The 115,343-nt window shown below is 46.5% G+C and carries 94 protein-coding genes and 2 pseudogenes (2 of these 96 cut by a window edge); 40 read left to right on the top strand and 56 right to left on the bottom strand.

Annotated elements, in window-relative coordinates; translation table 11 throughout:
* Positions 1–101, bottom strand: a pseudogene (locus M0413_RS10195) (choice-of-anchor I family protein); it reaches 1,774 nt to the left of the window's first position.
* A 481-nt stretch (positions 102–582) separates the two neighbouring features.
* On the opposite strand from M0413_RS10195, the gene M0413_RS10190 reads away from it, so the two are divergent.
* The 3 genes from M0413_RS10190 to ilvN all read left to right on the top strand — a co-directional run bounded on the left by M0413_RS10190 (position 583) and on the right by ilvN (position 4,484).
* Positions 583–1,806: a multidrug effflux MFS transporter gene (locus tag M0413_RS10190; protein ID WP_461676420.1), complete on the top strand. Its 1,224-nt coding sequence runs from the start codon at positions 583–585 to the stop codon at positions 1,804–1,806.
* 465 nt (positions 1,807–2,271) lie between these two features.
* On the top strand, positions 2,272–3,990 hold the full coding sequence (locus tag M0413_RS10185) for an acetolactate synthase 3 large subunit (protein WP_109277758.1): 1,719 nt from the start codon (positions 2,272–2,274) through the stop codon (positions 3,988–3,990).
* The gene (gene ilvN, locus M0413_RS10180) at positions 3,990–4,484 is read left to right on the top strand and encodes an acetolactate synthase small subunit (RefSeq protein WP_011072288.1); all 495 of its coding nucleotides are present in this window, start codon (positions 3,990–3,992) and stop codon (positions 4,482–4,484) included. Before M0413_RS10185 ends, ilvN begins: the two co-directional genes overlap by 1 nt.
* 108 nt (positions 4,485–4,592) lie before the next feature.
* On the opposite strand, the gene M0413_RS10175 is transcribed toward ilvN, so the two are convergent.
* From M0413_RS10175 to trmJ, 14 genes are all read right to left on the bottom strand, one after another.
* Positions 4,593–5,036: an Hsp20 family protein gene (locus M0413_RS10175; protein ID WP_037430809.1), complete on the bottom strand. Its 444-nt coding sequence runs from the start codon at positions 5,034–5,036 to the stop codon at positions 4,593–4,595.
* 298 nt (positions 5,037–5,334) lie between these two features.
* On the bottom strand, positions 5,335–5,766 hold the full coding sequence (gene ndk, locus M0413_RS10170) for a nucleoside-diphosphate kinase (RefSeq protein ID WP_011072285.1): 432 nt from the start codon (positions 5,764–5,766) through the stop codon (positions 5,335–5,337).
* Between the two features lie 232 nt (positions 5,767–5,998).
* Positions 5,999–6,166, bottom strand: a complete 168-nt coding sequence (locus M0413_RS10165; protein ID WP_037418345.1) for a hypothetical protein — start codon at positions 6,164–6,166, stop codon at positions 5,999–6,001.
* Positions 6,167–6,373: 207 nt separating this feature from the next.
* Entirely contained in the window at positions 6,374–6,571 is a 198-nt protein-coding gene (gene iscX, locus M0413_RS10160) for a Fe-S cluster assembly protein IscX (RefSeq protein WP_037418347.1), read from the bottom strand.
* 68 nt (positions 6,572–6,639) lie between these two features.
* Entirely contained in the window at positions 6,640–7,539 is a 900-nt protein-coding gene (rimK, locus tag M0413_RS10155; protein ID WP_037418350.1) for a 30S ribosomal protein S6--L-glutamate ligase, read from the bottom strand.
* Positions 7,540–7,693: 154 nt separating this feature from the next.
* Entirely contained in the window at positions 7,694–8,029 is a 336-nt protein-coding gene (gene fdx / locus M0413_RS10150; protein WP_037418353.1) for an ISC system 2Fe-2S type ferredoxin, read from the bottom strand.
* Positions 8,030–8,037: 8 nt separating this feature from the next.
* A complete protein-coding gene (hscA, locus tag M0413_RS10145; protein ID WP_249554023.1) occupies positions 8,038–9,900 on the bottom strand; it encodes a Fe-S protein assembly chaperone HscA in 1,863 nt (620 codons plus the stop codon).
* A 67-nt stretch (positions 9,901–9,967) separates the two neighbouring features.
* A complete protein-coding gene (hscB, locus tag M0413_RS10140) occupies positions 9,968–10,492 on the bottom strand; it encodes a co-chaperone HscB (protein WP_249554021.1) in 525 nt (174 codons plus the stop codon).
* 15 nt (positions 10,493–10,507) lie between these two features.
* Positions 10,508–10,831 (bottom strand): iron-sulfur cluster assembly protein IscA, encoded by a 324-nt coding sequence (gene iscA, locus M0413_RS10135; protein WP_011072278.1) that lies wholly within the window; start codon positions 10,829–10,831, stop codon positions 10,508–10,510.
* Positions 10,832–10,845: 14 nt separating this feature from the next.
* Entirely contained in the window at positions 10,846–11,229 is a 384-nt protein-coding gene (gene iscU / locus M0413_RS10130; RefSeq protein ID WP_011072277.1) for a Fe-S cluster assembly scaffold IscU, read from the bottom strand.
* A gap of 37 nt (positions 11,230–11,266) precedes the next feature.
* Positions 11,267–12,481, bottom strand: coding sequence for an IscS subfamily cysteine desulfurase (locus M0413_RS10125; RefSeq protein ID WP_037418361.1), 1,215 nt, complete (start codon positions 12,479–12,481; stop codon positions 11,267–11,269).
* Between the two features lie 78 nt (positions 12,482–12,559).
* Positions 12,560–13,021 carry a Fe-S cluster assembly transcriptional regulator IscR gene (iscR, locus tag M0413_RS10120; RefSeq protein ID WP_006081858.1) on the bottom strand — a complete coding sequence of 154 codons (462 nt, stop codon included), beginning with the start codon at positions 13,019–13,021 and terminating at the stop codon, positions 12,560–12,562.
* Positions 13,022–13,373: 352 nt separating this feature from the next.
* Complete coding sequence (gene cysE, locus M0413_RS10115; protein WP_249554019.1) at positions 13,374–14,195, bottom strand: serine O-acetyltransferase; 822 nt, start codon at positions 14,193–14,195, stop codon at positions 13,374–13,376.
* Positions 14,196–14,240: 45 nt separating this feature from the next.
* On the bottom strand, positions 14,241–14,966 hold the full coding sequence (trmJ, locus tag M0413_RS10110; protein ID WP_249554017.1) for a tRNA (cytosine(32)/uridine(32)-2'-O)-methyltransferase TrmJ: 726 nt from the start codon (positions 14,964–14,966) through the stop codon (positions 14,241–14,243).
* A gap of 154 nt (positions 14,967–15,120) precedes the next feature.
* Here trmJ and suhB point away from each other — a divergent pair, with 154 nt between their 5' ends.
* Positions 15,121–15,924, top strand: coding sequence for an inositol-1-monophosphatase (suhB, locus tag M0413_RS10105; RefSeq protein WP_011072272.1), 804 nt, complete (start codon positions 15,121–15,123; stop codon positions 15,922–15,924).
* Between the two features lie 90 nt (positions 15,925–16,014).
* On the opposite strand, the gene lolE is transcribed toward suhB, so the two are convergent.
* The 3 genes from lolE to M0413_RS10090 all read right to left on the bottom strand — a co-directional run bounded on the left by lolE (position 16,015) and on the right by M0413_RS10090 (position 19,285).
* Positions 16,015–17,265: a lipoprotein-releasing ABC transporter permease subunit LolE gene (lolE, locus tag M0413_RS10100; RefSeq protein ID WP_249554015.1), complete on the bottom strand. Its 1,251-nt coding sequence runs from the start codon at positions 17,263–17,265 to the stop codon at positions 16,015–16,017.
* Positions 17,262–17,954 (bottom strand): lipoprotein-releasing ABC transporter ATP-binding protein LolD, encoded by a 693-nt coding sequence (gene lolD / locus M0413_RS10095; protein WP_088585525.1) that lies wholly within the window; start codon positions 17,952–17,954, stop codon positions 17,262–17,264. The genes lolE and lolD overlap by 4 nt, the downstream gene beginning before the upstream one ends.
* Positions 17,955–18,052: 98 nt before the next feature.
* Positions 18,053–19,285 carry a lipoprotein-releasing ABC transporter permease subunit gene (locus tag M0413_RS10090; protein ID WP_249554013.1) on the bottom strand — a complete coding sequence of 411 codons (1,233 nt, stop codon included), beginning with the start codon at positions 19,283–19,285 and terminating at the stop codon, positions 18,053–18,055.
* 94 nt (positions 19,286–19,379) lie between these two features.
* Here M0413_RS10090 and M0413_RS10085 point away from each other — a divergent pair, with 94 nt between their 5' ends.
* The 3 genes from M0413_RS10085 (at position 19,380) to M0413_RS10075 (ending at position 24,579) form a co-directional block, all read left to right on the top strand.
* Positions 19,380–20,000 carry a hypothetical protein gene (locus tag M0413_RS10085; RefSeq protein ID WP_249554011.1) on the top strand — a complete coding sequence of 207 codons (621 nt, stop codon included), beginning with the start codon at positions 19,380–19,382 and terminating at the stop codon, positions 19,998–20,000.
* Positions 20,001–20,086: 86 nt separating this feature from the next.
* Positions 20,087–23,581 carry a transcription-repair coupling factor gene (mfd, locus tag M0413_RS10080; protein ID WP_249554041.1) on the top strand — a complete coding sequence of 1,165 codons (3,495 nt, stop codon included), beginning with the start codon at positions 20,087–20,089 and terminating at the stop codon, positions 23,579–23,581.
* Positions 23,581–24,579, top strand: a complete 999-nt coding sequence (locus tag M0413_RS10075; RefSeq protein WP_249554009.1) for a peptidoglycan binding protein CsiV — start codon at positions 23,581–23,583, stop codon at positions 24,577–24,579. The genes mfd and M0413_RS10075 overlap by 1 nt, the downstream gene beginning before the upstream one ends.
* A gap of 116 nt (positions 24,580–24,695) precedes the next feature.
* Here M0413_RS10075 and M0413_RS10070 read toward each other — a convergent pair whose 3' ends face one another.
* The 3 genes from M0413_RS10070 to nagZ form a co-directional block, all read right to left on the bottom strand.
* Complete coding sequence (locus tag M0413_RS10070) at positions 24,696–24,968, bottom strand: acylphosphatase (RefSeq protein WP_037418308.1); 273 nt, start codon at positions 24,966–24,968, stop codon at positions 24,696–24,698.
* A gap of 559 nt (positions 24,969–25,527) precedes the next feature.
* Positions 25,528–26,070 carry an alpha/beta hydrolase YcfP gene (gene ycfP / locus M0413_RS10065; RefSeq protein ID WP_055646635.1) on the bottom strand — a complete coding sequence of 181 codons (543 nt, stop codon included), beginning with the start codon at positions 26,068–26,070 and terminating at the stop codon, positions 25,528–25,530.
* Between the two features lie 81 nt (positions 26,071–26,151).
* Positions 26,152–27,180, bottom strand: a complete 1,029-nt coding sequence (gene nagZ / locus M0413_RS10060; protein WP_086903263.1) for a beta-N-acetylhexosaminidase — start codon at positions 27,178–27,180, stop codon at positions 26,152–26,154.
* A 383-nt stretch (positions 27,181–27,563) separates the two neighbouring features.
* Between nagZ and M0413_RS10055 the strand changes: the two genes are divergently transcribed.
* Positions 27,564–28,940, top strand: coding sequence for an L-serine ammonia-lyase (locus tag M0413_RS10055; RefSeq protein ID WP_037429797.1), 1,377 nt, complete (start codon positions 27,564–27,566; stop codon positions 28,938–28,940).
* A gap of 112 nt (positions 28,941–29,052) precedes the next feature.
* On the opposite strand, the gene M0413_RS10050 is transcribed toward M0413_RS10055, so the two are convergent.
* From M0413_RS10050 to M0413_RS10035, 4 genes are all read right to left on the bottom strand, one after another.
* Entirely contained in the window at positions 29,053–29,790 is a 738-nt protein-coding gene (locus tag M0413_RS10050; RefSeq protein ID WP_069454845.1) for a hypothetical protein, read from the bottom strand.
* Between the two features lie 787 nt (positions 29,791–30,577).
* Entirely contained in the window at positions 30,578–31,363 is a 786-nt protein-coding gene (locus M0413_RS10045; RefSeq protein WP_249554007.1) for a S1 family peptidase, read from the bottom strand.
* 288 nt (positions 31,364–31,651) lie between these two features.
* On the bottom strand, positions 31,652–32,491 hold the full coding sequence (gene fghA, locus M0413_RS10040; protein ID WP_249554005.1) for an S-formylglutathione hydrolase: 840 nt from the start codon (positions 32,489–32,491) through the stop codon (positions 31,652–31,654).
* Between the two features lie 127 nt (positions 32,492–32,618).
* On the bottom strand, positions 32,619–33,758 hold the full coding sequence (locus M0413_RS10035) for an S-(hydroxymethyl)glutathione dehydrogenase/class III alcohol dehydrogenase (protein WP_249554003.1): 1,140 nt from the start codon (positions 33,756–33,758) through the stop codon (positions 32,619–32,621).
* 196 nt (positions 33,759–33,954) lie between these two features.
* Between M0413_RS10035 and M0413_RS10030 the strand changes: the two genes are divergently transcribed.
* Positions 33,955–34,830 carry a LysR substrate-binding domain-containing protein gene (locus M0413_RS10030; RefSeq protein WP_037417872.1) on the top strand — a complete coding sequence of 292 codons (876 nt, stop codon included), beginning with the start codon at positions 33,955–33,957 and terminating at the stop codon, positions 34,828–34,830.
* Positions 34,831–34,892: 62 nt separating this feature from the next.
* Here the strand turns inward: M0413_RS10030 and M0413_RS10025 are convergent, their stop codons facing one another.
* Complete coding sequence (locus tag M0413_RS10025; protein ID WP_249554001.1) at positions 34,893–36,182, bottom strand: NAD(P)/FAD-dependent oxidoreductase; 1,290 nt, start codon at positions 36,180–36,182, stop codon at positions 34,893–34,895.
* A 313-nt stretch (positions 36,183–36,495) separates the two neighbouring features.
* Between M0413_RS10025 and M0413_RS10020 the strand changes: the two genes are divergently transcribed.
* A complete protein-coding gene (locus M0413_RS10020) occupies positions 36,496–37,140 on the top strand; it encodes a DUF938 domain-containing protein (RefSeq protein WP_249553999.1) in 645 nt (214 codons plus the stop codon).
* 114 nt (positions 37,141–37,254) lie between these two features.
* Here the strand turns inward: M0413_RS10020 and M0413_RS10015 are convergent, their stop codons facing one another.
* The 5 genes from M0413_RS10015 to M0413_RS09995 all read right to left on the bottom strand — a co-directional run bounded on the left by M0413_RS10015 (position 37,255) and on the right by M0413_RS09995 (position 44,394).
* Positions 37,255–38,283: a GGDEF domain-containing protein gene (locus M0413_RS10015; RefSeq protein ID WP_047539657.1), complete on the bottom strand. Its 1,029-nt coding sequence runs from the start codon at positions 38,281–38,283 to the stop codon at positions 37,255–37,257.
* A gap of 159 nt (positions 38,284–38,442) precedes the next feature.
* Positions 38,443–40,068, bottom strand: a complete 1,626-nt coding sequence (locus M0413_RS10010; RefSeq protein WP_249553997.1) for a phosphoethanolamine transferase — start codon at positions 40,066–40,068, stop codon at positions 38,443–38,445.
* 258 nt (positions 40,069–40,326) lie between these two features.
* The gene (locus tag M0413_RS10005) at positions 40,327–42,420 is read right to left on the bottom strand and encodes a prolyl oligopeptidase family serine peptidase (protein ID WP_249553995.1); all 2,094 of its coding nucleotides are present in this window, start codon (positions 42,418–42,420) and stop codon (positions 40,327–40,329) included.
* Positions 42,421–42,682: 262 nt separating this feature from the next.
* Positions 42,683–43,144: a MarR family winged helix-turn-helix transcriptional regulator gene (locus tag M0413_RS10000; protein ID WP_037417825.1), complete on the bottom strand. Its 462-nt coding sequence runs from the start codon at positions 43,142–43,144 to the stop codon at positions 42,683–42,685.
* Complete coding sequence (locus M0413_RS09995; RefSeq protein ID WP_249553993.1) at positions 43,144–44,394, bottom strand: cation diffusion facilitator family transporter; 1,251 nt, start codon at positions 44,392–44,394, stop codon at positions 43,144–43,146. Before M0413_RS09995 ends, M0413_RS10000 begins: the two co-directional genes overlap by 1 nt.
* Before the next feature lie 626 nt (positions 44,395–45,020).
* Here M0413_RS09995 and gloA point away from each other — a divergent pair.
* On the top strand, positions 45,021–45,431 hold the full coding sequence (gene gloA / locus M0413_RS09990) for a lactoylglutathione lyase (protein WP_037417829.1): 411 nt from the start codon (positions 45,021–45,023) through the stop codon (positions 45,429–45,431).
* Positions 45,432–45,524: 93 nt separating this feature from the next.
* On the opposite strand, the gene msrQ is transcribed toward gloA, so the two are convergent.
* Together msrQ and msrP are read right to left on the bottom strand one after the other, a co-directional pair.
* The gene (msrQ, locus tag M0413_RS09985) at positions 45,525–46,172 is read right to left on the bottom strand and encodes a protein-methionine-sulfoxide reductase heme-binding subunit MsrQ (protein WP_055646631.1); all 648 of its coding nucleotides are present in this window, start codon (positions 46,170–46,172) and stop codon (positions 45,525–45,527) included.
* Between the two features lie 105 nt (positions 46,173–46,277).
* Positions 46,278–47,312, bottom strand: coding sequence for a protein-methionine-sulfoxide reductase catalytic subunit MsrP (gene msrP / locus M0413_RS09980; protein WP_249553991.1), 1,035 nt, complete (start codon positions 47,310–47,312; stop codon positions 46,278–46,280).
* Positions 47,313–47,586: 274 nt separating this feature from the next.
* Here msrP and rmuC point away from each other — a divergent pair, with 274 nt between their 5' ends.
* The 3 genes from rmuC (at position 47,587) to M0413_RS09965 (ending at position 52,089) form a co-directional block, all read left to right on the top strand.
* The gene (rmuC, locus tag M0413_RS09975) at positions 47,587–49,200 is read left to right on the top strand and encodes a DNA recombination protein RmuC (RefSeq protein WP_249553989.1); all 1,614 of its coding nucleotides are present in this window, start codon (positions 47,587–47,589) and stop codon (positions 49,198–49,200) included.
* Positions 49,201–49,268: 68 nt separating this feature from the next.
* Positions 49,269–51,194: a transglycosylase SLT domain-containing protein gene (locus tag M0413_RS09970; protein ID WP_249553988.1), complete on the top strand. Its 1,926-nt coding sequence runs from the start codon at positions 49,269–49,271 to the stop codon at positions 51,192–51,194.
* A gap of 193 nt (positions 51,195–51,387) precedes the next feature.
* Entirely contained in the window at positions 51,388–52,089 is a 702-nt protein-coding gene (locus M0413_RS09965; RefSeq protein WP_069454835.1) for an EAL domain-containing protein, read from the top strand.
* 271 nt (positions 52,090–52,360) lie between these two features.
* On the opposite strand, the gene M0413_RS22935 is transcribed toward M0413_RS09965, so the two are convergent.
* Complete coding sequence (locus tag M0413_RS22935; protein WP_259474865.1) at positions 52,361–52,486, bottom strand: hypothetical protein; 126 nt, start codon at positions 52,484–52,486, stop codon at positions 52,361–52,363.
* Positions 52,487–52,893: 407 nt separating this feature from the next.
* On the opposite strand from M0413_RS22935, the gene M0413_RS09960 reads away from it, so the two are divergent.
* The 10 genes and pseudogenes from M0413_RS09960 (at position 52,894) to M0413_RS09915 (ending at position 70,773) form a co-directional block, all read left to right on the top strand.
* Entirely contained in the window at positions 52,894–53,409 is a 516-nt protein-coding gene (locus tag M0413_RS09960) for a hypothetical protein (protein WP_037431639.1), read from the top strand.
* Between the two features lie 183 nt (positions 53,410–53,592).
* Positions 53,593–54,378: pseudogene (locus M0413_RS09955) on the top strand (transposase).
* Positions 54,379–54,948: 570 nt separating this feature from the next.
* A complete protein-coding gene (locus M0413_RS09950; RefSeq protein WP_172587331.1) occupies positions 54,949–55,458 on the top strand; it encodes an SF0329 family protein in 510 nt (169 codons plus the stop codon).
* A 726-nt stretch (positions 55,459–56,184) separates the two neighbouring features.
* Positions 56,185–57,096, top strand: coding sequence for an AAA family ATPase (locus M0413_RS09945; protein ID WP_047539638.1), 912 nt, complete (start codon positions 56,185–56,187; stop codon positions 57,094–57,096).
* A 98-nt stretch (positions 57,097–57,194) separates the two neighbouring features.
* On the top strand, positions 57,195–58,235 hold the full coding sequence (locus tag M0413_RS09940) for a DUF58 domain-containing protein (protein WP_249553987.1): 1,041 nt from the start codon (positions 57,195–57,197) through the stop codon (positions 58,233–58,235).
* Positions 58,232–60,430 carry a transglutaminase TgpA family protein gene (locus tag M0413_RS09935; RefSeq protein ID WP_413740134.1) on the top strand — a complete coding sequence of 733 codons (2,199 nt, stop codon included), beginning with the start codon at positions 58,232–58,234 and terminating at the stop codon, positions 60,428–60,430. Before M0413_RS09940 ends, M0413_RS09935 begins: the two co-directional genes overlap by 4 nt.
* A 129-nt stretch (positions 60,431–60,559) precedes the next feature.
* Entirely contained in the window at positions 60,560–64,333 is a 3,774-nt protein-coding gene (recC, locus tag M0413_RS09930; RefSeq protein ID WP_249553986.1) for an exodeoxyribonuclease V subunit gamma, read from the top strand.
* The gene (gene recB, locus M0413_RS09925) at positions 64,333–68,133 is read left to right on the top strand and encodes an exodeoxyribonuclease V subunit beta (RefSeq protein ID WP_249553985.1); all 3,801 of its coding nucleotides are present in this window, start codon (positions 64,333–64,335) and stop codon (positions 68,131–68,133) included. The genes recC and recB overlap by 1 nt, the downstream gene beginning before the upstream one ends.
* 44 nt (positions 68,134–68,177) lie before the next feature.
* Complete coding sequence (gene recD, locus M0413_RS09920; RefSeq protein ID WP_249554037.1) at positions 68,178–70,325, top strand: exodeoxyribonuclease V subunit alpha; 2,148 nt, start codon at positions 68,178–68,180, stop codon at positions 70,323–70,325.
* 55 nt (positions 70,326–70,380) lie between these two features.
* Positions 70,381–70,773: a hypothetical protein gene (locus tag M0413_RS09915; protein ID WP_037418057.1), complete on the top strand. Its 393-nt coding sequence runs from the start codon at positions 70,381–70,383 to the stop codon at positions 70,771–70,773.
* Here the strand turns inward: M0413_RS09915 and M0413_RS09910 are convergent.
* Positions 70,770–71,705, bottom strand: coding sequence for a sensor histidine kinase (locus tag M0413_RS09910; RefSeq protein WP_055648450.1), 936 nt, complete (start codon positions 71,703–71,705; stop codon positions 70,770–70,772). The two genes, M0413_RS09915 and M0413_RS09910, sit on opposite strands and share 4 nt — an antisense overlap.
* Positions 71,698–72,243 carry a heme NO-binding domain-containing protein gene (locus M0413_RS09905; RefSeq protein WP_047537313.1) on the bottom strand — a complete coding sequence of 182 codons (546 nt, stop codon included), beginning with the start codon at positions 72,241–72,243 and terminating at the stop codon, positions 71,698–71,700. The genes M0413_RS09910 and M0413_RS09905 overlap by 8 nt, the downstream gene beginning before the upstream one ends.
* 528 nt (positions 72,244–72,771) lie before the next feature.
* Between M0413_RS09905 and M0413_RS09900 the strand changes: the two genes are divergently transcribed.
* Complete coding sequence (locus M0413_RS09900; protein ID WP_169547950.1) at positions 72,772–73,410, top strand: 3'-5' exonuclease; 639 nt, start codon at positions 72,772–72,774, stop codon at positions 73,408–73,410.
* Positions 73,411–73,518: 108 nt separating this feature from the next.
* On the opposite strand, the gene M0413_RS09895 is transcribed toward M0413_RS09900, so the two are convergent.
* Together M0413_RS09895 and M0413_RS09890 are read right to left on the bottom strand one after the other, a co-directional pair.
* Entirely contained in the window at positions 73,519–74,559 is a 1,041-nt protein-coding gene (locus tag M0413_RS09895; protein WP_172590833.1) for a LacI family DNA-binding transcriptional regulator, read from the bottom strand.
* Positions 74,560–74,869: 310 nt separating this feature from the next.
* Positions 74,870–75,595 carry a DUF3334 family protein gene (locus M0413_RS09890; RefSeq protein ID WP_047537307.1) on the bottom strand — a complete coding sequence of 242 codons (726 nt, stop codon included), beginning with the start codon at positions 75,593–75,595 and terminating at the stop codon, positions 74,870–74,872.
* A 342-nt stretch (positions 75,596–75,937) separates the two neighbouring features.
* Between M0413_RS09890 and M0413_RS09885 the strand changes: the two genes are divergently transcribed.
* The 5 genes from M0413_RS09885 (at position 75,938) to crr (ending at position 80,775) form a co-directional block, all read left to right on the top strand.
* Positions 75,938–77,575, top strand: coding sequence for a methyl-accepting chemotaxis protein (locus tag M0413_RS09885; protein WP_249553984.1), 1,638 nt, complete (start codon positions 75,938–75,940; stop codon positions 77,573–77,575).
* A 209-nt stretch (positions 77,576–77,784) separates the two neighbouring features.
* Positions 77,785–78,180, top strand: coding sequence for an ACT domain-containing protein (locus M0413_RS09880; protein ID WP_172590834.1), 396 nt, complete (start codon positions 77,785–77,787; stop codon positions 78,178–78,180).
* Between the two features lie 23 nt (positions 78,181–78,203).
* Complete coding sequence (locus M0413_RS09875; RefSeq protein WP_011072255.1) at positions 78,204–78,461, top strand: HPr family phosphocarrier protein; 258 nt, start codon at positions 78,204–78,206, stop codon at positions 78,459–78,461.
* A gap of 29 nt (positions 78,462–78,490) precedes the next feature.
* Complete coding sequence (gene ptsP, locus M0413_RS09870) at positions 78,491–80,194, top strand: phosphoenolpyruvate--protein phosphotransferase (RefSeq protein ID WP_249553982.1); 1,704 nt, start codon at positions 78,491–78,493, stop codon at positions 80,192–80,194.
* A gap of 71 nt (positions 80,195–80,265) precedes the next feature.
* On the top strand, positions 80,266–80,775 hold the full coding sequence (gene crr / locus M0413_RS09865; RefSeq protein WP_037418261.1) for a PTS glucose transporter subunit IIA: 510 nt from the start codon (positions 80,266–80,268) through the stop codon (positions 80,773–80,775).
* A gap of 162 nt (positions 80,776–80,937) precedes the next feature.
* Here the strand turns inward: crr and M0413_RS09860 are convergent, their stop codons facing one another.
* The 11 genes from M0413_RS09860 to M0413_RS09810 form a co-directional block, all read right to left on the bottom strand.
* Entirely contained in the window at positions 80,938–81,264 is a 327-nt protein-coding gene (locus M0413_RS09860; protein ID WP_249553981.1) for a hypothetical protein, read from the bottom strand.
* Between the two features lie 138 nt (positions 81,265–81,402).
* Complete coding sequence (locus M0413_RS09855) at positions 81,403–81,990, bottom strand: cytochrome c3 family protein (RefSeq protein ID WP_037418266.1); 588 nt, start codon at positions 81,988–81,990, stop codon at positions 81,403–81,405.
* Positions 81,991–81,998: 8 nt separating this feature from the next.
* Positions 81,999–82,484, bottom strand: coding sequence for a nitrate reductase cytochrome c-type subunit (locus tag M0413_RS09850; RefSeq protein ID WP_069454825.1), 486 nt, complete (start codon positions 82,482–82,484; stop codon positions 81,999–82,001).
* 10 nt (positions 82,485–82,494) lie between these two features.
* Positions 82,495–84,984 carry a nitrate reductase catalytic subunit NapA gene (napA, locus tag M0413_RS09845; protein WP_249554035.1) on the bottom strand — a complete coding sequence of 830 codons (2,490 nt, stop codon included), beginning with the start codon at positions 84,982–84,984 and terminating at the stop codon, positions 82,495–82,497.
* 2 nt (positions 84,985–84,986) lie between these two features.
* On the bottom strand, positions 84,987–85,244 hold the full coding sequence (locus tag M0413_RS09840; RefSeq protein WP_047537299.1) for a chaperone NapD: 258 nt from the start codon (positions 85,242–85,244) through the stop codon (positions 84,987–84,989).
* Between the two features lie 43 nt (positions 85,245–85,287).
* Complete coding sequence (locus M0413_RS09835) at positions 85,288–85,446, bottom strand: periplasmic nitrate reductase, NapE protein (protein ID WP_011716898.1); 159 nt, start codon at positions 85,444–85,446, stop codon at positions 85,288–85,290.
* Positions 85,447–86,145: 699 nt separating this feature from the next.
* Positions 86,146–90,027: an ATP-dependent RNA helicase HrpA gene (gene hrpA / locus M0413_RS09830; protein WP_249553980.1), complete on the bottom strand. Its 3,882-nt coding sequence runs from the start codon at positions 90,025–90,027 to the stop codon at positions 86,146–86,148.
* Between the two features lie 114 nt (positions 90,028–90,141).
* Positions 90,142–90,558: a CBS domain-containing protein gene (locus M0413_RS09825; protein ID WP_218738702.1), complete on the bottom strand. Its 417-nt coding sequence runs from the start codon at positions 90,556–90,558 to the stop codon at positions 90,142–90,144.
* A 308-nt stretch (positions 90,559–90,866) separates the two neighbouring features.
* On the bottom strand, positions 90,867–91,325 hold the full coding sequence (locus M0413_RS09820; RefSeq protein WP_259474824.1) for a low molecular weight protein-tyrosine-phosphatase: 459 nt from the start codon (positions 91,323–91,325) through the stop codon (positions 90,867–90,869).
* Positions 91,326–91,393: 68 nt separating this feature from the next.
* Positions 91,394–92,410, bottom strand: coding sequence for a hypothetical protein (locus M0413_RS09815; RefSeq protein WP_218738703.1), 1,017 nt, complete (start codon positions 92,408–92,410; stop codon positions 91,394–91,396).
* 103 nt (positions 92,411–92,513) lie between these two features.
* Positions 92,514–93,422 (bottom strand): DNA ligase, encoded by a 909-nt coding sequence (locus tag M0413_RS09810; RefSeq protein ID WP_249553979.1) that lies wholly within the window; start codon positions 93,420–93,422, stop codon positions 92,514–92,516.
* Between the two features lie 243 nt (positions 93,423–93,665).
* On the opposite strand from M0413_RS09810, the gene M0413_RS09805 reads away from it, so the two are divergent.
* On the top strand, positions 93,666–94,037 hold the full coding sequence (locus tag M0413_RS09805) for a diacylglycerol kinase (RefSeq protein WP_037430715.1): 372 nt from the start codon (positions 93,666–93,668) through the stop codon (positions 94,035–94,037).
* Between the two features lie 100 nt (positions 94,038–94,137).
* Here the strand turns inward: M0413_RS09805 and hdfR are convergent, their stop codons facing one another.
* Positions 94,138–94,998, bottom strand: coding sequence for an HTH-type transcriptional regulator HdfR (hdfR, locus tag M0413_RS09800; protein ID WP_037418139.1), 861 nt, complete (start codon positions 94,996–94,998; stop codon positions 94,138–94,140).
* Positions 94,999–95,106: 108 nt separating this feature from the next.
* Between hdfR and M0413_RS09795 the strand changes: the two genes are divergently transcribed.
* From M0413_RS09795 to M0413_RS09785, 3 genes are all read left to right on the top strand, one after another.
* The gene (locus M0413_RS09795) at positions 95,107–95,565 is read left to right on the top strand and encodes a MaoP family protein (protein ID WP_037430721.1); all 459 of its coding nucleotides are present in this window, start codon (positions 95,107–95,109) and stop codon (positions 95,563–95,565) included.
* Positions 95,566–95,585: 20 nt separating this feature from the next.
* The gene (locus M0413_RS09790) at positions 95,586–96,545 is read left to right on the top strand and encodes an ATP-grasp domain-containing protein (RefSeq protein WP_037418145.1); all 960 of its coding nucleotides are present in this window, start codon (positions 95,586–95,588) and stop codon (positions 96,543–96,545) included.
* Positions 96,546–96,971: 426 nt separating this feature from the next.
* Positions 96,972–97,835 (top strand): hypothetical protein, encoded by an 864-nt coding sequence (locus tag M0413_RS09785; RefSeq protein ID WP_249554031.1) that lies wholly within the window; start codon positions 96,972–96,974, stop codon positions 97,833–97,835.
* A 291-nt stretch (positions 97,836–98,126) separates the two neighbouring features.
* Here M0413_RS09785 and M0413_RS09780 read toward each other — a convergent pair whose 3' ends face one another.
* Positions 98,127–99,752: a M28 family metallopeptidase gene (locus M0413_RS09780; protein ID WP_218738706.1), complete on the bottom strand. Its 1,626-nt coding sequence runs from the start codon at positions 99,750–99,752 to the stop codon at positions 98,127–98,129.
* Positions 99,753–99,911: 159 nt separating this feature from the next.
* Here M0413_RS09780 and M0413_RS09775 point away from each other — a divergent pair, with 159 nt between their 5' ends.
* Positions 99,912–100,937, top strand: coding sequence for a GGDEF domain-containing protein (locus M0413_RS09775; RefSeq protein ID WP_241407068.1), 1,026 nt, complete (start codon positions 99,912–99,914; stop codon positions 100,935–100,937).
* Between the two features lie 80 nt (positions 100,938–101,017).
* Here the strand turns inward: M0413_RS09775 and M0413_RS09770 are convergent, their stop codons facing one another.
* The 3 genes from M0413_RS09770 to pdsO are packed head-to-tail and all read right to left on the bottom strand — an operon-like array spanning position 101,018 to position 104,839.
* Positions 101,018–101,704: a class GN sortase gene (locus tag M0413_RS09770; protein WP_226770087.1), complete on the bottom strand. Its 687-nt coding sequence runs from the start codon at positions 101,702–101,704 to the stop codon at positions 101,018–101,020.
* Between the two features lie 9 nt (positions 101,705–101,713).
* The gene (locus tag M0413_RS09765; protein ID WP_249553978.1) at positions 101,714–103,999 is read right to left on the bottom strand and encodes a marine proteobacterial sortase target protein; all 2,286 of its coding nucleotides are present in this window, start codon (positions 103,997–103,999) and stop codon (positions 101,714–101,716) included.
* Positions 104,000–104,044: 45 nt separating this feature from the next.
* Positions 104,045–104,839, bottom strand: coding sequence for a sortase-associated OmpA-like protein PdsO (pdsO, locus tag M0413_RS09760; protein WP_249553976.1), 795 nt, complete (start codon positions 104,837–104,839; stop codon positions 104,045–104,047).
* A gap of 245 nt (positions 104,840–105,084) precedes the next feature.
* On the opposite strand from pdsO, the gene pdsR reads away from it, so the two are divergent.
* The 3 genes from pdsR to M0413_RS09745 all read left to right on the top strand — a co-directional run bounded on the left by pdsR (position 105,085) and on the right by M0413_RS09745 (position 109,294).
* The gene (pdsR, locus tag M0413_RS09755) at positions 105,085–105,777 is read left to right on the top strand and encodes a proteobacterial dedicated sortase system response regulator (RefSeq protein WP_011622965.1); all 693 of its coding nucleotides are present in this window, start codon (positions 105,085–105,087) and stop codon (positions 105,775–105,777) included.
* A gap of 32 nt (positions 105,778–105,809) precedes the next feature.
* Entirely contained in the window at positions 105,810–107,969 is a 2,160-nt protein-coding gene (gene pdsS / locus M0413_RS09750) for a proteobacterial dedicated sortase system histidine kinase (RefSeq protein WP_249553974.1), read from the top strand.
* A gap of 125 nt (positions 107,970–108,094) precedes the next feature.
* On the top strand, positions 108,095–109,294 hold the full coding sequence (locus tag M0413_RS09745) for a cystathionine beta-lyase (protein ID WP_172589237.1): 1,200 nt from the start codon (positions 108,095–108,097) through the stop codon (positions 109,292–109,294).
* Positions 109,295–109,405: 111 nt separating this feature from the next.
* Here the strand turns inward: M0413_RS09745 and M0413_RS09740 are convergent, their stop codons facing one another.
* Positions 109,406–109,903, bottom strand: coding sequence for a CreA family protein (locus tag M0413_RS09740; protein WP_086024101.1), 498 nt, complete (start codon positions 109,901–109,903; stop codon positions 109,406–109,408).
* Between the two features lie 22 nt (positions 109,904–109,925).
* The gene (gene yegD, locus M0413_RS09735) at positions 109,926–111,380 is read right to left on the bottom strand and encodes a molecular chaperone (RefSeq protein WP_172589238.1); all 1,455 of its coding nucleotides are present in this window, start codon (positions 111,378–111,380) and stop codon (positions 109,926–109,928) included.
* Between the two features lie 319 nt (positions 111,381–111,699).
* Between yegD and ppk1 the strand changes: the two genes are divergently transcribed.
* Positions 111,700–113,862: a polyphosphate kinase 1 gene (gene ppk1, locus M0413_RS09730; RefSeq protein WP_037418115.1), complete on the top strand. Its 2,163-nt coding sequence runs from the start codon at positions 111,700–111,702 to the stop codon at positions 113,860–113,862.
* A 42-nt stretch (positions 113,863–113,904) separates the two neighbouring features.
* Positions 113,905–115,343 carry the 5' portion of an exopolyphosphatase gene (ppx, locus tag M0413_RS09725; RefSeq protein ID WP_240292043.1) on the top strand. The gene runs 79 nt beyond the window's last position, so only the first 1,439 of its 1,518 coding nucleotides appear in the window; the start codon lies at positions 113,905–113,907; its stop codon lies off the right edge, out of view.

Below are 115,343 nucleotides of genomic sequence, written 5' to 3'. Positions count from 1 at the left end.
TTATCCCCCTGCTCACCATTGGTACCGTCATCACCATTACAGGCACTAAGGAGTAAACTTGCCAGTATCGCACCAGCCAGCGGCAGTCGTTTTGTGTTCATTGCTTAATTCCTGAATGTGTTGTTATTAGTCGTAGGGTTAAGCTAAAACCCAATAAACTAATCCGCATTCAAGACGGTTAGATGACATATAGATGACGGTGACATGACAATCCCAGTCGAATGAATGACGCTCAGGCGTACATTGGTACATCAATGCAATAAAAAGGCAGTAAATCGATTTTGGTTACAATTTAAGTGTAAAGATATCGTCATCGAGATTGGCTTATTCGGCTGAGCGTTTTACTATGTTATGGCTTAATATCCTTATACTCGATGACAAGACCAATCACTCAGTTCAACTGTTGGTTGGGTCTACGCTGGTCACTCATTTCTCCCCTATACTCCTCCAATGCTCATGGCACGATATGCTATGTCAATCGAGGCGAAATGAGTCGCCAATAGGCAAAATTGTTACCCTACAATTTTGATTTTCGAGTGACATAACACTTTATATCGCCTTCTTTCGCCACTCGAGGTAACTGTGGACCTACAATCGTCAACTAATTCAACCACACAGCGTAATATTCCCCATTTGGCCTTGCTTATCCCAATGCTTGCCGCCATTGTCGCGATCACGCCGCTCGCGATTGACATGTATTTGCCCGCTATGGCAACACTTGCCCATAGCTTTCATACCGATATCACCTTAGTGCAACAATCCTTGAGTGTTTACTTAGGCGGCTATGCCCTCGGCATGCTGTGCTTTGGGCCGCTTGCTGACCGTATTGGCCGTCGTCCCATGGTGATTATGGGGCTATCAGGTTTTATGTTAGCTAGCCTGTTGTTAGGCTTAGCCGAGCAGATTGAAGTGTTTTTGGGCCTGCGCTTTTTACAAGCTTTTATCGGCGCAGCGGCCACTGTAGTTGTCCCTGGCTATATCAAAGAAGTCTATGGTGAAAACACGGCTAAAGGTATGTCTTATGTCAGTTTGATCATGATGTTAGCGCCATTATTAGCCCCCAGTATTGGTAGTCTTATCCTCGAACTTGGCGAATGGCATTTGATCTTCTTTATCCAATCGGCCTATGCCATGTTGTTGCTGTTGTTGGTCATTACACTGCTGAGAATGCCCAGCGATAAAGATCAAAGTAGCCGCAGCCAAAAATCTTTTTTAGGCGCCTATGCCACTGTGTTTTCACGCCCAGGCGTCAAAATGAATATTGCCAGCGGTGTGCTCACCTCTTTTGCCTTTTTCTGTTATTTAACGGCATCGCCCTTTGTCTATATGGAGGTTTTTTCATTAGATAAATCCTTATTTGCCCTACTCTTTAGTACCAATGTGGGCGCTCTGATGCTGGCAAATATCATCAATACCCGAATTGTTGGTCGCTATGGCTCGTTAAGGATGTTGCACGTGTCGACTTTCTTAGGAGCGCTCGCAGCTGCAGGTTTACTGGGAGTGAATTTATTGGGTCTCAGTTACCACTTTACGGTATTAATGCTTATTCCACTGATGGGTTCTCTTGGCATTATGTCAGTTAATGCTGATGCCATTGTGTTAATGAAATTTAAGCAGGAAACCGGCACTGCAACGGCGGTAATTGGCACCTTAAGATTTGGCTTTGGTGCCCTTGCAGGACCATTACTCGCGCTGTTTTACAATGGCACCGCAGTGCCCTTCTCGGCATTAATGTTGACGGCGGTATTATTGGTGGGATTCTGTCAATTTAACCGACCGACTCATCAAGCCAAACCAAAGCAATAATCTGCGCCTTTATGCCGCGTAAGCGAAGCAATCATAGTTTTCATCGCTTTTATTGTTGATTTGTAACAAATTAAGCGGTCCCTAAACAAACGGCACTTAGGTTATATAGTACCTTGGTGCCGTTTTTCATTGTAAATTACCTAACCCATTCTAATTAAAGTGATTAAATAAAATTATCCCACACAAAAACTCCCGTTTCATGAGCATTTATCGCGCCTAAATATGAAATTGTCTCAAGTTGGTTATTTTTTACAGAAAACCCTTGAAATGTGTTCTTTTTTGAATATGATGAAATTCTGTTCATTGCAACAGCTGCTGCATCCAAAGGGATGAGCACTTGAAATCGATGATTTCAAGTTCAGCAAACGGAGTCTGAATTACCCTTCAGGCTTATTTTTAGAGCGATTACCGTCGCTGTAACAAGATACTGTTTACCGTAACGGTACTATGCAATAGGAGTTTCACATGGAGAAGTTATCCGGCGCCAGCATGATTGTGCGTTCCCTTATTGATGAAGGGGTAAAGCACATATTTGGTTATCCTGGCGGCTCAGTGTTAGATATCTACGACGCCCTGCACCTTATCCCCGGTATTGAACATATTCTGGTTCGCCACGAACAGGCCGCCGTGCATATGGCCGATGGTTATGCCCGAGCTACGGGAAAAGTAGGCGTAGTACTCGTGACCTCAGGCCCAGGTGCCACCAATGCCATTACTGGCATCGCCACCGCCTATATGGATTCGATTCCATTAGTGGTGTTATCTGGCCAAGTGCCGAGCAATCTAATCGGTAACGATGCGTTCCAAGAATGCGACATGATTGGGATTTCACGCCCTGTCGTCAAACACAGCTTTTTAGTCCAAGATCCCACTCAAATTCCTGAGATCATTAAAAAAGCCTTTTATATTGCCTCCACGGGTCGTCCTGGCCCCGTCGTGGTAGACTTGCCCAAGGATTGCCTCAATCCGGCATTACTGCACGACTATATTTACCCCGAGAGCATAAAAATGCGCTCCTATAATCCAACGACATCGGGCCATAAAGGTCAAATTCGTCGAGGATTACAGGCATTATTAGCAGCGAAAAAACCCGTGCTCTATGTGGGTGGCGGTGCGATTATTTCTAGCAGTGAAAAGCAGATCTTAACCCTAGCAGAAAAGTTAAATATCCCCGTTGTCAGCACCTTAATGGGCCTGGGCGCCTTCCCTGGCACCCATAAAAACAGCTTAGGTATGTTGGGGATGCACGGTCGCTATGAAGCTAACATGACCATGCATAACTGCGATCTTATCTTCGGGATTGGCGTGCGTTTCGATGACAGAACCACCAACAACATCGAAAAATACTGCCCTAACGCCACCATCTTACATATTGATATCGACCCCTCATCGATTTCAAAAACCGTACGAGTGGATATCCCGATCGTTGGCTCGGCCGATATTGTATTAGACAGCATGTTAGCCCTGCTTGAAGAATCGAAGGAGAGCAACGATAGCGAGGCGCTCAATCAATGGTGGCAAGAAATCACTGTGTGGCGCGAGCGTAACTGCTTGGCATACGATAAGGAAAGTCATCGGATCAAACCACAGCAAGTGATTGAAACTCTCTACAAACTCACTAATGGTGAGGCCTATGTCGCCTCGGATGTGGGCCAGCATCAAATGTTTGCCGCACTCTATTATCCCTTTGATAAACCCCGCCATTGGATTAACTCCGGTGGCCTTGGCACTATGGGCTTTGGTCTACCCGCTGCCATGGGAGTCAAAATGGCAATGCCGGACGAAACCGTTGTGTGCGTCACGGGCGATGGTTCGATTCAGATGAATATTCAAGAGCTTTCAACCGCTCTGCAATACGATACGCCGGTTAAAATTATCAACTTAAACAACCGCTTCCTCGGCATGGTGAAACAATGGCAGGATATGATCTACTCGGGTCGCCATTCCCATTCCTATATGGATTCGGTCCCCAACTTTGCCAAAATTGCCGAAGCCTATGGCCATGTTGGTATGACGATTAGCGATCCTGCTGAGCTTGAGTCTAAGATGGCCGAAGCCCTTGCCATGAAAGACAGACTGGTATTTATCGACATTATGGTGGATGAGACTGAGCACGTGTATCCGATGCTTATCCGCGGCGGCGCGATGAATGAAATGTGGTTAAGCAAAACGGAGAAATGCTAATGCGTCGAATTATATCTGTATTACTTGAGAACCAGTCCGGCGCCCTATCCCGTGTTGTCGGCCTGTTTTCCCAGCGCGGTTATAACATTGAAAGCTTAACCGTGGCGCCGACCGATGATAATACCTTGTCACGTCTTAATATCTCACTTGTCGCCGATGAGAAAGTGCTTGAGCAAATCGAGAAACAACTGCACAAGTTGGTCGATGTGCTTAAGGTGTCGAATGTTACTGAGTCAGCTTATATTGAGCGGGAACTGGCACTGGTTAAAGTCCGTGCCCAAGGGGAGCTTAGGGAAGAAATTAAGCGCACCGCCGATATCTTTCGTGGGCAGATTGTCGATGTCACCGCCAATCTTTACACCATCCAATTGGTGGGCACGACCGAAAAACTCGATGCCTTTATTCACTCCATGGGTGAAGTGACCAAAGTCGTTGAAGTATCGCGCTCGGGCGTTGTTGGCTTAGCTCGCGGCGAAAAAGCGATGAAAGCCTAAAGAGCTTATATAAAGATAACGCTTAGAAAACATCTCCAATTCGAGCCAGACAAGAGATAACAAGAAGGGGAGCATTTAGCTCCCCTTCTTTATCCGCGCGATGCTGGATTAGGATTGACTATCTAATAAGCGCGAGGTGGTGATTTCAATCTTGCGTGGTTTTAACGCTTCTGGGATCTCACGCACTAAATCAATGTTCAATAAACCATTCTCTAAACTGGCACCCAATACGGTCACATAATCCGCCAGTTGGAAGGTGCGCTCAAACCCGCGCTCGGCAATACCTTGGTATAGATATTTACGCTCGGTTTGGCTCTCAGCCTTATTGCCTTTAACCAGTAATTTCTCACCTTCGCTACTGATCTCAAGCTCTTCCATCGAGAATCCTGCCACGGCCATCGTAATGCGATAACGATTTTCGCCGAGGAGTTCAATATTATATGGAGGATAACCTGAGTTGCCATTATTGGCGGCAGCATGTTCTGCCATCTGGGCTAAACGATCAAAACCAATAGCACTACGGTAAAGAGGAGTTAAATCATAAGTACGCATATTCATATCCTTATCTTAAGCAATATGGGAAATTGGCGAACGGTTTTCAGGTTGAAAACACACATTTGTTTCGCCTAAATTAACTTCTGTCCTAACGGCACAGAATCGATTGGGATCCTCATCGAGCGATCCTGCAATAGATATAAGGATGGGAAATCATATTTCAAGGAAGAAATTTAAAAAAATTTAAAAACCAAATAAAAATAGTGCATTACAAACACGCCAACGCGATTCCGTTAGCCAATTCCAGCCAATAAAAAAGGAGCACTAAGGCTCCCTTCTTCGGTCCGCACTCAAATTAACGAGTACGTGGACACAGTTCTTCAGCACTGAAGAAGTAAGCAATTTCACGTTCTGCAGATGCTAAAGAATCTGAACCGTGAGCTGCGTTTTCGTCGATGCTTTGAGCGAAATCAGCACGGATAGTACCAGGAGCCGCTTGAGCTGGGTTAGTTGCACCTAAAATTTCGCGGTGAGCTAAAACAGCGTTTTCGCCTTCTAATACTTGAACCATGATTGGGCCAGAAGTCATGAAAGCAACCAGAGCACCGAAGAAGCCACGCTCGCTATGCTCAGCATAGAAACCTTCAGCTTGTTCTTTAGTCAGGTGTAACATTTTAGCTGCAACGATCTTCAGACCAGCAGTTTCAAAACGGTTGTAGATTGCACCGATGTGGTTTTTAGCAACAGCATCAGGCTTAATGATAGAAAATGTGCGTTCGATCGCCATAACAAGCTTCCTTTGTCAGCAAGTTTGAAAAAATTCGCGCGGATTATACGAAATTTAAAAAGTAAATCCTATCTTTAAAGCACATAAGTCTGAGATATTGCGCACATTGGCTGGATTTGTAACCAGATTGATCACACAAAAAAACGCCAGTTGTCATTAAAGGGCAACTGGCAATTTATTATCGAGATATCTCTAAGGAGATGAATACAAGAGTAAGCGTTATTAAATTAGCTTACTTTCTATTTTTTGCCCAAATTCCAGCCCAAGCAATTAAAGCAACCAAAATAACCGCTGGCGCTAAATCGAGCAAATGATGGAATAAACCGACACCGCCATGACCAGGATGAGCCCATGCCAACGCGGGTAACAGTGTGAATAACATAGCAAACAAAAGTTTCATGTGAACATCCTTGCGTTGCGAGAATAATATTAAGCGGTTAACTGCTTAACCGATAAGTAACAAGGTACGTTATTCAATAAAAAGGAATTTGATACTGATCAAACTCCGACTAAAATCCCATTTCACAGCCAAATAAGCGTGATGGATGTCACGCAAATTGATTATTTCGTGGACAAGTTGCCGCAACAACAAGGTGAGTAACTGATGTTATTTTTCCTCGATCCAGCATTGTTGAATAGCTTCTAATACCTTTTCATTGCAATGTTTAGGATCGTCATCAAAATCCTCTAGCGCTAACACCCACTCATACAACTCGGTAAAATGCAGTTTGCGGGGATCAACATCTGAATGTTTTTCCAGTAATTCCAAGGCGATATCTAATGAATCAATCCACTTTAATGACATCCTCTTTCCCCTATGCAAACGGACACTTCAACGCATTTCACCTGAGTTTAGCTTAATCACCACTCACTTTACGCTTGAGTTGTTTTTTTTGTCTTAATTGCGTTTTTCTCAACAAACTCGATTATCGCCCCAGCGACATCCTTAGCTGTAGCACCTTCGATCCCTTCAAGGCCTGGTGAAGAATTCACTTCCATCACTAATGGGCCATGATTGGAACGCAATAAATCCACACCCGCAACGTTCAGGCCCATGGTCTTAGCGGCACGAATAGCCACTGAGCGTTCTTCTGGCGTGAGTTTAACTAAACTCGCCGTACCGCCACGGTGGAGGTTTGAGCGAAACTCCCCTGGCATGGCTTGGCGCTTCATCGCAGCGACGACTTTATCACCAAGGACAAAACAACGAATATCCGCACCGTTAGCTTCTTTGATATATTCTTGTACCATGATATTAGCCTTTAATCCCATAAAAGCTTCAATCACGCTTTCGGCCGCTTTACGGGTTTCAGCCAAAACAACGCCAATACCTTGAGTGCCCTCAAGCAATTTAATCACTAGCGGCGCGCCACCAACCATATCGATTAAATCAGGAATATCGCTTGGCTTATTGGCAAAGCCAGTGATCGGCAAACCAATACCACGACGTGACATCAACTGCATTGAGCGCAGCTTGTCGCGGGAGCGCGAAATGCCAACAGAATCATTGAGTGCGTAGACGCCCATCATCTCAAACTGGCGCAATACCGCAGAGCCATAAAAGGTAATTGATGCGCCTATGCGTGGGATCACCGCATCAAAGGGCGGTAATTCTTCACCACCAATATGAATGCTCGATTGGCGCATATTGATGTTCATATAGCATTCGAGCGGATTGATCACTTTGACTTCGTGACCACGTAATGTCGCAGCCTCAACGAGTCGCTTTGTGGAATATAGCTCAGGCCCTTGCGATAGGATCGCGATTCTCATTCTGGTCTCCGACAACCATTTCATTTTGAGCGCATAATACGCTTGCTTAAGGATAAATCAATCATGGCTATTATTGCTTGCGCAAATGCTAGTCTACAAAAGCCAAAAACCAGTCACTAGGACTGGTTTTTGGCGATTTCAGCACAAAAGTGACTTAGCCTTCGCTCACCATATTGACAGTGTATTTAGGCATTTCAATCACCAGATCGCAATCAACCACTTTAGCCTGACAGGATAAGCGGCTCTCAGGCTCGAGTCCCCAAGCTTTATCAAGCATATCGTCTTCAAGTTCATCACTTGGCTCTAGCTCATCAAATCCTTCACGCACAATGCAATGGCACGTAGTGCAAGCACAGGATTTTTCACAGGCATGTTCGATATTGATGCCATTGCGCAGCGCCACATCGAGAATCGTTTCACCTACTTCAGCTTCCAATACTGCGCCATCGGGACACAACTCAGCATGGGGAAGAAAGACTAACTGGGGCATCACATCACCTATATCTTGTCAATTGACTGACCTTTAAAGGCCACTCGAATAGAATTATCCATACGTTTTGCGGCAAAATCTTGAGTATGTTCATCAAGAGTTTCGATCGCATTTTTAATCGCATCAGCATCATTACCGCCAGCAACGTGAACCAGCTGAGCCATCACAGTATCAATCTGCTGACGCTCATCGCTTGTGAGTAAGTCACCATCTTTAGAGAGCGCCGCATTCAAGGACTCAAGCACCCTCGCCGCCTCAACTTGCTGCTCAGCCAGCATACGGCGGCTGATATCTTCTTTAGCATGCTTCATCGAGTCTTTGAGCATAGTCGCGATCTCAGTATCCGATAAACCAAACGAAGGCTTGACCTGAATGCTCGATTGCACGCCAGTGGATTTCTCCATGGCCGTCACACTTAATAATCCATCAGCATCCACTTGGAAGGTCACCCGGATATGGGCTGCACCTGCCGCTAACGGTGGAATACCTTTTAGGGTAAAGCGTGCTAGAGAGCGGCAATCGTCAACTAACTCGCGCTCACCCTGCACGACATGGAACGCCATCGCCGTTTGTCCATCCTTGAAGGTGGTGAACTCTTGGGCGCGTGCCACGGGGATAGTCGTGTTACGAGACACCACTTTCTCCACTAAACCGCCCATGGTTTCAATCCCTAACGACAAGGGGATCACATCGAGCAGTAATAATTCAGATTCGGGTTTGTTACCGACCAAAATATCAGCCTGAATCGCCGCGCCAATGGCGACAACACGGTCAGGATCGATTGAGGTTAATGGCGCTTTACCAAAAAAGGCTTCAACTTGCTCACGTACTAATGGTACGCGGGTAGAACCGCCAACCATGACGGTTTCAAGCACTTCATCAGCCGTTACGCCCGCATCACGTAGGGTGCGGCGACAACTTGCGATGGTTTTCTTCACAAGCGCAGCGATGAGGCTCTCAAATTGCGCCTTAGTAACCACTTGTTTGAGCACCGAACCATCGGCAAGGGTAAGACTAGCCTCAGTATCACTCGAATCGGTTAAGGCTTCTTTCACCCGGCGCGCTTCAATCAATAGCTGGCGACTTAACTGAGAGTCGATATCAGTCAGTTGCCACACTTGCTGCATATGTGCTTGTAAAAGATGATCAAAATCATCACCACCGAGCGCAGAATCGCCGCCCGTAGCCAGTACTTCAAATACGCCACGGTTTAAACGCAAAATAGAAATATCAAAGGTGCCACCACCGAGATCGTAAATGGCAATAACACCTTCTTGCTTAGAGTCTAAACCATAGGCAATCGCAGCCGCAGTGGGTTCATTTAATAGGCGTAAAACATTAATACCCAATAACGATGCTGCATCCTTAGTTCCCTGACGCTGGGCATCATCGAAATACGCAGGCACAGTGATCACTGCGCCTTGCAGCTCACCGCCAAGGGTTTTTTCGGCGCGCTCAATTAGGGGACGTAAAATTTCGGCAGAAACTTGCACTGGATTCACTCGACCTTGGGGCGTCACAAACAGCGGTAAACCATTTTCACTGGCTTCGAATTGATATGGGAAAGATTGCTCACCAGCTTGGATGTCCGCAAGACTACGCCCCATGAAACGTTTAACGGAAACGATAGTGTTTTTAGGATCCTGCGCTGAACTTAACGCCGCCACATAACCCACTTCAATCCCATCATGAGTGTAACGAACTATCGAAGGTAAAGAATGCTGTCCGTTTTCATCGGGCAAGGTTGCCGTTACGCCACTGCGTACAGCAGCCACAAGTGAATTGGTTGTACCTAAATCGATGCCAACGGCAAGTCTATGTTGGTGCGGCGCGGCACTTTGTCCGGGCTCAGCAATCTGCAAAAGGGCCATATGTATCCAACTTAGTAACGCCGACTCAAATCAATCGGAATCGGCAAAATAACTGCAATAAGGAAAATTAATCGAGCAACGCGTCTTCGATACGCGTCAGTTCATCGTGTAATTTTGCCATAAATTTAAGTTTGCGAACTTGATCAGCAGCTAACAAGGCGTCTTCGTCACTGCCACTGCTCAGCTGTGAAGCCAATGCTTTATTCAACTGAGCGCGGTAAGTCGCAAAAGAATCGTACAGTTCATCAATGCTGGCTTGGGGATCGGCGCTATCACGAATATCTTCAAGTGCTTCACGCCATTCCATCTGCTGCATTAAAAATGCAGTATCTTTCACTGTCGTGGTCTCATGACTTAAATCAATACCACGCAGGGAGAGCATATGCTCAGCACGGCGGATGGGATCTTTTAGTGTTTGATAACCGTCGTTGACTTGTGCGGTGCGTTGCACCGACAACAACCGTTGTTGCTCGGTATCATTGGCAAACTTATCGGGATGAACCGCACGTTGCAGGTCGCGGTAGCGTTCTGCAAGCAATGCGGTGTCAATATCGAAGGTAGGAGAAAACTTAAACAGCTCGAAATAATTCATGCGTCAATTCGGCAATTAAACAGTGAAACTCTCACCGCAACCGCACTCACCTTTTGCGTTCGGGTTGTTAAATTGGAAACCTTCGTTCAGTCCTTCTTTAACAAAATCCAATTCAATGCCCTGAAGATAGATAAAGCTTTTCGCATCGATAATGATTTTTACACCATCAATATCATATACTTCATCGTCATCGTTCAGTGCATCAACAAACTCAAGCACATAAGCCATACCTGAACAGCCTGACGTCTTTAAGCCGAGGCGCAGACCAATGCCCTTGCCTCGATTTGCTAAGAAAGACCTGACGCGTTCAGTTGCCGCTGGGGTCATTGTAATTGCCATCTTAACTCCAGATGTTACTTAGCTTGTTTAGATTTGTACTCGTCAATCGCCGCTTTAATGGCGTCTTCAGCCAAAATAGAACAGTGGATTTTTACGGGTGGCAGAGCTAACTCTTCAGCTATATCAGTGTTTTTGATCGCCGCAGCTTGCTCAATTGTCTTGCCTTTAACCCACTCAGTGACCAGTGAGCTTGATGCAATCGCACTACCACAACCATAGGTTTTAAACTTAGCATCTTCGATAATGCCGTCAGCACCGATTTTCAGTTGTAACTTCATCACGTCACCGCAAGCTGGTGCACCCACCATACCGGTTACGACTGAAGGGTCGTTTTTATCGAAAGAACCAACGTTACGTGGGTTCTCGTAATGATCTATCACTTTTTCACTGTAAGCCATGATACTGCTCCAAAATTATCTATTGTCATTAGTCGAATTAATGATGGGCCCACTGCACCTGATTCAGGTCGATGCCATCTTTAAACATTTCCCACAATGGAGACATTTCTCTTAATTTATCAATAGATTGAGTAATAACTTCAATAGCGTGGTCAATTTCTTCTTCGGTGGTAAAACGGCCGATAGAGAAACGAATCGAGCTATGCGCCATTTCATCATTTAAGCCCAGTGCACGTAACACGTAGCTCGGTTCTAAACTGGCTGAGGTACAAGCCGAACCCGATGAAACCGCTAAATCTTTTAAGGCCATCATCAGTGACTCACCTTCAACATAGTTGAAACTAACGTTGAGACTGCCACTCACACGCTGAGTCATATCACCGTTGATATAGGTTTCTTCAATGTGTTTGATGCCATTCCATAATTTGTCACGCAGCTTAGCAATACGCGCGTCATCTGTTGCCATTTCAGCTTTTGCAATCGCCGCAGCTTCACCTAAACCGACAATTTGGTGAGTTGGCAGAGTACCACTACGCATACCCCGCTCATGACCACCACCGTGCATTTGCGCTTCTAAGCGGATACGGGGTTTACGACGAACATACAAGGCACCAATCCCTTTAGGACCATACATTTTGTGGCCAGAAATGGAGATCAGATCTACTTTAGTGCGTTGCACATCAATCGGTACTTTACCAGCACTTTGCGCTGCATCCATATGGAAAATAATGCCTTTTGAACGGCATAACTCACCGATTGCATCAATATCGTGGATCACACCGATTTCGTTGTTGACGTGCATAATGCTGACGAGAATAGTGTCGTCACGCATAGCCGCTTCTAAGCGCGCCATCGGAATAATGCCGTTAGATTCAGGCTCTAAATAGGTGACTTCAAAACCTTCACGTTCAAGTTGACGGCAAGTATCTAACACAGCTTTGTGTTCAGTCTTACTGGTGATAATGTGCTTGCCTTTCTTATTGTAGAAATGCGCAACGCCTTTAATGGCGAGGTTATTCGACTCAGTTGCACCAGAGGTAAACACGATTTCACGGTGATCTGCATTGATAAGATCAGCCACTTGGTTGCGAGCGACATCTACCGCTTCTTCAGCTTGCCAACCATAACGGTGAGAACGTGATGCTGGGTTACCGAAAATGCCATCCATCGTCATGTATTGGAACATTTTTTCCGCAACTCGCGGATCAACAGGCGTGGTGGCGGCATAATCTAAATAGATAGGAAGCTTCATAACACACTCCGTACTTAGCAGTCTCTGCCGAGGCTACATACAACGTACAAAAATAATTTTTATCGTATAACAAAAAGCCTATAAGCTGACTCTTTGCTCCTTTTGCATAGTGTCTTGCTTAAGCGAAATAAATTGCACATCTCGTTTCTGCATTAAGCCCGCAAGACTGATACCATCTAAAAAATCTGAAATTTGTTTGCTTAAATCGCCCCAAAGCGAGTGCGTTAAGCAGCGAGTTCCACTCTGGCAATTGCCTAATCCTTGACAACGAGTCGCATCGACAGACTCGTCAACGGCATGAACCACCATGCCAACAGAAATATCATTTGCCTCTAGGCCTAAACGGTAACCACCACCAGGACCTCGGACACTTGCCACTAGGCCATGTTTGCGTAACTTTGCGAAGAGTTGTTCCAGATAGGAAAGCGAAATCCCTTGTCTTTCAGAGATATCCGCCAAGGGAACTGGTCCAGAAGCTGAGTGGATAGCCACATCAAGCATTGCGGTTACTGCATAACGACCTTTAGATGTAAGTTTCATAACTACCATAGCTCCCGAACAGGTATGGAGCTATTTCAACATACCCGAGTAAATCAGTCAAGTATAAAACCGAGTAAAACACTCAAGTATTTAAGCGTGCCGTTAACCAATACCCTTTCATCTTGGTGGGGTATTTAACCTTTTTCTGCCCTAAGATTCAATGCCAAAGGGGCAATTAATCACCCAAATTGGCCTGATATCGGGATCTAACGCACTAACTTGAAATGAAAGCAGAGCACACATGCCCAAAGTGTTCAAAAGCTATACAATGGGATTTGCACTATCGAAATAAAAGCATTAGCAGAGTGGTGAGACTCTAAAAGAAATTGTATCTACTCTGCTATTTTCAGGACTATATACTTGGATCAAACTCATCAAGCGCACTTTGGCGCTTATCAGCAGCCGCCTTTTCGACATCGTTAAAATCTCCAACATTCAGCTCTGGCAATCTTTCGGTGCAGACATCGCCACCTAAACGCTGGATAGCTTGACACAATTCCTGCACCTTTGAGTCCATTAAATGCATATGGTCCAGCATTTGACCAATCGCGTTAGCAACGGGATCGGGATTATCAGGTGAGACCGCGTAAGCATCGAAACCATACTTCTTAGCCATAGCACTACGGCGTTCGGATTTTTCTTTTGATTGTGGTGAGGGCGTTGCTACCACACGCCCAGGAATACCAACCACTGTCGTATCCTTAGGCACATCTTTTACTACAACAGAATTTGAGCCGACACGCGCCCCATCATGCATGGTGATAGGACCTAAGATTTTGGCGCCAGCACCAACAACGACGTTATTACCCAGTGTTGGGTGACGCTTACCAGCTTGCCAGGTGGTTCCACCGAGTGTAACGCCGTGATACAAAGTACAATCATCGCCAATTTCGGCGGTTTCGCCAATCACCACCCCCATACCATGGTCAATAAAGAAACGATTGCCGATGGTGGCACCAGGATGGATCTCAACCCCAGTCAGCCAGCGTGAAAACGTGGAGAGACAGCGAGCCGTTAAGCGCCAATCACGCTTCCATAATTTATGGCTTATCCGGTGTAACCAAATAGCATGCATACCGGGATAATTAACCAAGATCTCAAAGGCGCTACGCGCCGCGGGATCACGGTGATATATAGATTCAATGTCTTCTTTTAGCCTAGCTATCACACCCATTATTCAGTCCTTCGCGATTAGCGTTATATGCCAAATGTGCTTTGGCTATTTTTGTTTATTGCCGACCACTTTATCAATCGAGGTCAAAATCCCCCGAAGAATATTCATCTCTTGGCTTTCAATGCGCGCACGGCTAAACATTCGTCGAAGCTTCGTCATCACTTGTCCAGGATGGTTTTTAATAATAAAGCCTGTCGACGATAAGGTGCTTTCAAGATGAACAAAGAAACGCTCAAGATCGGCTGAAAGGGGATATTCTTCAGCTACTTGCTCCTGCTCTCCTTGGGCCAAATGTGCCACGCGTGTCTCATAACAAATAATCTGCACCGCTTGCGCGAGGTTCAATGAGCTGTATTCTGGATTAGCAGGAATCGCAACATGATAGGTACACTGCTGTAATTCTTCATTTGTTAACCCATGATTTTCACGGCCAAACACAATAGCAACCGGCCCAGTTATCCCTTCGGTCACCAGCTTTTGTCCCGCCTCGCGAGGATCGAGCATGGGCCAGTCTAGCGTCCGACTGCGGGCACTAGTCGCAATCACCAAGCTACAATCGGCAATGGCCTCTTCTAAGGAGTCCACTTTAACCAGATGTTTTAAAATGTCCGAAGCACCTGCTGCTAAAGCAATAGATTGGCCATCGACGTCACATCTTGGCTCTGCAAGATACAGGGTTGATAACCCCATCGTTTTCATCGCTCTGGCAGTGGAGCCAATATTGCCGGGGTGCGATGTCCCCACTAAAATCACCCGAATATTACTTAGCATGAAACGACTTAATTTAATTCATAAAACACAGGGAGCGAATATTATCACAGGCGCGCGTGATTGCTTATATGAAAATCGGTATTTGATATAACATTCAAATCGAGTATAATGCCGCCCGCTGTTTTTAACGTTCTTTAACATCCAGGGGATTGCAATGCATCCGATGCTGACGATTGCTGTTCGCGCTGCTCGCGCGGCCGGCCAAACTATTATGCGTGCCTACACTGAACTTGACCGAGTTGAAGTCAGTGCTAAAGGTATCAACGATTTTGTTACCAGTGTAGACAAGGAAGCAGAAGCCGCTATTACCTATCAAATTCGTAAATCTTACCCAGATCACACTATCGTGGGTGAAGAAAAAGGCGAAAACCGCGGTGAAAACAAAGACTATATTTGGATAGTCGATCCTCTAGATGGCACTAACAACTTCGTTAGAGGCATTCCCCACTTTGCAGTTTCTATCGCACTCCAATACAAAGGCAAAACTGAAGTTGCCGTTGTTTATGATCCAGTTCGTGAAGAATTATTTACCGCTATCCGTGGTAAAGGCGCCAAATTAAACGATTTCCGTATCCGCGTGACCAATGTCAACGAACTAGCACCAACCATTATCGGTACAGGTTTTCCATTTAAAGCCCGTCAACATACCGAAACCTATATGGCCATTTTCGGCGAAGTGTTTGGTCATTGTTCAGATTTACGTCGCACGGGTTCTGCTGCATTAGATTTAGCCTATGTGGCCGCAGGCCGTTTAGACGGTTTCTTTGAAATTGGCTTAAAACCATGGGATATCGCTGCTGGCGACCTACTATGCCGTGAAGCAGGTGGCACGGTCACTGATTTTACTGGCGGTCATAACTACTTGATCTCTGGCAATATCGTTGCAGGTTCTCCGAAAGTGACTACCGAATTAGTCAAAACCATGCGTCCTTTATTGAACGAAGGTTTAAAGCGTTAATCACGTTTAGCGCAAAACAAGACCAAAAAGGCCAGTGATATTATCACTGGCCTTTTATTTTTGAGCTTTTAAGTGCAGAACGGTAGCGCCTTATCTGCCCGCCAATGCCTGTGCTGGGCCAATTTGACTTGCTTTCCATGCGGGATAAAGGGTTGCAATCAGGCTCATCAAAAACGCGGTCGCAATCACTAAATAGGCGTCCGCCATATGCAGTTCCGAGGGAAGAAAATCCACAAAATACACATCCGCGGACAACAATTCAATCCCGAACAATTGCTCAATACCACGGGCAATAGCACTGAGATTAATGGCCGTCACGATACCAATCACCCCACCGAGCGCACACCCCACTAAACCGTTTAATGCCCCCTGCACCATAAAAATGCCCATCACGGATAAACGGCTAAGCCCCATGGTCATCAGGATCGCAATTTCACTGGCTTTATCGCGCACCGCCATCACCAGCGTTGACACAATATTAAAACATGCCACCCCGATCACCAATACTAATACCAGGTACATTATGGTGCGAACTAATTGAATATCCTGATATAAGTGCCCTTGTGTACGGGTCCAGTCACTAATATACACCGACTGGTTCAACGCATAGCCTAGCTCGCGAATTTTAGCTGGTGCCTCAAACACCTGCGTCACACTGATGCGAACGCCCGTCACGCCTTGGTGTAAATTCAGGATATTTGCCGCATAACGCATTGGAATATACGCGGTGGTTAATTCAAGCTCACCACCTAAGCGATACACACCAGACACCACAAAGCGATGGCTTTTTGCGGCACGTAAACTTCCCGCATGTTCAGGGTCAAGATCTTGTACATACAGCGCCAGCGTATCGCCGACTTCGAGGCCTAATTTTTTCAGCAAACTTTCACCAAGGACGATGTGATTGTCATCCTCGCTCAAGCTTTGCCAAGTCTCGGGGGTCATAAATTGCGACAACGTAGAGACTTTTGCCTCTTGCTCAGGATCAATACCGACAACAGCAAGCCCTTGAAAACCACCGGGCTTTTGCACTAAACCCTGCATACGAATAAAAGGTGCCGCAGCAGTAATACCTTCAATCTGCAACGCGGTTTGCTCAACAGCGCGCCAGTCAGCAATCGGCTCATTCACGCCTACCACATCGGCTTGGGAGATCACCCCGAGTAAACGTTGCTCCAGCTCGCGCTCAAATCCATTCATCGCCGAGAGCACGATAATCAATACCGCTACGCCTAGGGCGATACCCGCTGTCGATGCAAAGGAAATAAAGCTAATAAAACTATTGGATTGGCGCGCACGGTAAAAACGCCAACCAATCGAGAGGGCTAATGGTCCTTTCATTGGGCGCTATCCGGTACTTGTAGATAACCATTTTTCATGGTGAGTTGTCTGTCCATCCGCGCCGCCAATTTAGGATCGTGGGTGACCACCACAAACGCCGTACCGAGTTGATTGGCCAATTCACGAATAAGTTCATACACGGCCTCACCGCTCTTGGCGTCAAGGTTTCCCGTTGGCTCATCGGCCAGCACTAACTTGGGTTTGTTGATAAGCGCCCGGGCAATCGCCACCCGTTGCCGTTCACCGCCCGAAAGCTCAGCAGGAATATGGCTCATTCTGTGCCCAAGCCCAACTCTCTCGAGCAAAACCTTGGCATCGGCCTGCGCCAATGTGCGATCACGACCTTGGATAAATGCCGGCATAGCCACGTTTTCAAGGGCGGTAAATTCAGGCAATAAATGATGGAATTGATAAATAAAGCCTAAATCCTGATTACGGATCTGCGCCTGGCGCGCACTGCTCACCTGATATAAATCCTCACCTGCCAACAACACTTTGCCCGATGACGGTTTATCAAGCGTCCCCATAATATGCAGTAACGTACTTTTACCAGATCCTGAAGTGCCCACAATCGCCAGCTGTTCGCCCTTAAATACCTGTAAATCCACATCAGACAACACCTGCGTGGTTACATCACCGTCGTGATAACTCTTACTCACCGCCTGCACTTGCAGTAACACATCTTGCATTGAGATTCTCGCTATTGATTCTATATGACATGGGCAAAGTACCACGCCAAAATTCCACTTTTACGATGGAGCAATTGTTTTAATTATTGAAAACACCGTTATTCATAACGCAGCGCTGTCGCTGGCTGCACCCTTGCCGCCCTTAGCGCAGGGTAAAGGGTCGCCACTAAGGTCACCACTAAGGTGCCAACAACAATCAGCGACAATTGCCCAAGTGCCAGTTTTACCGGCAACATTTGCCCCGTTCCTAAAATGGAGATCCCAAGGGTTGCCATAATGCCATTCAAATTAAGAGTAATTAGAATACCCACCACTAAGCCCAGCGCTAAACCTAACACCGCATTTAATAAACCTTGCACCACAAAAATGCCCATCACAGCTGAGGTTCTTAAACCTTGGGTTTTAAGCACTGCGACATCGGTAGTTTTATCGACAACCATCATGACTAGTGCCGAAACGATATTGAATGCCGCTACCGCCACAATCAGGCTGAGCATCAGCGACATCATGTTTTTTTCCATCTTCACTGCGCTAAATAGATGTCCATAAGTGTCACGCCAATCGCTCGTGGTCGCCTCGATGCCCTGCTCTGTTAAGATTTGCTGCACATCCTTGGCAAGCGCAGGCGCGTTAAAAGGATCGTTTAAATACAGCCTTAGCTGGTTGATTTCATCACTCGGTTGACGCATTAACCGCTTTGCATCTTGATAATGAACGTAAGCCACGCCCGCATCCACTTGTGAGCCCATTTCGAACACCGCAGACACTAAAAACTTACGTTGGCTGGGTACTGGGCCTAGCGGCGAGTACACCACGCCATCGCCACTTAATAAGCGTACCGTATCCCCAGGGTTAACTTTTAACTGGCGCGCCAGTTCGCTGCCCAATATGACCTTATACTGGCCACTGGTTAACTCGTTAAACGCCCCGGAATAAGTATGCTGCGCCACCGCGGAAAGTTTTTCAGCAAGCTCAGGAAACACCCCAAACACTTGGACGGCGCGGATATTCGCCGCCGACTGCACCATGGCTTGCGTCGAGACACTGGGCGTCACCCCTTGCACACCGGGCAGTTTAGTTAGCTTTTCTGCCGCAATAGTCCAATCATTTAAGGGAGTGTTAGTGTACACAGTCAATTGCGGCACAGCGCCAAGGATGCGCTGTTTTAATTGCCCTTCAAGGCCATTCATCACCGAACTGACCACGATTAACGCGGCAACCCCTAAAAAAATACCGGATACGGCAAATAAGGTAATAAAAGAAGCAAATGCGTTTGCTTTTCTGGCCCGCCAATAACGGTAACCAACATAGAGAGGGAATCTAAGATCCATTGAAAGAGGGCTGCGTCCTGTGTGCTGAACTTGCTAAATCATTAAGATGGGCACGATAATAGGGGTTTAGGTCTTATAAATAAAGAGGCAAGCCTTGTTCACTGACACCAATCCGTATTTTAGTGTGCCTCATCCCTTTACTGCTTACTTAAGCCTCTGGGACGAAAACAGACCTTTACCCAGTGAAATGGCTTTAAGATCAATGCAATCCTTAGGGATCCAGCTGTTAAGCGAAGTAAAAGCCCTTGAAGCGAGCTGCCTATTACAACTGCGACATTTAGATAATGAAGCCAAGGTTGTGGTCGACTTTCTCAAACTACAATCGCGCAAGGTAGATTTAGTCCTGCAACACGTGCTCGAAAAAGAAGTCCAAGAAGGTGATAAATATGATGGTTGTCAGTTTGGTGGTAGCGGTATTCGCATAATCAGCACGACCGCATTACCTCTAGGGCGCCATGTTAAAGTTACCTTATTTATCCATGACGAACTGGTCGCTATTTTATGTTTTGCCAAGGTCACCGCGTGTATGCGCTCACCGGAAACCCAATCAAATGTGCACCAAGCACAACAGCACAACGCCTCGTCACCCTATCTAATCGACCTCGAATTTAGCCAAATACTGGATTCGGATGTGGAGCAACTGGTCAAAGCTAGCCTCAATGTTCAACAAAAACAACTTAAACTGCGAAAGCTTGCTAGGGACGAACGCCAATAATGGCAAGAGTTTTCACTAGCACCCTCGCTCCCAAGTCACTACAATAAATGCAACTTATTGTGAATGAATTCGTTTATCCCACGCCAATGACACATATTTCAGCCCTAACACCGCCCGTTGTTAAAAATGGCACTCAAATGCAAACCCTGTCCTGTATCGCCGGGGTTGGTCAAGCGGTCACCCTCGCCAGCCTTATTCGCCAACACAAAGGCACCACGCTGGTTGTCACCAGTGACACGCCAACGGCATTGAGTCTCGAATTAGAACTCAATTATTTATTGGCAAAAACCACCATTAAGGTGCGGCTGTTCCCTGACCGTGAAACCCTGCCCTACGACAGTTTTTCACCCCACCAGGATTTAATTTCCCAGCGTTTAGAAACCCTGTCACAAATTACCCATGCCGAGCACAGCGTGGTTATCGTGCCGGTGACAACACTGATGATGCGCTTGCCGCCGAAATCCTATTTAAGCTCTAATGTATTTGTGCTTAAAAAGGGCGATAAATATCAGCTCCATGATGTACGTCAGCAATTAACCGACACGGGTTATCATTTAGTTGAGCAGGTTTACGAGCACGGTGAGTTTGCCATTCGGGGCTCGATCCTCGATATCTTCCCCACTGGCGTGAATATGCCGCTGCGTATCGAGCTTTTCGATGATGAAGTTGAAACCATTCGCCATTTCGACCCAGAGACCCAGCGATCCTCTACACCCGTCGATGCGGTGCGGTTATTACCGGCGAAAGAATTTCCAACCGATAGCAGCGCCATCGAAGGCTTTAGACAGCGCTATCGCCGTCGTTTTGAGGTGATCGTTAAAGAACCAGAATCGGTTTATCAGTTGGTAAGCCGCAATCTGATGCCCGCTGGGATTGAAAACTATCTGCCACTGTTTTTTGATGAGGTTGCGACTCTGTTCGATTACCTGCCAAAAGACACTCAGTTAGTCACCTTGGGCGATATCGAAAAATCCGCTCGCGCCCATTTGCATGAAGTGGAAACACGATATGAAGACCGACGGGTCGATCCGCTACGGCCACTGCTTTCCCCTAAAGAATTGTACTTACTGATAGAAGAATTATTTGCCGCCTTTAAGCCGCTGTCTCGCTATCAATTTGTCGCCCCAAATCCTGACACCAATAGTGCAGCCGCTCAGATTGATGCCAGTGTTTTGCCAGAGATCAGCGCCAACCATAAATTAAAGCAACCATTAATCGCACTCGAATATTATGCCGAACGTGCGCCCAGAATGCTGTTTAGTGCAGAGTCTGAAGGCCGCCGTGAAGCCCTGCTCGAACTCTTGGGTAAAATCCAGTTAAAACCTAGCGTATTTAGTCATTTTGATGAGTTCATTCAAAGTGATGTCAGACTTGGCTTGATCGTTTCGCCCTTATCCCGTGGTTGTGTACTGGGGCTAGGGGCACAAACGGCCGTGAGCATCATCTGCGAAACCGAGCTCTTTGGTCAGCGGATTTCACAGCAGCGTCGCCGCGAAAAACAGCGCCAGATCAGTAACGATACCCTGATCAAAAACTTAGCCGAGCTGAAAGTCGGCCAGCCGATCGTCCACTTGGAGCACGGTGTTGCCCTTTACCAAGGTTTAGTTACCTTAGATACTGGCGGCATTGTCGCTGAATATTTGCAACTTGAGTACTCTGGTGGCGATAAGCTCTATGTCCCCGTTTCCAATTTACATTTGATCAGTCGCTACAGTGTCGGCGCAGACGGTGAAGCTCACCTCAATAAACTGGGTAACGACACTTGGGCCAAAGCAAAAAATAAAGCCATTGAAAAAATCCGCGATGTGGCCGCAGAGCTTCTCGATGTCTATGCTCGTCGCCAAGCACGTCCGGGTGAGAGCTGCGAAATCAATGACGAAGAGTACGCCCAATTCGCTCAAGGTTTCCCCTTTGAAGAAACCGTCGATCAAGAAAGCGCAATACATGCCGTGCTCGCCGATATGCAGTCACCAACCGCAATGGACAGATTAGTTTGCGGTGATGTGGGCTTTGGGAAAACCGAAGTCGCAATGCGCGCCGCTTTTGTGGCGGTGAATGCAGGTAAACAAGTGGTTGTGTTGGTACCCACCACGTTACTCGCCCAGCAGCACTACGAAAACTTTAAGGACAGATTTGCCGACTGGCCGGTAGTGATTGAAGTGATGTCACGCTTTAGAACCGCCAAAGAGCAGACCCAAGTGCTAAAACAGCTCGAAGAAGGCAAAGTCGATATCGTGATTGGCACCCATAAATTGCTGCAATCCGAGGCAAAATTTGAAAATCTAGGCCTACTTATCATCGACGAAGAACATCGATTCGGCGTCAGACAAAAAGAGAAAATCAAGGCACTGCGTGCCAATGTGGATATTTTAACCCTCACAGCTACGCCTATCCCCCGTACCCTCAACATGGCGATGTCAGGGATGCGCGATTTATCGATTATTGCCACGCCTCCCGCTAAACGTTTAGCAGTAAAAACCTTTGTACGCGAATCCGATCCAGCAACTGTGCGCGAGGCAATATTGCGTGAAATCCTCCGTGGCGGCCAAGTCTATTACCTGCACAATAATGTCGAAACCATTGACAAATGTGCCCAGGACATCAGCACACTGCTACCTGAAGCTCGGGTGGTGGTGGCCCATGGCCAAATGCGCGAGCGGGATCTTGAGCGAGTCATGTCGGATTTTTATCATCAAAGATTCAACGTGTTAGTCTGCACCACTATTATTGAAACGGGGATCGACGTCCCGAGTGCCAACACCATTATTATCGAACGCGCCGACACCTTTGGTTTAGCCCAATTACATCAATTGCGTGGCCGCGTGGGACGCTCGCACCATCAAGCATACGCGTACTTGATGACGCCACATCCTAAGCGCATTACTAGTGATGCTCGTAAGCGTCTAGAAGCCATTGATGCTCTTGAAGATTTAGGTGCAGGTTTTATGCTCGCCACTCAAGACTTAGAGATCCGCGGCGCAGGCGAACTCTTAGGTGATGAGCAAAGCGGCCATATCTCTAAAATTGGCTTTAGCCTCTATATGGAAATGCTAGAGGCAGCGGTCAAAGCGCTTAAGCAAGGCAAAGAGCCGTCGCTGGCGCAAATGCTCAATCAACAATGTGAAATGGAGCTCAGAATTCCAGCCCTATTGCCAGAAGACTATGTCGGTGATGTGAATATTCGCCTATCACTCTACAAACGTATCGCCAGTTGTGACAGCGAGGAAGCCTTAGACGAACTTAAAGTTGAGCTTATCGACCGCTTTGGATTGCTGCCCGAGGCCACTAAAAACTTGATGGAAATGACCCTGTATAAACATCAGGCTACTCGGCTAGGGGTGACTAAAATTGAGGTACATAGCAAAGGTGGCAGTATCGAATTTAGTCAGGATCATAATATCGACCCAGGCTTTATCATCGGATTACTGCAAAGTCAGCCACAAATCTATCGAATGGATGGGCCGAATAAGTTAAAGTTCATGCTCAGCGCCGAAACAGCAAAAGAGAGGCTCGCGTTAGTCAAGCTCTTGCTCGAACAACTATCTCAACATCAATCGCAACATCGTCTTGGAGATAAATAGTGTTACGTCAACTCGCGGTCTCTATCGCTACACTTATTGCACTTTCACACAGTTCACTTGCCCGTGCTGAGGCGTGGTTCGAGGTTGAAGTCTATATTTTCGAACGCCAAAGCCAGTCAACTGAGCAATGGCCAATGGCCCCTATCGAGACGAAAACCAATAGTGCAATCGACCTCATCTCACCTGTTGTCGGTCAGGCAGTGGTCTCAATGAGTAACGAGTCTGCGCCTTGCACACTTGTTTATGATGCCGATGCCAATAGCCATTGCGCAGAAAACACAAATACAAATGCCACTAGTAACACCGATAATAGCACTACAAGCGGCTTAAGGATCACAGGCCCAAGCACAACGACCACCCAGTACCGTTACCCAAGCATGATCCCATCGGAAATCGGCAGTAGCAGCCAAACCTACGCCAAACTTGGCAGTGGCCCGGTATTACTCGCAAGCAACCAAGGTCAGTTTTCAAGTATCGTTAATAGCTTATCCAGAGAACGTGGTAATCGCAGTCTACTGCATATGACATGGCAGCAACCTATGACGGGTAAAAGCGGCTCAGTGCCTGTTCGCCTATTTGCTGGTAAGGATTTCTCCGCCAACTACCACTTCGATGGCCGCCAAATTGTGCAACAAGCGTTAAACAGTTCGATGCAAAATACTCAAGGCTCCCAAGGAATGGCTTTAGAAAGTTCGGCACCATTACTGCCATCTCCTGTTTGGCAACTTGATGGAACGCTGAATATTTACCTCAGCCACTACCTCTATATCGAAACGGCCTTAAATCTTCGCAAAGAAGGACGTAAATTAATGCCTGTGCCGACCGATGAAACCAGCACAAATACTAATGCGACGCCTGTTAAAGTGATGACGCCTTACCTGATGTCTATTCCGCTGGAACAGAATCGCCGAGTGAAAAGTGATGAAATTCATTATCTCGATCATCCCGAAATGGGCATGGTGATCCAGATCCGTAAAATGGCGCAACCTAGCGCATAAAACGCCAGCCGATCAATGCTAAATAAAAAGCGGTAATACGAGTGTAATTACCGCTTTTTTATCACCAATAGCCCCATGACCATTCAAGACTCACCCAGACTGAATTTAGCAGCAAGTCAGCGCACTATTGAAAAATCCAAATAAATATCATCGCCTTGGTCTTCTTCCACCTGCACCATTAATCCATCGGTGCAAGGCACGCCTAACTCACACCAGGCAATAAGATTATCTACAGCAGGATTACTGCCCTGTGCGAGCACTTCGACACTTCCATCGACGCAATTAGTCACATAACCTGTCACGCCCAAGGCTCGAGCCTTTGTCAGTGTCGCATGCCGACAGCCCACACCCTGTACGGTTCCCGTTAATTTGATTAGCACCCGTTTCATTTAAGACTCCTGAACAAGGTTAGCTTGTTATTCTCATGCGAGTTTAAGCATAGCCGAGATTTGAGCTTAGTTACGTTATAAATGTGTTAAGTGATGGATTTACTGAGTGAAACAAATGAAATGAAACGCATAAAAAAACAGCTAACAAGACCGCTGTTAGCTGTGTCGGGCGACATACGCAAAAGGTTGTCCATAAATGGACTAATGGCATAAAAGTTTGTAGCATTTTGTAACAAACTATTAAGACGCGCTACTTTACACAATTAATTACAAATTTCAACAAAATGATAGATAAATCCACTCTTACAGTACTTATTTAATGCTTTTTACTGAAATAGCCAACCAAACCAATAATATATACCGTCAACCATTCCAAATATGAAATATATCGATATACCAATACATGACGCTCGGTAGCATAAGCAGCAACCCCGTACATATAACGAACTGAAATATGGAAATGAGCGAAGGCTAAGGCTGGCAATCACACGAAAACCAAACCTATTCCCCTACAAATGAGTAGCGATGCGCGGTCTAATGATGAGTCTGCAAACGAGTATTAACCGTTTAGCTTAAAAGCTTTGATTTTAGGCAAATGGGCCGCTAATTGTGGGAATTTATGGGGTTGAGTTTCATCCCATTCGATAGGGTAAAAACAACTGAGTTCACTGGACGTTGCTTGACTGTCGAGCACTTCATCAAAACGAGACAGAATGCACATCGCTTTGTGGGTATTCTTCAACCTAAACTCTGAAACACACTTATTGGCGATGTCGGCATACTCTTCCGGGCGATCAATTTTCCCTTGCATTGTCTCTTCTGGATGAAGATTGGGATTGATCAACACCGACTTTAACCCATTTAAAAAACCAATTCGCTCAGCCCAATACGCCCCCAAACCGACGCCCACCATTAACGGCGTGGGATCGTCGCTATACTGCATTTGCTTGGCGACCTCTTTCAATAAATGCTGCATATCATGCTTGGGATGCAAAGTGCTATAGCTGATAAGCCTTACATCTGGGTCAATAAACTGCAACTGACGCATTTTTTCGTGATTACCAGGGCTAGTCGCATCGAATCCATGAAGATAAAAAATCATATTGAGACCTTTTAACAATCTGCCAAACAAGGCGTATGCCACTAACCCTAGCAAATATTCATTGCAGAACCTTGCGCTACATCAAACTTTTGCCTGTTGTGCGAGCTGTATTTGCTCGGCCAGCTGCTTAGCATTTTCCCAACGAGCGCTATTTTCTAATGCGATAGCAGTCTGCGCCGCATTAGGTTTAAGTAAACTCGCCGGATGTTTCGGTGCAGCAGAAGGCCATACAAAACCGTTTAAGAGTGACATAACACCTGGATTATCATTACAAACCAAAATCATATCGCAACCCGCATCCAACGCAGCTTGAGCGCGGCCTATATAATCTCCCGCAAAAGATGCGCCCTTCATCCCCAGATCGTCGGAGAAAATCACCCCGTTAAAACCCAGATCTTGGCGAAGGATCTGCTTTAACCAATAGGTTGAAAAGCCCGCAGGATTGGGATCAACTTTAGGGTAGATCACATGGGCAGGCATAATGCCTGATAATTTACCTTGAGCGATCAACTCCTTAAACGGCAGAATATCTTGATTAAAAATCGCCTCAGCCTCACGTTCATCGATAGGTTGCGCAATATGGGAATCTGCCGCCACACTGCCATGACCTGGGAAATGCTTACCCACGGCACCCATGCCCGCCTCGGCCATACCCTCAATAAAACTCTGCGCTAACGCAATCACTTCATCGGGCTTTGCACTAAAACTACGTTTGCCAATGACTTGGCTAATGCCGTTAAGATCGAGCACAGGCGCAAAGCTTAAGTCGATGTCACAGGCGAGTAACTCGATGGCCATTAAAAAACCCAGCTCACAAGCCCAACGTTTCGCCAATGCCATCTCGCCCTTAGCCGCTGGCAAAATATCCCCCATGGCCGGAATAAGCGTAAAACCTTCGCGAAAACGTTGTACTCGTCCGCCCTCATGGTCGACGGCAATCAAAATCTCGGGACGAATTTGGCGGATCTGCTGCACTAAGGCAATTAATTGCTCACGGCTAGTAAAGTTGCGGGAAAACAGGATCAAACCGCCCACTTGCGGATGGCGCAGCATCTCAGCTTCAGCCTCACTGACCTCTAAAGACAGCAGATCCAGCATTAGATAACTCATAATTCTCCCTAAAATTTCTTATTCATACTCAAAAAATAACCATAGCGATACTGGCTACAGGGTTCACAAAAATCCCCAAAAAGCGAGCCATTCACCGTCAAATTTTGCCCAAAACCGATAATGTAGACCATAAAATCGACATTAATGATCCGCTAATTAAGCTCAGCTTATCCGAAGACTTTCTAATAAAAAAAACTAATGTGAATCTTGATACTGATTTATGGGATACTGAACATAAGCGTATCACACAAGCCTATTTTTACGTGGATAATGCCTGCAGTTTGCCAGAGTTGATGCCCTAAAAACCAGCGTATTAACACGATAACTGCAAAGTTCATCCGCACACACTAAAATAAAAATCGAGACACAACAGGACTTCAATCATGATTAGCGTATTCGATATGTTCAAGATCGGCATTGGCCCTTCGAGTTCACACACTGTTGGCCCCATGAAAGCGGGCAAAATTTTTATGCAGCACCTTGCTGATTCGGGCCAGATTGCCCAAGTGGATGAATTAAGAGCCGAACTCTTTGGTTCCCTCGGCCAAACCGGCAAGGGCCACGGCACAGGTAAGGCGGTCATTTTAGGCTTGATGGGTGAAGATCCTGAAACCGTCGATACCGACAGCATCGATGGCATTCTTGAGCAAGTGTCTAAAAATGAGACCCTCACCCTCAGCTGCGGCAAAGTAGTCAAGTTTACCCGTGAAGACGGCATTACCTACCACAGACGTAAAACCCTTCCCGCCCATGCGAACGCCATGACGTTATATGCCTACAGCAAAGGCGAATGTATTTTTGAGCGCACTTACTACTCTGTCGGTGGCGGATTTATCTTAGATGAAGATGAAATCAACCAACGTAATGCCTCACCAGCATCGCAAATTGAATCAGCACCTTATGATTTTAACAGCAGCGCCCAATTACTCGAACTTTGTACTGAACATGGCTTAAGCATTTCATCCTTAATGATGGCCAACGAACTCAGCCTTGCCAGTGAAGAAGAGGTCAAAGCCAAGCTGTGGAATATCTGGCAAACCATGAAAACCTGTATCGAAAGAGGTTATCAGAAGGAAGGTATTCTGCCTGGCGGCTTAAAGCTGCGTCGCCGCGCGCCAGCACTCTATCGTCGCCTCAAAGCCGAAGGCCGTAACAACGTCGATCCATTAACCGCAATGGATTGGGTCGATTTATTCGCCCTCTCGGTAAACGAGCAAAACGCAGCAGGCGATCGCGTTGTGACTGCACCAACAAACGGCGCCGCAGGTATTATTCCTGCCGTGCTTTGTTACTACGATACCTTCGTGCAAGAAGTCGATATCGACGTTTGTGCCCGTTACCTGTTAACCGCCGCTGCAATTGGTATCTTGTATAAGAAAAATGCCTCGATCTCAGGCGCTGAAGTTGGCTGTCAAGGTGAAGTCGGCGTAGCCTGCTCAATGGCGGCTGGCGCCTTAACCGAGATTATGGGCGGCACAGTCGAACATGTTGAGAACGCAGCCGAAATTGGTATGGAACATAACCTAGGCCTAACCTGCGACCCCGTAGGTGGCCTAGTACAAGTGCCCTGTATTGAACGTAATGCAATGGGCGCAATCAAGGCCATTAACGCCTCACGTATGGCGCTGCGCGGCGACGGTAACCACAAGGTATCACTGGATAAAGTGATTAAAACCATGATGGATACAGGTAAAGATATGCGCAGTAAATACAAAGAAACCGCCAAAGGTGGCCTTGCGGTGAACATTGTTGAGTGTTAATCCACTCAAGCTGTTAATTAACTTAAGTCTTTAGCACTGTCATGCCGCGCTTAACCGTTCAAACCTAAACGATTAAGCGCGGCATTTGTTTATCTTTAAATGAGTACAACGTTTAGTTTGTCGCTTTCATTGATGAATTCACATATTGCGAAATCACTCCCGACCACGTTTTTTCAATTTCAGGAATAAGCTGCGAAAACGCTTGTTTTTCAGTCTCTCGGCGCAAATCATCGACTGCATCAGAGGTGCTCCATACCGATGCGTTTCGACTTTCCTTTGCCGTCGACTCCGCTAATCCATACAAATATTCGGTGCGCACATCAAACAGAGCCGCCGAGACGGTTGTCGTCACGCTCACTTCTTTATTTTTTAACAACCCAAGGGAAATGACATTCAGTGGCGCAAATTGCTGCTCACCCGCATGGAAAGAGGTATCAAAGGTATAAATCAGTAAGATATCCGCTTTGAGTCTTGCCGCAGCTTCCCGCAATGATTTGATGGAATCTAACTGCTCCGGCAACAAAATACGATTTAACGGTGCAATCCCTGCCACCTGCGGCATTTTACCTAATTGAGCAAAATCGGCTTCGGTTTCGACTTCACGAGTAGTGACCACACTGTAACGGCCTGTGCCAAAACTGCTTAAACGGTAGGATGCATAACCCGGCGCCTGAATACGTGCCACGGCAATATGTGCAGGGAATGTTGCAGCCGCTTGCACCGACATCAGCGCATTAATATCCGAATCTGCTAAGCTGCCGATAGCCACACTGCCACCAGGCGTAGTGTAAGAAGCACAACCGCCCAACAACATTAAACTCAAAAACGCCACAAGCTTTATCTTTTTCATTATCCCTCCATTAAACACACTTCATTCCCATGAATAGAAAAATAACTTACTGTTTAAAATAAATTTTTTCTATCTAATCACTAAAATACATTGTTTCAAATTATTCCTCAAAACACGACAGGCTTACCTATCCAAACAATTAAATAAACGAAATATGATGCTCTTCAAAAAGTAAATTAACCTAAACTCGGGGTAACCAGTGTCGAAAAAATCTAAATTTAACTAGGGCGTGTTGACGTTTCAGGGTTATTTTTGCAGCAATGTGGCTGGCTTTTATGCAAGGCAAAGTCCGTGCAGTGTAGTTATTCTACATAAACGGACGATAACGCGGCAGAAAAGCCAGCCAAATGCTGCCCGAAGGGTTCGTCTGGCAAGCCCTTGCTCTTACTTTCAGTCATAAGAGCCGCTCGTCATTTGAGTAAACTACACATCATTCCTCGTTTCGCGAGCACGTGCTTGCCAGAACGAACAAAATCTAATCTCGAAACGTCAACACGCCCTAACTAAATCAATGCCATAAATAATTGTTTTGGAAAGAAAATTTTTTCTGACTGAATGCGCAGATTTTTTGTGCATATCAAGGCGCTCTGTCGTATGCCATAGCGAGCGATGGTGAGACAGAGCAACGCAGAGAGGCCCGAAAAGATGTCTATTCAGCGGCTCTACTTATCCCGAGCTCAGGTTAAATTAGGCCAAACTCACCGATGTACACATCCGTTTTTATGAGAGCAAACAATAGAGAGTAGTGAAATAGCGGCAATTTATCGCAAAAGTACAATCTAATACCTTAACTATCGGGACATATTTCTGGCGATATCCCTGATATCTGCCAAAGTGTTTTCTCGATCCAATCTCTGAAATAGGAAATGCGTGAGTAATGCTCAATCACGCCATACTTACCTTCTTCCCAATTGGTTGACTCAGCATTTTGCCATGAGCTGACACCGATAAGGCAGACTGAATTTGTCGAGACGAGATATGCGGGGCCACCCGAATCTCCTGGGCCACTGATCCCCTCCAATGGTAAAGCATTCGCGTCGCGGTCAAAGATAAATTGCAGCCATTGCTCCTGCACCCCAACTACGGCATTGTGTGCCGCGCGCAATTGTTTGTCGGCCGCCACAACGCCCACTAGCCCATTACCATAATCGCCACGTCCGACGAAGGTGGCGATTTTGCCCGTTTCGGTTGTGGCATGATTCAATTTAGCGAGTGTTGCATCCTCAATGGAAGAAGCCAATTGAACCAAGGCAATATCGTAGGGAAAGTGCCTCTCTTTCCAAAGTGGATGTTTTATCACGTCTTTAATCTGATAAAAATCCTTTTTAAATTGCACTTTATTGTCTGTCGTTAGCTCATTAGCCACATGCGCCGCCGTCACAATCCATTGCTTATCGATAAGGCTGCCTGTACCAAGCACGATTTCATCACCTTTATAAAGTCCTAAAAAGGTGACCGTCGAATTATCGCTTTGCGCCGCCGCTTGATATTTCGCGTCATCGACATCATGCATAATAATCATGGCATTGGCGGTACTCGTTATCGCCAGTAACAGTACGAACATCCATTTCATATTGAACTCCTATCCTTATGTATATTTATTCGCCAATATTGTATTGAGAATATAGAGAATGAATCATCATTAATTTCGAGCACTTAACAGCTTATTCTCATTTGAGATATAGCCGCTGCATTCAAATCATTCAGGCGCAATGGGCCAACATGACATGCTGAATCACATCGAGATTTATTCGTAGAAAACAAAAGCGCAGCGAACTTGATGTTCACCGCGCTTTTTAATATTTAACCCTAGGCTTTAACTCTGAGGTTTAATCCTGAAAGGGGTTAACGCTAAACAGCCTTATTTAAAATACAAGCTATGGAATTTAAGGTGCTCTTCAATAAAGCTCGCAATAAAGTAATAGCTGTGATCGTAGCCCGCCTGCATACGCAAATCTAAGGGATAGCCTTTTGCTTTGGCGATATCATTAAGCGTTTGTGGCATCAGTTGCGCGTCTAAAAAGCTGTCGGCATCGCCTTGGTCGACTAAAATAGGCACTTCGCTGATCGCCAATTTGAGTAACTCACAGGCATCATATTGGCGCCAGTGCTCACGATTTTCCCCTAAATACTCGGTAAAGGCTTTAATCCCCCAAGGCGCATTGCTTGGATTGCTGATAGGGCTAAAGGCCGAAATGGAGCTATATCTGTGGGGATGGGTTAATCCAATGACTAACGCGCCATGCCCGCCCATGGAGTGGCCAGAGATGGCGCGCTGTCCGGTTACGGGGAAATTCGCTTCAATCAGCACTGGCAGCTCATGCACGATGTAGTCGTACATTTTATAGTGGCGATTCCAAGGTGCTCTGGTCGCATTCACATAAAACCCTGCGCCGAGGCCCAAGTCATAGGCTTTATCCGGTGCATCGGCAACATCATCACCACGAGGACTGGTATCGGGAGCGACGATAGCCATTCCCAACTGCGCCGCAATACGCTGCGCGCCCGCCTTCTGCATAAAGTTTTCGTCGGTACAAGTGAGACCCGATAGCCAATACAGCACAGGTACAGGCTTATTGGCCGCCTCGGGTGGCAGGTAAATCGCAAAGCGCATCTCGCAGTTCAGCGCCTGAGATTGATGGCGATACTGTTTGTGCCAACCACCAAAGCTCTTGTTACAGCTGATATTTTCTATGGTCATGTCAATCCCTTTCCTGTTCACTTTCAGCGGTTAGCTTGCCGTTCAAGACCCTATCACAAGCTTAAAACACATAAGCAGCAGATAAGTCGTTAGCGGTTATCTGCTGCTGTGATGCCAAAGAGCGCGCTTATTTATCGAAATGGATCACGCTGCGAATGCTCTTGCCTTCATGCATCAAGTCGAAGGCTTCGTTGACTTGTTCAAGTCCCATAGTGTGGGTGATAAAGTCATCGAGCTTAAACTCACCTGCAAGGTATTGTTCAACGATTTTAGGTAATTGCGAACGTCCTTTCACGCCACCGAAGGCAGAACCTCGCCATACGCGGCCCGTCACCAGTTGGAACGGACGGGTGGATATCTCCTGCCCTGCACCCGCAACACCAATGATCACTGATTCGCCCCAGCCCTTGTGGCAACACTCAAGCGCGCTGCGCATCACATTGACATTACCGATACATTCGAAGGAGTAATCCACGCCGCCATCGGTCATCTCGACAATCACCTCTTGAATAGGTTTGTCGAAATGTTTCGGATTAATACAATCGGTTGCCCCTAATTTACGGGCAAGTTCGAATTTAGATTCGTTAATATCGATGGCAATAATCCGGCTGGCTTTAGCCATAGTCGCACCAATAACAGCCGAAAGACCGATACCACCTAGGCCGAAAATCGCTACAGTCGCGCCTTCTTCCACCTTAGCGGTGTTCATTACGGCGCCCATACCTGTCGTCACACCACAGCCGAGCAGACAGATCTCTTCTAATGGCGCAGTTTTATTAACCTTAGCCAATGAAATTTCAGGTAATACTGTGTATTCAGAGAAGGTAGAACAGCCCATGTAATGGAAAATTGGCTGGCCATCTTTATAGAATCGCGTGGTGCCATCTGGCATTAAACCTTTGCCTTGGGTCGCGCGGATCTTCTGGCACAGGTTTGTTTTACCCGATAAACAGAATTTACATTCGCCACACTCAGGCGTGTAGAGAGGGATCACATGGTCGCCCACCTGCACACTGGTCACGCCTTCGCCCACTTGCTCAACAATACCACCGCCCTCATGGCCGAGGATCGCTGGGAACACGCCTTCTGGATCATCACCGCTTAGGGTGAATGCATCGGTATGGCACACGCCAGTCGCCACGATGCGCACTAATACTTCGCCAGCTTTAGGTAACATCACATCGACTTCTTCAATCTTGAGCGGTTGTCCTGGCCCCCAAGCCACGGCGGCCTTTGACTTGATAAACTGTGGTTTTTCGTTCGACATGCTTGTCTTTCCTTCTTTTAATCAATGGGCTTATCAATTTACGGCTTACCTCATGCCCTACTCGCTTGTAAGCATAGATTGAGGCGGACGGATAAGCTTAAAAATAGTGTGCGGTAATGCAGTCACTAGATTGTATTTATTTCCTGAGGATTGATAATCTAGCATTTTGGCAATTCATTTTTACTGAGAAGCAATAATGTACCTTTGGGATGGCATATCAGAATTTGTAGCAGTAGCCGAAGCCGAGAACTTTACCTTAGCCGCACAGCGCCTCAATGTGTCCACCGCCCACGTGAGTCGGCAAGTCGGCGCGCTGGAAAATCGCCTCGGCACTAAGCTGTTTTACCGTACGACGCGCAAGGTATCGCTCACCGAAGAAGGCACGATTTATTATCGCCATTGCCGCCAATTGCAAACCGGACTAGAGGAAGCTGAGCGAGCGATTACCGATCTAAAAGACTCGCCCCAAGGACTAATAAAACTCACCGCGCCCGTAGCCTACGGTGAAAAATTTATCATGCCGTTACTCAATGACTTTATGGTGCAATACCCGAGCGTGGAATGTAATGTTGACTTGACTAACAGAACCTTGGATTTGATTGAGGGAGGTTACGATTTGGCTATTCGCCTTGGCAAACTCGCTGACTCAAGCCTGATGGCCAAACCCTTGAGTAGCCGCACCCATTATGTGGCCGCCTCGCCCAGTTATGTTGAAAAATACGGTGAGCCCCATACGCTTTCGGAGTTAAATCAACATAATTGTCTGATCGGGAATCACAATTACTGGCGCTTTATTGAACATGGCCGCGAGCGCAATATTAAGGTACGCGGCAACCTTATCTGCAACAGCGGCTATGCCCTGCGGGATGCAGCGTTAAAGGGCATAGGGATAGTACAACTCCCTGATTATTATATTGAAGAAGATATTCATGCAGGCAAACTTATCTCCTTCCTCGACGCACACCGCGAAGCCAAAGAAGGCATTTGGGCGCTCTACCCCCAAAATCGTCATCTGAGCGCCAAAGTGCGGGTTTTAGTGGATTATTTAGCTGAAAAACTGGCGAGCAGTTAACTCACAACAATTAATCCAATATGAGTGACAATCATCTCGCTGCCGCCAGACTCCCCACCTGTTTAGCGCCAGTTTTCCCTGAGGGTGTAATACAACATACCGAGTGCCAGTGCCTGATTACCAAACCATTCATTCAGCGGGATCCGGATATGACGCATGGCGGCGAAGAGATCGAACTCTCGCATTTGACCATCGATCGCCTGCCCCATGATCTCGGCCATGATATGGGAAGTTGCCACGCCATGGCCGGAATATCCCTGACAATAGAAGATATTCTGAGTAATTTTGCCCAGCTGAGGAATACGGTTAATCACTATCCCCGCCATGCCAGCCCAGGCAAATTCAATATCGACGCCCTTTAACTGGGGGAAAGTACGTTCAATCGCCGGGCGCAGCTCAGCGGCAACGTTTTTAGGATCGCGGCCACTGTAATTGGTGCCACCGCCAAACATCAAACGGTTGTCGGCAGTTAAGCGGTAATAATCCAGCACGAAGCGGCAATCATACACGGCTAAATCCTGCGGATTAAGTTGCTTAGCTAACTCAGCCGGCAATTTGGCTGTCGCACAATTGCCAAGGGAGGCAGGAAATAACATGCCCCGTAGCTTGGGACGGCCCAATTTGTGGTAGGCATTGCCGGCGATGAGCACGCTGTTTGCCTTAACCGTTCCTTTTGGCGTGACCACGGTTGCAAGCTCTCCTTGCTGAATATCCAGCACCTGCGAATGTTCAAAAATCTGCGCGCCCAACGAGGCCGCGGCTCGAGCCTCACCAAGGCATAGATTTACCGAATGCAGATGCATATTGCGCCGATTGACTAAACCGCCGTGGTACAAGGGCGAGGCTAAATAGGTGGGCATCTCCTGCTCAGGCACTAAGGTCATAAACTCCCCCATGCCACGGCGATTAGCCTCGTCGAACATTTGCTGTAACTCTGCCATATGTGTGGGGCGATAGGCCGTCTGGATATGACCAAATTTTAAATCACAATCAATGTTGTACTTCGCCACTCTACTTTTGATGATATCGTGCCCACGCCAGCGAAGATCCCACACATAATCCTCGGCATCCTGACCAAGATGACGGCGTAATTGCTTGGTCATCGCTGCATCGCCAGATAGGCTTCCGGTCACTTGACCACCATTACGGCCAGTGGCGCCCCAAGCAATTTTATTTGCCTCTAATAATGCGACCTTGTAGCCTTTTTCAGACAACTCAACCGCTGTTGCAACACCAGTAAACCCGCCGCCGATAATGGCAACATCTACACGGAGATCACCTTCAAGTTCTGGATAATCAGACTCTTGCTTAATAGTGGCATTGTAATAAGAGGCGCAGCGTTTGGCTGACATAGGGTTTCCTTACACGATATTATTATGATTTTTCGTTTAATATTTTTTACAAACGTTCAGAATTTTTGAGTATAACGAAGCTATTATCATGGTCAACAGAAGAATGCCCCTGACAGGGAAATAAGCGAGTTTGGCAAAACAGCTTAAGCCATTGGATTAACGAGGTTAGTGACTTAAGCTAGGCACCACCCGCTAGGATGGTAATAGAATTAACCCTGCGTTATTGTCTCAAGGGTAATACCATCAGAAAGACGCATTTCACAAAGATTTATTTAACAATAACTTGTTTAACAATGACCTATCAGGAGAAATTATGCCGCAGGATATACAACCTCAAACAACTGATGTTCTGCCCTTTTCTCAAGCCTGTGAAAATAATAAAGCGCCTATTCTTGCGGTATTAAAAACCGCTTTTGCCAATACCAAACAAGTACTTGAAATCGGCAGCGGCACGGGACAACACGCCGTTTATTTTGCGGCGAATCTCCCTCAACTTTTTTGGCAAACGAGCGATCAAGCGCAATATCTTGAGGGCATTAGTGCAAGATGTTTGCAACAAGGTCATCAACTTGGCGTTCATAATCTTGGCTTACCTATTACACTTGATGTATCACTACCTTGGCCTATCAACGGCCCCCATATCGATGCAGTATTCAGCGCCAATACCTTACATATTATGAGTAAACCCAAGGTGGAAGCATTTTTTAATGGCTTAGGTGAGTATTTACCACAGCTCAACTCCCTATGCCTGTACGGGCCTTTTAACTATCAAGGTCACTATACCAGCGACAGCAATCGGCGATTTGATGACTTATTAAAACAAAGAGATAGTGAAAGCGGCATTCGAGATGTTGAATGGATTGTCACCCTTGCCCAAGCCCAAAACTTAACCTTAGTTGAAGATATCGCCATGCCCGCCAACAATCGCTTACTGCATTTTAAACATTTATTGGCGTAAGGCGCTCAATCCTGAACCCAAGATTCGCATCACTGAAGCATAAGGATGCTGAGATTACTAACACTTAAACCATTATCCATACGCCCTCAAACTATACTGATAATAAGCAACAACTCAGCCACGCACGCAATTACGGCCATCAGATTTAGCTTCATACAGGGCTTTATCCGCTCTGCTAAACAAGGTTTCTGCATCATCGCCCTTTTGCAAAGAGGCTAAGCCAATCGACACCGTAATGGCGCCCAATGAGAGTTTTTTATCTTTGCCTATCGCTAGGCGCCGCTCGGAGATCCGCTCCCTCAAAGTCTCGGCCACTTGCAGCGCATCATGAAAATGGGTATTAGGCAGCAACACCACAAATTCCTCACCGCCGTAACGGGCGACAAAGTCATCACCACGCACACATTGTTTTAAAGCCAGCGCAACATAAGCCAAGACTTTGTCGCCGATTTGATGCCCATAGGTGTCGTTAAATATCTTAAATCTGTCAATATCCACAAGTAATAAACTACAACGGGTTTGTTGTTCCTCCGCACGATGGATATGGTCTTGAATAGCAATTTCGTAAGCTCGGCGGTTATGTAACGAAGTCAATTGATCTGTCATTGCTGCCAGACTTAAATTTTCCATTTCAGCTTTTAAGTTTTGTACTTCTTGTCCCATGGCATTGAGGCTCTGCTCCATGGCTTGGTTATTAACCAATAGGCTCTGCATTTCATCAAGCACCCCATCGACTAATTGATTTAACGTATTCACATCGGGCGTTGATTGCAGTTGCAATCCAAAATCCGCCAAGGTGCTTGTAAATGCTTCCGTCCCTTGAGTTAACTGAGTAATTTTACTGATGAGAGAGTTAATCAGTATCTGAGTTTCTATCTGGACATTCTCAATGACTTCAGGGGACTTCTCTTGAATAAAATTCTTGTACAGACTGGTATTCACTTCTTTGGTGAATACGACATTGTTAGCAAGAAAACCATCAATAGCACGATTAAGATCTAAGTTTGACTGAGCAAAATACTCATACCAAACGGTGTAATTTTCTGGCGTAACCGGTATATCAAGCGCAGACATTTGCGGTACAGCTAAACGTAAAATTTGAGCCGCTGAATCGAGCTCTTTATTTGCTGCAGGAAAAGACATGAATCATGCATCCATGAGTTGTTATAATTTTGTATAACTTAAGTTAACTCAACTGCTTCGTTTTGGATACTGGGTAAAATGATTATTATGATGGCGCGCAAAAACAAAAAGAGGATGTTGCCATCCTCCTTTAATTTTTTATGTTATGCCAAAAGCGGCTCAACCTCGGCAGTGGGCAAAAATATCCAATTCAGGCTGATAAACCTGAGTTTGAACATTCATTAATCCCAATAGGCTATCGAACAAATTGTCATGGGAAAATCCCCCCTTTTCAGCTTCTTTAGCAAGACAAGCCATATTCAAGTGATTATCTTGACTAAAGTCCTCAGACAACCAAGCCAGCATAGGAATACTCGTTTGCTCAATAGGCGCAATGCTGTAAGGGGCGCCATGCAAGTACATGCCTTTCTCACCCAAAGACTCGCCATGATCGGAGAGATAAAACATGGCGGTATCAAATTTTTCTTGCTGCTGTTTAAGTTTATTGACAACCTGACTAAGAATGTAATCGGTATATAAGATAGTGTTGTCGTAGGTATTCATTAACGCTTCAGCACTGCAATTTTGAATATCACTACGTGGGCAATCCGGCGTAAATTTACGGTGCTCTGGCGGATAACGTAGATAATAGGTCGGCCCGTGACTGCCAATAATATGTAACGCAATCACGGTATCTTTTTGCTCGGCGTTAGCTAATGCTTCATCAAGTTTGTTCAACAAAACTTGATCAAAGCAATATTGACCGGAGCACAACTCAGGATCGCTCTTTAAATCGATAGTGATGTTCTCAACCTGATCGCACACGCCTTTACAACCCGAATCATTATCAAACCATTGCACCTTAATCCCGCCATGATTCAGTACATCAACGGCCGTGTCTTGGGCATAGGCACGGCGGGAATCATAGTCATCGCGTCCCATGCGGGAGAACATGCAAGGCAGCGATACTGCGGTTGCCGTACCACAAGAATGGCTATCCTTAAAGACCAGTAATCCTTGCCCCTGAGTATGGGCGTTAGTCGGTTTATCATAACCATAGTATTGATAGTTCATCGAACGAGCCGTTTCCCCAACCACCAGCACTAATAAATTGGGCTTACCGTTGGTATTGGGACTGACATTTTTTGCATCCAAGCCAAGCTGTTCATATTTGATTGGTGTTTGTAGGTAATGCACATTGATGTACTTAGCCGCCGCACCAATAAAATAGGTCGGCACGATATAACGCTTAATCTCATCATTATTGCGGCCAAAGGAAGCGTAGTCTTGGAAATAGAAGAAAGCGATAATCCCAAGCCCTGCTAACATCGCCAGCATAAACAAAACTTTATGTAGCAACTCTTTGAAAAATGGCTTGTATTGGATATCAGCTTTGTAAATCAAATAGGCTGGCAAAATCCCCGTAAGCAGCATATTGAGTATGGAAGCAAAATTAACATACATCAGCGCTTCAGCGCTGTTGGTTTGAAAGGTGTTTTCAATCATGCCGTAATCAAACACGATATTGTATTTTAAGGCCGCAAAAAACACGCTAGATGATAATAAAGTGAGGATGATAAAAAAGGGCTTTAGCAGATACTTCACTGTAAACAGCGAAAACACAAAACTCAGCGCAAAGATCAAAAATAACGGCATACTGGCGATAAAAACCGGATCGACATCAGGTTGTTTTTCAATGCCTTTTTTGATGATGTCAAATAGCGGGATATTAAAAACGCAAACGTAAAATACTGCGGTGATAAAAGTGAAACGATTCACGGTTAGGGTTTTAAATCTCGTCAGCACTGGTTATGGTCTCTCAAATCAATAGTGGGCCGAAGCTAACTTAGTTTTCTTAAGGCAATCTTATGCCCTACAATTTGCGCCATCTTAGCAAGTCGTCAGATTCTCCTCAATTAAATAATCTTTATAATTAACAAGTTATAATGCGGATTAAAAAAACGGCCGAATCTGAAGGCATTCGACCGTTTTTGACTCCCCAACCTATAGGGACTTGCTCGGAACTAACCCCAGCTTGTTAATTTACTGCGGTAACAAGTGCGATTATTTTAACTGCTGTAATAAGTAGGCAAACGCCATTGAATTTAGTTCCGCAGCTTGATTATTATCTGCAGCCCCAGCATGCCCACCTTCGATATTTTCATAGTAAAGCACATCAATACCCATATCCTTCATCTTAGCCACCATCTTGCGGGCGTGCCCTGGATGTACCCTATCGTCACGGGTTGAGGTGGTAAAAAACACCTTAGGATAATGCACGTCTTTATGCAGGTTATGGTATGGCGAGTAAGTTTTTATGTAGGCCCATTCCTCTGGCACATCTGGATTACCGTACTCCCCCATCCAACTTGCGCCAGCGAGTAACTTATTGAAACGGTACATATCGAGTAAAGGCACTTGGCATACCACGGCATTATAGAGATCGGGACGACGGGTAAAGGCGGCGCCCATCAACAAACCACCGTTACTGCCGCCTTGAATACCTAAATGCTTGCTCGAGGTAATCCTACGGGCGATGAGATCCTCGGCGATGGCTTCAAAGTCCTCGTAAGCCTTATGACGATTCTGCTTAAGCGCCGCTTGATGCCACGCAGGACCATACTCGCCGCCACCTCGGATATTGGCCAGTACATACACACCGCCCTGCTCTAACCAGTTTTTACCAATGGTAGCTGAATACGCTGGGCGAAGAGACACTTCAAATCCGCCATAACCATAAAGCAGTGTTGGATTGCTGCCATCGAGCTTAAGATTTTTTGCCATCACCACAAAATAAGGCACTTTGGTACCATCCTTTGAGGTGGCAAAATATTGCTCGGTTTTAAATTTATCCGCCGCAAACTGCTGAGGCATACCTTTGATTTTTTGAGGTTTAAGCGCCTTAGCATTGACGGTATACAGGCTCGATGGCTCAAGGAAGCTAGTGTAGTTGACAAAGAAATCGTCACTGTCACGCTCCATATCCATCACCGTTAGCGCACCATTGGCCTCAAAGGGCACTGGCGTGCTTTGCCATGCGCCTTTTTCATCTTGCTCGTAGCGAACCAGCTTGCTCTTCACGTTATCGAGCCAATTAACAAAAATCGCGCTCTTACTGAAACTTAGCTGCGCGATAGATGCTGTTGGGGTTGGGCTCACAAATTCAGTGAAGGAGACTTTTTGGGCAATTAGATCGGCCACATTAGCGAACACCACAGCGCCTTGGCTGAATGTCGCTGCAGGCGTTGCTAAGTCACTCTTTAGCTCGATAAACAACTTACCTTGGAAATAACCTTTAATCTCAGCATCTTGTGGGATGGGTAGTTTAATCAGTTTGCCGTCTTGGTAAACATACTGCGTCGCGGTATAAAAAGTATGTGCTTCTGTAACAAGGCTGAGCGGAGATTTATCGTCAAACATCACCCAACCCGATACCGCGACAGAGGTTTTATCTCCACTAAAAATCGTCTTAGCGTTGGTAAGTGGGGTACCACGTTGCCATAACTTCACCACGCGGGGGTAACCCGAGTCCGTCATGCTTTGGCCATCGCCAAAGTCGGTGCCGACAAATGCATGGTCTTTATCTATCCAACTTAGGCTAGATTTCGCTTCTTTTAAAAAGAATGGCTTATCTTTTGTTGGCACAAAATCTTTAGTGGTTAAATCAAATTCACGCACTTCCACCGCATCGGCGCCGCCACGGGATAAAGACACAAAACAGCGCTGATTATCGGGATATTGGCAATCAATGCTCTTAAATACCCAGTTAACGGATTCCGACTTACCCAAAGCATCGACATCGAGCACGGTTTCCCACTTGGGTTCTGCCTTAGCGTATTCTTCCATCGTGGTGCGACGGTAAATCCCCCGTACATGGGTATCGTCCTTCCAGAAGTTATACAACTTATCGCCAATATGGGTGGCGTAGGGAATACGCTCTTTATCGTTAAGGATTGCGAGACTGTTAGCGACTAAGGTATCGAAACCTTTAAAGGCTTTAATTTCAGCGGCAGAAGCGGCATTTTGGGTCTTAACCCATTCCATAGGCTTGGCGCCTTCAACCTCTTCAAGCCAAATATACTTGTCTTCTTGCGCGTGGACTTGAGCAGTCATAGTGAGTACACCTGCAATGCACCAAGGCAGTAATTTACGATTCATGTTATTCCTTTTTAAACAGAGCCCTTAAACATAGTCCTTAAACAGAGCCCTTAAATTGATTCCATCTTAATTTCTGCTCTACATTACCTTAATTGATTTTCAGTTCAACTTTTAATCCAACAAGAATGTAACAAAAGATAAGATATTGTAATCACGGATGATTAATCGAGAATGAATCGAAAATATTCAAGATGTTGTGTCATAAAAAAAGCGCCCATCGGGGCGCTTTAATCGTGACTTAATGAGCTACATAAATGTGCAATTAAAACTCTTGGTTCATCCGCGTCAGCAGGTTCAGCAGCACGCTGCGCTCCTCCGCGCTCATTTTAGCGGTGAGATCGGTCGTTAATTGCAAATGCAGCGCATCATGCTCAAGAAATAGTGCTTGGCCCTTTTCGGTTAACTCGACCAGAATCGAGCGCCTATCGGTTTCGTGCGGGCGGCGCACAACCCATTGGGATTCGACCATCTTATCGATTTGCACCGTAAGCGTGCCAGTCGTTACCCCAATTTTATCAGCAAGTTCCTTCATCCGCATCGCGCCGTGCACTCCCAATAATTCAATGGTGTGAACCTGTGATAGGCTAAAACCCTTATCACGCACGATAGCATGCTCCCAAGATGATAATTTTTCATAAAACTCAATAATCACATGGTTTAACGCCTGATCCGTGGAATGGACGGCCGAGGCTGATAGAGCATCATGCTGCGGTGCAACTGTCATTAGGCTTCCTTAGCGACACACTCACGTTGACGACAAGTATGCAGCTCAATAGTAATATGGGATAACTCAGGGAACTTAGTCAGTAACTGATTAAAATAACTGGCTTCTTTCGGTGAGTGGGACACTATGGATAACATAATAGCATGGTGATCGGCACTCACGCGCCAAATATGTAAATCGGCGACTTGGTGATCAGGCACCGCTTCAATGGTTTCGCGCACTTTACGCTGTAACGCTGCATTTACCCCGCCGTCGAGCAAAATTGGACTCGTTTGCTGAATCAATCCCCATGACCAGCGGCTGATAATAATTGCCCCTACAATCCCCATAATCGGGTCGAGCCAAGTTAAGCCCATATATTTGCCGAATAAGAGTGCGGCAATCGCCAGCACTGAGGTTAATGCATCGGCTAATACGTGAAAATAAGCGGCTCTCAGGTTGTGATCATGCCCCGAATGCCCATGGGAATGTCCATGTGCGTGGTTGTGTGAATGGTCGTCATGGTCATGGTCATGGTCATGGTCATGGTCATGGTCATGGTCATGGTCATGGTCATGGTCATGGTCATGGTCATGGTCATGGTCATGGTCATGGTCATGGTCATGGTCAGCAGCATGATGATCGTGCCCATGGCAGCAATGATTATCTTGATGAGCCTTATGGTCATCGTTCTCATCATCATGATCATGTGCGTGAGTGTGACCATGAGAGTGACCGTGTGAATGCCCATGTGAATGTCCATGGTCGTGGGAATGATGGTCTTTCAACAGGAACACGCTTAATACGTTCACACTTAATCCAATCAAGGCCACGAAAATAGCCTCATTAAAGTGAATATTCTCAGGGTTTATCAAACGCATCCCTGATTCGATAAGCATGATAAGTGCAACCAGTCCTAAGGCGATGGCGCTGGTATAACCGCCAAGGACACTCACTTTACCGGTACCAAAGGCAAAGGTTGGATCATTGGCATGCTTACGGGCATAGGAATAGGCAAACAGCGTAATCATAAAGGCGGCGGCATGAGTGCCCATATGCCAACCATCGGCCAGCAATGCCATAGAGCCGTATATCGTGCCCGCCACAATCTCGGCCACCATAGTGATAACCGTTAAATACAGCACATAACGGGTATTTTTTTCGCCATCAGTATTTTGTGTAGAGAATCCATGGGGATGTTGCCATTGGGCGATGGAGTGTCCAACGCCATGACTTGGCTGCGACATTGTTGTTGAAGGGGTTATTTTCATTATTCTTTCCTACGTTCCCTGCCCTTATCTGACCGATTTGGACAAAAGTACCTGTGGTGTTTGATGATGTCTGCCAACATTTTAGTTTGAAAATCAAAATATATAAATATCAAAATAATCATTTTTCAAACTATTTGCAGAAATATTGCCGACAATTACGAGATGTTAAAACGGACAGATACGGAAAACGGCGGAGTCTAGAAACACAAAGGCGCTTAAATCAACCGATTTAAGCGCCTTAACACAGGATTTGATTAGAATGCGGTATCAGAACATAGATACGAAGAATGCACTGAAAAATAAAGCAATTACAACTGTAGTACCTAGCGCCATTTTAAGTTCGGTGTTCATATTCACTCTCCTAGTGGGTATGAACCCATTATTATCAAGCCTGCGATAAATGCCTATATTGAGATAGTTATTTTGTGAGCAAGACCTAAATTATCCTGTACTTTTCACATTGCATTTAATGGTGACGTGATACAGCTCACACCACGCAACCTCACCTAGCGCACATCAATTCAAAAATCAAGGCATAGCAATTCGCTTATTCGATTAACATTAAGACTCGATTAACAGTGATTTTTGTTATAATGCCGGCATAATTCATTGACCGAGATAATCCTATGTCACAACTGTTACACACAATGATCCGCGTTGGTAACTTAGAGCGCAGTATTAATTTTTACACTCAAATACTTGGCATGAAGCTACTTCGCACCTCAGAAAACCCAGAATACAAATATTCTTTAGCCTTCGTGGGCTACGGTGAAGAGTCAACAGGGCAAGCGGTGATTGAATTGACCTATAACTGGGGCACTGAAAAATACGATCTCGGCACAGGCTTTGGCCATATCGCCATTGGTGATGAAGACATTTATGCTCGTTGTGAAGCCATTGCCGCCGCAGGCGGTAAAGTGACACGCGCGCCTGGCCCTGTTGCGGGTGGCACCACCGAAATCGCCTTTGTGGAAGACCCTGACGGCTATAAGATTGAATTTATTCAAATGAAATCGGCAACCCAAGGTTTAGGTTAAACCTTTCTCTTCCAACGTCTGATATAAAAACGGCGCTTGCAGTGTATGCAAACGCCGTTTTCTTTGCTCGTTGATAAATGCCAACACTACAGATTATCGCTTGCCCTCGGCGGCCATCGCGATACGACTGCTACGCTTCTTCTGCCAAATGGGTAAGCGCCACGCGAGCAACAAACCAAAGCCGAGGATATACAGACTCGGTTCGATGATTTCGGATTTGACCGACCAATAAAAATGGATTGGTGCCAGTATCGCCACAAGATATACCCCATTGTGCAACGTTTGCCAACGGCGGCCCATTTTTCGCATTAAGACCTTAAATGAGGTAATCGCTAAGGCGCTCACAATCACATAAGCCACAGCACCAACTAAAATATAAGGCCGTTTCGCCACCTCGCTGAAGAATAACTCCCAAGCAAACAGCAGATCTAAGCTGAAAAACGCAACAATATGCAGTGTGGCATAGGCAAACACATACAGGCCGACAAGCCTGCGAGTCTGCATTAACCAACCTAACTTAAATCTCTTGGCAATAGGTGAAATCAGTAGTGTTGCCAGTAGCGCATTGAGTGCACCAATTCCAGTAAAGTGGATAATATGCTGCACAGGGTCGCCGCCCGCACGACCAGACAGCACAGTAAAAACCAACCAAGTAATCGGGATAAGCCCAATCAAATGAAAGACTAACTTTACCCAGAGCAGCTGTTTTGGCGTGACTCTTAACGCCGTGATGTTGAACATAAGACTCCTACTCTTTTCCCCTTTAATGGCGCTAACCACTATCTCGCTAGACAGATATTGCAACTGGCGCAATCGATTGCGCCTAGAATACGGTCGCCGAATGGGTTAATAAAATTGCCTCAAATCCATGCCGTCATATAAAGAGGCCACAAACTCGCCATAGCCATTAAAAGGCAATGTATCGATGCGCTGCGCCGAGAATAACCCACCTTCACCGATGCGCCGCTCACTCGCCTGTGACCAGCGGGGATGATCGACAGCTGGGTTCACATTGGCATAAAACCCGTACTCATGGGGTGCGAGTTGATTCCAGCTGGTGGGTGGCTGCTTGTCCATCACCCGAATACGCACAATCGATTTAATGCTCTTAAAACCATATTTCCACGGCACCACTAACCGAATTGGCGCGCCATTTTGCGGCGGCAGGGTTTTACCATACAGCCCGACGGACATCAGCGTCAGTTCATTCATCGCCTCGGCAATGGTTAAGCCTTCCACATAGGGATAATGAATGCCACCGCCCATTAAACGGCTTTTTTGTCCTGGCATTTGCTCGGGATCGAAGGCGGTCTCAAAAGCGACATATTTTCCCTTGCTGGTTACGCCCACTTTTTTCAATAACGCCGCAAGAGGAAACCCAACCCAAGGGATCACCATCGACCAAGCTTCAACACAGCGCAGTCGATAAGTACGCTCTTCAAGCGGAAACAGCTTAGTCAGATCCTGATAATCAAGCGTCATGGGGCGCTCAACTTCGCCTTCAATACGCAATTGCCAAGGGTCGACTTTATACTGCTGCGCATTATCAGACGGGTCTTGTTTGCTGGTACCAAACTCATAAAAGTTATTATGGGTTGTGACCTTATCAAATGGTGTAAGCACCTCACCCTGACCAAAGCGCGCATTGGCCTCAAAAGTCAGTGGCGTGGTGATAAAGCTGGTTTTGGGCTGATCACCAAACAGATCGAATAATCCAGCCTGCACATAACCTGGGATACTGGCACCAATCGCACCTAACCCCATGGCTTTCACTATGTGGCGGCGCGCCTTAAAGACCGACTCAGGAGTAACTTGATTGTCTTGTATATGCCAGCGTGCTTTTTTCAAAATACCCGGTGTAAAACGTGATTGATTAGACAATTGACACCTCTGCAGAAATAAAATGTTATGTACCGGCTTTTGCTAACGCTAAGCGCTCACCCATAAAGCTCAGGTAAATTAACCTGTGTTGATAAGCTGTAGGGATATAGACACAGAAAACCGCAAAAAAATTTCATCCCTCACACTATATCAACCTAAGCGACTAAGTCTTGCTCATTTGAGTCATCAGCTAAACAGATTGTTTATTAAAGCACTTGAAGCCTTTCTAGGGGCATGCGACCCTAGGCGCCATCGCAAAAGGAGTGCTAGTAAGATGCCATTTTCTCAATCTTTTTCCCTCGCCCAGATCATCGGCCTAATCGCCGTGGCCTTTTTAGGACTGTTAATCGGTGCCCTACTCAATCAACGTCTCACCCGTTCTCGCTGGCAACAGTTTAAGGATGAGTTAGAACAAGAAATGCGCCAAGTAAACGAAGATGCAGAGCTTTCCCTCGCGCAGCAGCAAATCTTAGTGGACGATAAAGATAGCCAACTCCGTCAATGCCAGCTGCGCCTAGAGCAAAAAATCGAACATCTGGGCAAAGCCGAGGCCTTAGCCGAGCGCGTGCCGAGTTTAGAGCAACAATTAAACGATAGTCATCGCCGTCAACTCGAATTACAACTGGCGTTGTCTAAATCCAATGCCCTACAACAAACCATTCAGGCCAAAGCGGATGCCCAGCAAGAATCACTGCGGGAAAAGATCGCCACCCTAGAAAGTGCCGAAGTACGTCTGCAAACCCAATTTGAAAATCTCGCCAACCGTATTTTCGAAGAGCGCAGCGAAAACTTTAAACACCAAAACGCCAATCAATTAGAAGGCGTACTTGGGCCGTTAAAGCAACAGTTAGAAGGTTTTAGGCAGCAAATCCGCGAATCCTATAACCATGAGCAATCCGAGCGTAGTGCACTCAAACATCAATTAGAGCACTTGCGTGAGCTCAACTTAAAAATGAGCCAAGATGCCATTAACCTGACAAAAGCCCTAAAAGGCGATAACAAGCAGCAAGGTAACTGGGGAGAGGTCATTTTAGACCGCGTGCTGCAAGAAAGCGGCCTGCGCGAAGGCCACGAGTACCATACCCAACAGGATCTCAAAGACGACAGCGGCAAACGCTTTAAGCCCGATGTCATCGTGCATTTGCCTGAAAATAAAGACGTGGTGATCGATGCTAAGATGTCACTTATCAGCTACGAGCGCTATTTTAACAGTGAAGATCCGCTGGTGCGCGAACAGGCCATCAATGAGCATGTGCTATCCATACGCAACCACATTAAAGGCTTGAGCCAAAAAGATTATCAGCGTTTACACGGGCTTAAAAGCTTAGATTATGTGCTGATGTTTATCCCCATCGAGCCCGCATTTTTGTTGGCTTTAGAGCATGACCCAAGCCTTGTTAACTTTGCCCTTGAGCAAAATATTATGCTGGTCAGCCCAACCAACCTCTTGGTTGCCCTGCGTACCATCAATAATATCTGGCGTTACGAGTATCAAAACCAACACGCCCAAACCATTGCCAAACAAGCAGGCCGGATCTACGACAAACTCTGCGGCTACCTCGACGATATGGAAAAACTTGGCCGCGCTTTAGATAACGCCGAGAAAACCTATCACAGTGCTATGAATAAATTATCCTCTGGCAAAGGCAATTTGGTGCGTCAAGCGCATTTAATGCAGCAACTGGGTGTTGATACCAGCAAACAACTCGATAAGATGTTACTTGAGAAGGCGCTCAATGAAGCCTTAGACGACAGTGATATTGATGAAACCAGCGAGTTCGAAAACGATAGCTCAGCTAAAACAACTGAACACCAAACTAGGGTAACAAAAATTGAGGATGCCACCGCACTCGAACAACTCAACACCCAAACGCAGCAAAACGCCTAAATCACTATTAATCCTGAATCGATAGGGAAAAATCGATTGTAACCTTGATGCCCGGAGGCAAGTTCTGCATGTGCAACCCATTCACAAAGATGGTGTTATCCAGCGCAATTATTATCGCAGGTGCATTTAATGCCTCTGCGGCTTTTGCTTTAACGTCGACCCAAAAGACTTTTCTTGAGGCTGAAAAAGCCCTGAAGAAACAAGACTATGCAACCTATAAACCCCTGCGTGCTAAGTTAGGTGAATATCCGCTGGCGATCTACTTAGACCATGATATCGATATAGGTCGGCTCAATGATTTACGCGGTAATGACGCTAAGTTTTTGATAGATAAATATCAAACAACACCAATGTACCAAAGACTGCGTTCGAAATATTTATTGAATGCTGGTAGCCAAAAGCGCTGGAACGATTTTCTGACGCTGGCTCAAGATGCGCCAACCGATGTCAGGCTACAGTGTTATTTTTATGAGGCAAAACTTGCCAAAGGTGAAACTCAAACCGCCTATACCGCCGCGCAGTCGCTATGGGTCTATGGTGATTCCCGTCCGAAAGAATGTGACCCTCTGTTCAATGCTTGGACCAAAGCGGGCAAGCGCACTCAAGAGGTGATTTGGGCACGGATGTTAGTGAGCTTCGATGAAGGCCAAACCAGTCTTTTGAGCTTTCTATCGCAAAAAATTACGGTCCATAGCGCCGAAGCCAAACGCTTAGTCGCGGTATTTAAAGATCCCAATAGCCTGCGCCATACTGAAAAATTTAAAGACAAAAATCCTATTGTTGGCGATATCGTTGCTGCTGGGTTAAAACGCCTTGCCCGTAAAGATCTCGACCAAGCCATCAATTTATATACTCGGTATCAAAAAGCCAAACGTTTTAGTCCCGCGCAAGATCTACAGCTGCAAAAGTATCTGGTGCGCCGAGTATTGATTGAGCAGGATGATAATTTTAAAGACTGGGCAGATAATCTGCTGCCAGAGATGAAAAGCGACGATATGTTCGAACGTCGTTTACGTTGGGCGATTCGCGAGCAGGACAGCACCCATATTGCTCGCTATTTAGATTTATTATCACCTGAAACGCAATCCAAAGAGCGCTGGCAATATTGGCTGTATCGCACCAATGCCAAACACGCCCCAGAAAGCGCCACCAAAGCCCTAGCGGCCGTTAGCAATGAGCGCGGCTTTTATGGTTTTGCCGCCTCACAATTATTGAATAAGCCCGTATCGCTAAATCAAAGTCCTGAGCCGGTTATCAATGGGAACAGTCCAAAACTCGAAGATGATTTGGGTTTTGTGCGCGTACAGGAGCTGATGGCGCTCGATCGTTATTTCGATGCCCGCTATGAATGGGTGGCACTGCTCAAACGCAGCAATAATGACATGCGTGCTCGTTATGGCCGTTATGCCCATGATCAAGGCTGGTATGACTTTGGCGTCGAAGCCAGTATTCAAGGCAAACTTTGGGACGACATCCCCCTACGGTTCCCAATGGCGCATCAATCGGGCTTTGAACATGCGAGCAAAAAACACAAGGTTAATATCGATGAAATCCGCGCCATTAGCCGACGCGAAAGTGCGTTTTTCCTTTATGCAACGTCTGGCGTTGGTGCCCGCGGTTTAATGCAGATTATGCCCGCCACCGCCAAGGCCACAGCAAAAAAACACGGTGCTAAGTACAACGATCCAAAGGATCTCTACAGTGCCGAACTTAACTTAAACTTAGGCAGCGCCTATTACGCCCAATTATTGAAGGAGTTCAATCAAAACCGCGTATTAGCCACAGCCGCTTATAACGCAGGCCCATCAAGGGTTCGCCGCTGGTTAGCTGAATCAAATGGTCAACTCGATGCGATGAGTTTTATCGAGTCTATCCCCTTCACCGAAACCCGTGAATATGTACAAGCCGTGTTAAGTTATCGCTTGATTTACGAAGCGCAAAAACAACAGCCACAGCCTTTATTTAACGAGGCTGAGCTGAAGTTCCATTACTAAGGACAAAACTAAATGCGATAAAGGTGGCCAAGGCCACCTTTATCGCATTCACTAACATAATACCGTTTCAAATTCATACCGTTAAGCTATGTATATAAAATCAGCAAACGCACATCACTCAGGCAAACTTATTTGCACTTAGCACTATTAAATGCGAATAATTAGCAATTAGTCATTATCCATGCGTTGCTACATGCTCAAGCTCAGCGGTTTATCCTTAAGTTGCGAATACCAACCCTTCGTTTGCCCTCACACTAAACACATTCATGGTTATGAAGCACTCGCCCGTTTCTACCTTGAGCAAGGTCAAGCCATCGCTCCTAATCTGGTATTTGAGCAGTTACACGAAAACAGCGATGCACTTGCTTCAATCGAGTTTCAGGCCAAAGCCTTTCAACTTAAACACGCTCCTGCTGAACAAAGCTTATTTGTGAATGTCGATCCCCATGCAGCTAACGGCGTGCATACCCAAAAGTTACTCGACCTACTCTCCAGTCACCCGCAAGTCACAGTAGAGATTATTGAGAATACCTGCATTAATGACGCCGAGCTTGCCAATCAACTGTTTCATCAATTTAAAGCAGCCAATATTAACGTGGCACTTGATGATATTGGTGCGCCCCACTCCATGCTGTCGGTCGATTTAATGATGAATGTGGATTACCTGAAGTTTGATCGTCACTGGCTAAATTTAGTTGCCGAACCTCACGGCATCGCACTACTCAGTGCATTGATTGAATTTGGCAAACGCACTGGCAAACAATGTATCCTCGAAGGCATAGAAACCGACGCCCAGCTCCAGCTAGCCCGCGAGCTGAATGTCGATCTAGTACAGGGATTTTTATTCAAACCTTGGTTTATCCGCCCAGAGCAAAGCGAAAAGTTAATTTGTTAGGAAGAATAAAGTGTTATACAAAAATGGCAGAGTGCGTATTGGTTTGCCGCCATTAATAATGTTAAGGGTTCTTCGAATTTTATAGTCACATAGTGCAGATATTGATTGTCATTGTTTTTCCAGCAACGCAGCCAAAGCTGAATCGAATATGGCATTAATACATTGCCACTACTTCCCCAGTGACACGCCGCCTATTTAACAAGAAGTATCCCTATAGACTCGACGGCGGTATCTGCAACACATGGAAGTGTAAATGCCACGTTCACATGGCCTATGATGTTCCCGACATCATAGTGGCATTTCCCATATCCTTATGGGTCAGATGTGAAAGAGCGGCCATGCCGCCAACGGTCACAGTTGCAACAGTGGCAATCTTAACGACCATTGAACTGTTCATCAGGCTAAAAGCTTTTTGCCCCAAAGCAATTCAGCATTCCATTTTTAGACTCCGCTTTAATTTCATTTATGCATGAGATCTTATAATCCATATTTGTTCAGCTATGAGCGCCATTTCCTAAAATTTAAGTGTCTATTCATGACAACCTGAGGAGGTTTGTATGGACACTTAGAATAAAGGTCATCCCATGGGCCAAAAACGCTATAAAATCAAATAACTATATTAGCTGGCTTTTAGTTAATAGGTTTGGAAAATGCGCATGCGTGTTTTTCCAGATGGTGTATTTGGCAGAAAGCTGATAAGTTCTTTGCATACAGATAGTTAACCGTGCGCGTTTTCACTGGTCTAACGAGGTAAACGCGCATGCGCACGAATAAAATGTTAGGCATTCAAAGGAGTTTGTGCCAATGATGAATCTTTATGGTGCGCTAATTACTCAGTTGGTTAGAGCATTAACAGGTGCCTTATATACTGATGAAGAAATAAAAAGAATTACCAGTGGTGCCACGGGTAAATATTTAAAAGAATTTTTCCCAGCAACTCAAGATGAGAAAGGTGCTCACAATAGAATTGCAGCGGCAAGAAGCCACATAGAATCTGCTGGAAGTATAATTCGGGATATGCAAGACGATCTAGAGGCTCAAGATCGACAGCTCAATGAACTACTCACAACCATTGATGAGAAAAAGAAACTTGCAGACCGATACCAAACGCTAGCAGAGACTAATCAACAGACATTTGAAGCATTTAGACAAGAAATGGAAGAAGCTTTGCGTCGTGAATTAACAGAGCAAGCAAATCAAGGTAAAAGGCTTAGACAGATAGCTTCAGGAATAATCTGGTTGGTGACTTTAATAGTAGGCGCCGCGCTTGGGACTTACTTCAAGGATATTGTTGCTTGGGTTGGAGAATTCCTCACCTAATGTGCAATGTATCCCTAACAAGTTACTCAAAAGGACGCAAAACGCTTGGCTTGTGCTCCTTCATCGCTAAGTTTAGCCAAGCATTTATGCGCCCATTAGTAACAAAACAGGACACCCAACCTTAATAGCGCGGTAGTTAACATCCAACTATGCTTTGGTTAAGCATTGAACAAGGAAGTTTGTATGCCACGCCCTCGTAGAACTCAGATAAGTCTTGAACTATCACCTTAACATCAATCCCTATTACCATTGCTGTAGCCGCGTGGTGCGGCGGGCTTTTTTATGTGGCGATGATAGTTCGCCAAAGGTGAGTTAGTTGAAGCCCATGAGGTCAGCAGATTAAAGCATTCAATCGCCATTTACCGTAGCCGTTTATGTGATATTTCATGGTTTATGCGCTGCCTCAACGAACCCATTGCAAGGCAAGCAAATCAAGAAGATAACTGCACAGGTCGCTTCTGGGAAGGTCGGTTTAAATCGCAAGCATTACTCGATGAAGCCGCCGTGTTAGCCTGTATGACTTACGTTGATTACTCTTTATTAAAAGAAAGTCCCATTAGAGCACAACTCGCTAATACACCAGAAAAATTCGACCATACCAGTATTCAACTACGTATTCGGGCGGCGTTAAAAGGTGAGCAGCCGAGCAATCTACTACCTTATATTGGTAATGAGTGCGACAACCAACCCAATGGCATTGCATTTTCCTTAACGGATTACCTTCAATTGGTGGATGATACCGGCCGAATCATTCGCAATGATAAACGTGGATGCATCAGCGAAAGTAGCGCCAAGATACTGAACAGATTAAATATTCCCCATGACAATTGGCTCAAGCTGACAACCGAATTTAGCAAGCTATTTCATGGTCCAGTGGGCACCTTGCAAGAACTGACCGATTACTGCGAACACTTAGAAAAGCGACGATGGCATTTTGCATCAAGCTGCCAGCACTTGCGCTGCAACTGACAACGACTTATATAACTTCGAAAATAACCCTTGCTGAGTATTTCCTAAGAACTGGGATGATTTACCTCGTCTGAAATGCTCCATTTTTTAAGGGATTAGCGAAATTTATTGCCTTAGATGCTGTCCCTACGACTTTTGATGGTTCTTTTTTTAACAATGTTAACTTTTACAAGTTGTAGGCAAACATAAAGTACATTATGTTATTGATTTATATTGGGTGGCTAGATTTATTGTTAGATTTATTTGTTGTTATGGAACTTTCGAGTTGTTTACAAAGGTGGTTTAAAAAACAGAGATACTGATTACACCGCAAGGGTTAGCGTTAATGTATTTGGGCACAAAAAATTATGCTTAGATCCAATAACGAAAACTAGTAAAAAGTTTTGCAACAAAGCAAGAAGAACTAACTGTCAAATTTGGACAGTTAAATGTGAGACTTGAGAGATTAGACAAAGATGACCCTGTCTTTAAAATATTCAGCCATATCTTTCGTTAAGGTGGTGTGCGCAAACATCATATTACGTTGCTCACAACTTAAGCGGGCGTTATGTGTTTAAAGGAGTTTTATCTGTGAAATGGAGTAAGTTGAAATCGCTGGTAGAAGACCAGTTTTCACAATCACTTGGTGGGAGAGTTTCTATTTTCAGCACAAGATATGGTAATTGTACTTGTGGTCACGCTTGGCTGACCCTTGATAAGGAAGTTATCGCTAATTTCTGTACAAGAGCATTCTGGAATCGCGCTGCTGGCAATTATCATTTTAAGGATGGACGGTGGGTTACTGACTCACCAGTTCCTGAGCATGTATCTGCACATCAGAAAAAGTCTTATGGCGAGATGGAGTACGGTGAACTTTCAAGGCAAGATGTTTATGAGGCTTGCTGGAGTTTTGTGCACGATCTTAGTATTGATGAGTCTATATCTTCTGAAGATCCTCTAATTCAGTCACTTGCAATGCTTGATAAACGATTGGGAAAACGCAGATTAAAATCTATAGATCAAGCTAAGTTGCACCCTTTAGCACAAAAGCTATTAACCGTGCGCCTAGAATCAGAAGGTTTTCGAGTGATAAGCACATAACAAACCACTCTCGATCGAGTTCATTGAGGCACAAACATGTAGGCTCCCTTCGTTAAGCTATTATTCTAGCCTGCGTTTTTAAGTTCCTATCCTAAATTTATGTATTAAAGCTTATCACCTAGTTCGCTTTCGTCCCAAAGCTACTCCGTATTTCTTAAAACCTACAGGCGACACCGATGCAAGGAGGGTGAGTCGTGGTGATTAGCGAGACGACCGTCCGCCCCCGGCCACTTTTTTGCATCCATACCATCGCAGTATTCGTGGATCCATTCACATAAGACGGGCTGCCCTGCGTCAACGGATGGACTTGATCAACATCCCTGTTTAACGGCCAGTTCGCCATCTGATAGGCAGGACGCCTGAATGTCGTGCAATGCAGGGACGCATGAGAACGACCATAGCTCTCGTTCATAAACTTAGAAACCTTAGGTTTCTATTCACCGTGTCGTCGAGTCAATGACATGGGTCGCCGATAGACCTGAGCAAAAAAGAAATTAAACAGCGAATAAACCCAACATCTAATTGGCAGTTTTATCTACTCTATTAACGCTTTTCAGCCTCAAATCATACAGTGTGCAGATAATCGAATGCTTCGGCTCACCTCTCTATGGACAATAGGGATCTCACTAAGCCGTTTGATTTTACAGTAAAAGTGACTGGCTAAGCGCGGCATATTCCGCCATAGTGGTAGAGCGAATGACCTCATCCATGCACAAGGAGTCTCCCGTGGCACATTCTGGTTTAAGCCAACTATTACAACAACTTGAACAGGTTTTATTGGGCAAGCCACGGCAAATTCGCTTAGCCCTCGCCTGTATTCTCGCCCGTGGCCACCTGTTAATTGAAGATTTACCCGGTATGGGCAAAACCAGCCTGTCCCATGCCCTCGCCCAAAGCCTAGGCTTAAGTTATCAACGCATTCAATTTACCAGTGATATGCTGCCCGCCGATATTCTCGGGGTATCTATTTTTGATAAACACCAAGCGCAATTTGTGTTTCATCCAGGTCCGATTTTTAAGCAGATGGTGCTGGCCGATGAGATTAACCGCGCCAGTCCTAAGACGCAAAGCGCCTTGCTCGAGGCCATGGCCGAGCAGCAAATTTCTGTCGATGGTATAACCCACAGATTGCCCAATCCATTTTTTGTGATTGCTACGCAAAACCCGACTGAGCAATCAGGCACCTTCCCACTGCCCGAATCCCAGCTCGACCGCTTTATGATGCGGATTTCCATTGGTTATCCGAGCCACGATGCCGAGCTTGCGATGCTCAAAACAGTACAAACGCCGCAAACCCTCGATAATCTGCCCCAATGTTTAACCCCTTTGGCGTTAACCCAATTGCAGGAGCAATGCGATAAGGTCACTGCATCCGATGCACTGCTTAATTATATTTTGGCCTTAATCCATGATTCTCGCAGCCAAACGGACGCCATTGGCCTGTCGCCACGGGCAACCAAAGCCCTGTTACAAGCAGCCAAGGCTTGGGCATTTTTAGAAGGTAGACACTATTTAGTGCCCGAAGATGTGCAGGCGGTGTTTTGCAGCGTGGCAGAACATCGACTGCGCACCAGCAGTCAATTACAGGGAGAAGCGCTCTCGGAGCGGATCCTCGCAGGTGTGAATCCGATCATGTAACGGCTCAATCAGCCATTAAATGTGAATATTGATAAGAAGATGAGGACAGTGTGAAACGCGTGTTTTCTGCTTTTTGGCAGCGCTGGTTGGCAAGGCGCATGCCGCCCAGTTCTGAGTTCACCTTAAGCCATCGCAGTATCTTTATTCTGCCCAGTGGCTTTGGGTTTGTTTGGCTGGGGCTGGTATTGCTACTGTACTTGTTTGGTACTAACTATCAGAACAATCTCGTGATTGGCCTGAGTATTTTGCTGCTCAGCTTATTCAATACCTGCATTCTCTATAGTTACAAAAACTTAGCAGGGCTACGACTACGGGCACTCACGCCGCCGGAGGTGTATGCGGGCGAGACGATCACTTTTCCTATTTTGCTTAACTCAAACCACAGCAGCCATCATATCAGCCTAAATTATCCGAATAATTTAGGTTATTTAGTCAAACACGTTGGCACGCAGGACGAGCAAGCGCTAGTGTCGTTTGCAAATCAGCAGCGTGGAATAGTCTCCGCTGGACGGCTAAAGATTGAATCCACCTACCCTTTAGGACTCTGCCGTGCTTGGTCGCATATCGACCTTGATAACGCCCATATTGTCTATGCCCAGCCACTTGAAAGCCCCTTACAGCTTGAAGCCGCAACGGAATCCGGACAGGACGAACCGCTTGAGCGGGCAGGCAAATATATTGTTGGCATTGATGAATATAAAGGCCTTAAACCCCATGTGCTCGGTGAGTCATTAAAGCAAGTGGCATGGAAACAATGGGCCCAAGGGCGTGGCATGTTAACCAAGGAGTTTGAACAGCCCCAAGGTGATCCGGTCTGGTTAAAATTAGCCCCTGATCCTACGCGCCTCGAACAGCAGCTCAGTCAATTAAGCTGGCAGGTGAACCGCTTAAGTCAGCTTGAGCAATATTTTGGCCTTTGGCTGCAACAGCCTAATGGGGAAGATATTATTCTAGCGCCCGCCCTCGGTAACTCGCACCGAATCGCCTGCCAAAGGGCGCTGGCGCTTTATGGAACTCATGCACAAACGCACGATACAAGCGATAAATTATCGGTTAATCATGGACTTAGCCATAAGTCACATATTCCTCCCCACAGGCATAGCACTCAAACAGCATCACATGTTGAGGATCGCCTATGAGCCTCAAATCAATGACCAATGCAATCGCCACTGAAAGTGCAGACCAACAACATCTTAATTCATCCAAGGCGAGTGCAGCTCAGCTAAATGCCTATCGCGCTAATGGACCTCAAACTGGGGATAATATCAGTCGTCAAACCCTGTTTTGGCTATTGCTCACCAATTTAGCGGTGCTCAGCCCGTTATTTGATAAAACCACCCCTTGGACCCTTGGGATCTGCGCTATTTGCTTGCTGTGGCGCATTGGTATCTATGTCGGCAAAGTCGCTAAACCTCCCCGTTATCTTGTCACAAGCCTTGCTATCGGCGCGGCAATCACGCTGGCACTGGTCTCGGGCACAATTGGGCTATTGAACGCCTTAGTCAACCTACTCATTTTAGGTTATGCATTAAAATACATTGAGATGCGAAGTGTTAGGGATGTCAGAGCCGTTGTGATTGTCGGCTACTTTTTAATTGCCCTCACCTTTATTGACCACCAATCCATGCTCAATACCGTGCACCTTATTGGCGTCACGATTATCAATACCTGCGTACTGGTCACCCTCTACCAAAACCAACATCGCTGGCAACACACGGCATGGATTGGGGCTAAGTTATTGCTGCAAAGTATGCCCTTAGCGTTATTACTTTTTTTGGTGCTGCCCCGTTTTGCACCGCTTTGGCTTGTACCCAATATGAAGGAAGCCCAAACCGGGCTCTCGGACTCCCTTGCCGTGGGCGATATCAGTAAACTCACTCGCTCATCGGCCTTGGCATTTAGGGTGAGTTTTACCGATGCCAGCCCCACGCAAGCCGAACTCTACTGGCGCGCCCTAGTGCTGGAAGATTATGACGGCTTAACATGGCGCCAAGATGCGGGTATCAAACAAATTCAAAAGGATGCGTTTTTCTTTCCACCCTCAAGGCCAGATCCTGCGCGGCAGTTGCCCTCGTTAACGCCAAAAACACAAAACAATACCAGCAATAGCCAACCAAGGGTTTACCGTTACCAAGTGGTTGCCGAACCCAGTCATCAACCTTGGCTATTTGGCCTTGATGTGGCCTACAGCCAAGATGATAAGCTGGTGAATTTGCCCGACTATCGGCTCTATGCGCTGCGTAATGTCGATCAACGAATGGGCTACAATGCCAGTTCGTGGCCACAGGCGAAAATGGATCTCACCTTAAGTGACAAACAGCGACAAATAAACCTAAATCTGCCACCAAACAGCAATCCCCGAGCGCGCCAACTCGCCGCTGAATTTAAGGCTAAATATCCAGAACCCCATAAGCGACTTTGGGCCATGATGGGCTATTTTAATCAACAGCCGTTCTTCTATACCCTCACGCCACCACCGATTGGCCGCCAGCAAGTCGATGACTTTCTGTTTGAAAACAAAGCAGGGTTTTGCGCCCATTATGCCTCTGCCTTTATTTTTATGGCGCGCGCCAGCGGCATACCAGCACGGATGGTGACAGGCTATCAAGGAGGCGAATACAACCCACAGGCCAATTACCTCAGCGTGTATCAATACATGGCCCACGCCTGGGCCGAGGTGTGGCTCGAGAATGAAGGCTGGGTGCGTTTTGATCCGACCGCCATGGTGGCACCTAATCGGATTGAACAAGGCTTTGATGCCGAGTTTTCCCCTGAGCAAAGTTACCTGCAAGAAAGCCCTTTTAGCAGTTTACGATTTAAATCTATGCCTTGGCTCAACGAGTTGAGGCAACGCTTTGCTAGCGTTGATTATTACTGGAGTTTGTGGGTGCTCGGTTTTAATCAAGAACGGCAGAACAAAGTGCTAAGCGGTATTTTAGGAGAAGTCACTAAGGCCAAAGTCGCAATGTTTATGAGTGTGTGTATTGGGCTTATTGGCCTCTATATCGCCTACAGCGTAGGGCTATTTCGCTTTAAAAGGGAACAAGATCCCATCAGTGCAAAGTACCAACGCATTTGCCAGCGACTCAGTAAATTTGGCATCGTCCGCCCAGCCCACTTAGGCCCGAACGCCTTTGCCGCGCAGCTTATTGACACGCACCAGCAGCAATCCCCTCTGTTTTGTCGTGAGTTTGACACGTTCACCCAAAGCTACGTCGCACTAAAATACCAAAACCTGACGGATAACAACTATCAAGTGGCGCTAAAGCGTTTTAATGCCACGGCCAAAGCCCTCAACTGGCTGCTATTTGGCCCAAGTAAACAGTTAAAATAGATAGGATAGACCGCGGGCGGACAAGATTGTTGAATCTTATAAATCAAACACATAGAATTGCCAAGCCCGTTTGCTATGCATAACAGCAATTGGCTATGCATAACAGCAATCCCAAATCGTGAGTCGAATATGCTGAAGTTAATCCAATCCAACCAAATGGAAGTGCTCTGTGCCCATCTCGCTGCATATTTGCGCCAACCACTACCCGGCACGGCGTTATTGCAAAGCGAGCATATTTTGGTGCAAAGCCCTGGGATGTCGACTTGGTTACGCCTTGAAATTGCAAAACAAAATGGCATTGCCGCCGCACTTGAGTTCCCTTTGCCCTCCAGTTTTATTTGGCAACTGTGCCACGATTTACTGCCCAATGTCCCCAAGGAAAACGCCTTTACTAAAGCGGCAATGACCTGGAAATTAATGCAGCTACTGCCTCGCCTACTTGAGGAGGAATCCTTTGAGCCACTGCGGCATTATTTAGGTCATATTGAGTCAAGCAGCCCCGACTCGAGCACAACAAATAATCAACTTGAAGCGTCAAACTCAATCGCCGCCGATAATATTAAGCTTTATCAGCTCTGCGGCCGTATCGCCGATATCTTCGACCAATATTTAGTTTACCGCCCCGACTGGATTGCCGCATGGGAAGCTAATGAACCACTCGATGCACTCAAATTAAATGAGGAACAACGCTGGCAACCTATTCTTTGGCGGGCGCTGATTGCCTTCAACCGTGATGAGCTGCGTCAAAGCCATTACCACAGGGCCAATTTACATCAGGATTTAATTGCCGCGCTGGCTGATAGCACCCATTCAATTGCCAAATTGCCTGAGCGTTTATTTGTGTTTGGCATTTCGTCTATGGCCCCACAAACCATAGACGTGCTCCACCAGCTCGCGGGCCGAATTGATGTCATCATCCTTAACCTCAGCCCCTGCCAACATTATTGGGGCGATATTATCGACCCACGGCATCGAGCGCGAATGGCGTTGCAATATGCTGGCAAACGCCAATTGGCCGAGCAATGGGAAGATAAACTCGAGGTCGGCAATCCGCTGCTTGCCAACAATGGCAAAATGGGACGCGAATTACTCGATATGCTGCTCGAACTCCCGCCCGAACACTGCGATTTTGGCGACGATGTGTACTGCGAGCCCTGCGGCGATCCTAACGATCCGGATAGCAACGCCAGCATGCTGGCGGGGGTGCAATACGATATCTTAGAAATGCAAACCCTCGACCGCGTACTCGGGCCTGATGCCGAGCTATATCAAGACGTTACCAATCGAAGAGTGTTAAAAAACAGCGACCATTCGATTCAAATCAAGAGCTGCCATAGCCCGCTGCGCGAAGTCGAAACCTTGCACGATCATTTACTCGACCTGCTGGATCGCGATAACCAACTCACGCCTAAAGATATTGTGGTAATGATGCCAGATGTCGCCGCCTACGCGCCCTATATCGATGCGGTGTTTGCCGCCAAACAGGGGCTCGAATATATCCCCTACGCCATTGCCGACCGCGGTGCGGCGCAGGAATCGCCACTCATTAACAGCTTTTTGAATTTACTCAATATTAATCAGAGTCGCTTCGGACTGACCGATATTTTAAGCATTTTAGAAGTGCCAGCGATTTTACGGCGTTTTCAACTCGAAGAAGACGAGCTACCACTGATCCGCCATTGGTTAGATGAAGCCGGTGTGCGTTGGGGGCGCGATGAGCAAAGCCGTGTTAAACAGGGTGTGCCTGCCTTTGAGCAAAACTCCTGGGCCTTTGGCATCAAACGGTTAATCTTGGGCTATGCCTTAAGGGACGATTCTCCCTTGTATCAAGCAAGCCCACAGGCGCCGAGCTATTTAGTGGTGTCAGGGGTAGAAGGCCAATCGGCGCAGGCCCTTGGCAAACTGTTGAACTTTATTGAAGTCCTCGATGAAACCACGCTGCAATTAGCCCAGCCTCAAGCGCCTTGCCAGCGTTTATTTGAACTGACTGAACTGTTAAATGCTTTTTACGCCCCCGATGAGGATGAGCGTGAACAGTTACAGGAAATCCGCGACGCCATTGCTACCTTAGAGCAAGAGTTACTGGCCGCCAGCCCTGCTGACAGCTATACATCGGCATACGACTTAACCCCCAACTTCCTAGACCAAAGCGGCTTACACTCAAACGCCTTGAACTTAAGCATCGAAGTACTAGCACAATGGTTTAATCAGCGCTTAACCGAGTCACGGGTTGGCCAGCGTTATCTGGCGGGCAGTGTAAATTTTTGTACTTTAATGCCGATGCGCTCGATTCCGTTTAAGGTGGTGTGCCTACTCGGCATGAATGATGGCATATATCCGCGCATGCAACATCCTGTGGGCTTTGATCTGATGGCACATTTGGGTGCTCGCAAAGGCGATCGCTCCCGCAGATTAGACGATAGGTACTTGTTTTTAGAAGCACTACTCTCGGCACGGGAGCAGCTTTACATCAGCTATATTGGCCGCAGTGAGCGGGATAACTCGGAGCGCATTCCCTCTATGCTAGTCTCCGAGCTGATTGAGTATTGCCAGCTGTGTTATGTGCCAGAATCGCTTACAGCAGAAACTCCAGCCGTGGGTAATGAAGCCGCCCAACAGGCATTGCTTGAGACCATCATAAGCCACCAGCCGCTACAACCTTTTGATCCTAAACTGTATCAGTCAACAGAGGCGCAAGCGCAGGCGATAAAACAAAGTTACAGCCAGCAATGGTGTCCACCTGACATCAGCACGCAATCACTCCAGCGTCGTTTTATTGATGCCAACACGCTGATCGTGCTCGAAGATGACACGATTGGGGATAATGATATTCAACAAGATGTTGAGCCACTAAGTGAAGAAGACCATGTCGATATCTCCGCTTTTATCCGATTCTTTCGCAATCCCGCGCAATATTTCTTTAACCGCATATTAAAGGTTGATTTAAACCTGAATATTCAAGCGGATGATAATGATGAGCCCTTTAGCCTCAATGCGCTTGAGCGTTATCTGTTACAGGCAAGGTTGCTGGATGATGCGCTTGAACAAGGCGCTGAACAAGGACAGGCGCAGCCCAGTAGCGAACTATTACAACGCTTAAAAGCCAGTGGTAATTTACCCATGCAGCCCTTTGATGATCTGCTGCTGCGCCAATATAGCCATGATATCGCGCCGCTTGTCGGCAGAACCTTATTTATGCGTGGCGATGTCTCCCCGCGCCATGCGGATATTCGGCTCGCCTTTGAGTTACCTCATCAGAACGCAGGGAATCAGGTAAAAACCAAGCGCGTGATCCTCGAAGGTCGCATTGATGATATCAGTCCAAAAGGCTTGGTCAGTTGTCGGCCCGGCAGTGCCCATGGGCGGGATATTTTAGCGCTGTATCTGCGCCATTTATGTTTAATGGCCGCAGGACTAACTCAGCCTAGCGATCATCTGCAACCTAGCTATCTCCTCGATATGGGGCATTTTCACGCCCTCTCGCCGATTGCGCCAAAGCAGGCCCATGATCAACTGGCTCACTTGTTACAGCATTTTTATCAGGGACAGTTGCATCCGCTGTGTTTTATGCCCAAAACCTCCCTTGCCTACGCCAGTGCAGAGATCAATGAGGATAAAACCAGTCAACTTGATGGCAACCACGATAGTCAACACAGTGTGCGGCTCGAGGCGGCGCAAAGCGAATGGCTGGACGAACAAGGTGAGCTTTGCGAAGGCACCGATCCCCATTACCAGCGGCTATTTCGGTTTCCGCAGGATTTCACCGAAGCAAATTTTGGCAAACTGGCCGACGAGATCTATCGACCCATGCTGAGCTTGTACCATAAAGACACCCTCGCCCAACTTGAGGAGTTTGTGCTCAATGCAGAACCACAAGCCGCCACATCAGAGGGAGCGCAGTAATGAGTGAACTATCAAATAATATGATCCTTCCTACTACATCACAGGCGCTGCCGTTAGATCCGCTCACCCTGCCATTTGGTGGTAGCCGATTGATAGAGGCCAGTGCGGGCACAGGTAAAACCTATACGATTTCGGGCTTGTATCTGCGACTACTGCTTGGGGATGGCTTAAGCGAACCACTGAGTTGCGAACAAATTCTGGTAGTAACCTTCACCAATGCCGCCACAGAAGAATTAAGGGACAGAATTCGCCGCCGTATACAAGTGGCTTTTAAGTGTTTCTTAGGGCTCGAAATTAACGATCCCTTTGTACAGGCGTTGTACGATAAAACCCCAGAATCTGAGCGCGCCATCGCCCTTAGACGCTTCGACTTGGCGCTCAAATCCCTCGACGAAGCGGCCATTTTTACCATTCACGGTTTTTGCCAACGGATCTTAGCCGATCTCGCCTTCGAATCCTCTTTACTGTTCGAGTCAGATTTTACCTTAGACGACAGCGAGTTTTTGCACCATGCGGTGCGCGACTTTTGGCGTGAAGCCTGCTATCCGCTGCCGGAATATTTAGCCCAGATTATTGCCAGCGAATTTGGCGATCCCGATGGCTTAGTCAAGCAGCTTCGGGCCTTGCTCGGTGCCAGTGAGGCTAAACCGCTTCAACCCGTACAGCCCTTTGCTCGTTTGGCTGAGTCCTTAAGCCAGAGTGTGCAACGCTTTAAACTCGCTTGGCCGCGTGGGCGCGACGCGCTGTTAGAGTTACTTCATAGCCTGCCGCTTAATGGCCAGCGCTTTGGTAAGGCGAGCGACAATTACCCCAAATTGGCGGAAATGTTCGACCAACTGGATAACTTTATCGCCTTTGGTCATGGCTTACCGCCGCTCAAAGTGCTTGAGGCCTTGTCACTCTCAGAGCTTAAGCTCAATAAAGGCGGTGTACTCCCAAGTGCCAGTGAAGCACCACTGCTTGACCATATGGAGCAATTAGCCACGCTAATTAACGCCATTAAACCCGCGTTTTTATTCAGTGCTAAGCAAGGGATCAGCGAGCGGTTTACTAAGCAAAAGCAGCTTAAAAATGTGCTAACACCGGATGATTTGCTGACCACCTTAGCCGCAGCGATGCAGGCCAATCCCGACACGTTGCCCAAAGCGGTGGCAAGTCGCTTCCCTGTGGCCTTAATCGATGAATTCCAAGATACCGATCCTTTGCAATTTGCGATTTTCTCGGGGATTTATCAAACCCGTTTGGGGGTTGAAGCGCAAAATTCGACGGCTGTCGAACCCAAGGCTCGCACGGATAGCAAATTAAGCCTGCTGATGATTGGTGACCCTAAACAGGCAATTTATGCCTTTCGCGGCGCCGATATTTACACCTATATCGAGGCGCGTAGGCAAACCCAAGCACACTATTTTCTCGACACTAACTATCGCTCGAGTCGTAATCTGGTGACGGGAGTGAATCACCTATTTGCCCAGCATCCCAATCCTTTTATTAGCCAATCGATTCCCTTTGACAGGGTAAAAACACCCGCCAGTGCGGCGGCAAAACAGTTAGTCGAAAGTACAGCCAATAGTGCCGCACTGCGGTTAAAACTGTTACGCGAGGGCGAAACGGGGCTGAATAAAGCCAGCGCCAGACAAACCTTGGCCGAAGATACCGCCGCCGAGATCACCCGTTTACTCACAGAGGCCGCCAATGGACAATGCCATACGCCAAAAGGGCCGTTAATTGCCAAAGATATTGCCATTTTAGTGCGGGATAGAAACGAAGCTGCGGTCATGAAAACGGCGCTCAGTAAACGCCAGATTGGCGCGGTCTTTTTAAGCCGCGATAGCGTGTTTGATACCGTTGAAGCGCGTGAAATGGCGCTCATTCTGCGCGCATTGGCCAGTCCCAAGGATGAGCGCGCCCTGCGCAGCGCTCTCGCCACCGCGCTACTTGGCTATAGTGCCGAGCAAATTCATGCCTTTAACCAAGATGAAGAGCAGCGCCAAATGCTGCTCGAACAGTTTTTTGCGCTACATCAGATCTGGCAAAAGCGCGGCATTATGCCGGCGCTGCTGAGCTTAGCCAACGCTACCCATATGGTGGCACGCCTACTGCAAACACCCAGCGTTAGAGCCACTGCCGACCAAGATAGCGAAGAGCCCGATGAGGCGAGTAATGGCGAGAGGCGACTAACAGATTTTCGCCACTTAGCCGAGCTGTTGCAGCAAAAAGCCACTGAGATTGATGGCATCAGTGCCCTACTCAATTGGTATGAGCAGCAACTAATTGATAATACAGGGACAGATGAGCAGCAGCTTCGCCTTGAAAGTGAGCAAAATCTGGTGCAAATCGTGACTATCCATAAAAGTAAGGGGCTGGAATACCCAGTGTGTTTTATCCCCTTTGTTAGCCTTGCACGGGATAATCGCCGCCGCCCGACACCCATGCTCTATCACAGAACCGATGCGGATGGGGCACAAGAGCTGGTATGGGATATTGAAGGCACAGACGAAGGCTGGGAGCAGGCAAAGCAAGAAACCTTAGCCGAAGATCTTCGTCTACTTTATGTGGCGCTCACCCGCCCCGTATATTTGTGTTATTTGTACATCGCTAACCATAGCCGGATGTTAAAAGCCGGGATCAAAAGCCAACTGCATGAAACCGCTATCGGTTACCTTTTAGGCATTACCGATGCCGACTGTGATTTTGCTCGTCTGCACAATGCGGCGCAGGCGCTACTTAATGGTGTAGAGTCGAATGCGCAAGCGATCAGCGTTGAGTGTGTTGCTGACAACATTGCTGATAGCAAGCTGCACACGGGTGAAATGCAATCCCACACCTTAAATGCCCGTAATGTCACCCGTCAGTATCGCACCCCATGGCGAGTAGGCAGTTATTCTGGCTTAGTCAAAAATGCACCCCACGCCAAAGCCAGTCCGGGCGCCGATGATGAAGTTAGCGCGGTATTTGGCGCAGAACCTGCCAATAGCCTAAGTGAATCCTCATGGCAAGATACCGCTGATGTGCCACAACTGCCGCTACTCAATCGCTTTAGCTTTGAGCGCGGTGCCAATGCCGGGAGTTTTATGCACTTAGTGCTTGAGTTAATTGATTTTACTCAGGCCGAAATCGATTTACCGCGTGAGTTACCTAAAGCCATGCTGCAATATGGTATCGCCCCCGAGTGGCAAACCGTATTACAAGACTGGTATATGGAAATATTGCAGGCACCGCTGGCATTAATGGCGCAGGATAATCAGCTCATCAATCCCGATCTCTGTTTAGCCGCGCTCGCGCCACAGCACACCTTAGTGGAGATGGAGTTTTACCTGCCTTTAAATCGATTAAAAGATGCAGAACTTAATCAACTCCTCGGGCAATTTGGTTACGATACCGCGCTGCATTTTGATGAATTACAGGGCATGCTCAAGGGCTTTATCGACTTAACCTTTGAATATCAAGGTCAGTTTTATATCGCCGACTATAAATCAAACCATTTAGGCGACACGATTCAGGCTTACCATTATGGTGCGCTTAAGCAGGCGATTAGCGATCATAGGTACGATTTGCAATACATTCTCTACTCCCTCGCCCTGCATCGTTATTTGGCGATGCGACTGCCAAACTATGACTACGATACCCATATCGGCGGCTGTTATTACTTATTTTTACGGGGAATGTCGGTTCAGTATCCCGGCTTTGGGGTTTACTACGATAAGCCACCTAAGGCGCTCATTCTCGCCTTAGATGCGCTGTTTAACCGCAGCCAAGATGAAAGCCATATAAGTCAACAACATACCGGAGCGATGGCATGAACCACAGCACCGAAATGAATAGCAACGATACAAACAGCGCAGAAATGAATAACGCCACAGCCCTTGCCGCCAATTGGTACAATGCAGGCGCACTCAGACTTAAAGCACCACTGGCTGAGTTGCTCAAATATTGGGAAAAAGAGCGGCTTATCACTGCACTTGATCGCCATTTTGCCCTCGAGATGGCCCGTCTTCACCCCAATGACGCCCAAGAGCCACTGTTTATGCTGCTGTGCGCCCTGTTGAGTCAGCAACTGTCGGCCCAACATACTTGTCTAGTGCTCGAATATATAGTGCCAACCAATCCGATGGCAGAGCCAGTAAACCGCTGTCAAATCCGTTTAAGCCTTACTGAACTGATTGACGCACTGCAACACTTTGACGCCATTGGTGCACCAAATAGCAATAAACCACTGATTTTTGAAGATGGTAGACTCTATCTTGAGCGTTATCATCATTTTGAAACCCAAGTCGCCAGCGCCTTAACAAGGTTATCAGCGACGGCGCTTTCGTTAACGCCCTCGCAGCCTTTAGCATCGGATAATCAGTCACTTTTACAACTTCGCAGGCAACTGGATTGCTTATTTCCAAGCGCAACCCAAACCGTTGAAGCAAACATCGATTGGCAAAAGGTCGCCACCGCTACTGCGCTCGGTAGAAAGCTGGCGGTGATAACTGGTGGCCCCGGTACAGGTAAAACCACCACGGTGACTAAATTGCTGTTGTTACAACAATTAGGTACACCAAAGCAGATAAGACTTGTCGCCCCGACAGGCAAAGCGGCCGCCCGTTTAAGCGAATCCATTAAGGCATCTAAAGCGAGACTCGAGCAGGAACTTAAGCAGGCTCAAGCGACAAACGAACTGGCGCAAAACCACGAAACCCAAGCCCTGTTAGCCGCGCTTAAGCAAGTACCGGAAGAGGCATCAACCTTACATCGCCTGCTGGGTGTCATCCCCAACTCAGCCCATTTTCGCCATCATCAAGGCAACCCATTACGGCTCGATCTTTTGATTGTGGATGAAGCCTCCATGGTCGATTTACCTATGATGTACAAGCTGCTTAGCGCATTGCCGGAACACGCAGGCTTAATATTGCTAGGGGATCAGGACCAACTCGCTTCAGTTGAGGCAGGCGCCGTACTTGCCGATATTTGCGCCGGACTTATTTGCACCGGACTTAAGCAAGCCTCGATGCAACATACCGAATGGAAAATGCGTTATAGCCAAGCACAGGCCGAACAATTAACCGCGCTCACGGGCTTTAATTTAACCCCCTTTATCCACGCTGAGCCTAAAATTGGCGATAGCCTGTGTATGTTAACCCACAGCCATCGATTTAAAGGCGATGCCGGGATTGGCTTGCTGGCCAGCGCAGTCAATCGTGCCGATATCGCGGGCATTTTAGCGGTATGGCAAAGAGGGCTAGCCGAATTAACCTGGCTAGAACACAGCGTAGATCACAGCCAAACTCAAGCAAAAATCAGTGAACCTAGCAGTAATACCGGACTTAAAGCGCTACTTGCACAGGCCTGTGAGCAATACGGTGACTATTTGCGCCTATTACAACCAACGCACGCCACCACAATACACACGAGTGAGCCATTTTGCCCGCCAAGCGCCATGGAGGCGATTGCCAAATTTAATCAATATCGCATTTTGTGCGCCATGCGAACCGGCGATTATGGTGTCGAAGGGATTAATCTTGCGGTGACTAAGGCGTTAGCACAGGCCAAACTTATTCAGCCGCAGCAGGAATTTTACCTCGGGCGCCCGATTATCATCCAAAGCAACGACTATAACTTAGGTCTGTTTAACGGCGATATTGGTTTGATTTTGCAGGATGAAGAGAGAGCTGACCGACTGATGGCCCACTTTATCAAAGCCGATGGCAAACTGCTTAAAGTGCTACCCGCAAGGCTACCTAGCCACGAAACCTGTTACGCCATGACGGTACATAAAAGTCAGGGCAGTGAATTTAATCGAGTCGCCCTAGTGCTCCCGCCAAATCCTAGTCTCGTTCAGTGGCAATTGCTCACCAAAGAGCTGATTTACACTGCTATTACCCGTGCAAAACAACACTTTAGCTGTTTAGGTACACAGCAAGTCTTCGAGCGTGCTAGCTTGCAAGCTACCCAGCGCGCCTCAGGTTTAGCGGATAGACTCTGGCGCGATAAGTCGATAATCAATTAACATTTAACAAATTGATTAATAAATAAAAATAGCAAAAAAAAGGAGCAAGGAGTTGATGGAACAAACAATGATAAAACTGCAACAGATGCAAGATGTCATCAATTTATTTGATAGCATCAAGCCTGAGGCGCAGTTACCCGCGCAATACTATGAAAGCACACGCTATATTCGTTGGTCTGAATTTGAGGCAATGCAAGTGTATGAGCTTGATTTTGAGCCTTATTTATCAATTGCTGAACGCTGTAACATGCGTTTTTTTACCCTGCATCAGAGCCAGCAACGTGTATACCTTGCTCATTTGAATGATGCTGGCCACGCACCAAGATGGGAAGCCCGGCCACTCTTATTATCACAGTTGCGTGATACCGAGTTGATGACATCTCTTATGCAAGATCACGCCTATCAATTAGGGCTGAAGATCAATCTCGAAGCAAACTACCCTATTTAGATTTTAGTGCTAGACGACATTGAAACCGCTTGTGGATCGATTGGAAAATATATTTTTACCTCAGTTCCCTTGCCTAACTCAGATGCGACGTCAATCGTACAATCGTGCTGACGCAAAATTTGAAGCACGATAGACATTCCCACTCCGGTCCCAGTCCCAACGGGTTTAGTGGTATAAAAGGCATCAAACATTCTTGTGAGGGTATACTCATCCATACCGCAGCCGTTATCAACGACCCTTAAGCATATGTTTGTATCGGATTGGGAGAGGTAAAGCTCTATTGCAGCAGATCTATCATCGACCACACTACAGGCCTGATAAGCATTCACAATAATGTTCATTAATACCTGATTGAGTTCGCCAACATTAAATAAAACCATAGGCACATGCGAAATCTCATTTTTTATCAAAACATTATTAAGCATTGGTCGCAATAATTTAAGGGTAAACTCTAGGGCATCGGCTAATTGAATGTAGGACTTCCCCGTTGAATCTGTTCGAGCAAAAAAGAGTAAATGGTTAACAATATCTTTGATACGCATTAAACCTTGGCAAGTATCGCTTGCCAGCTCAGGCAAATCTTCCTTAATAAACTGTAGCTTAGCCTGATCAATCTGTTGTTTATCGCCCGCATCAATACTCGCCAATAAGTCCTGAGCGTAGCTGGTTAAACTCCTGACATTTGAAAGGATATATGCAAGTGGATTATTAATCTCATGGGCAACCCCAGCAGCCACTGTGCCAAGTGATGCTAATTTCTCCTGCTGAATAATTGATTGTTGTTGCTGCTTAATCAGATCGATTTGTTGCTGTAACAACAGATTTTTCTCATAGAGTTGGCGGGTACTGTCTTCGAGCAACTGCTCCACCTCTTGCCTTGCCCTTTTTTCCCGCAGATAGGCTGCGTAGTAAGGATTTTCGCTGTCAGTCATTTTGTAACTCGATGATTAACATACAATGATCGGCGCCAGTATGCATGCAAGTATCGTGGGTGATCTGGATCTTTTGTTTAAAATGCTCTGCGGCACCAAACAGCAATCCTTCAGCACAAAAACACAGTCGGCGGGGGGATGAGTACCTTAACGCAATTTGATTCTCTGACAAGTGCTGGCCAGTAATATTCGGCAATGAGGGTTCATGGTAGAGCTTATTGACTTCTAAATGGATCACATCGTGGATCCCCATCACTAACGAAGTAAAATCTTCAAAATGTTCAACAACACTAGCGTGGCGTGAGGCCAGTCCATTAAACAGAAACTGGCCAAATGCTTTGACTACGTCCTGTATTGGCATATTAAGCCGCTGAGCCACGTCCTGAACAATGCTAAATAACTCTGACTCAGCATAACTTTTGGCAGACACATACACGCGATCCTTAGGAGCATGTTTTTCCAACAAATCGTTCCACACTGACATACCGCACTGAGCCACGACCATATCTTCAAGCACATTAAAAATAATTCCTTTCATACACACCTCATGGGGTGACCAAGTCGAGCTAGCAGGTTAGTGTCACATTTGTCCTATACATTACCTATAAAGTAATAGCAGCAATCTTAATGTTCACCAGTATTTTTATGCGAAGTTGCTAGGGCGTGTTGAATGTTTCTAAACCCAAGTCATCAAGTAATGACGTCATAGCCAAGCCGTTAATAACATCGTCGATAATAACCCTTAGCAGCAGGTCTATTCGTGAAGCGTTACCACTCAGTGGTTACATGTTGATTTAGATACACAGATGCGAACTTGCTTCTCTTTTCTTGAATAAAATCAACAGGAGTATAAGTCGACGTCCATCAATGCAGCATCCTGTTATACAAGGGTTATTGATGTGCTAAATGCGCTTATCGCACCCTTTATGCCAGTAAAAATTGCATCGCAATTTGACAATCTGATGGATAGCCACTTTTGTTTAGTCTAATATGCCACCAACTGTGAAATAGGCCATGCAACAAACGCATATTACAAACATTGCCATACCAATAAGTAGTCACTTTTATGCCTAAAACACCCGCCCACTCGCCCGCTAATACCCTTGTGGTCCTCGATTTTGAAACCTCGGGTCTTTCGCCCAGTCAAGGTGCTCGAGCTATTGAGATTGGGGCGGTATTGATTGAACAGGGCCAAATCACTGCGCGTTTTTCAGAATTAATGAATCCAGGTTTTCGGATAAACACCTTTATTGAAGATTACACCGGGATCAGCAATCAAATGCTGTCACGTGCAGCGCCCTGCGCCGAGGTAATGTCACGATTTGCCAAGTTTATCGGCAAGCACCATTTGGTTGCCCATAATGCCGCATTCGATCAGCGGTTTCTTGATGCTGAATTTGCTCAAATTGGTCACCAATATTCCGGCCAGTTTGGCTGTTCTCTCCTGTTGGCAAGGCGCTTGTACCCAGAGGCGATTAATCATCAACTGGCAACATTAGTACGCTATAAACAACTGCCGACCGAGGGGACTTTTCACCGCGCGCTTGCTGATGCGGAAATGACGGGACACTTATGGCTACGAATGTTAGCGGATCTGAAACAGGACTTTGCAATAGCCGAACCACCCTTCAGTCTAATGCAAAAAGTGATGAGCAAGAGTAAAGCTGAGGTGCCTAAGTTTCTGCGTCAATATGCCAGAGGTTAATCCACTCAGCGTTGACCAGTTTTACACCATACACCAGCCAAACTTGTCATAAAAAGCCAAGTGCTAGCAAACACTTGGCTTAATCGCGTAAATCAATACAGAGACAGCTTAGCCTAGCAATGCGTGGTCAATCCCGCAGGAACTGCGAACGACTAAGGTGGTTGGGATCAATTGAGGGCCTACCGCCTGACCGCGAATAAGCTTGAGCAAACTCTCGACTAAAATCTCACCCGCTAACTGAGTATTTTGTTTGATGGTCGTCAGTGGTGGATTAGCAAAACTTGCCACAGGAATATCATCATAGCCCACCACAGCCACTTGCTCTGGCACTAATATCCCCTTCTCTTTTAAGGCACGAATGGCACCAATAGCAATCAAATCACTAGCGGCAAAAATCGCATCAAACGTAAGCCTTTTTTCTATTAATGCCATCGCCGCATCATAACCAGCACTTTCGGTGCTAATGGCTGAAATTTGCCGCTCAGCCACCACTGGTAATCCTGCGGTTTGTAAGGCTTTGACATGACCTAAATATCTGTCCCTAAATTCTGGGCTATGACTAGAGGCGTCACCTAAGAAGGCAAAAGCGCTACGGCCAAGGGAAATCAAATGTTCAGTGGCTATCAGGCCACCTTGGTGATTATCACAACCAATGGATAATACGGATTTATTGTTATGCTCGGCGCCCCAAATCACAAAATGAGTATGCTGAGCGAGTAACTTTTCAAGCTTCTGCTCGTAATCCATATAATCGCCGTAGCCCAGCAAAATAATGCCATCAGCTTTATTACTGTCTTCGTAGTCGGCATGCCAATCACTAGAAAGTTGTTGAAATGAAACGAGTAAATCATACCCCTGTTGCGCAGTTGCCCTTGTTATTGAGCCTAACATCGACAGAAAAAATGGGTTGATAAGGGAATCATCATTAGTCGGGTCTTCACACAATAACAGCGCCAGAGTATGGCTATTTTGGGTACGCAAATTACTGGCGTTTTTATCAACCTTGTAGTTAAGTTCCTTTGCAATTGCTTGGATCCGCTGACGGGTATCTAAGTTGACAAGCGGGCTATTTCTGAGGGCTCGGGAAACCGTAGACTGGGATACACCAGCACGATAAGCAATATCAATTGAGGTCGCTTTCGATGCCATAACGGAGGTCACCATAATTATTATTTTTGGGGATACTAAAACAGTTCTAATGACTTGTATAGCCGAAGGGTTTACAACTGTCTAACAAGTTAACCGAGTTAATCTGCTTTAAGCTATTGAAAGCTAAATTAACTTAACCGAACACCTTAACGCTGGGTGCTTAACCACGATAATGCGGCTTATGATTGTGTGACTAAAAACACAGACTAGAGAAAATAAATGCTTCAAAAAAACCGCTAACGCTATTCACAGCTTTGCATTCACTAATAATTAGCTGAGTCGCATTTATTTTCTCTTAATCAGATAGAAGTTAAATCCCTAATTCATCGAGTAAATCATCGGCGTCCACATTGGTATGATGTTGACTTATCGCGGGCTTGTCCGCCATTCGGCTCCAAGGAGTGCTTTCAACATTTGAAGCTTGCGTCCCACTCACGCCGTGCTGTTCGAGTAAGCTATCAGGGTCAAACTCCTCATCATATTCAAACTCATCCAGTTTGATAAATTCGGTCTTATCCATCGCAAATTCAAGGTAGAAAATGTGATTATTTTCGGTTTTAAAGGACACTCGCCTTGCTACGGCATCATCCAAGTTTGCATCAATAGAGATAGTCAACTCTTTGTTTATCGTTAACATTTTTGGCTGACTTTGGCTGATGGAAGTTTGTAGTTCCTTAGAGACTTTATTAATAAAGTCACCTAAGATTTGGTTCATTAACTCCCCCATCACATTACCCACTTCATCAGAAGTATGGGAAAAGGCTAATTCCTCTTCAGGCATGCCCATATTGAGCATATAGCGACGGTAGATTTCGATAGCCGCAGCAGCGGAAAAGTTAATAACAACAAGCCCTGAAAATCCCCCATCAAAAATCGAAAAACATCCTAAGTCAGGTTTTAAGCGGGTACGGGTAATGCTTTGTACCATACCAGCATGGCTCACATGGCTTGCGCTGGTACTCGATAATACATGGGCAACAGAGTGGCATAACTTCAACAATATATCGTCAGAAGTCACAATCGTATTTGTAGTCATAATTGATTCTCAAACATAACAGTTGATTAATCTTGCGCGTAAAACGGTAAAAAATCAAAATTAAAACAACTAATTAGATATAGTTATCATGATTGAATTTGTTAATAAATGGTAAGTTGTTGAATTTAATAAATACTTCATCACATGCGATTAGACTGATGAAATATCCTCAAAATAAGCCATAAAATCATCACTCAGGAGAAGGCCTGCAAAGATCCTGCTTAAGATCAAAGAAACCCCATATTGTTTACCAGTTTATATGAAATTTAACCCGCTAATATTCTATTAAAAAACATTCGCAGGTATATTGTTGAACATTATTTTTGCGCCCGAGGACTCCAGATGATCACTTTTTTGCGCCAATTCACCATTTTAAAACGTCTAATGATGATGTTAGTGATGGCGGCCATTGGAACTGTTTGTTTTGCAAGTTTTTCGATTAAAGAACAATACAGTAATTTGATCGAACAAAAATGGTTACAAATCGATGGTCAACTTGGCAGTATCCTCAGTGTGATAGACGTTTATCGCCAAGATGCTGTTAACGGAAAAATGAGCGAGCAAGAGGCTCAAAAAGCTGCTGCGAACCTCATTAACCAAACCCGTTATGCCGGGGTTGGTTACTTTATTCTGATTGATGACAACAACCAAATCCTAGCCCATGGTGAAAATGCCAGCCTAATCGGTACCTCTGCACAAAATTTCACACTCCCCGATGGCACTAATCCGCTGACTACGATGCTGTCTCAAGCTCGGCAACATGACAAAGCCATGCTGGAATATCCGATTGCTAATCCTGTTTCAAAAATTGTTGAGGACAAATTGGCCGAAGCCCGCTACTACCCACAATGGGGCTGGACTGTGATCACAGGGGCTTATCTCAGTGACGTAAAAGAGAGTCTTTACAATGTGATGATCGACTATCTGATTATCATGTTTTTGATTTCTGTACCTATTTTTGCATTTTTCCTTGTTCTTAATCATTCGATTACCTCACCATTGAATGATGCTATTGAAGCCCTTGAAGATATCGCTCAAGGCGAAGGCGACTTAAGCCAGCGTTTAAGCACTCAAGGCAAAGATGAAGTTGCTCATCTCGCCCAAGCCTTTAACCTTTTTGCCCAAAAAATTGGCGATATGGTGGGACATTTGCAACCCCTGGGAAAATCGCTCGACAACGATGCTAAACAGTTAATGCTTGCCGTTGAGGAGTCGAACCAAAGTGCGGAACATATCCACCGTGAAACCGGTAGCGTAGCAACGGCAGTTAATCAAATGCTGTCTACGACCCATGAGATGGCGAGCAATACCCAGCAGGCCGCAGATGCCGCCACCAGTGTGAAAAATCAGGCACAGCAAAGTAAAGCTGTGATTGACAATACGGTGCGCGATACAGAGAAGTTGGTCCAAGAGCTGAAAGCATCAGAAGTAATCACTCAAAAATTGGGACAAGCCTCTGGTCAAATTGGCAGTATTTTGGATGTGATTAGGGGCATTGCTGAACAAACCAATTTGTTGGCACTTAATGCCGCCATTGAGGCTGCTCGTGCGGGTAGTCATGGCCGAGGATTTGCCGTTGTCGCAGATGAAGTAAGAGCATTAGCCAATCGCACCCAAGACTCGACCAATGAGATCCAAAAAATTATCTCAGAAATTCAAACCGGTGTGGGCTCCGTGATGCAAAGCAATAGCCAAACCCAACATCAATCAGAAGAATTGCAAGCTAAGGCTCAAGAGGCTGGGCAAGCCATGGCCGCAATTCTGGGGCTAATTGCCCACATCAGCGATATGAACACTCAGTTAGCGAGTGCGACAGAAGAGCAATCCCTCGTGACAGAGGAAATTAACCGTAATATCTGTAATATTTCAGAGCTAACCGAAGTGTCTGTAAAAGCCAATGACAGTAATAGCCGAGCAGCACAATCATTACAGGATATTAGCCAGGATATGTCCCATACCTTAGGACAATTTAAAATCTAACCTAGCGAATGTTTTCAATAGCAAACAAGAGGACTTATTAAAACGTCCTCTCTTCCTTTAAAATTAGCTAATGAAACGACACAATCAACCCGAACATACGAAATGCAGGCGGATTGAGGATGAAGTTGAGAACCATGTCCTTTAAACAGGAATCCATGTTATAAGGTAAACTCCTAACTTGCATTCACCTCGCCAAAGGAGAACCGCCTATGCGTATGACCTTAGCCGTACATACCCGGCAATATACCATTCACAGTTTTAGCCCTAAGGCGCAAATTCCTACCGAAGTTTTTGCTGAAGAAGTGTATTTTATCTGCAAAACAGAAGAAGGTTTGACCTTGGTTGTGCCTAGTGAGCTTTCGCTTGATAGCTTAGAGCAAGAAACTAACTGGAGCTGTCTAGAAGTGTTAGGCCCTCTAGGATTTTCATTAACGGGTATTTTATCGAAAATTGCCAGCACCTTAGCCGATGTGCAAATCAGTATTTTCGCCCTTTCAACCTTTGATACTGACTATATTCTCGTGAAGAAAAATTGCCTCCAAGGCGCCATTGCTGCCTTAAAAAAGGCCGGTTATAAGATTATAGAGTCGAACGAAGCGCCATAATATTCATAAAGAGTTAAGCCACTATGTACGAAAAATCTGTCACTATCACCGCGAAACATGGTATTCATACTCGCCCAGCCGCATTATTGGTGAAAGAAGCGAAAACCTTTGATTGTGACGTTTTGGTAGAATGTAACGGCAAGCAAGCCAGTGCTAAGAGCTTATTTAAGCTACAAACTTTAGGTTTATACCATGGTGTTACCGTGAGAGTTTTCGCCGAGGGGGAGCAGGCGCAGGAAGCCGTTGAAAAAGTCTCGACCTTGTTAATCACCTTAAGTTAGCGAACCGCCCAACATCATTAGGAATGACTATGTCGATAACGGGGATTATTGTGTCATCGGGTATAGCCTTCGGTAAGGCTTTACACCTTAATCATTGCGAAAACCACCTCGACTATCGCCCAATTCCGCTCTCTAGGATCCCGCAGCAACAAAGTAAGTTTCTTAAGGCATTACAAACACTGAAACAACAGCTCAGTCTAAGCCAAACTAAGCTCGATCCTGACAGTGAAAACTACCAACTGATTGAAGCCGATTTATTACTCCTTGATGATGAAGAACTGATAGAACAAGTCAAAGAAGCCATTCGCACCTTACAACTTTCCGCCAGTGTTGCCGTTGAGCGAATATTTGCCCATCAAGCCAATGAACTCGAGTCCCTAGACGATCCCTATTTAGCCAATCGTGCCCAAGACGTTCGATGCCTTGGCCAGCGCATAGTCACCGCGATTAATGGCCGTTTGGACCAAGGTTTAACTCACCTGAGTGAACCGACGATACTGCTAGCACAGGATCTCACCCCAGCAGAGTTTGCCTTGCTCCCTAAAGAGCACATCAGCGGTATTGTGCTTAAAACCGGTGGACTCACCAGTCATACCGCTATTTTGGCCCGTACAGCAGGTATACCCGCTATTTTAAGTTGTCAGTTCGATGCTGAGCTCATCCCTAATGGCACCCCATTAGTGCTCGATGCAATAAGTGGGGCGCTTTATGTCAATCCGGAGCCTGAGCAACAAGCTCGTTTAACCGTGACCCTGCACCATGAACAAGCAAGACGTCAGGCACTTCAAGCTTATCGCGATTTTCCGGCTCAAACACAGGACGGACATCAGGTTCGCCTGTTGGCAAACGTCGGCAATTTGAATGAGATCACCCACGTCAAAGATGAAGGGGCCGATGGAATAGGCTTATTCCGCACTGAATTTATGTTAATGCATACCAGCACCCTGCCGGATGAAAAAGCCCAGTACAATCTTTACTGCGAGGCTCTGCATGCTCTAGGTGGTAAAACTTTTACGATCAGAACCTTAGATATTGGCGCCGATAAAGAACTCCCCTGTTTATGCCAAGACATAGAAGATAATCCCGCCTTAGGACAACGTGGGGTGAGATACACCTTAGCGCACCCAGAATTATTTAAGACCCAACTTCGTGCCATTTTACGGGCAGCAAATCACGGTCCGATTCGCTTAATGTTTCCCATGGTCAATCAAGTTGAAGAGTTAGATGAGATATTTACGCTTATCGCCGAATGCCAAGATGCCCTCGAAGACGAAGAAAAAGGCTATGGTGAACTGAGTTATGGCATAGTGGTAGAAACGCCCGCGGCGGTGTTGAATTTAGCCTCTATGCTACCAAGGCTGGATTTTGTCAGCATAGGCACCAATGATTTAACACAATATGCCATGGCAGCAGACCGCACCAACCCACAACTGACACGGGATTACCCTTCCCTTTCACCTGCGATTTTAAGCTTGATAAACATGACTATCATTCAAGCCAAAGCAGCCGAGGTCACAGTATCACTCTGTGGTGAATTAGCCAGCTCGCCACACATCGCTCCGCTACTCGTGGGAATGGGGCTGGATGAGCTCAGCGTTAACTTAAGCTCATTACTAGAGGTGAAGGCAGCCATTTGCCAAGGTGAACTGGCGAAATTTTCTGCGTTAGCGCACACTGCGATGCAGCAAAATAGAATTTCAGATCTGCAACAGTGTATAACAAACTGTAAATAGTACATTTAATTGGTTATGCTGCTTTACAGACCAACACAGAACAACAAAAACAAGCAAAGGGGCACCACATTATGGGATTTTTAAGCCGCATAAGGCGATTGGTATCAGGACAGCCACAACTTGCTGGTGGCATTATGGTCTACGCCCCCGTCAATGGGGAAATAGTCGCGATTGAAAAAGTCCCCGATGTCGTTTTTGCAGAAAAGATTGTCGGTGATGGCATTGCTATCGCGCCTAAGGGCGACACGATTGTTGCACCTATTGATGGTACTATCGGTAAAATATTCGAAACTAATCATGCCTTTAGTATTGAATCACCTCAAGGATTAGAACTATTTGTTCACTTTGGTGTTGGCACCGTCGAGCTAAGAGGGCGTGGTTTTAGTCGTTTAGCCGAAGAAGGTCAAGAGGTCAAAGTAGGCGATCCGATTTTGTCATTTGATATCGAGTATCTTAAAGACCAAGTAGACAGCTTACTCACGCCCGTGGTGCTTGCCAATATGGAAGATGTGAAGTATTTAGACAAAGCTCAGGGGAGTGTCACCGCAGGCAAAGATCCTATTTTTACGGTGCAACTTTAACAATTAATCCAGTGTTAATTAGCAGTCCATTTAAGATCCATACCTTAGCTAATCCCCTTTTCTTCGTTAATCATACCGCTGGTAGTTTGCTGATACTGCCAGTGGTCACATTCGCAGCATTAACCTAAGCAAAAACAGCAGCACCTCAGACAGCTAATCGACCTAATATCCATTAATAGTGATAAATTCAGTATTTTCGATAATAGGTAATTGGCCTAAGCGTGATAATTCTTGTTTGAGTTTGGTCATCATATCCAGCTGTTTAGCTGAAGGCGGTAAATGTATTTTAACAATCCGTATAGCCGCGATGGACTTATAGTCAATCACCCGTCTTACAAATACGCAGTCTTTTGCCTGTATTTGAGATATCACTTCATTTGATACTTCATAATCCAATGGAAAATCAGCCTCACCTACCAGTCGTAATTGTAGGTAAACACAGTGTGACGCTAAAAGACTAATGCATTCACGCCATTTGGTATTGTTCATCACAACTCGTTGTCGTTATCTTTAATGCTGAATAGTATATATTTTTCAGATAGATAAATCATAGATTGCAATCTAAAAATAAAAGGCCAAGTGTGGAGAGCACTTGGCCTTTGACTGGAGATGAAATATTACACGCGATTAGAAACCTTCAACGCCCGCCATATCGGGAAGATGATGGGCAATACCTTTGTGGCAATCAATACAGGTCTTCTCACCACTGGCCAGCGATGTGGAGTGCATCTGCGCGGCGCGTGGTGACTGCCTAGTAAAGTCCATATAGGTAAAGTTATGGCAATTTCGACACTCGAGCGAGTCATTTGCCTTTAACCTTGCCCATTCATGTTCAGCCAGCTCGCGACGTTTACTCTCAAACTTTTCGCGGGTATTGATGGTACCAAACACTTTACCCCACACTTCTTTCGATGCCTGCATCTTACGGGCAATTTTATCGGTCCAGTTGTGTGGTACATGGCAGTCAGGGCAAGTTGCACGCACCCCACTACGGTTAGTGAAATGGATAGTCGACTGTAACTCTTGGTAGACGTTATTTTCCATTTCATGGCAACCAATACAAAAGGCTTCTCTGTTCGTGGCTTCAAGCGCAGTGTTAAAGCCCCCCCAAAAGATCACCCCTGCCACAAAGCCACCTAAGGTTAAAAACCCTAAACTGTAGTGCACACTCGGACGATTGAGAACTTGCCAGATCTTTTTAAGTTTATCTAACATGCTGACTCCTAGTGTTTTTTCTGCTCAGTGTTCGCTTTAATCAGATGATCCATATCCACAAAGTCGTTCTCGACCAGTAATTTGGCATCCAGTTGCGGCACATGGCACTGAGTACAGAAATAACGCCTTGGTGAAAGCTCAGCTAAAAAGTTGTTATCCCTATCCATATAATGGGTCACGCTCACCATGGGTGCTTGCGAATCTCCAGTGCGTTGTCTTGCATGGCACGCCATACATTTATTGACCTTAAGATCGAGCTGATAGCCATCGATCTTATGCGGGATCACGGGTGGCTGCATTGGGTAGTTACGCACCTCTTTGATATCTTTATTCAGCACTGCCTGCATCGCGGGCGGTGTTGGCTCAACGTTAATCGGCGCCTGACGTAAGGTATCGATCTTATCCTCAGGAATACTGGCTGCTGTCACACTGGTCATCATCAGGGCTGAAAAGGCAAGCGCACTAAATGCTGAAGCTAATTTGAATGTTTTCATCCTGTACTCCTTATACCTTGACGATTTTCACGGCGCATTTCTTAAAGTCGGTTTGTTTCGACAGCGGATCTGTCGCATCCAAGGTGACTTTATTAATGAGCTGACTGGCATCAAACCAAGGTACAAACACCAAACCCACTGGCGGCTTGTTACGACCACGGGTTTCGACACGGGTTTTGATTTCACCACGGCGAGACACGACTCGAACTTCATCACCACGGCGTAAACCACGTTTTTTGGCATCTTCTGGATGCATAAAACACACAGCATCGGGGAAGGCACGGTAAAGCTCAGGCACACGTTGGGTCATCGAGCCCGAATGCCAGTGTTCAAGTACACGACCCGTGGATAACCAAATATCGAACTCTTCATCAGGAGACTCTGCTGGTGGCTCATAGGGCAGCGCAAAAATCACCGCACGGCCATCAGGATGTCCATAAAACTCAAAGCCTTTACCCGATTTTACATAGGGATCCGTTCCCTCACGGAAACGCCATTGGGTTTCTTTGCCATTAACAACTGGCCAGCGAAGGCCATGGGCTTCGTGATAAGCATCAAACGGGGCCAAATCGTGACCATGACCACGACCAAAGGTGGCATATTCTTCAAACAACCCTTTTTGAACATAGAAGCCGAAATGTTTCGCTTCATTGTTCAGATACTTAGGATCAGTATCTGCCAACGGGAACTTATCAACATTGCCGTTTTGGTAAAGCACTTCAAAGAGGGTTTTGCCTTTAAATTGCGGGTTTGCGGCTAAGACTTCCTTCGGCCAGACTTCGTCGGTGGTGAAGCGTTTAGAAAACTCCATCAACTGCCACAGATCTGAGTGTGATTCGCCCGGCGCCTGCACCATTTGATGCCAAAATTGAGTGCGACGCTCAGCATTACCATAAGCACCCTCTTTCTCAACCCACATCGCGGTTGGCAGAATTAAGTCCGCAGCTTGAGTCGTCACTGTGGGATACGCATCGGACACCACAATAAAGTTGGCAGGATTGCGATAGCCAGGTAAGCCTTCCTCATTGATGTTCGGGCCAGCCTGCATATTGTTGTTCACTTGTACCCAGTAGCAGTTCAAGTCGCCATCTTTTAAGCGGCGGTTTTGTTCTACGGCGTGATAACCAGGTTTTGGTGGAATAATACCGCTGGGGATCTTCCAAATTTCTTCGGCGTGTTTTCGATGCTCAGGGTTAGTTACCACCATATCCGCGGGTAAACGGTGGGAGAACGTCCCGACTTCACGGGCCGTACCGCAAGCAGAAGGCTGACCGGTTAACGAGAATGGGCTGTTACCGGGAGTTGAAATCTTACCTGTTAGTAAGTGGATGTTATAAATCAGGTTGTTACACCACACACCACGGGTATGTTGGTTAAAGCCCATGGTCCAGAACGAGGTGACCTTGGTATCGGGATCGGCATAAAGCTTCGCCAATTCGATAAGTTTAGCCTCAGGCACACCCGACATCTTGCTGACCTTCTCCACCGTATATTCGGCGACAAAGGCCTTAAAGGTATCGAAATCAATCGGAGTCGAATCCCCTGCCGTTTTCACGTTTTTGGCTTTCTGCTCCAGCGGATGGGTTGGACGTAAACCATAGCCGATATCCGTGGTACCTTGGCGGAAGTTAACGTGCTTCTTCACAAAGTCCCAGTTTACTTTATCGTTTTGAATGATGTAGTTGGCGATAAAGTTCAGGATGGCTAAGTCAGTTTGCGGCGTAAATACAATCGGTAAATCCGCCAAGTCGAAGGAGCGATGCTCAAACGTCGAGAGTACCGCAACCTTCACATGGGATGCGCTTAAACGGCGGTCAGTCACTCGAGTCCATAGGATCGGGTGCATTTCAGCCATGTTGGAGCCCCACAGCACAAAGGCATCGGCCGCTTCCATATCATCGTAACAGCCCATAGGCTCATCGATACCGAAGGTACGCATAAAGCCGACCACGGCTGACGCCATACAGTGACGCGCATTCGGATCAATGTTGTTAGAGCCAAAGCCCGCCTTCATCAGTTTAACCGCGGCATAGCCTTCCCAGACGGTCCACTGGCCCGAGCCAAACATTCCAACTGCGGTAGGGCCTTTAGCTTTGAGGGTTTCTTTCCATTTTTGCGCCATGATATCAAAAGCGCTGTCCCAGCTAATGGGAGTAAATTCACCGTGCTTGTCGTACTTGCCATCGGTCATTCTGAGCATTGGCGTGGTCAAACGATCGCTGCCATACATAATTTTCGACAGGAAGTAACCTTTAATACAGTTAAGGCCGCGGTTCACTTCGCTGTTTGCATCGCCGTGGGTCGCAACCACTTTGCCATCACGTGTCGCAACAATCACAGAGCAGCCCGTACCACAGAAACGGCAAGGCGCTTTGTTCCACTCTAATTTGGTTTGCTCTGAGCTAGTAATTAAATTGCTCGCCGATGCCGGCAGCGCTAAGCCTGCGGCGCCCGCTGCTGCAATCACCGCATTGGCTTTAATAAAGTCACGTCTATTCATGTTCATTCTTCACCCTCTTCGAGCTGTTCACTCTGGTGGTAAACCATAGTGGCGGACAAGACGCCAGGAATGGCATTAATCTGTTCGATACCGTCCATCAAGGCACGTTGGGAGTTACCTTCAAGTACAACGACGAGTTTTACTTCGTTATTGACAGAGAGTTCGGCATTCTCAATCGCCATAATGTGTTGCCTAACATCCGCCATCTTATTTGGCATGACTTGCACCACGAGACTTGTGATATGCAGCTCTTTGCTCATCCGACACTCCGCTTTAATTCTGTTGTTATTATTTTGTATTGACTCAACCAGCCCCAGGTGGGCCGGTGAAGATTTGGCTAAACCATATGGCAAATCCCAATCCACTCACCAACAACACGGATAAGAGGGGGGCGAGAAATACGGTTAAAAAGATAAAAATTTTCAGTTCTAAGGATTTTTCTGCTGCGCTGTTAGCACTCATGCGTCCTCCAAGAGGTTCGTTCCTGTGATGGATTACTCTGATCACTACAGGATTTATAGGTATCTCTATTGCATCTTTGATCCACCAATTGATCATAGCGTTAAGGTGTTAACAAACTGTATACCTCAAAATCGGTAAACCCTTTGATGCTTGATCCAGATCATCAATTTGGCGATAGATTTAATTAGATCATGGTTTTTGAGCGTTTTTTCAGATTGTAAACAGGTTGATTAGTTATGTTTTTTTATTAACCAATTGCTAAAGCATGGAAAAGAGATAGGCGTTAGGCAACTAAACCGCACAAGATTTAAACAAAATATTCCTTAAGGAGTATTAGGGGATGGTAAAGGAAGGCACAAATTACCGATTATCCGCAGCGAAATTGGCTTAACATCTTCGTCAAATCGTTAACTCGCTCAAGATATAGCCAAAGTCCCTACCGTATTGGCTAACTGTTTATCAATTAAAAGCCATTAGGGGCCATTCATTCGCTACCTACTTTGCCCTTTGGGGTTAGCCTGTGATAGCCGATAGCAAACAATCACGCCTGCAACGACATGCTGATCGCGGCTAATTATAGTTAGGTGAAAATGAGCAATAAAAAAGCCGAACCCTAAGGTTCGGCTGTTAATGCTAAAGATGATGCATTATGCATAACTGACTGAATCTACAGTTTCAGTCAGTTATGTATCAACATCATTAACTCAGCAGGATATGGTTTAAGATCCGCTTTTCCGAGATGGGATAAGCCGTTCCTAGGGCTTGTGCAAAGCATGACACCCGGTACTCTTCAATCATCCAACGGGCTTCAATCAGTGCCGCAGGCACGGGCTGTGAGCGTGGCACCTTGGCAAGTTGCGCCGCTAAAGCCTCCTGCACTTTAGTGATACTCTGCATATGCAAACGGTCACGGGTCGGATCCACGGGCAACTTATCGATACGGGTTTCAATCGCCTTTAAGTAACGCGCCACATCGGCTAAACGCTTCCAACCGCAAGCTTCGACAAATCCCTTAAAAACTAATTGGTCCAATTGGCTTTGAATATCACTCATCGCAAAAGCGATATCTAAGCTGATTTTACCCTTAGTCCGCTTTTTAATGCCTTGGTAGAGCGTCAAAATCTGCTCCACTTTTAGGGCGATTTGCTCTGCAGTTGGATTCAGTTCTTGGCGCACCCAATCCTTGGCCGCATCAAACTGGGCGGCATCGCGCACATCCAGCGCCTTTTCATCGAGCAATTGCTGCACGGCTGCGGCAATAATGTCATCAATTAAAATTTGCACTTGGCCAAATGGATTAAAATACATCGCCAGTTTGGCCTTGTTGGGCAGCGCCTGTTGCAGGTGTTTTACAGGTGAAGGAATGTTGAGTAACAACAAGCGACGTAGACCTTGACGATGCGCCGCCTGCGCCTCAAATTCATCATCAAATAATTTGATGGCAACCGAATCTTTATTATCAATCAATGCGGGGAATGCCCGCACTTGATAGTTGCCCTTACGCTGCTCAAATTGTTTAGGTAAGTCGCCAAAGGACCACTCGGTGAGTGCTTCTTTCTCAATGCCCTTATCCGCTACTTGACGAATCGCCTTCGCGACCACGCCCTGTAACTCGGCCTTTAAAGTATCGAGCACCCGCCCCTGTGCCACTAACTTGCCCTTGTCATCCTCAATCTTAAAGTTCATCAGCAAATGCACTGGCATCTGCGAAACATCAAAATCTTCGGGATTGACGCGCGTGCCACTCATACGCAGCAGCTGTTTGCACATGGCGTCGAGTAAACTGGCGCTAAAGGGCTGCATCGCCTGTACGCAGGCTCGGGCATAATCGGGCGCTGGGACAAAGTTACGTCTTAGTCCCTTAGGCAAAGACTTAATCAGGGCGACGCATTTCTCCTCACGCATCCCCGCCACGAGCCAATCGAAATCCGTATCATCGATTTGATTGAGTAGCGCCACTGGAATATGCACAGAAACGCCATCATCACTCGCCGCAGGATCAAAGTGATAACTCAGTTGCAAACGGATATTGCCCTTGTGCCAAGTATCGGGGAAATCGAGCGCCGATATGTGATCGGCACTGCGCTGCATCAATAGCGACTTATTAAAATCGAGTAAATCGGGCTGAGTTCGGCGCGCTTCTTTCCACCAGCTAAAGAACTTAGGCGCGTTATAGATGCCTTCGGGAATGCGCGGCTCGTAAAAGTCCATCAACACTTGTTCATCGACCAAAATATCGCGGCGACGGGACTTGTGCTCGAGCGCTTCGACATCCTCCAATAACTTTTGGTTAGCGATAAAGAAGGCTTCTTTGGTTTGTAATTGCCCTTCGGCGAGCGCGCTACGGATAAAGATTTCCCGCGCTTCAACAGGATTAATCGGCCCGTATTGCACGCGGCGACGATGTACTACGGTCAAACCGTAAAGCACTTGGTTTTCAAAGGCAATCACACTGCCCTGTTTCGCCTCAAAATGCGGCTCTAGGTGATTCTTCTTAATCAGATGCGCCGCTAACGGCTCGAGCCACTCTGGCTCAATTTTGGCGCAGCAGCGGGCAAATAGCTTAGAGGTTTCCATCAGCTCAGCCGCCATAATCCATTTCGGGCCTTTCTTAGCCAACGGAGAGCCGGGGAACACAAAAAACTTACGATTGCGTGCGCCTAAGTATTCGTTGTTATTGTCCTTAAAGCCAATATGGCTGAGCAGACCCGATAACAGTGCACGGTGCAGCGCATCGTAGTTCGCAGGCGTGTCGTTTAAGCGCCATTTTAAGTCGTGAACCGCTTGTTTTAGCTGAGTATATAAATCCTGCCATTCGCGCACCCGCAGGTAGGCTAAATATTCATCACGACATTTTTTACGGAACTGACTGGCGGATAATTCCTTTTGTTGCTCTTTTAAGTGCTGCCATAAGTTTACCCAACTGACAAAATCAGACTGGGGATCGGCAAAGCGACGATGGGCCTCATCGGACGCCTGCTTTTTATCCATCGGCCGCTCACGGGGATCTTGAATCGACAGCCCTGAGGCGATCACTAACACCTCATTTAAGCAACCAAGTTGGTGGCTCTCGACCACCATACGCGCTAAACGTGGGTCGACGGGGATTTGCGATAACTGCCGCCCCAGCGGCGTTAACACTATATTGCCCTTCTGCTGTTTAACCGCCTGTAATTCCTCAAGCAATAAGAAGCCATCGCGAATATGGCGCGGATCGGGAGGCTCAATAAACGGGAAAGCAGCTATATCGCCAAGGCCGATAGCGAGCATCTGCAAAATCACCGAGGCTAAGTTTGTACGTAGGATTTCGGGATCGGTAAAGGCTGGGCGGTTATTAAAATCCGCCTCATCGTATAATCGAATACAAATCCCTGGGCCAACACGGCCGCAGCGGCCTTGACGCTGATTGGCACTCGCCTGTGAAATAGGCTCAATCGGCAAACGCTGCACCTTAGTGCGATAACTGTAACGGCTGATGCGCGCTGTTCCTGGGTCAATCACGTAACGAATACCCGGCACAGTCAGCGAGGTTTCCGCCACGTTAGTCGCAAGCACAATACGACGCCCTGTATGGCTGCTAAAGACCTTGGATTGCTCGCCGTAGGAGAGGCGCGCGTAGAGCGGCAAAATCTCAGTATCGCGGTAATTACGCCGATTAAGCTGCTCAGCGGTATCGCGAATTTCACGCTCACCGTTCATAAAGATCAAAATATCGCCTAAGCCTTCGGCAACCAGCTCATCAACGGCGGCAAAAATCCCTTCAATTTGGTCGAGATCGGCCTCAGTATCTTGTAACAATGGGCGATAACGGGTTTCGACCGGATAGGTACGCCCTGACACCTCAATAATCGGCGCATTATTGAAATGCTTAGAGAAACGCTCAACATCAATGGTCGCCGAGGTGATGATGATCTTAAGATCGGGGCGTTTTTTCAGAATTTGCTTGAGGTAACCCAAGATAAAATCGATGTTGAGGCTACGTTCATGCGCCTCGTCGATAATGATAGTATCGTATTGATCTAAATAACGATCTGAAGTCAGCTCCGCCAGTAAAATCCCGTCGGTCATCAACTTGATATAGGATTCACTCTTAAGCGCATCGGCAAAACGCACCTTAAAGCCCACGACTTCGCCGAGCGGGCTTTGTAATTCTTCAGCCACCCTTGACGCGACACTGCGCGCAGCCAATCTCCGCGGCTGGGTATGACCAATAAAACCACGGCTGCCTAAGCCCAGTTCTAAACAGATTTTAGGTAACTGAGTGGTTTTACCCGAGCCGGTTTCACCCGCAATGATCACCACTTGGTTTTCACTGATGGCTTTGGCGATGTCTTCGCGCATGCCACTGACTGGCAGATTGTCAGGATAATTGATCTTAGGGCGAGCCTTCAGACGCTGCTCTACTTTCTCGAACGCTGCTTGCGCCTGCTCAGCAAGTTTGGCTAATTCTTGTGTTTTTTTGTCAGAATCGGCTTCTTTATGGAGCTTAAATAAACGGCGGCGGATCCGCGAGGCATCACTTTGAAAGCACTGCTGGAGAAAAGCGCTCGATAGCGGATGTTTGTCAGAGTTCAAAACCAAATTCCATTGCTAGCATCGAAAAAGGCGATCCTAGCAAGGAACCTGGTTTATTGGTATGGCTAATTGTTCAAAACACACCGTAAACCGCGGGAAATTAGCCCCCCAAATAACGGCTTAAGCGGGTGTAAGATAACATTGTTGCATGTATACATTCATCGCCTTCAACACATTGGTGCGATTGATTGTGCCGATGACTTTGCCATTATCCACCACCGGATAGGTCTTTGGTTTAGCGCCCAGCATCTGCTCCGCGAGTTGTAAAATACTCTCATCAGGACCGACATACAGCACTTCAGTGCGCATACAATCCTTCACCACTGAGGTTAAGTCACAGTGATAGCTGCTCTTTAACATGACAGCTAAGCAGTCTTGCTGGGATAAAAACCCCACCAAATTACCACTGTCATCCACGACAGCTGCACCCATCTTGTTATTATCTAACAGTTTCTCAACCGCAGTAGCCAGTGACATATTTGCACTGAGCAACACAGGCTGACGGTCCATATGGTCGCGTATTTTGATTGAATCCATAGCAATCTCCCCAAACTTACCTGTAACAAACTCACTTACCTGAGCTTTGAGTCTAGTCAAAATCTCGCAAGAGTTAAGCAATTAATATCGATTGAGCTTATCTGACGACTAGGGCATGTTGACGTTTTAAGGTTATAGCGGTAAGAACTGTTTGAGATAGATTTAGTATTCCGAAAAAAGCTTAGTTAGCGCTAAATGAAATTAATCCAATGATTTTACGTTCTATTGCATAGGTAAGCAGGGGTTGATACTTTGACTCATCGAGGTTCAAAGGCACCAGTTCAAAGGCACCTACTCCGCCTTAATCATTAATCTGTGTCATTCGTTTTTCCTGCTAATTGATCTAACAAGCTATCGATACTCTGTTCGAGCAAATCGAGGACTAATTCAAATCCTTGAGTACCGCCATAATAGGGATCGGGGACCTCATCAATTTCACTATTTCCGTAAGACAACATTAGCTGAAGTTTGTATTGATACTCAAGCGGACAACGACTACGTAAATCCACTAAATTACGATTATCGGCTGCTAAAATAAGATCAAAATACTCAAAATCGGCATCAACAATTTGTCTTGCGCGCATACCATCGAAACTTAACCCGCGTTTTATACCCGCAGCCATGGCGCGATTGTCAGGCTTATCTCCTTGGTGATAACCAATGGTGCCAGCAGAATCGACTTCAATATTGAGGCGACGTTCACGAATTTTTGCACGGCAAACGGCCTCTGCCGTGGGCGAACGACAAATATTCCCCATACAGACCATTAAAATTCGTCTTATATTTTTTGCTTTTAACGCTTTATCTTCTAACAACTTAGCATCCTCTGGCAGCGCTATTTAGGGGGATATGCGATTTGCCCAAAGGCGGGAGAAATACATTTTTTCACTTCAAAATGATAACCGTATTTCTCGTTAGCAGACTCGGTGATTTCCAGTATTTCGTAATCGTTTAACTCAACCACCACTGAATTGGCTAATTTTTCACAACGACTACGGCCATCGGCCTCAAACTTATAGGCAAATAACGCGATTAATTCTCGGATCCCCTTGTAGTATGTGTGCCCAAAAGTTCTTAAGGATTCGATAGTGCCATCAGCAGATTGCATGGTGAGATCATTAGCCGCTTTCTCTGCTTCAGTCTGGGCTTTTTCGGTTATTTTGACTTCAACAACAGTGTTTGCAAGACTCACTTTTTCATTTTTTTGTATTTTGTTCGCAACGTTCTCCAATAAAGTTTCACCATCGGAGATGGCAACAAGATTCATTAATAACACCACAGATAACACCATACGTAAAAATGCCGTTGTTACCACAAAGCGTTTTTTATTATCCTGTTGGTTGGTCTCTAACCCTAAAATCCGTAAACCGATATGGAATAATAAATAACAAGGGATCACAATTTGCAGAAGCAGTAACGCGAGAATAGAAATACACACGAACCAAATGGGTAAATACAGCAAAATGGCAAAGTTGTGCGTGTAAGACAAATGTGAAGCTGAAACACCTGTGATTTCATTAACCACACTACCACTGGCGGCCAAGGCAAAGTTGGCAATAACGGCATAAAAGAGTAGGAAAATGGCTTTTCCAGCCAATGAATGCCACGCCATTGCAAATTTTGGCCAAAACTCAATGATTAACGCAACCGCAGTGATAATAGCGGCTAGCCAAATGTCTGACTGAAATAGCAATAAAGCAATTAATGCTAATAGATAACAGCGCTGGGCAATGGTTAAACTTTGCAAAAACGCTTTAGCGGTGACAATGGGCTGCTTAGTCCATTTGGGGACCGTTAAGATTTTAGCCAAGCGTTGCTTCAAAGAATGTTCACTAAATTGAATATCAACCAAAACCTACTCCTTGGTGTTATTGCCTATTAATAATCAGTATGATACTCGGCAAAACCCTTATTGATAGCGTTCGATTTTTATCAATATCCAACAATTTCGCAACTTATTCTTTAACTTCTTTATCCTCAGGCACAATGTCTGTCCTGATCCGTAAATAACTAGCAAATCGCGGCAAGCCATTCACCGTTAATCCTAGATACTTGTAAGTGATAAGTGTACCGATAGCAGGGGGATACTGACGCTCTGCAAGGTTAAAACCTGTGCCAATACTAAAAATTCGCCCCTCTGGTGTTTGCACTCTTAAGGCACCCATTTTCCCAGCAAATTGCCCTTTGCCAGCAACATAACCAATCACCGTCGCTTCAGCATCTAAATAGGGCTTTAACTTCATTACATTAGGATTACGTCCCGGCGTATATACCGCTGTGCGTCGATGTAAAATTAATCCTTCAGCGCCAAGGGCAACTAAGGTATTTAAAGTGTCATAGAGAGCCTCGACACTGTCGACACTAAATTGCTCAATAACTTGGAGATAAGCCGATTTTCCCACGATAAGAGTTTGCATTTGCAGATAACGGTCTTCAAAGCTCCCCTTGGTTGTCGGTAAATCAAATACCATAAAGCGTACCTTTTGCCAGTCCGTATCCTTTGGCGATGTTTGACGTATTAATCCTGAAATCGCCTCAAACTGCCCTCGCCCGAGCCATAACTCACCTTCCATTGCGATAGTGGGAAACTCGGCGGTAAACCAACTTGGGGCCAGAATGGGATTCCCCTGACGGGTAAACAAACGTTGCCCATCCCAGTAACCACGCACACCATCAAGTTTTTCACTGACCAAAAACGCGCCGATTTGAGTATGATCGTCGAGTGCATATTCCGTTGCTAATTGAATATTCGGTGCAGGACTTGCATAGCTAACCGCAATAAATAAGCTGCAAAGACCAATGAGAAGCCCAAAGCACTTGGCAAGTGCATTTCTTAAAAAAAGTACGCGAATTGTCAGAGTCATTCCTTTGTCTCTCTATAAGTCATCCCACTGCAAGCTTAGTATTTAGCCTTGACTGCCGCTAATCCGGCCGCAATATGATCCCCCTAACAGAGCGAGCAATTTGTATAGTTAACTATTTATACACATAAATTATCGGGCTATACTGCGGCCTCTTTTTTAAGCTCGTTCAAAAGCCGGCACACATGTCGCATTCAGTTTGAACGAAAATGCTCACGAACAACCGCCCAAGTCGATGGAATAATTATGAAACCAGCAAATAACCACGGTATAAAACGCATCTTTAGAGCGACGGGATTTTCAATGAAGGGCTTAAAAGCGGCGTGGGTCCATGAAGCTGCGTTTAGACAAGAATTGATGCTTGCGGTGGTGATGCTCCCCATCGCCCTATTGGTCGATATCAGCACCATGGAACGCTTAATGCTGATCTTAACGCTGTTTATCGTGTTAATTGTAGAGCTATTAAATTCTGCTATTGAAGCAGTTGTTGACCGTGTTGGAAGTGAGATCCATCCCCTGAGTGGTCAAGCAAAGGATATCGCCTCTGCTGCGGTGTTCATGAGTTTAGCGCTCTGCGGGATCACTTGGCTCGTGGTGTTATTACCGCGCTTGATATAATCCTTTGTGCGCATTAACACTGATTTAGGTCATTAAATTCGCTGATAAAAAACGCCTTTAGGAATTATCCCAAAGGCGTTTTTTATCCAACTCAACATATTTAGTTATCTTCAATTACGAGCTTATCCGCTAAAAAACTTATCGCCTGCTTAATTTGCTCTAGTCTGTCATTTTCAGCCCAATAGGCGACATACACACTGCGTGAAATCGCACTCGCCCCCGCGACCAAATTCAGTTCGCCTCTTTGAAGTAAAGGCTGCACCAAATGCTCGGGTAAAAATGCGCAGCCGCCGTTATTTAAGATAAAATCTAAGGCGATTCGAGCCGAACTGGTATGTAAAGTTGGCACAGGTAAAGCCGCATATTCCTGCGCATGAATAATATTAAAAGCCGTCCCCCAATCGACTTTGACATATTGTCCAGCTTGCACCTCATTAACGGACACATCCCGGGATTTAGATACCAGCAGCAAATTGATTTGGCCTAATTGGATTAATTCAAATTGGTCAAGTTTGGGTGGATCAAAAGAGATCGCCAGATCGAGAGTCCTATCCATCAATTGCCGTGTCATTACGGTGAGTGGCAAAACCTCGGTCCGCAATGCAACCCCAGGAAGTCCCACATGCAGATGCTGTAAATACCGCTGTAAATAGGCATCCCAAATATTGGGGCCCGCGCCAATCGCTAATTGAGTCGATTGTAACTGACTAAGCGAAACATCCTGTTTGGCGCGCTCCCATGCTGTCAATACCGCTTCCGCATGGCCCAACATCCGTTCCCCCGCTGGGGTCGGCTGAATATTATTTCGTTGGCGCTCAAACAAGGCAACACCAAGAATGCTCTCAAGCTGTTTAACTCTAAAACTTACCGCACTACGGGTAAGGTAGAGGTTTTCCGCCGCCTTACCAAAATGGCGGGTACGAGAGACTTCCAGAAAGGTCTTTAGTAAATCGGTATCCATAAAAATTCTTGACCAACATAGGCAAATTTTTTTGATTTATAAATCAATAATACTAGCCAATACTCCACTTGCAAATCTTTGTATACCAAAATCTAGAAGGTAACAGCCATGTCTGAACAGTCTTTTTCAAACGCTAACAGGGGTTCTGAGACGCTGAACGGCTCAGCTGCCAGTTTTGTATCTCACAAACGCTTTTACGACGATACTAATTTCCCCAAAGGTTTTAAGCGCAGTGGCGACTTCACTAGTAAAGAAGCCGAACTGCTCGAATTACATGGTCATGCCATGAAAAACCTTGCTGAAGGCAAAACACTCCCAGTGACCGCCGACGAAGCACAATTTGTCGAAGTCATCAAAGGAAACATCGCTCCGAGTAGCTTGTTAGAGCAGATCTGGTTAAAGTACCGCAAACTCGCCCGGGGTAAGCCCTTTTATGCAGTGGTTGGCACGGTTCATTTACCAGCAACCAAACCTGAGGTTGAGCCAGAAGCGGCATTCGATGTAGATGTGGATGTTGAAATTGAAGATGATGTTCAGGATGAAGCTGAACCCGAGGACAAAGCATGAAAATGAAGGTTTGCGATTAAATGCGTGGTTGGATTTTATATAAAGAAACCGCGACTCAGCTAAAACCTGAATGGTATGAAATCGAACGTCTGTTGGCGGCAGCTAAGGCCGACAATATTGAATTAGCCGTTTATGCGCCGGATGAGTTTGATCTCACCGTGACGAGAGAAGATAACAAAAGTATTTTGTTAAATGGACAACCCGTTGAATTGCCGGATTTTATCATTCCGCGCATGGGTTCTGGCACCACCTACTTTGCGTTGGCAATCATTCGCCATTTAGAACGCTTAGGGGTCTATTGTTTAAATCCTTCAAAAGCCATTGAGATTGTTAAAGATAAGCTCTTCTCCCAGCAATTGTTGGCCGAGAAGAATTTACCGACACCAAAAACCATGTTGGTCAAATTCCCGGTTGATATTGATCTGGTTGAGCGACATTTAGGTTTTCCCGTAGTGATTAAAACGCTCTCAGGCTCTCAAGGCAGTGGTGTATTCTTATCACACAAAGCCCGTGAGTTTGATGACTTAATGCAACTAATTGAAGCGACTAATAAAAACGCCAACATTATTTTGCAAGAGTTCATCGCCAATAGTCATGGCCGCGACTTGCGAGTCTTTACTATTGGCGGACGCGTTGCAGGCTGCTACGAGCGACGTGGGCAAGAAGATAGCTTTAAAGCTAATGTCAGCGCGGGTGGCTCGGCGAGGCCCTTTGAAATCACCCCTGAAATCGAATGGCTCGCGACGCAAACCGCCAATATTCTCGATTTAGATGTGGCAGGTATAGATTTGTTGTTCGATAACGGCCATTACAAAATCTGCGAAGCCAACTCATCACCTGGGTTTGAAGGATTAGAATCGTGCTTAAATGTGGATATTGCTGCGCAAATTTTGCACTTTATCCGCATCCGTTTAGGCATGTTTAACAAGGACGAGAAAAGCAGCGAGCCAACATCGGCCGCTAACACGCATAACAATTGATGCGGTCTCGTTAAGCTCTTATCGGCGGCTCAGTCTCTACTGGGCCGTTTTTTTAGGCTTTACGACATATTCTCTTCACTAGGGCGTGTTGACGTTTCAGGGTTATTTTTGCAGCAATGTGGCTGGCTTTTATGCAAGGCAAAGTCCGTACAGTGTAGTGATTCTACATAAACGGACGATAACGCAGCAGAAACCTCAACACGCCCTAATCACCAAGATGTAAATTACTGTGATCCCTCCCTCAAGCCTGCGATACCAAAGCGATTAACCATACAACTTTTGTTTTAAATCACAAAAATTCACACTTTTCAAAACATTTTATTCACATTTAAAGATTTACTGATACACTCCAAATGGTCATAACTTATGGCACTTAAGTCTGATGTTATCGCTGGATATAATAAGAAGAATACTGGAGTAGCGTTGATTTCCACTCGTCTAACCCCCTTAGTGATCGCCCTTCTCACTTGCACTCCTGTGCTGGCGGGCGAATTCAGCTTGGAGCTAGGGGGATTTTATTCGCAGTCAGATACCAATATAGAAGTGACTAACCCGAATACCGCGAGTAACTTCACCTTAAACTATGAGTCCGATCTGCAACTGGCCGAAAACGAATTTTTGCCCTTTGTTGAGCTAAATTATCACTTCAACGAACGCCATCATCTTTACCTCGACTGGAAACAACTACACCGCACAGCCGAAACCCAAGCCCTTTCCAAACCCTTCCAAATTGAAATTAACGATACAATTTACGATATTAAAGCAGGCGGAAAACTCAGCTCCACCCTAAATATCGATATTCTGCGTGTCGGTTACGGTTTTGATGCAATTCAAGGCAGCAACTATGACGTTGGTTTGTCTCTTGGTTTACACACAATGTTTATCAAGACAGGATTTGAAGGCATTATCGGCGTCTGTAAAGCCTCTGAGTTACTGAATAATGTCTGTGCGAGCCAGGCAATACCGCAAATTGTCGATGAGAATATCACTGCACCACTGCCGGACTTTGGCGTCTATGCTAATTACGAATTTATTTCTGGATGGGATTTAACCACTCACGCCCAGTATTTCTATATCAACCTCAATGATGTCAAAGGCGAGTTGGTTGATATTAAATTAGGCATAGATGCGCAAATTACTCCCAATTGGCGTATGAGTGTTGCCTATAACTATTACAAAGTTGACGTCGATATCGCACAAAAGTCCCCAAATAAAGAGACTCAAATTGCCGATTACAATATTTACTACAGTTTTATCGGCCCCATGCTTTCTGTTAGCTACACCTTCTAGTTAACCTGAACTCGGGATAACGAGTGTCGAAAAAATCTAAATTTAACAAACTAAATCAATGCTACAAATGATTCTTTTGAAAAGAAAAATCTTTTTTCTAACGGAATGCGCAGATTTTTGCGCATATCAAGGCGCTCTGTCGTATGCCATAGCGCGCTATGGTGAGACAGAGTAACGCAGAGAGGCACGAAAAGATGCCTATTCAGCGGCTCTACTTATCCCGAGCTCAGGTTAATTAATTGAATAAACATAAAAAAGGACGCAGCAGCGTCCTTTTTACCTTAATCGGAATTACTTTTTACGGCCATCCTGCTCACGCTTAGTCTTAAAATCCGACGCTTCTAACCAATGCGGCCAATCTTTACCATTGGCTAAGGTGGTTAACATACTCGCCATCAGATCTAAATCCTGCTTCACACCTTCGAGCGACCAATTTGGATCATAATCATCGGCTCCTTTATGGTATTTATGGGCAATGTAGTCAGGATCCGTATCCCCAAGGCTCATAAATAACAAGCCGGGCACGCCTTGCTGGGCCAGAGCGAAGTGGTCCGATCTAAACATCAAACCATTTTGCGGTCTAGGATCAGCCTTGACAACCCGTCCCTGTGCCTTGGCGGCCTTGTCTAAATAACCTTCTAACTCAGACACTCCCTCACCATAGCGCAGAATATAATCTACCCCTTGGTTCATATTCATGCCGTCAATATTTAAAAAGGCGACAATGTTTTTGGTCGGTACACTGGGATGCTGCGCAAAATGCTGAGCACCGATCAGTCCTGTTTCTTCGGCGGTAAAGGCACTAAACAGAATCGAGCGCTCAAGCGGCGCCGTTTTTGCTTGTTTGGCAAAGTAACGCGCAAGCGCTAACACACCTGCCACACCACTGGCATTATCGACCGCACCATTAATGATTTCTGGTTTATCGTCTTCTATCACTGTACCTAAATGATCCCAATGGGCATGCATCATCACCACCTCATCAGGGCGGCTTTTTCCAGGTAATAGTGCCGCCACATTGTGGGATTCGGCGCGTTCAATCGTATTATTTAAACTAACATTCGCCTTTAGCTTTAAGGGAATGGCCTTAAAGTTTGGCTTAGCGGCTTGTTGTTTTAAGGTATCAAAGTCCATACCAGCCTTAGCAAAAATCTTTTGGGCGACATCATGTTGCACCCAACCCATCACGCCAACCTGCCCTTGATTATTGTTTGCATCGATGAGGGTAAACTTGGTACCTGTGTTAGAGTTTTGCACGACACCCCAGCCATAGGCTGCGGGTTCAGTTTCATGCACAATAAAAACAGCTTCAGCGCCTTGACGAGCAGCTTCTTCGTATTTGTAAGTCCAGCGGCCATAGTAGGTCATGGCATTGCCTTTAAAGACCTTGGGATCTTGAGTCGCAAAACCAGGGTCATTGACCAGCACTATCACGGTTTTACCTTTTACATCGAGTCCCTGATAGTCATTCCAACCATATTCAGGCGCATTAATACCATAACCAACAAACACCACATCGCTATTACTAAGGTTAACCTTATCGCTAATTCTCTGGGTTCTGGCGGTAAACTCGCTGCCATTGGCAAACTTAAGCCCTCCCATATCAAGCTGCATATTTTGATCGGCGGTGATTTTCGCCAGTGGCACAGCCTGCAAGTAGCTATTGCCAAATCCAGGCTTAAGCCCCATTTCTTTGAAGGCTTTCTCAAGATATTGAATGGTGAGTTGCTCGCCTTCGGATAAGGGCGCTCGGCCGCCGAAGGCGTCACTGGCTAAGGTTTTTACATCTGTACGATATTGGTTCAAATCCATGCTGTCACTCAACGACTGGGCGGCAACAGCGGGCAAGGACAGTAAGGCGCTTAAGGCACTCGTAAGGATGAAATTTTTCAAGAGTTTCTCCCAAGTTATTATCATTATTTAGTTTTAGCGATAAACTCTAACATATCCCCTTTGCCTTTTGGCAGGTTTATTCAACCCGCTTTTGGCTTGAGTTGTAACGGGATTTGACGAGCAAAATACTTACCCCTATGTGGTGCACATAGTTTATCGATTTATATTTATTGGGATTAATCCATGTCACGAGATTTATTACAAACCGCAGCCTTAAATCTTAAAAAAGCGGTTCCCTTAATGCTCAAGCATCAAATCCCCACGACTCCCATTAATTACGCTCTTTGGTATACCTACGTAGGTGAACAAAATCCGGCATTAAATGCACAGCTCGATACGGTTATCGCCCATTACAATACCTGCCCTCCCGTGAGTAGTGAGTTGTTATATCGTCAATATGTGGCAGATCCCATAGAACTGAATGTGCGAGATATGCGGCTAAACCTTGAGGCCATGGCCACTGAGTTATCGCAGTCGATTAAGGATACCAATCTGGATGCGACTGAGTTTCAAACCTGTATCCATAATAACTTTGCCAAACTGAATGGTATCGAAGAAGGTACGCTCAGTGTTGATCAAGTGCTCGACTTAGTACGTAATTTGGTCAAAGAATCCGACAATATTCGCTCGAGCACCGAGTTTTTTACCGCTCAATTGCAAAAAGCTCAGACAGAGATTGATGCACTGAAGCAAAAGCTTGAGAAAACAGAAAAAGATATGCTTTATGACGCGCTGACAGGCTGTTTAAACCGCCGCGCCTTTGATGCTGATATCGCCGGAATGCTAGCGCAAGCAGGGGAAGGAACCTGCCTAATCTTAGTTGATATCGATCATTTTAAAGCGTTCAATGACAACTATGGCCACCAGTTAGGCGATCAAGTATTAAAAGCGGTCGCGAAACGCTTACAGGAAGCCTGTCGAGATGGCTGTAAGTTGTACCGCTTTGGCGGTGAAGAATTTGCCATTTTAGTACCCAAGAGCCAGTTGAGAATTTCGCGACAACTGGCCGAAGCGATGCGCCGCGGGCTTGAAAAACTAAGCCTTAAAGATAGGCGCAAAGACCAGCGAGTCGATAATATTACTGCATCATTTGGCGTTGCCCAATGGCAAGAAAAGCAATCTGTTGAACAGCTGATTGAAAAAACAGATAAATTGCTTTACGAAGCCAAACGTCTAGGCCGTAATCGAGTCATGCCGATCAACAGCTAATGCCACGTTCATTCTATGGTAACGATAACTCATCAAACAATAAGCAGCCCGAGTGACTACTCAGCCTGCTTTAGCGATTATTAAGCTACCTTTTGCGGTATTTGGACCATATCTTTACTTTGATCAAATAGTTGCGGAGCATTCGTCGGTGAGGTAATCGGCACTGCTTGCACTACAAACCGCAATTCAGCCCCGCCTTGCAGCGCATCGAAGGGATAACAAGTGATGAGCGTTAAACGATTATCGTCAGTTGCCGCCATTAACTCAGTTTGCGATTCGTGCACCACCTCAGTCGCCACCACTTGATAAACAATTTCCTTGCCCGTCGCGGTTTGTAGCGCCAGACGGCGTCCAACACTAATGCCATTTAACATCGCAAAATGCGTATCCCTGTGCCCGGCAATCACAGTGTTGCCTTGCGCGCCAGCGGGCGCACTCGATAGTACTAAAGCAGGCCCGAAGGCCAAATTACGGCCAGATGCGCCCGCCAGCACATATAAGCTGTCGTTGGATGCCGGACCATCGAAGTGATTCGGTCTTTTAGCCTGCTCGATGGAAAGCTTAGCCACGGGATAGGTATCGGCCCAGGACCAAGGTTTATGGGACTGACCATCGATTAAGGTTTTAGCCCAAGCTTGTTCAATCAAATATTGGGCAAAGTGTGCTTTCGCTTGCATATAGAATCCTTTTCCAAACAACGTGATGCCGATTAATACCAATCCAACCAGCAACCCTATTTGTATCTGTTGAGTCACGCGCATACTCATGGACATGACTCAAGTGTGTAGCGCTAATGACAGCGCGCGTTGCTGCCGCTGCTGGCGACGAATCGACAGCGCCAACATCAAGGCAAGCAGTAACACGCCGCCCCCTAAGAGCATGTCGAAACGGCTCGAGGTCGATGTTTGTGGTAGAACCCCGATTGGCTGCCAACCCAAGGGTAAATGCTGGCGCACCACCGCATCTCGACTTATCGCATTCGTGGTGATGGGCGTTAAATCCACCGCGACCAAGCTGGTATAGGGGCTGACTAAGTGATAATTCAGCGACAGCGCCGTGACCTGCTCTTTGACCTTGTCATCGTTAGCGCCGTTTTTACTCAACTCTAAGGCCGCAATCTGTTTGCGCGCCCAGAGTAAATCGAGCCCCGCCGCGGGCTGCGTAGCATCAGTTGCAGAATGGCTTGCGTCATTGGCTTGCAAAGATAACGACTGTTGCCAGTTTTTATGTCCCTGACGACCGGAGATCACCAGTTCCTGAGGCTCACGTGGGTGGCGCTTTAGGCTGATCAATACCGGCTCACCACGGTATAGATCGGGGATTGGCGCTGGCCAGTAGTCAGGCACAGATCCATCGTCAAAGCGCACCTGTAAATCGGTGAGTACCGGATACTGGATTTTGCCCAGTAATTGGCTAATCTTTTGCTCCACTTCATCCACATCACCAATGTAAGTAAAAGTACCGCGCCCAAGTTCAGCCGCACGCTGCATAAAATGCGAGTTAGGCGCCGAGCCAATGCCGACGGTGAAAAGACGGTTGTCGCCGATTTGATTGCGGATTAACTCAAATAGCGCCGACTCATTGCCGACGGAGCCATCGGTCATAAAGATCACTTGTCTTAGCGACTTATCCTCAATCGACGCTGTGTTAAACGCTTGTCTTGGCAGCGCGGCATTTAAAGCCTGCGCCATTTCGGTGCCGCCATCGGCCTGCAAACGATTCACAAACTGACGTGCCATGGCAAGATTAGTCGCGGTCGCGGGCAGTGGTGTTGGTGATAGTAAAGACACATCGGAGTTAAATTCGATAATGTTAAAACTGTCCTGTGGCCTTAAACCGCGCAGCGCATAACGCAGGGCATTTTTCGCCTGAATGATGGAATCTCCCGCCATCGACCCCGAAGTATCAATCACTAAAATAAGCTCACGGGGCAAGTTCAGTTGTTCACTGGCCTCGACTTTGGGCGGCAGGACCATCACTAAGCTGTAGTTATCTGTGTTGTTGCTATTACTATTGTCATTAATACTGGCAGTTGAACCACTATCTGTACTCGCATTGTCGTCCTGCGTCGAATGGGTTTTGCCCGCTTGGTTGAATACCCAAGCCACGGGACTCGTGCCCTGCTTAAGACGCCATTGCAGCACAAAGTCACGATTGGCGGGCACGCGATTGGCCAAAGCGGCCGTCAGTTGGCCCTGTTTTTCATCAATCGTAATGGGATGATACGGACTCACCACGGCGGATTTGTCCACACCTTCACCGAGCTTGACCTTAATATCGGCCTTTAGCACGGGATCGGCCTCACTACTGGCATCGCGGATCGGGGCAATAATTCGGTCGGCATCGAAGACTTGGCTGCTGGTCACGCGCTCACCATTGTTTCCGCCTAGCGTTAAGCCAGGGACATAGCGCGGCGCCACCACCAGCGGAAAACGTAGGCTAAAGAGACCATCTTCATAATGAATGGTTTCTTGATAGCTGATTTCGACCACCAACTCCTCATCGGGAGCGAGGTTAGCGACTTCGGTCGTGAACATATTGGGCCGTTCTTGGCTGACTAGACTGGCGCGTTTCCCTTCGGCTTTGGCCTGCTCGAAAATCTGTTTTGCTTGCTGTTTTGGGTGAATTTGACCTTCGATGATCCGCTCACCAATGTGCAAACGCAGTGAGTCCACCGCCGCCTCATTGGGTAAAGGGAACAGATAACGGCCATTGAGGACAAATCCCGTTTGATTACTGAAAACCTGCTTTACGCTCACCCTATTGGTCAGCCCCGAGACCTGCATCGACACTTGCGTGTCCACGGGTAAGGACGGCATTAAACGGCCGCTGGCGGTTTGATACACCAGCATCCCTTGGGTGACATCGTCTAAACTGAAAGCTGGCAGTGTGCTCGCCGTGTGTTCATCGAAGGTCGCGGCAATATTTTGTGGCGCCGATAAGGTGCCCACACTGTTCGGTGAGGCTAACACCGCAAATGGTAGCCCCCAACAAATGGAGGCGCCGATCACTAGCATCGCCAGTGTTTGACAAACTTCTTTTACCCTTTTCCCTGTGATCATCACAAAGGCTCCTGATCTTGATTGAATTCGATTGATATTGTTGAATTATTCGGTCACTCGGCTCGCCATCAGCCCTTGGTTAGGCTGCATGGTTAGAGTGACTCGGCGATCGAACACATCGGATTCACTATCTTGTTGATCATTGAGTGGCATTCTGGCGCCGAAGGCTTGGGTGGTGATCCGCTCGGGGGCTACGCCTTGCTTAATCAAGTATCCACGCACTTCTAACAAACGTTGCTCCGAGAGCGCTTGGTTGTAGGCCAGATCACCGCGACGGTCGGCATAACCTTTCAGCTCGAGATTGGACTCGCTCGAGCGCTTCATCACCTTGGCGACATTGTCTAATTGGGGCAAAAAATGGCTTTCAAGCTCCGACGAACCAGTACGGAACTGCACATTCATGCCCAGCGCCAACTCACTTAACAGTTGTTGTTGCTCGGCGAGCAGTTCATCCAGTTGCTTTTGGGTTGAGGCGTATTCGACGGCGCGTTGCTCGCTGGCCTGTTGTTTAGCCGATAAGCTCGCCAGTTGTTGGCGCTGCAGGGCAATATGCTGTTGCTGGGTTTTAACCGTGTCGGTATCGGAGACCGATTGGCCAATTAAGGTGCCGGTAAATCCACCGATAATGGCGCCAACGGGGCCACCCACTAGGGCGCCAAGTAACGCTCCGCCGCCAAGACCGATAAGCGCTTCGCCATCATCCTCATCTTGCTCAAGCATCTCAGTATGTGGCTCGGAGAGCACGGGTTGATTTTGCAAGGAAACCCTTGCCGATACGCTAGCGATGGGCGCGGCGAGTACACTCAGTACCAAGATATTAATCAGCGTCTTTTTCATCATCTCATTCCTTTTGATTTGTGCTGCGCTTACCCGCCTAAGTCATTAGCGCGGCGGGTAAAACGGAATGAGCTTATTAAACACAAGCGCCATGGCATAAGCGGGGATGGAAAATGGCAATGCGACTATCAATTGTGGCAACAAAATGGCAATTGCATTTGGGAGCTTTTCTCAGAAATAAATTCCTGTATAGTCACGAAAACTTATCCCCAGACACTTAGTCCCAGCAGTCAATAGGAAGATGGCTAATGAAACGTATCGCCATTGTGGAAGATGAAGCGGCCATTCGCGAAAATTACAAGGATGTGTTGCAGCAACACGGTTACAGTGTGCAAACCTATGCCGACAGGCCATCGGCTATGTTGGCGTTTAATACCCGTCTGCCGGATTTAGCCATTATCGATATCGGCCTTGGCAATGAGATTGACGGCGGTTTTATGCTGTGTCAGTCCCTGCGCGCCATGTCGAACACTTTGCCGATCATCTTCTTAACTGCGCGGGATAGCGATTTTGATACTGTGTGCGGCCTGCGTTTAGGCGCCGATGATTACCTGAGCAAAGAAGTGAGCTTCCCCCATTTGACGGCGCGTTTAGCCGCGCTGTTTCGCCGCTCTGAGCTAGCCACCAGCCAAACGCCGCAGGAAAATTTACTGGAGCGCGGACCGCTTACTATCGACGCCAATCGGATGCAGGTTTCTTGGAACCAGATCCCGATTGAACTCACAGTCACCGAATTTTGGATGGTGCACGCCCTTGCCAAGCACCCGGGGCACGTCCGTAGCCGCCATGAGCTGATGCAAGAGGCGAAGATTTTTGTCGATGACAGCACTATTACTTCCCATGTGAAGCGCATCCGTAAGAAGTTTATGGCCGCCGCGCCCGAATTTGATTGTATCGATACCGTTTACGGTATGGGCTATCGCTGGGACAGCCTAGCCTAAACCATGCCAAATAGCAGATTAGCCAGCATTCTATGACACGTTTTCCCTTCGGTCTTCGCACTAAAGTTATTGGCCTCAGCCTGTTTTTACTCTGCCTACCTTGGCTGGGGTACCAATATGTGTGGGAGATGGAAAAATACCTGCGCCACGGTCAGGAACGCACCTTAGAGGGCACCACCCAAGCCTTAGCGACCGCCCTGCACGAGCGGCCGAAACTGTTCGATGGTCAAGCCAGCTTTTTAAAACAGGTTGAAAAGAGTCGCGATCTCTATGCTTACCCCTTAGCGGGCGCGATCCTGCTCGATGGCAAACTCAATGAATGGCAGGAATATCAGCACAGATTTATTCAGTACGGTGAGGCGAATCTCATCATGCGTGCCGATCCCAGCACGCCGCTCACCTTGAGTTTTACCCATATGGTGGGCCAGTACGATGGTTATCTGTATGCCTTTTTTCAGGTGGTCGATCCAAATGTGGTGTTTCGGGGTAAAAATGCCTTAAGCGTCGATAGAAACGATCACCTGTCGATTGCGACCCTTGCTCCCGACAATAAATTTAAGCGTTATATCGTGGCTACGACCCAGCCCGGTTGGATCAGTGCCTTCGAGCTACCCGCCAATCCTAAACAAACCGTGCCAGTGACACCCGAAGTCCGTATTCAAGGGCAATGGGCCACCACGGATGTGGGCTACAATATCGAACTGCGTATTCCCCTTGATATGGTGGGCAGCAAACTGGGGTTTGCCATTGCCGATGTGAATGACAGCAAATACCGCGATGTGACCGCAGTGGTTGGCACCTCGGCCTTAGATACCGTCGACAAGCTGGGCACAGTGTTGGTGCCCTCACCCGAAATTGAAAGTATTATCAAAGGGATGAGCCACTACAGCTCGCGTATTTGGGTAGTCGATAAACATGGCCGCGTGTTAGCTAAATCCGGCGATATCCGCGACAGTAACAGTGTGTGGACTCGCACCCTTGATGATGAAAACAGCAATGGTCTATGGCAGCGGTTTCAGCGTGATTATCTGCACCCGCTCTACTATAAAATTCTCACTAAACCGCCGAAGGATTTTATTGACTCTCTACGGGATTCAACCGAGCTAGATGGTAGCCATATTCAAAAAGCCCTTGCGGGACAACAAAGTTCGACCTGGCGACTGACTCCGGACAATAAAGCTGTGGTGCTCGCGGCCGCGAGCCCGATTTGGATTGATAACAATGTGATGGGCGCAGTGGTGGCCGAAGAAACCACCCACGGGATCCGCACCCTGCGTAACCGCGCACTGGAAAAACTGTTTAACGTGATCCTCACCATTATGAGCATGGGCACCTTAGCCCTGTTTTTCTTCGCCTCAAGTATTTCCACTCGTATCCGCAAACTACGCGATGAAGCCGAGAATGCCATCGATAGCCAAGGCCGGGTGCGTAACCATTTAAAACCCTCCAAGGCGCGGGACGAGATTGGCGACTTATCCCGCAGTTTTGCCAGCATTGTCGGACGTTTAGGCCAATACACTCATTATTTGGAGAATATGTCGTCACGCTTATCCCATGAGCTACGTACTCCTGTTGCTGTGGTGCGCTCCTCTTTAGAACACTTAAATCTGCAAACCTTAGATAAAGACACCCAAAAATATGTCGACCGCGCCCAAGAAGGGGTAAGCCGTTTAAGCATGATTTTGAACAATATGAGTGAGGCAACGCGCCTCGAGCAGAGCTTAACTCAGGCAGATGTGACTAAGTTCCCGCTATCCCAAGTGGTGAGCGGTTGTATGCAAGGCTATCAAATGACCTACCCTGAGCAGCAATTTAGCGTCAAAGTGCCTGAACAGCCGTTGATGATGCAGGGCGTGCCCGAATACATCGCCCAATTGATGGACAAGCTTATCGCCAACGCCATCGAGTTTTGTCATCAAGGCAGTGCGATTGAAGTGACTCTCACCCAAGTTGGCAAACAAGCCACATTGCTTATCAGTAACTTAGGGCCGCAGTTGCCAATCGATATGTCGGAGCAGATCTTCGATTCCATGGTTTCTGTACGAGTCAATCAAGCCCAAGATAAACCTCACCTTGGCTTAGGTTTATATATTGCGCGGCTTGTGACCGAATTCCACCAAGGGAAAATTTTGGCCCGTAATCGCAGTGAGAACGATGGGGTCGATATTCTGGTCACCCTGCAGCTTAGCTAATACAAAGACTTACAACTTGAGGCAAACTCATCTGTTTGCCTCCTGCCATTTTCATGGGCAGATGCTAAGATGACGGCCATCACAATGGATAACAACATAAAAACTGACTTGCCAAGGTAAGCCCTATGACAGATAAACATCAGCTAGCCACCCAAATCGTCAGCGTCGGCCGAGATAAAAAATGGACCAAGGGTGTGATTAATCCGCCCGTATTTCGCGCATCGACTATTGTCTTCGACACCATGGAAGATATGCGTCACGCCGCCAAAAACAAAACCAATGGCGAAATGTTTTACGGCCGCCGCGGCACCCCAACCCATTTTGCGTTTCAGGCGGCGATCAGTGAGCTAGAAGGTGGCGCAGGTACGGCGCTGTATCCCTCGGGTGCGGCAGCGATTAGCGCGGCTTTATTATCCTTTTTACAGGCGGGCGATCACCTGCTGATGGTCGACAGTGTGTATGAGCCGACCCGCGATCTTTGCAGCCATATTCTGGCGGGCTTTAATATTGAGACTACCTATTACGATCCCCTGATTGGTGAAGGTATTCGCGCGCTTATCCGCCCCAACACTAAGGTGCTGTTTTTAGAGTCTCCTGGCTCCATCACCATGGAAGTACAGGACGTCCCGACCCTGTGCCGTATCGCCCATGAATATGGATTAGTGACTATTCTCGACAACACTTGGGCCTCGCCAATCAATAGCAAGCCCTTCGAGATGGGTGTCGATGTGTCGATTCAAGCCGCGACCAAATATATCGTCGGTCACTCTGATGTGATGATTGGCACCGCGACAGCCAACGAGAAACACTGGCCGCAGCTGCGTGAGCGCAGTTATTTATTGGGACAAACCACTTCCCCAGATGATGTGTATCTCGCCACACGCGGATTACGCACCCTAGGCGTGCGCATGGCGCAGCATGAAAAAAATGCCCTTAAAGTGGCTAACTGGTTGAAAACTCGCCCCGAGGTTGACCATTTACGTCACCCCGCCTTTGATACCTGCCCAGGACATGCGTTCTTTAAACGCGACTTTAGCGCATCAAATGGTTTGTTTTCCTTTGTATTAAAGCAAGGGGATCAGGAGGCGGTGACCGCGCTCGTTGAAAATATGCAACATTTTAAAATGGGTTTTTCTTGGGGCGGTTATGAGAGTCTGATCCTAGGGATTTTCGGAATTGAAAAAATCCGTAGCGCCACTCAATGGGATGCAAGCAAACCATTGATCCGTGTGCATATTGGCCTAGAAGATCCCGATGATTTAATTGCCGATCTCAGCGCGGGCTTCGAGCGCTTTAATGCTGTACTCGCTGCCAAGGCCAAATAAAGCTTAAACAGATTATGTGCTAAACCGTGAAGGCGGGAGCTTACCCGCCTTCATTTTGCCCCGCCTTCGTTGTGCCCCACTATCGCATTACTTCGGCTTCATCCACCTTTACTATTTTGGCTGCGCCGCACTTATTGCGGGGTCAACCCACGCCTGAGAGCCGTATAAAGGCACGGTCGATAAGGCATGCTTGTGGCTGCCATTAGTCTCTTTGGTTGAATAAGACAAATACAACAGGGTTTGATTGGGCGCATCGTAAATTCGGCGCACTTTTAAAGTTTTAAATAAGATGCTTAAGGATTCGGTAAAGACTACTTCGCCGTGTTTGCTCTTATCGATTTTGGCGATATCGGCGGCGGAAATCGGCCCCGTTTGACGGCAGCTAATGCCCATATCGGAGGGATCGGCAAAATCAAGATTCGCTTCGATACGGCTAATATGGCAGGTCACACCGGGGATTTTCGGGTCTTGCTTGGCATCGATAATCACGTCTTTCGTGGTAAATAAACCGAGGCTCACTTTACCTACGTCATCGCCGCAGCCCGTGAGCAGTGTCCCCGCCAACGTCACGGCCAGCAAAGACATTAAAGCCTGATTAACTTTCTTCATCTGTTTATCCTTATTCATCATCCTATTGAGCAAAACACTTTTGTGCCCAACGCGTTAAACCAGCCGTCACCGAACCAAAGTGATCCCCAACCACCACAGGCGTATCGGGATAAAGGCTAGTGATTTTAGCGTAAATTGCTGGGCTTCGTGCGGTACCGCCCGTCACATAAATCACATCGGGTTGGCACTCATAGGTTCCAGCCTCGACAGCCAGTTCTTCAGGTGCTAATCCATTGCCAGCAAGACTCTTTGCCGCCTGAGTCAATGCTTGGTGCATTAAGGCTTCTATCTTAGTCAATGACGGTTCAATGGCATTTTCAAAACAATCGCGACTCACTTCAACATTGAGCTTGGCCTCAATAAATTCCAGTGAACTTTCAGTTGTTTGAGCCTCAGACAAGGCTATTTTAGCTCGCTCGGCTAAACGTACAATTTGGTAGCTTAACTGTTGTTGCTGCACTTTGAGCAATCTTTTTAATAAATGTGGCTGCTCAGCTTCTTTGATCAGTTCATCTATCAACTTGCGAGTGCTTAAGGTGGCAAACTCACGCTGGGCACTAATATCGTTTACTGCCACCGCATTCCAAAAGGGATTACTCGGCATAGGTTTACCATTACTCATCAGCGAACCTAAACCAAAGTGCGGCATAAAGGCATTCATCGCCAATGCGATATCCAGATCGTTACCACCAATACGCTGGCCGCTGTGGCCAAGACAATCGGCACTGCGGTCGAAATTCGCCTGATGCTTAGGCCCCATTTTTACTACAGAACAGTCGGTGGTACCGCCACCGACGTCGACTACCAGTACGGTTTGATCGGATTTGAGGCTGGCTTCATAGTCCATACCCGCGGCAAGCGGCTCAAACAGAAATGCCACATCGACAAACCCCGCCCGTTTCGCCGCTAAGGTTAAAATGGCCTCGGCTTGGCGGTTACTCTCTTCACCACCAATGCCCTGAAAGTTCACTGGGCGACCAATCACTGCATGGGTAATGCTGGCTTCGCCTGCGGATGTTACGCCCTTTTCGGCGAGTACGGCTTCGGCGCGCATTTTAATATGCTGCATCATTAAAGTGACTATGTCTTCAAACAGGGCAACTTGCTCGGGTCTAAGGCCAGTTGCACCTAAAAAGGATTTTGGCGAACGGACATAAAAACCTTCTTCCGGCATTTCAAGATACGCGGCCACGGCCTGCTCACCCACAAACACCGCTGGCGTCTCGGCATCGAGATCTAATTCATGACGTACCATACGGGCGCGGCTTAATTGCGCGGCGCGCTTTTGGGCATAATCGGCTTTTAATTCTGTGGGAAGAGCGCGATAAACGGCTTCGGCAATTAACTCTCGGTCCATCGCATATAGCGTTGACGGTAAATAAGTTGAATCGGTGGATATTGGTAAGAGTGATACTTCATCTCCCTGCATGATCCCAACGGCACAGTTGGCACTGCCATAATCAAATCCAACAAACATCCGCTTACCTCTAAGTCATACCACAATAAAAAGCCGAGCACGTTAACACAGTTTGCCTCAATCCCAAAGAAAGCCTAGTGCATATCCTACCCTTTACCTTGTAAACTCACGACTAGCCAACGTTAAGTTAAAGTCACATTTTTGTCACAATGGTCATCAATCTGACATATTCCGTTCGTATCTTTATGGACTAATGACTTTCGCCCGAAGGGGAATTTGCCTTTAAATCCCTTCATTTGTAGCAGTAAATCTGATTGCACTCCGATGTATGAATGCTATTGTATACTGCGCCATGACGCTTGCTTAAAGGAGCTGTGCAGTGTCCCCGAATACCGATAAACTGTCGATTGATAAAGAACTCTCTTGGTTGTCATTTAATGAGCGAGTGCTGCAAGAGGCCTGCGACCCCAATGTGCCGATTGTTGAGCGCGTGCGCTTTTTGGGTATATTCTCCAATAATATGGATGAGTTTTTCCGGGTGCGGGTCGCAGCAGTCAGGCGCTCTATATTACTGTCTTCCCTGCAGGAAGGGCGTAGTAATAGTCGCCACTTAATGGCAAAAATTCAATCCAAAGTAATGGCACTGCAGGAGCGTTTCGACAGTATCTATGCCGAGCTGATGCGCGAATTAGTTCGCCGTAATATATTGTTAATTAATGAAAAACAATTAAGCGACTTCCATAGTAACTGGCTTAAAAAGCATTTTCGCGATCATTTTAAACGTCATATCGCGCCGCTTATCGTCAATAACAATCGCGACCTCGTAAAACATATCAACGATGATGCAACTTACCTTTGCGTATGCTTATACACTAAGTTGCGCAGACAATATGCTCTCGTAGAGGTACCCACCAAAAATGTCCCGCGTTTTATCGAGTTACCTGCTGAGAAATCTAAAGCCAAAAAATACCTGATCCTGCTGGATAATATTATCCGCCACTGTGTGGATGAGTTGTTTGGACCGTTTTTTGAATACGATGCGATTGAAGTTTATTCGATGAAGCTCACCCGCGATGCGGATTTTGATATTACCGATGAGCTAGAACAAACTCAGCTAGAAAAAATGACCAAGGGCCTGAAAAAGCGCCTGACGGCTGAACCTGTGCGTTTGGTATACGACAAAGAAATGCCCGAACATATGCTTGAAATGCTGAAGGAAAATTTAAATATCAGCTCTACTGAATGTTTGATCCCAGGCGGGCGTTACCACAGTTTCAAAGACTTTATTGGCTTCCCCAACCCCAGCCGTGATTACCTCGAAAACGAGAAACTGCCCGCGCTAAATAGCTCGGGCTTTGGCCGCAGTGCCAACAGTTTCGATGCGATCAAAATGGGCGATATTATGCTTAATTATCCGTACCATAAGTTCTCCCACTTTACGGAAATGGTACGTCAAGCCGCCTACGATCCTGCGGTACGGTTTATTCGCATCAATCTGTACAGGGTAGCGAAAAAATCCCATGTGATGCAGTCACTTATCGATGCAGTCAAAAATGGTAAACAAGTCACTGCGGTAATAGAACTACGGGCTAGATTTGACGAGCAATCCAACATTGAATGGACGCGAGTACTCGCCGAAGCCGGCGTAAAGGTCCACCATGGGATCACCAGCTTAAAAGTACACTCTAAGTTGTGCTTAATTGGCCGTGAAGAGCAAGGCGAAATGAAGCTTTACTGCCATGTCGGCTCAGGCAACTTTAACGAAGGCACGGCACGGGTCTATACCGATTTGTCCCTCTTTACCGCCAATCAGGAAATCGCCCGCGAAGTGGAGCAAGTGTTCGACTTAATTGAACATCCCTACCGCCGTGATAACTTCCAGCATTTGATTGTGTCACCCTATGATGCGCGACAAAAGCTCACCCATTTGATTGATAAAGAGATTGTTAACGCCCAAAGCCATATTAAGGCGGCGATTACTTTAAAATTGAATAACTTACTCGATGAGTCTCTAGTACAAAAGCTCTATGAAGCATCGGCTGCGGGCGTCAAAGTCAAATTATTGATCCGCGGAATTTGCTCGCTGATACCGCAAATTCCGGGGATCAGCGATAACATCGAAGTCTACAGTATTGTCGACCGCTTTTTGGAGCACTCTCGGGTGATGCTATTTCACGCGGGTGGTGAAAATAAGTTGTTTATTTGCTCCGCCGATTGGATGAGCCGCAATATTGATAACCGTGTTGAAGTGAGCGTACCAATCTATGATCCGCGTCTAAAACAAATGGTGATGGATATTTTATCGTTACAATTCAACGATAATACTAAGGCTCGCATTATCAATAAGGAACAGAGTAATCCTTATCGTAATCGCGGTAATAAACGTAAAGTGCGTTCTCAAATTGCCATTTATCAATATCTGATTAATTATGAAAAGCGGTTACAGCAAGAATTAAACGCCCAACGGGAAGCTGCAAAGCTTGAAGCAGAGCAAGCACAAGCACTGACTCTCGATCCCGCATTACAGGCCAAAGCCAGCTAACGCTGGCTTTATTTTAGTCTCGATTGCCTAAGGATAATCCGATTGGTTGCCACACATTCACAGCCGCGACACTTTGTCGCCATCGACATGGGCTCAAACAGTTTTCACTTGGTTATCGCCCGAGAGCAAGACGGCAGTTTGCAGATATTACACAAAGAAAAACAGCAAGTTCAGTTAGCGACAGGCCTCAATGCGCAAAATATTCTCAGTGCTGATGCTATCGAACGCGGCCTAAATTGCCTACGGGACTTTAATCAGCGTTTTTCAAACCTCGATCAAGCACAGGTACGCTTAGTCGCCACCCACACCTTAAGAGTGGCTAAAAACCGTGAGCAGTTTATTGAGGCAGCGCTGCGTATTATGCCCTACCCAGTGGAGGTAATTTCTGGCCATGAAGAAGCGCGGCTCATTTATAACGGCATTGCCCAAAGCCAAGTACTTGGGAAACGTAATATCGTTATCGATATCGGTGGCGGCTCTACCGAAGTGGTGCTCGGGCAAAAAAATACCCCTACCCATTTATCGAGCCTACGCTGTGGCTGCGTGAGTTTTAATGAACGCTTTTTTATCGATGGCCAAATTACTCCAGCGTCATTTCGCGGGGCGCAAAGCGCTGCCGACAAACAATTTGCTTCACTGTCGAAGGAATATTTCAGTGGCGATTGGGACTTAGTGCTCGGCAGCTCAGGCACCGTAAAAGCTATTTGCGAAGCAATCCAAGAAGAACATGGTGATGAAATCGTCACCCTCGCCCGCCTCAAACAATTAAAGCTGAAACTGATCAAGTGCGGACACATCAGCCAAGTGCACTTTGCCAATGTCGATGATAAACGCACGCCGCTAGTACCTGCTGGCCTTGCTATTTTAATCAGCTTTTTTAGACGTTTACCCATTGAGCAATTGGAGTTTAGTCCAGGCGCCCTGCGCGAAGGCGTGCTCTACGAATTAGCCAAAATCGGCCAATATCAAGACATTCGCCACCGCACCGTTGACAGTATTGCCCAGCTTTACCATGTGGATATGCCCCATGCGGCTAAAGTGCGTGACACCGCCATGGCGCTGTTTGAGCAAGTCGCTGATGAATGGGGATTAAGACCCCATGCACGCTTACTCTCCTACGCTGCGACCCTGCATGAAATTGGGTTACACATCAACTCCAAGGCATTACATAAACACGGTGCTTATATCATTAGTAACAGTGATTTACCGGGTTTTAGTGAAGCGCTGCAACAGGATTTAGCCAGACTGATCGCCAACCACCGTAAGAAACCCAATGAATTGCTACTGGCCGAATTAGAGCCTAGCCACAAACTCACCCTCATTCGTCTCGCCTGTCTACTGCGCTTAGCGGTGTTAGTGCATTTAGGCCGAATTGCCAAAGCCCTAGTGCTTGAGAAAATCCAAGTGGTTCCAGATGGCCTCATGCTAGTGCTACCCAGCCATAAACGTAAAATTAGCCTGTTTATGAAGGATTTGCAGCG

This window comes from Shewanella sp. 8A, from assembly GCF_023475945.1.
In the GTDB taxonomy this organism is placed as follows: Bacteria; Pseudomonadota; Gammaproteobacteria; order Enterobacterales; family Shewanellaceae; genus Shewanella; species Shewanella xiamenensis.
This window is presented reverse-complemented; position numbering and strand designations above follow the sequence as displayed.

Coding starts and splice junctions, on each gene's coding strand:
- hscA (WP_249554023.1), bottom strand. CDS start 9,900: ATGGCCCTTTTGCAGATTGCTGAGCCCGGACAAAGTGCCGCGCCGCAC.
- M0413_RS09770 (WP_226770087.1), bottom strand. CDS start 101,704: ATGAGTATGCGCGTGACTCAACAGATACAAATAGGGTTGCTGGTTGGA.
- napA (WP_249554035.1), bottom strand. CDS start 84,984: ATGAATAGACGTGACTTTATTAAAGCCAATGCGGTGATTGCAGCAGCG.
- hdfR (WP_037418139.1), bottom strand. CDS start 94,998: ATGGATACCGATTTACTAAAGACCTTTCTGGAAGTCTCTCGTACCCGC.
- iscA (WP_011072278.1), bottom strand. CDS start 10,831: ATGGCAATTACAATGACCCCAGCGGCAACTGAACGCGTCAGGTCTTTC.
- M0413_RS09820 (WP_259474824.1), bottom strand. CDS start 91,325: ATGGTCTGTATGGGGAATATTTGTCGTTCGCCCACGGCAGAGGCCGTT.
- pdsS (WP_249553974.1), top strand. CDS start 105,810: ATGACACGTTTTCCCTTCGGTCTTCGCACTAAAGTTATTGGCCTCAGC.
- gloA (WP_037417829.1), top strand. CDS start 45,021: ATGTCACAACTGTTACACACAATGATCCGCGTTGGTAACTTAGAGCGC.
- pdsR (WP_011622965.1), top strand. CDS start 105,085: ATGAAACGTATCGCCATTGTGGAAGATGAAGCGGCCATTCGCGAAAAT.
- M0413_RS22935 (WP_259474865.1), bottom strand. CDS start 52,486: ATGAACAGTTCAATGGTCGTTAAGATTGCCACTGTTGCAACTGTGACC.
- M0413_RS10050 (WP_069454845.1), bottom strand. CDS start 29,790: ATGAAAAAGATAAAGCTTGTGGCGTTTTTGAGTTTAATGTTGTTGGGC.
- msrQ (WP_055646631.1), bottom strand. CDS start 46,172: ATGTTCAACATCACGGCGTTAAGAGTCACGCCAAAACAGCTGCTCTGG.
- M0413_RS09795 (WP_037430721.1), top strand. CDS start 95,107: ATGTCTGAACAGTCTTTTTCAAACGCTAACAGGGGTTCTGAGACGCTG.
- lolE (WP_249554015.1), bottom strand. CDS start 17,265: ATGAAAGGACCATTAGCCCTCTCGATTGGTTGGCGTTTTTACCGTGCG.
- M0413_RS10045 (WP_249554007.1), bottom strand. CDS start 31,363: ATGAAATGGATGTTCGTACTGTTACTGGCGATAACGAGTACCGCCAAT.
- M0413_RS09780 (WP_218738706.1), bottom strand. CDS start 99,752: ATGATAATAACTTGGGAGAAACTCTTGAAAAATTTCATCCTTACGAGT.
- recB (WP_249553985.1), top strand. CDS start 64,333: ATGAGTGAACTATCAAATAATATGATCCTTCCTACTACATCACAGGCG.
- M0413_RS09850 (WP_069454825.1), bottom strand. CDS start 82,484: ATGAAAACATTCAAATTAGCTTCAGCATTTAGTGCGCTTGCCTTTTCA.
- M0413_RS09935 (WP_413740134.1), top strand. CDS start 58,232: ATGAGCCTCAAATCAATGACCAATGCAATCGCCACTGAAAGTGCAGAC.
- nagZ (WP_086903263.1), bottom strand. CDS start 27,180: ATGAGTTATCTAATGCTGGATCTGCTGTCTTTAGAGGTCAGTGAGGCT.
- M0413_RS09910 (WP_055648450.1), bottom strand. CDS start 71,705: ATGACTGACAGCGAAAATCCTTACTACGCAGCCTATCTGCGGGAAAAA.
- M0413_RS10070 (WP_037418308.1), bottom strand. CDS start 24,968: ATGAAACGGGTGCTAATCAAATTAACGGGAACCGTACAGGGTGTGGGC.
- M0413_RS10175 (WP_037430809.1), bottom strand. CDS start 5,036: ATGCGTACTTATGATTTAACTCCTCTTTACCGTAGTGCTATTGGTTTT.
- ycfP (WP_055646635.1), bottom strand. CDS start 26,070: ATGATTTTTTATCTTCATGGATTCGATGCGACTAGCCCTGGTAATCAC.
- M0413_RS10035 (WP_249554003.1), bottom strand. CDS start 33,758: ATGTCGAACGAAAAACCACAGTTTATCAAGTCAAAGGCCGCCGTGGCT.
- M0413_RS09825 (WP_218738702.1), bottom strand. CDS start 90,558: ATGGATTCAATCAAAATACGCGACCATATGGACCGTCAGCCTGTGTTG.
- M0413_RS09805 (WP_037430715.1), top strand. CDS start 93,666: ATGAAACCAGCAAATAACCACGGTATAAAACGCATCTTTAGAGCGACG.
- suhB (WP_011072272.1), top strand. CDS start 15,121: ATGCATCCGATGCTGACGATTGCTGTTCGCGCTGCTCGCGCGGCCGGC.
- yegD (WP_172589238.1), bottom strand. CDS start 111,380: ATGTTTGTTGGATTTGATTATGGCAGTGCCAACTGTGCCGTTGGGATC.
- M0413_RS09995 (WP_249553993.1), bottom strand. CDS start 44,394: ATGAAAATAACCCCTTCAACAACAATGTCGCAGCCAAGTCATGGCGTT.
- hscB (WP_249554021.1), bottom strand. CDS start 10,492: ATGAATTATTTCGAGCTGTTTAAGTTTTCTCCTACCTTCGATATTGAC.
- rmuC (WP_249553989.1), top strand. CDS start 47,587: ATGCCATTTTCTCAATCTTTTTCCCTCGCCCAGATCATCGGCCTAATC.
- M0413_RS09835 (WP_011716898.1), bottom strand. CDS start 85,446: ATGAGTGCTAACAGCGCAGCAGAAAAATCCTTAGAACTGAAAATTTTT.
- M0413_RS09740 (WP_086024101.1), bottom strand. CDS start 109,903: ATGAAGAAAGTTAATCAGGCTTTAATGTCTTTGCTGGCCGTGACGTTG.
- M0413_RS09875 (WP_011072255.1), top strand. CDS start 78,204: ATGTACGAAAAATCTGTCACTATCACCGCGAAACATGGTATTCATACT.
- M0413_RS09855 (WP_037418266.1), bottom strand. CDS start 81,990: ATGTTAGATAAACTTAAAAAGATCTGGCAAGTTCTCAATCGTCCGAGT.
- pdsO (WP_249553976.1), bottom strand. CDS start 104,839: ATGATGAAAAAGACGCTGATTAATATCTTGGTACTGAGTGTACTCGCC.
- trmJ (WP_249554017.1), bottom strand. CDS start 14,966: ATGCTAAGTAATATTCGGGTGATTTTAGTGGGGACATCGCACCCCGGC.
- M0413_RS09960 (WP_037431639.1), top strand. CDS start 52,894: ATGATGAATCTTTATGGTGCGCTAATTACTCAGTTGGTTAGAGCATTA.
- fdx (WP_037418353.1), bottom strand. CDS start 8,029: ATGCCCCAGTTAGTCTTTCTTCCCCATGCTGAGTTGTGTCCCGATGGC.
- rimK (WP_037418350.1), bottom strand. CDS start 7,539: ATGAGAATCGCGATCCTATCGCAAGGGCCTGAGCTATATTCCACAAAG.
- M0413_RS09915 (WP_037418057.1), top strand. CDS start 70,381: ATGGAACAAACAATGATAAAACTGCAACAGATGCAAGATGTCATCAAT.
- M0413_RS10165 (WP_037418345.1), bottom strand. CDS start 6,166: ATGAAACTTTTGTTTGCTATGTTATTCACACTGTTACCCGCGTTGGCA.
- fghA (WP_249554005.1), bottom strand. CDS start 32,491: ATGACCATAGAAAATATCAGCTGTAACAAGAGCTTTGGTGGTTGGCAC.
- M0413_RS10015 (WP_047539657.1), bottom strand. CDS start 38,283: ATGTCTTTTCCTGCAGCAAATAAAGAGCTCGATTCAGCGGCTCAAATT.
- M0413_RS09905 (WP_047537313.1), bottom strand. CDS start 72,243: ATGAAAGGAATTATTTTTAATGTGCTTGAAGATATGGTCGTGGCTCAG.
- M0413_RS10020 (WP_249553999.1), top strand. CDS start 36,496: ATGCCGCAGGATATACAACCTCAAACAACTGATGTTCTGCCCTTTTCT.
- M0413_RS09895 (WP_172590833.1), bottom strand. CDS start 74,559: ATGGCATCGAAAGCGACCTCAATTGATATTGCTTATCGTGCTGGTGTA.
- M0413_RS10025 (WP_249554001.1), bottom strand. CDS start 36,182: ATGTCAGCCAAACGCTGCGCCTCTTATTACAATGCCACTATTAAGCAA.
- iscR (WP_006081858.1), bottom strand. CDS start 13,021: ATGAAACTTACATCTAAAGGTCGTTATGCAGTAACCGCAATGCTTGAT.
- M0413_RS09900 (WP_169547950.1), top strand. CDS start 72,772: ATGCCTAAAACACCCGCCCACTCGCCCGCTAATACCCTTGTGGTCCTC.
- crr (WP_037418261.1), top strand. CDS start 80,266: ATGGGATTTTTAAGCCGCATAAGGCGATTGGTATCAGGACAGCCACAA.
- cysE (WP_249554019.1), bottom strand. CDS start 14,195: ATGGGTGTGATAGCTAGGCTAAAAGAAGACATTGAATCTATATATCAC.
- M0413_RS10090 (WP_249554013.1), bottom strand. CDS start 19,285: ATGGATCTTAGATTCCCTCTCTATGTTGGTTACCGTTATTGGCGGGCC.
- M0413_RS09885 (WP_249553984.1), top strand. CDS start 75,938: ATGATCACTTTTTTGCGCCAATTCACCATTTTAAAACGTCTAATGATG.
- M0413_RS10030 (WP_037417872.1), top strand. CDS start 33,955: ATGTACCTTTGGGATGGCATATCAGAATTTGTAGCAGTAGCCGAAGCC.
- ilvN (WP_011072288.1), top strand. CDS start 3,990: ATGCGTCGAATTATATCTGTATTACTTGAGAACCAGTCCGGCGCCCTA.
- ptsP (WP_249553982.1), top strand. CDS start 78,491: ATGTCGATAACGGGGATTATTGTGTCATCGGGTATAGCCTTCGGTAAG.
- recC (WP_249553986.1), top strand. CDS start 60,560: ATGCTGAAGTTAATCCAATCCAACCAAATGGAAGTGCTCTGTGCCCAT.
- M0413_RS10055 (WP_037429797.1), top strand. CDS start 27,564: ATGATTAGCGTATTCGATATGTTCAAGATCGGCATTGGCCCTTCGAGT.
- iscU (WP_011072277.1), bottom strand. CDS start 11,229: ATGGCTTACAGTGAAAAAGTGATAGATCATTACGAGAACCCACGTAAC.
- M0413_RS10005 (WP_249553995.1), bottom strand. CDS start 42,420: ATGAATCGTAAATTACTGCCTTGGTGCATTGCAGGTGTACTCACTATG.
- recD (WP_249554037.1), top strand. CDS start 68,178: ATGAATAACGCCACAGCCCTTGCCGCCAATTGGTACAATGCAGGCGCA.
- M0413_RS09940 (WP_249553987.1), top strand. CDS start 57,195: ATGCCGCCCAGTTCTGAGTTCACCTTAAGCCATCGCAGTATCTTTATT.
- M0413_RS09840 (WP_047537299.1), bottom strand. CDS start 85,244: ATGAGCAAAGAGCTGCATATCACAAGTCTCGTGGTGCAAGTCATGCCA.
- M0413_RS09860 (WP_249553981.1), bottom strand. CDS start 81,264: ATGAACAATACCAAATGGCGTGAATGCATTAGTCTTTTAGCGTCACAC.
- iscX (WP_037418347.1), bottom strand. CDS start 6,571: ATGTCATTAAAGTGGATTGATTCATTAGATATCGCCTTGGAATTACTG.
- M0413_RS09775 (WP_241407068.1), top strand. CDS start 99,912: ATGTCACGAGATTTATTACAAACCGCAGCCTTAAATCTTAAAAAAGCG.
- M0413_RS09810 (WP_249553979.1), bottom strand. CDS start 93,422: ATGACTCTGACAATTCGCGTACTTTTTTTAAGAAATGCACTTGCCAAG.
- ndk (WP_011072285.1), bottom strand. CDS start 5,766: ATGGCGATCGAACGCACATTTTCTATCATTAAGCCTGATGCTGTTGCT.
- mfd (WP_249554041.1), top strand. CDS start 20,087: ATGACACATATTTCAGCCCTAACACCGCCCGTTGTTAAAAATGGCACT.
- lolD (WP_088585525.1), bottom strand. CDS start 17,954: ATGCAAGATGTGTTACTGCAAGTGCAGGCGGTGAGTAAGAGTTATCAC.
- M0413_RS10125 (WP_037418361.1), bottom strand. CDS start 12,481: ATGAAGCTTCCTATCTATTTAGATTATGCCGCCACCACGCCTGTTGAT.
- M0413_RS09965 (WP_069454835.1), top strand. CDS start 51,388: ATGCTCAAGCTCAGCGGTTTATCCTTAAGTTGCGAATACCAACCCTTC.
- M0413_RS09765 (WP_249553978.1), bottom strand. CDS start 103,999: ATGATCACAGGGAAAAGGGTAAAAGAAGTTTGTCAAACACTGGCGATG.
- M0413_RS09745 (WP_172589237.1), top strand. CDS start 108,095: ATGACAGATAAACATCAGCTAGCCACCCAAATCGTCAGCGTCGGCCGA.
- M0413_RS10000 (WP_037417825.1), bottom strand. CDS start 43,144: ATGACAGTTGCACCGCAGCATGATGCTCTATCAGCCTCGGCCGTCCAT.
- M0413_RS10185 (WP_109277758.1), top strand. CDS start 2,272: ATGGAGAAGTTATCCGGCGCCAGCATGATTGTGCGTTCCCTTATTGAT.
- M0413_RS09890 (WP_047537307.1), bottom strand. CDS start 75,595: ATGACTACAAATACGATTGTGACTTCTGACGATATATTGTTGAAGTTA.
- M0413_RS09970 (WP_249553988.1), top strand. CDS start 49,269: ATGTGCAACCCATTCACAAAGATGGTGTTATCCAGCGCAATTATTATC.
- M0413_RS09880 (WP_172590834.1), top strand. CDS start 77,785: ATGCGTATGACCTTAGCCGTACATACCCGGCAATATACCATTCACAGT.
- M0413_RS09790 (WP_037418145.1), top strand. CDS start 95,586: ATGCGTGGTTGGATTTTATATAAAGAAACCGCGACTCAGCTAAAACCT.